At 74.2% G+C, this 115343-nt stretch carries 90 protein-coding genes, 4 tRNA genes and 1 pseudogene (1 of these 95 running past the window's edge); 33 read left to right on the forward strand and 62 right to left on the reverse strand.

Annotation, left to right across the window (positions count from 1 at the left end):
- Window positions 1–1374, reverse strand: partial view of a SpoIIE family protein phosphatase gene (locus tag FIC82_RS19045; protein WP_154799530.1) — the 5' portion only. Its footprint begins 855 nt before the window's first position; the window shows 1374 of its 2229 coding nt (coding positions 1–1374); its start codon is at window positions 1372–1374; its stop codon lies beyond the left edge, outside the window.
- Between the two features lie 139 nt (window positions 1375–1513).
- Here FIC82_RS19045 and FIC82_RS19050 point away from each other — a divergent pair, with 139 nt between their 5' ends.
- A complete protein-coding gene (locus FIC82_RS19050; protein WP_418884336.1) occupies window positions 1514–1945 on the forward strand; it encodes an STAS domain-containing protein in 432 nt (143 codons plus the stop codon).
- A gap of 156 nt (window positions 1946–2101) precedes the next feature.
- Here the strand turns inward: FIC82_RS19050 and fbaA are convergent, their stop codons facing one another.
- The 3 genes from fbaA to FIC82_RS19065 form a co-directional block, all read right to left on the reverse strand.
- Window positions 2102–3124: a class II fructose-bisphosphate aldolase gene (gene fbaA, locus FIC82_RS19055; protein WP_154799531.1), complete on the reverse strand. Its 1023-nt coding sequence runs from the start codon at window positions 3122–3124 to the stop codon at window positions 2102–2104.
- Window positions 3125–3234: 110 nt separating this feature from the next.
- The gene (locus FIC82_RS19060; protein WP_171445719.1) at window positions 3235–3936 is read right to left on the reverse strand and encodes a TrmH family RNA methyltransferase; all 702 of its coding nucleotides are present in this window, start codon (window positions 3934–3936) and stop codon (window positions 3235–3237) included.
- 27 nt (window positions 3937–3963) lie between these two features.
- Complete coding sequence (locus FIC82_RS19065; protein ID WP_253691288.1) at window positions 3964–4971, reverse strand: DUF368 domain-containing protein; 1008 nt, start codon at window positions 4969–4971, stop codon at window positions 3964–3966.
- Between the two features lie 103 nt (window positions 4972–5074).
- On the opposite strand from FIC82_RS19065, the gene FIC82_RS19070 reads away from it, so the two are divergent.
- Window positions 5075–5815 (forward strand): HAD-IIA family hydrolase, encoded by a 741-nt coding sequence (locus FIC82_RS19070; protein ID WP_154800575.1) that lies wholly within the window; start codon window positions 5075–5077, stop codon window positions 5813–5815.
- An 88-nt stretch (window positions 5816–5903) separates the two neighbouring features.
- On the opposite strand, the gene FIC82_RS19075 is transcribed toward FIC82_RS19070, so the two are convergent.
- From FIC82_RS19075 to FIC82_RS19085, 3 genes are all read right to left on the reverse strand, one after another.
- Complete coding sequence (locus tag FIC82_RS19075; RefSeq protein WP_168732118.1) at window positions 5904–10439, reverse strand: HtaA domain-containing protein; 4536 nt, start codon at window positions 10437–10439, stop codon at window positions 5904–5906.
- A gap of 246 nt (window positions 10440–10685) precedes the next feature.
- A complete protein-coding gene (gene pyrE / locus FIC82_RS19080) occupies window positions 10686–11282 on the reverse strand; it encodes an orotate phosphoribosyltransferase (protein ID WP_154800576.1) in 597 nt (198 codons plus the stop codon).
- A gap of 49 nt (window positions 11283–11331) precedes the next feature.
- Window positions 11332–11739 (reverse strand): MerR family transcriptional regulator, encoded by a 408-nt coding sequence (locus tag FIC82_RS19085; RefSeq protein WP_168732120.1) that lies wholly within the window; start codon window positions 11737–11739, stop codon window positions 11332–11334.
- A gap of 47 nt (window positions 11740–11786) precedes the next feature.
- Between FIC82_RS19085 and FIC82_RS19090 the strand changes: the two genes are divergently transcribed.
- Complete coding sequence (locus FIC82_RS19090) at window positions 11787–12710, forward strand: NAD(P)-dependent oxidoreductase (protein WP_154799533.1); 924 nt, start codon at window positions 11787–11789, stop codon at window positions 12708–12710.
- 64 nt (window positions 12711–12774) lie between these two features.
- Here FIC82_RS19090 and FIC82_RS19095 read toward each other — a convergent pair whose 3' ends face one another.
- From FIC82_RS19095 to FIC82_RS19115, 5 genes are read right to left on the reverse strand one after another with little or no spacing between them, the layout of a single operon-like run.
- Window positions 12775–13539: an SDR family NAD(P)-dependent oxidoreductase gene (locus tag FIC82_RS19095; RefSeq protein ID WP_154799534.1), complete on the reverse strand. Its 765-nt coding sequence runs from the start codon at window positions 13537–13539 to the stop codon at window positions 12775–12777.
- 59 nt (window positions 13540–13598) lie between these two features.
- Complete coding sequence (locus FIC82_RS19100) at window positions 13599–13997, reverse strand: universal stress protein (protein ID WP_154799535.1); 399 nt, start codon at window positions 13995–13997, stop codon at window positions 13599–13601.
- The gene (locus FIC82_RS19105) at window positions 13997–15556 is read right to left on the reverse strand and encodes a tripartite tricarboxylate transporter permease (protein ID WP_168732121.1); all 1560 of its coding nucleotides are present in this window, start codon (window positions 15554–15556) and stop codon (window positions 13997–13999) included. Before FIC82_RS19105 ends, FIC82_RS19100 begins: the two co-directional genes overlap by 1 nt.
- Window positions 15549–16175 carry a tripartite tricarboxylate transporter TctB family protein gene (locus FIC82_RS19110; protein WP_168732122.1) on the reverse strand — a complete coding sequence of 209 codons (627 nt, stop codon included), beginning with the start codon at window positions 16173–16175 and terminating at the stop codon, window positions 15549–15551. The genes FIC82_RS19105 and FIC82_RS19110 overlap by 8 nt, the downstream gene beginning before the upstream one ends.
- A complete protein-coding gene (locus tag FIC82_RS19115; RefSeq protein WP_154799536.1) occupies window positions 16172–17242 on the reverse strand; it encodes a Bug family tripartite tricarboxylate transporter substrate binding protein in 1071 nt (356 codons plus the stop codon). Before FIC82_RS19115 ends, FIC82_RS19110 begins: the two co-directional genes overlap by 4 nt.
- A gap of 200 nt (window positions 17243–17442) precedes the next feature.
- Here FIC82_RS19115 and FIC82_RS19120 point away from each other — a divergent pair, with 200 nt between their 5' ends.
- From FIC82_RS19120 to FIC82_RS19140, 5 genes are all read left to right on the forward strand, one after another.
- Window positions 17443–19155, forward strand: coding sequence for an ATP-binding protein (locus FIC82_RS19120; protein WP_216609939.1), 1713 nt, complete (start codon window positions 17443–17445; stop codon window positions 19153–19155).
- Complete coding sequence (locus tag FIC82_RS19125; RefSeq protein ID WP_253691289.1) at window positions 19152–19877, forward strand: response regulator; 726 nt, start codon at window positions 19152–19154, stop codon at window positions 19875–19877. Before FIC82_RS19120 ends, FIC82_RS19125 begins: the two co-directional genes overlap by 4 nt.
- Before the next feature lie 53 nt (window positions 19878–19930).
- Window positions 19931–20716 carry an exodeoxyribonuclease III gene (locus FIC82_RS19130; protein ID WP_168732124.1) on the forward strand — a complete coding sequence of 262 codons (786 nt, stop codon included), beginning with the start codon at window positions 19931–19933 and terminating at the stop codon, window positions 20714–20716.
- Between the two features lie 61 nt (window positions 20717–20777).
- Window positions 20778–21383, forward strand: coding sequence for a DUF4190 domain-containing protein (locus tag FIC82_RS19135; RefSeq protein ID WP_154799538.1), 606 nt, complete (start codon window positions 20778–20780; stop codon window positions 21381–21383).
- 2 nt (window positions 21384–21385) lie between these two features.
- On the forward strand, window positions 21386–22207 hold the full coding sequence (locus FIC82_RS19140; protein ID WP_216609940.1) for a DUF4190 domain-containing protein: 822 nt from the start codon (window positions 21386–21388) through the stop codon (window positions 22205–22207).
- A gap of 21 nt (window positions 22208–22228) precedes the next feature.
- Here FIC82_RS19140 and FIC82_RS19145 read toward each other — a convergent pair whose 3' ends face one another.
- Both FIC82_RS19145 and FIC82_RS19150 read right to left on the reverse strand, forming a co-directional pair.
- Entirely contained in the window at window positions 22229–22888 is a 660-nt protein-coding gene (locus FIC82_RS19145; protein ID WP_154799539.1) for a TetR/AcrR family transcriptional regulator, read from the reverse strand.
- Window positions 22889–22981: 93 nt separating this feature from the next.
- Complete coding sequence (locus FIC82_RS19150; protein WP_154799540.1) at window positions 22982–23797, reverse strand: peptidoglycan-binding domain-containing protein; 816 nt, start codon at window positions 23795–23797, stop codon at window positions 22982–22984.
- Window positions 23798–24089: 292 nt separating this feature from the next.
- On the opposite strand from FIC82_RS19150, the gene FIC82_RS19155 reads away from it, so the two are divergent.
- The 4 genes from FIC82_RS19155 to FIC82_RS19170 all read left to right on the forward strand — a co-directional run bounded on the left by FIC82_RS19155 (window position 24090) and on the right by FIC82_RS19170 (window position 27789).
- Entirely contained in the window at window positions 24090–24803 is a 714-nt protein-coding gene (locus tag FIC82_RS19155; protein ID WP_154799541.1) for an ABC transporter ATP-binding protein, read from the forward strand.
- Entirely contained in the window at window positions 24803–25696 is an 894-nt protein-coding gene (locus FIC82_RS19160) for a hypothetical protein (RefSeq protein ID WP_154799542.1), read from the forward strand. Before FIC82_RS19155 ends, FIC82_RS19160 begins: the two co-directional genes overlap by 1 nt.
- 84 nt (window positions 25697–25780) lie before the next feature.
- A complete protein-coding gene (locus FIC82_RS19165) occupies window positions 25781–27133 on the forward strand; it encodes a sensor histidine kinase (protein ID WP_154799543.1) in 1353 nt (450 codons plus the stop codon).
- Window positions 27130–27789, forward strand: a complete 660-nt coding sequence (locus FIC82_RS19170) for a response regulator transcription factor (protein WP_168732125.1) — start codon at window positions 27130–27132, stop codon at window positions 27787–27789. Before FIC82_RS19165 ends, FIC82_RS19170 begins: the two co-directional genes overlap by 4 nt.
- 91 nt (window positions 27790–27880) lie before the next feature.
- Here FIC82_RS19170 and FIC82_RS19175 read toward each other — a convergent pair whose 3' ends face one another.
- The 3 genes from FIC82_RS19175 to clpB form a co-directional block, all read right to left on the reverse strand.
- Window positions 27881–28291 (reverse strand): hypothetical protein, encoded by a 411-nt coding sequence (locus tag FIC82_RS19175; protein WP_154799544.1) that lies wholly within the window; start codon window positions 28289–28291, stop codon window positions 27881–27883.
- 65 nt (window positions 28292–28356) lie between these two features.
- Window positions 28357–29331 (reverse strand): diacylglycerol/lipid kinase family protein, encoded by a 975-nt coding sequence (locus FIC82_RS19180; protein ID WP_168732126.1) that lies wholly within the window; start codon window positions 29329–29331, stop codon window positions 28357–28359.
- Between the two features lie 213 nt (window positions 29332–29544).
- Window positions 29545–32163 (reverse strand): ATP-dependent chaperone ClpB, encoded by a 2619-nt coding sequence (clpB, locus tag FIC82_RS19185; protein WP_154799545.1) that lies wholly within the window; start codon window positions 32161–32163, stop codon window positions 29545–29547.
- Between the two features lie 292 nt (window positions 32164–32455).
- Between clpB and FIC82_RS20915 the strand changes: the two genes are divergently transcribed.
- Window positions 32456–33805 (forward strand): LppM family (lipo)protein, encoded by a 1350-nt coding sequence (locus FIC82_RS20915; RefSeq protein WP_216609941.1) that lies wholly within the window; start codon window positions 32456–32458, stop codon window positions 33803–33805.
- Window positions 33806–33929: 124 nt separating this feature from the next.
- On the opposite strand, the gene FIC82_RS19195 is transcribed toward FIC82_RS20915, so the two are convergent.
- Window positions 33930–35318, reverse strand: coding sequence for a TrkH family potassium uptake protein (locus FIC82_RS19195; RefSeq protein WP_253691290.1), 1389 nt, complete (start codon window positions 35316–35318; stop codon window positions 33930–33932).
- A 79-nt stretch (window positions 35319–35397) separates the two neighbouring features.
- Complete coding sequence (locus tag FIC82_RS19200) at window positions 35398–36729, reverse strand: enoyl-CoA hydratase/isomerase family protein (RefSeq protein ID WP_336240144.1); 1332 nt, start codon at window positions 36727–36729, stop codon at window positions 35398–35400.
- Window positions 36730–36891: 162 nt separating this feature from the next.
- On the opposite strand from FIC82_RS19200, the gene FIC82_RS19205 reads away from it, so the two are divergent.
- From FIC82_RS19205 to FIC82_RS19215, 3 genes are all read left to right on the forward strand, one after another.
- A complete protein-coding gene (locus FIC82_RS19205; protein ID WP_168732127.1) occupies window positions 36892–37932 on the forward strand; it encodes an alpha/beta hydrolase in 1041 nt (346 codons plus the stop codon).
- 119 nt (window positions 37933–38051) lie between these two features.
- A complete protein-coding gene (locus tag FIC82_RS19210; protein ID WP_154799546.1) occupies window positions 38052–39686 on the forward strand; it encodes an AlkA N-terminal domain-containing protein in 1635 nt (544 codons plus the stop codon).
- 53 nt (window positions 39687–39739) lie between these two features.
- On the forward strand, window positions 39740–40264 hold the full coding sequence (locus FIC82_RS19215) for a methylated-DNA--[protein]-cysteine S-methyltransferase (RefSeq protein ID WP_154800585.1): 525 nt from the start codon (window positions 39740–39742) through the stop codon (window positions 40262–40264).
- Window positions 40265–40297: 33 nt separating this feature from the next.
- On the opposite strand, the gene FIC82_RS19220 is transcribed toward FIC82_RS19215, so the two are convergent.
- The 11 genes from FIC82_RS19220 to FIC82_RS19270 form a co-directional block, all read right to left on the reverse strand.
- Window positions 40298–41335 (reverse strand): CAP domain-containing protein, encoded by a 1038-nt coding sequence (locus FIC82_RS19220; protein WP_154799547.1) that lies wholly within the window; start codon window positions 41333–41335, stop codon window positions 40298–40300.
- Window positions 41336–41443: 108 nt separating this feature from the next.
- Window positions 41444–42436 (reverse strand): cation diffusion facilitator family transporter, encoded by a 993-nt coding sequence (locus FIC82_RS19225; protein WP_154799548.1) that lies wholly within the window; start codon window positions 42434–42436, stop codon window positions 41444–41446.
- Window positions 42437–42536: 100 nt separating this feature from the next.
- Complete coding sequence (gene mnhG, locus FIC82_RS21345) at window positions 42537–43097, reverse strand: monovalent cation/H(+) antiporter subunit G (RefSeq protein ID WP_154799549.1); 561 nt, start codon at window positions 43095–43097, stop codon at window positions 42537–42539.
- A complete protein-coding gene (locus FIC82_RS19235) occupies window positions 43097–43504 on the reverse strand; it encodes an MrpF/PhaF family protein (protein ID WP_154799550.1) in 408 nt (135 codons plus the stop codon). Before FIC82_RS19235 ends, mnhG begins: the two co-directional genes overlap by 1 nt.
- Entirely contained in the window at window positions 43501–44100 is a 600-nt protein-coding gene (locus FIC82_RS19240; RefSeq protein ID WP_154799551.1) for a Na+/H+ antiporter subunit E, read from the reverse strand. The genes FIC82_RS19235 and FIC82_RS19240 overlap by 4 nt, the downstream gene beginning before the upstream one ends.
- Complete coding sequence (locus FIC82_RS19245; protein WP_154799552.1) at window positions 44097–45686, reverse strand: Na+/H+ antiporter subunit D; 1590 nt, start codon at window positions 45684–45686, stop codon at window positions 44097–44099. The genes FIC82_RS19240 and FIC82_RS19245 overlap by 4 nt, the downstream gene beginning before the upstream one ends.
- Window positions 45683–46276: a Na(+)/H(+) antiporter subunit C gene (locus FIC82_RS19250; protein WP_154799553.1), complete on the reverse strand. Its 594-nt coding sequence runs from the start codon at window positions 46274–46276 to the stop codon at window positions 45683–45685. The genes FIC82_RS19245 and FIC82_RS19250 overlap by 4 nt, the downstream gene beginning before the upstream one ends.
- An 11-nt stretch (window positions 46277–46287) precedes the next feature.
- Entirely contained in the window at window positions 46288–49350 is a 3063-nt protein-coding gene (locus FIC82_RS19255) for a Na+/H+ antiporter subunit A (protein ID WP_168732129.1), read from the reverse strand.
- Between the two features lie 205 nt (window positions 49351–49555).
- Window positions 49556–50629, reverse strand: coding sequence for a hypothetical protein (locus FIC82_RS19260; protein ID WP_154799554.1), 1074 nt, complete (start codon window positions 50627–50629; stop codon window positions 49556–49558).
- 59 nt (window positions 50630–50688) lie between these two features.
- Window positions 50689–51264, reverse strand: coding sequence for a dCTP deaminase (gene dcd / locus FIC82_RS19265; RefSeq protein ID WP_168732130.1), 576 nt, complete (start codon window positions 51262–51264; stop codon window positions 50689–50691).
- Between the two features lie 141 nt (window positions 51265–51405).
- The gene (locus tag FIC82_RS19270) at window positions 51406–52008 is read right to left on the reverse strand and encodes a TM2 domain-containing protein (protein WP_253691291.1); all 603 of its coding nucleotides are present in this window, start codon (window positions 52006–52008) and stop codon (window positions 51406–51408) included.
- Between the two features lie 153 nt (window positions 52009–52161).
- Here FIC82_RS19270 and FIC82_RS19275 point away from each other — a divergent pair.
- A tRNA-Gly gene (locus tag FIC82_RS19275) sits at window positions 52162–52232 on the forward strand.
- Between the two features lie 80 nt (window positions 52233–52312).
- On the opposite strand, the gene FIC82_RS19280 is transcribed toward FIC82_RS19275, so the two are convergent.
- From FIC82_RS19280 to FIC82_RS19320, 9 genes are all read right to left on the reverse strand, one after another.
- On the reverse strand, window positions 52313–52639 hold the full coding sequence (locus tag FIC82_RS19280; RefSeq protein WP_154799556.1) for a HepT-like ribonuclease domain-containing protein: 327 nt from the start codon (window positions 52637–52639) through the stop codon (window positions 52313–52315).
- A gap of 29 nt (window positions 52640–52668) precedes the next feature.
- On the reverse strand, window positions 52669–53058 hold the full coding sequence (locus FIC82_RS21210) for a nucleotidyltransferase family protein (RefSeq protein WP_336240151.1): 390 nt from the start codon (window positions 53056–53058) through the stop codon (window positions 52669–52671).
- A 106-nt stretch (window positions 53059–53164) separates the two neighbouring features.
- A complete protein-coding gene (locus FIC82_RS19290) occupies window positions 53165–54460 on the reverse strand; it encodes an AGE family epimerase/isomerase (protein ID WP_154799558.1) in 1296 nt (431 codons plus the stop codon).
- A 166-nt stretch (window positions 54461–54626) separates the two neighbouring features.
- The gene (locus tag FIC82_RS19295; RefSeq protein WP_253691293.1) at window positions 54627–60047 is read right to left on the reverse strand and encodes a GH92 family glycosyl hydrolase; all 5421 of its coding nucleotides are present in this window, start codon (window positions 60045–60047) and stop codon (window positions 54627–54629) included.
- A gap of 150 nt (window positions 60048–60197) precedes the next feature.
- Window positions 60198–61325, reverse strand: a complete 1128-nt coding sequence (locus FIC82_RS19300) for a LacI family DNA-binding transcriptional regulator (protein ID WP_154799559.1) — start codon at window positions 61323–61325, stop codon at window positions 60198–60200.
- A gap of 3 nt (window positions 61326–61328) precedes the next feature.
- Complete coding sequence (locus tag FIC82_RS19305) at window positions 61329–62540, reverse strand: sugar ABC transporter permease (protein WP_154799560.1); 1212 nt, start codon at window positions 62538–62540, stop codon at window positions 61329–61331.
- Window positions 62537–63349 (reverse strand): ATP-binding cassette domain-containing protein, encoded by an 813-nt coding sequence (locus tag FIC82_RS19310; RefSeq protein WP_168732132.1) that lies wholly within the window; start codon window positions 63347–63349, stop codon window positions 62537–62539. Before FIC82_RS19310 ends, FIC82_RS19305 begins: the two co-directional genes overlap by 4 nt.
- Window positions 63346–64479, reverse strand: coding sequence for a substrate-binding domain-containing protein (locus tag FIC82_RS19315; RefSeq protein WP_168732133.1), 1134 nt, complete (start codon window positions 64477–64479; stop codon window positions 63346–63348). Before FIC82_RS19315 ends, FIC82_RS19310 begins: the two co-directional genes overlap by 4 nt.
- A complete protein-coding gene (locus FIC82_RS19320) occupies window positions 64476–65660 on the reverse strand; it encodes an ROK family transcriptional regulator (protein ID WP_253691294.1) in 1185 nt (394 codons plus the stop codon). Before FIC82_RS19320 ends, FIC82_RS19315 begins: the two co-directional genes overlap by 4 nt.
- Window positions 65661–65963: 303 nt before the next feature.
- Here FIC82_RS19320 and FIC82_RS19325 point away from each other — a divergent pair, with 303 nt between their 5' ends.
- The 8 genes from FIC82_RS19325 to FIC82_RS19360 all read left to right on the forward strand — a co-directional run bounded on the left by FIC82_RS19325 (window position 65964) and on the right by FIC82_RS19360 (window position 80803).
- On the forward strand, window positions 65964–67262 hold the full coding sequence (locus tag FIC82_RS19325) for an ABC transporter substrate-binding protein (protein ID WP_154799562.1): 1299 nt from the start codon (window positions 65964–65966) through the stop codon (window positions 67260–67262).
- Window positions 67263–67416: 154 nt separating this feature from the next.
- Window positions 67417–68319, forward strand: coding sequence for a carbohydrate ABC transporter permease (locus tag FIC82_RS19330; protein WP_154799563.1), 903 nt, complete (start codon window positions 67417–67419; stop codon window positions 68317–68319).
- Complete coding sequence (locus FIC82_RS19335; protein WP_154799564.1) at window positions 68316–69218, forward strand: carbohydrate ABC transporter permease; 903 nt, start codon at window positions 68316–68318, stop codon at window positions 69216–69218. Before FIC82_RS19330 ends, FIC82_RS19335 begins: the two co-directional genes overlap by 4 nt.
- A 336-nt stretch (window positions 69219–69554) precedes the next feature.
- Entirely contained in the window at window positions 69555–73145 is a 3591-nt protein-coding gene (locus FIC82_RS19340; protein WP_168732134.1) for a glycoside hydrolase family 97 N-terminal domain-containing protein, read from the forward strand.
- Between the two features lie 339 nt (window positions 73146–73484).
- Window positions 73485–77450, forward strand: coding sequence for a discoidin domain-containing protein (locus tag FIC82_RS19345; RefSeq protein WP_154799566.1), 3966 nt, complete (start codon window positions 73485–73487; stop codon window positions 77448–77450).
- A 157-nt stretch (window positions 77451–77607) separates the two neighbouring features.
- On the forward strand, window positions 77608–78129 hold the full coding sequence (locus FIC82_RS19350) for a PH domain-containing protein (RefSeq protein ID WP_154799567.1): 522 nt from the start codon (window positions 77608–77610) through the stop codon (window positions 78127–78129).
- A complete protein-coding gene (locus FIC82_RS19355; RefSeq protein ID WP_154799568.1) occupies window positions 78126–79925 on the forward strand; it encodes a PH domain-containing protein in 1800 nt (599 codons plus the stop codon). The genes FIC82_RS19350 and FIC82_RS19355 overlap by 4 nt, the downstream gene beginning before the upstream one ends.
- A gap of 164 nt (window positions 79926–80089) precedes the next feature.
- Window positions 80090–80803, forward strand: coding sequence for an anaerobic ribonucleoside-triphosphate reductase activating protein (locus tag FIC82_RS19360; protein WP_154799569.1), 714 nt, complete (start codon window positions 80090–80092; stop codon window positions 80801–80803).
- A gap of 61 nt (window positions 80804–80864) precedes the next feature.
- Here FIC82_RS19360 and FIC82_RS19365 read toward each other — a convergent pair whose 3' ends face one another.
- Window positions 80865–81488, reverse strand: a complete 624-nt coding sequence (locus FIC82_RS19365) for a GyrI-like domain-containing protein (RefSeq protein ID WP_154799570.1) — start codon at window positions 81486–81488, stop codon at window positions 80865–80867.
- Window positions 81489–81628: 140 nt separating this feature from the next.
- Between FIC82_RS19365 and FIC82_RS20920 the strand changes: the two genes are divergently transcribed.
- On the forward strand, window positions 81629–82060 hold the full coding sequence (locus FIC82_RS20920) for a hypothetical protein (RefSeq protein WP_216609945.1): 432 nt from the start codon (window positions 81629–81631) through the stop codon (window positions 82058–82060).
- Between the two features lie 44 nt (window positions 82061–82104).
- Here the strand turns inward: FIC82_RS20920 and FIC82_RS19375 are convergent, their stop codons facing one another.
- The 6 genes from FIC82_RS19375 to FIC82_RS19400 all read right to left on the reverse strand — a co-directional run bounded on the left by FIC82_RS19375 (window position 82105) and on the right by FIC82_RS19400 (window position 86714).
- The gene (locus tag FIC82_RS19375; RefSeq protein ID WP_168732135.1) at window positions 82105–83136 is read right to left on the reverse strand and encodes an alpha/beta fold hydrolase; all 1032 of its coding nucleotides are present in this window, start codon (window positions 83134–83136) and stop codon (window positions 82105–82107) included.
- 38 nt (window positions 83137–83174) lie between these two features.
- A complete protein-coding gene (locus FIC82_RS19380; RefSeq protein WP_168732136.1) occupies window positions 83175–83783 on the reverse strand; it encodes a TetR/AcrR family transcriptional regulator in 609 nt (202 codons plus the stop codon).
- Window positions 83784–83884: 101 nt separating this feature from the next.
- Window positions 83885–84286, reverse strand: a complete 402-nt coding sequence (locus tag FIC82_RS19385; RefSeq protein ID WP_154799571.1) for an ectoine synthase — start codon at window positions 84284–84286, stop codon at window positions 83885–83887.
- Window positions 84287–84339: 53 nt separating this feature from the next.
- Window positions 84340–85650, reverse strand: a complete 1311-nt coding sequence (gene ectB, locus FIC82_RS19390; RefSeq protein WP_418884337.1) for a diaminobutyrate--2-oxoglutarate transaminase — start codon at window positions 85648–85650, stop codon at window positions 84340–84342.
- A gap of 115 nt (window positions 85651–85765) precedes the next feature.
- Window positions 85766–86335 (reverse strand): diaminobutyrate acetyltransferase, encoded by a 570-nt coding sequence (ectA, locus tag FIC82_RS19395; RefSeq protein ID WP_154799572.1) that lies wholly within the window; start codon window positions 86333–86335, stop codon window positions 85766–85768.
- 306 nt (window positions 86336–86641) lie between these two features.
- Window positions 86642–86714, reverse strand: a tRNA-Arg gene (locus FIC82_RS19400).
- A 229-nt stretch (window positions 86715–86943) separates the two neighbouring features.
- On the opposite strand from FIC82_RS19400, the gene FIC82_RS19405 reads away from it, so the two are divergent.
- Together FIC82_RS19405 and FIC82_RS19410 are read left to right on the forward strand one after the other, a co-directional pair.
- On the forward strand, window positions 86944–87738 hold the full coding sequence (locus tag FIC82_RS19405; protein ID WP_154799573.1) for an ABC transporter ATP-binding protein: 795 nt from the start codon (window positions 86944–86946) through the stop codon (window positions 87736–87738).
- The gene (locus FIC82_RS19410) at window positions 87735–89105 is read left to right on the forward strand and encodes an FtsX-like permease family protein (RefSeq protein WP_154799574.1); all 1371 of its coding nucleotides are present in this window, start codon (window positions 87735–87737) and stop codon (window positions 89103–89105) included. The genes FIC82_RS19405 and FIC82_RS19410 overlap by 4 nt, the downstream gene beginning before the upstream one ends.
- Before the next feature lie 139 nt (window positions 89106–89244).
- Here the strand turns inward: FIC82_RS19410 and FIC82_RS19415 are convergent.
- The 7 genes from FIC82_RS19415 to FIC82_RS19445 form a co-directional block, all read right to left on the reverse strand.
- Window positions 89245–89333, reverse strand: a tRNA-Ser gene (locus FIC82_RS19415).
- 102 nt (window positions 89334–89435) lie between these two features.
- Window positions 89436–90713: a threonine/serine exporter family protein gene (locus FIC82_RS19420; RefSeq protein WP_168732137.1), complete on the reverse strand. Its 1278-nt coding sequence runs from the start codon at window positions 90711–90713 to the stop codon at window positions 89436–89438.
- Window positions 90714–90858: 145 nt separating this feature from the next.
- A tRNA-Ser gene (locus FIC82_RS19425) sits at window positions 90859–90943 on the reverse strand.
- Between the two features lie 97 nt (window positions 90944–91040).
- Window positions 91041–91583: a GTP-binding protein gene (locus FIC82_RS19430; RefSeq protein WP_051471385.1), complete on the reverse strand. Its 543-nt coding sequence runs from the start codon at window positions 91581–91583 to the stop codon at window positions 91041–91043.
- 457 nt (window positions 91584–92040) lie between these two features.
- Complete coding sequence (locus FIC82_RS19435; RefSeq protein WP_154799575.1) at window positions 92041–92427, reverse strand: DUF742 domain-containing protein; 387 nt, start codon at window positions 92425–92427, stop codon at window positions 92041–92043.
- Between the two features lie 34 nt (window positions 92428–92461).
- Window positions 92462–92911 carry a roadblock/LC7 domain-containing protein gene (locus FIC82_RS19440; protein ID WP_024839165.1) on the reverse strand — a complete coding sequence of 150 codons (450 nt, stop codon included), beginning with the start codon at window positions 92909–92911 and terminating at the stop codon, window positions 92462–92464.
- 36 nt (window positions 92912–92947) lie between these two features.
- Complete coding sequence (locus FIC82_RS19445) at window positions 92948–96841, reverse strand: sensor histidine kinase (protein WP_168732138.1); 3894 nt, start codon at window positions 96839–96841, stop codon at window positions 92948–92950.
- Between the two features lie 231 nt (window positions 96842–97072).
- On the opposite strand from FIC82_RS19445, the gene FIC82_RS19450 reads away from it, so the two are divergent.
- Together FIC82_RS19450 and FIC82_RS19455 are read left to right on the forward strand one after the other, a co-directional pair.
- Window positions 97073–98050, forward strand: a complete 978-nt coding sequence (locus tag FIC82_RS19450; RefSeq protein ID WP_168732139.1) for an NAD(P)H-quinone oxidoreductase — start codon at window positions 97073–97075, stop codon at window positions 98048–98050.
- A gap of 65 nt (window positions 98051–98115) precedes the next feature.
- Complete coding sequence (locus tag FIC82_RS19455; RefSeq protein WP_168732140.1) at window positions 98116–98757, forward strand: bacterial proteasome activator family protein; 642 nt, start codon at window positions 98116–98118, stop codon at window positions 98755–98757.
- Between the two features lie 56 nt (window positions 98758–98813).
- On the opposite strand, the gene FIC82_RS19460 is transcribed toward FIC82_RS19455, so the two are convergent.
- From FIC82_RS19460 to FIC82_RS19480, 5 genes are all read right to left on the reverse strand, one after another.
- Window positions 98814–99737 carry an EamA family transporter gene (locus FIC82_RS19460; RefSeq protein WP_168732141.1) on the reverse strand — a complete coding sequence of 308 codons (924 nt, stop codon included), beginning with the start codon at window positions 99735–99737 and terminating at the stop codon, window positions 98814–98816.
- Between the two features lie 109 nt (window positions 99738–99846).
- Window positions 99847–100797: a carbohydrate ABC transporter permease gene (locus tag FIC82_RS19465; RefSeq protein WP_154799577.1), complete on the reverse strand. Its 951-nt coding sequence runs from the start codon at window positions 100795–100797 to the stop codon at window positions 99847–99849.
- Window positions 100794–101777: a carbohydrate ABC transporter permease gene (locus FIC82_RS19470; RefSeq protein WP_154799578.1), complete on the reverse strand. Its 984-nt coding sequence runs from the start codon at window positions 101775–101777 to the stop codon at window positions 100794–100796. Before FIC82_RS19470 ends, FIC82_RS19465 begins: the two co-directional genes overlap by 4 nt.
- A gap of 177 nt (window positions 101778–101954) precedes the next feature.
- Complete coding sequence (locus FIC82_RS19475) at window positions 101955–103361, reverse strand: ABC transporter substrate-binding protein (RefSeq protein WP_154799579.1); 1407 nt, start codon at window positions 103359–103361, stop codon at window positions 101955–101957.
- A gap of 273 nt (window positions 103362–103634) precedes the next feature.
- Window positions 103635–104645 carry a LacI family DNA-binding transcriptional regulator gene (locus FIC82_RS19480; RefSeq protein ID WP_168732142.1) on the reverse strand — a complete coding sequence of 337 codons (1011 nt, stop codon included), beginning with the start codon at window positions 104643–104645 and terminating at the stop codon, window positions 103635–103637.
- 197 nt (window positions 104646–104842) lie between these two features.
- Here FIC82_RS19480 and map point away from each other — a divergent pair, with 197 nt between their 5' ends.
- On the forward strand, window positions 104843–105634 hold the full coding sequence (gene map, locus FIC82_RS19485; protein ID WP_154799581.1) for a type I methionyl aminopeptidase: 792 nt from the start codon (window positions 104843–104845) through the stop codon (window positions 105632–105634).
- Between the two features lie 152 nt (window positions 105635–105786).
- Here the strand turns inward: map and FIC82_RS21350 are convergent.
- The 3 genes and pseudogenes from FIC82_RS21350 to serS all read right to left on the reverse strand — a co-directional run.
- Window positions 105787–106059, reverse strand: a pseudogene (locus tag FIC82_RS21350) (GNAT family N-acetyltransferase); the annotation flags it as partial.
- A gap of 56 nt (window positions 106060–106115) precedes the next feature.
- On the reverse strand, window positions 106116–106901 hold the full coding sequence (locus FIC82_RS19495; protein WP_154800597.1) for an HAD family hydrolase: 786 nt from the start codon (window positions 106899–106901) through the stop codon (window positions 106116–106118).
- A 35-nt stretch (window positions 106902–106936) separates the two neighbouring features.
- Window positions 106937–108220 (reverse strand): serine--tRNA ligase, encoded by a 1284-nt coding sequence (gene serS, locus FIC82_RS19500; RefSeq protein WP_168732143.1) that lies wholly within the window; start codon window positions 108218–108220, stop codon window positions 106937–106939.
- A 72-nt stretch (window positions 108221–108292) separates the two neighbouring features.
- On the opposite strand from serS, the gene FIC82_RS19505 reads away from it, so the two are divergent.
- Window positions 108293–109435, forward strand: a complete 1143-nt coding sequence (locus FIC82_RS19505; RefSeq protein ID WP_154799582.1) for a diacylglycerol/lipid kinase family protein — start codon at window positions 108293–108295, stop codon at window positions 109433–109435.
- A gap of 137 nt (window positions 109436–109572) precedes the next feature.
- Window positions 109573–114270, forward strand: a complete 4698-nt coding sequence (locus FIC82_RS19510) for a hypothetical protein (RefSeq protein ID WP_154799583.1) — start codon at window positions 109573–109575, stop codon at window positions 114268–114270.
- Window positions 114271–114340: 70 nt separating this feature from the next.
- Here the strand turns inward: FIC82_RS19510 and FIC82_RS19515 are convergent, their stop codons facing one another.
- Window positions 114341–115228: a glycosyltransferase family 2 protein gene (locus FIC82_RS19515; RefSeq protein ID WP_418884338.1), complete on the reverse strand. Its 888-nt coding sequence runs from the start codon at window positions 115226–115228 to the stop codon at window positions 114341–114343.
- Window positions 115229–115343: the final 115 nt, after the last annotated feature.

Raw genomic sequence — 115343 nt, forward strand, 5'->3', positions numbered from 1 at the left:
GGGCCCGGGCGTGGTGAGCTCGTACGCATACGACCGCACGACCGAGCGGAGCTGTCCCATCGCGGCCGCGGCCTCGACGTCGTGCCCCACGACGTCCCCGATGACGAGGCCGACGACGTCCGGGGCGATCTGCAGGACGTCGTACCAGTCCCCGCCGACCTGGGCGTGCTCCGAGTTCGGGGCGTAGTAGGTCCACACGTCGAGCCCGGTCACGTCGGCCTGCTCGGGGAGCATCGCGCGCTGCAACGTCTCGGCGAGCCGGTGCTCGCGCGCGTAGAGGCGCACGTTGTCGATCGCGGTGCCGGCGCGGCGGGCGATGACCTGCAGGAGCGTGCGCACGCCGTCGCGCCCCTCCGCGTCGGGGCCGTGCCCGAGGCCCTGCCCGGAGGAGCCACCGGAGTCGCCCGTGACGAGCAGGCCGAGGATGCGGCGCCGCCCGGGGACGGCCGAGACGGTCACGCTCCCCGGCCGCTCCTGGAGGCCGGACAGCCGGTGGTGCAGGTCGCGCTGGAGCCAGCCCGACGCCGACCACTGCGGGTACGTCGCCGAGAGGTCGAGCGTCACCGGTCCCTCGATCCGGCCGTCGAGGACGTCCTGGACGCGGTCGGGCACGTCGACGAGCCGGACGCGCGGCACGGACCCCGTGACGGCAGCCGAGTCGCCCAGCGCGTCCGTCGCGTGGGCGCCCGTCGGGAGGGGGAAGAGCCCGGGCGTGTACCGGCCGTGCCGCTGCCCGCGTCCGGTGGGGGGCGCCGCCGTGTCGACGCCCTCCGCGTACCGGAGCCCGTCGTCGTTGAGGTAGAAGCCGGCCCAGTCGACGACGTACCCGGCGAGGAGCTCGGTGATGTCGCGCAGGGCGTACGGCTGGTCGAGGTCGGCGAGCAGGTCGGAGCTGCGCGAGACGACGTCGAGCACGGCGCGCTCACGCCGTTCGAGCGCGAGCGACGCGACCTGGGCTGCATAGCGCTCGAGGTGCTCCGACACGTCGACCTGCACCCCGACCCAGTGCGTCACGGACCCGTCGGGCCCCGCGAGCGGGGAGAGCGAGAGCTGCGTCCACACCGTGTCGCCGTCGCGGCGCAGCGCCCGGACGGTGTGCGTGATCTCGCGCTCCTCGGCGATCGCGGCACGCAGCTCCTGCGCGTCCACCGGCTCGGCGAGGAGGGTCTCGAGCACGTGCGGGCTGCGACCGACCACCTCGGCGGCGGTGAACCCGGTCTGCCGGACGAACGCCGCGTTGACCCACACGATCGGCATCTCGTCCGCGCGGGGACCGGTGACGAACATCGCGACGCCGGCACCCTCCATCGCGCGCGTGCACAGCTCCTGGACGTGCGCGGGCAGGTCGGTGCCGAGCCCCGGCGAGCTGCCCATCGTCACCTCCGACGGTCCGTGCGTCGTTCGTCTGGATACCGACGCCACGGTCGCGTTACTGTCCCGACTGGACATTCAACCGTAGATTGGTGCTTCCCGAGACCGGAACGGGTCGGGACCACGCAGGAGAGGAGCGCCGGTGCGCGAAGGTACACCCTCGGCCGCCGACCGTCCGGTCGGCGTCGCCGGCGACCCCGCAGGGGCAGGCGACCCGGCGAGCGTGCACGTGATCGTGGGGTCGACGCGGGCACGCATCGTCCTCTCGGGCGAGATCGACGCCGACCTCGGCGCCGACCTCCAGGAGGCCACCGCCGCGGCGGAGGACTCAGGGCTGCCCGTCGAGATCGACGCGCACCACGTGACCTTCATGGACTCGTCCGGTGTGGCGTTCCTCGCACGCCTCGCGTCGCGCGGCCCGCACCGGGTCCGCGTCCTGCGCGCCCCTCCGACGGTCCGGTTCCTCCTCGAGGTGACCCGCATCGGCGAGCTGCTCGACATCGTCGACGTCGACCCCGGCTTCGACCTCGACGAGCCCGCGGGCCAGGGCAACGGCGCGGGCGCCACGGACTGACGTCCGCACGGGCCGCCACGACCCGCCCGCGCCGACAGCTGCCACACCTCGGCGCCGCCCACTGCCACGACCGGCGGCGCCACCCACGACGAAGCCCCCGGTCCGTAGGGACCGGGGGCTTCGTGCATCCGGAGCCGGCTGTGCGCCGGCCGGACGTCAGCGGATCTTGTTGCCCGCCGAGCGCAGCTGCTGCGACGCCTCGACGATGCGGGCGGCCATGCCGGCCTCGGCCAGCTTGCCCCAGGCGCGCGGGTCGTAGGCCTTCTTGTTGCCGACCTCGCCGTCGATCTTCAGGACGCCGTCGTAGTTCGAGAACATGTGGCCGACGACCGGGCGCGTGAACGCGTACTGCGTGTCCGTGTCGATGTTCATCTTGATGACGCCGAAGTCGACCGCGGCGGAGATCTCCTCGGCCGTGGAGCCGGAGCCGCCGTGGAAGACGAGGTCGAACGGGTTCGCCTTGCCGACCTTCGCGCCGACGGCCTCCTGGATCTCCTTGAGGATCTCCGGGCGGAGCTTGACCGCGCCCGGCTTGTACACGCCGTGCACGTTGCCGAACGTGAGGGCGGTCAGGTAGCGGCCCTTCTCGCCCGTGCCGAGCGCGGCGACCGTCGCGAGGCCGTCCTCGACCGTGGTGTAGAGCTTCTCGTTGATCTCGGCCTCGTGGCCGTCCTCCTCGCCACCGACGACGCCGACCTCGATCTCGAGGATCGTGCGCGCCGCCTGCGAGAGCTCGAGGAGCTCCGCCGCGATGGTGAGGTTCTCGTCCAGCGGGACGTCCGAGCCGTCGTACATGTGCGACTGGAAGGTCGGCAGGCCGCCGTTCTTCACCTGCTCGGCCTCGATGGCCAGGAGCGGGCGGACCCAGGAGTCGAGGTTCTTCTTGACGCAGTGGTCGGTGTGGATCGCGATCTGCACCGGGTAGTTCTTCGCGACCTCGCGCGCATACGCCGCGAGCGCGAGCGAACCGGCGATGCGGTCCTTGACCGTCGAACCCGAACCGTACTCGGCGCCGCCCACGGAGACCTGGATGATGCCGTCGGACTCGGCCTCGGCAAAGCCCTGGAGCGCGGCGGTGATGGTCTGCGACGAGGTGATGTTGACGGCCGGGTAGGCGAACGAGCCTGCCTTCGCCCGGTCGATCATCTCGGCGTAGACCTCGGGGGTAGCGATGGGCATGCGAAGCTCCTGTGGAGTCGTGCGGGGTGGACTGTCGGGTCAAAGTCTGGCATGGATGACAGCGCGGGCGTCAGGGCCGTTCGACCTGTGGTCGCCCGATGACCACGGTTCTACCTCGCGTCGCCGCCCGGGACGAGGTGCTGCGCCGCCCAGGCGTGCAGGGCGATCGCGCCCGCCGCCCCCGCGTTGATCGAGCGGGTCGAGCCGTGCTGGGTGATGTGCAGGACGTCGCGGCACGCGGCGACCGCCTCGGGCGTCAGCCCGGTCGACTCCTGCCCGAGCAGCAGCACGCACGACGCGGGCAGCGCGTACCCCTCGATCGGCACCGAGCCGGGGAGGTTGTCGACGCCCAGGAGCGGCAGCCCCTCCCCCGCGGCCCAGGCCGCGAGGTCGTCGACGGACGCGTGGTGGTGCACGTGCAGGTAGCGGTCGGTGACCATCGCGCCCCGGCGGTTCCACCGGCGTCGCCCGACGACGTGCACGCCCGCCGCGTTGAACGCGTTCGCCGTGCGCACGACGGACCCGATGTTGAGGTCGTGCGCCCAGTTCTCGATCGCGACGTGGAGCGACCGCCCGGGGTCGCGGCGCGCGTCGAGGTCCGCGACGACCGCCTCGACGGTCCAGTAACGGTACGCGTCGACGACGTTGCGCCGGTCGCCGTGCGCGAGCAGCTCGGGGTCGTAGCGGGGATCGACCCGCGTCGACCCGGGCGTACCCTCCGGGTCGGGGACGCGCGGCCAGGCGTCCGGTCCGCCGGGCCACGGCCCGACCCCCACCTCGCGCTCCTCTCGCTCCTCGCCGGGCGTCGTCACACGCCCACCCGGACGCTCACCGTGCCGTCACGCCCGGACCTCGGCGCGCGCCGCCGAGCGCGACTCCCAGACCATGGCGACGAGGACGACCGCCGCACCCGCGACCGCGAGGAGCACGGGCACGACGACCGACCCCGTGGGCGCGAGGAGGGTGCCGTCGTCCTCCTGCCACGGCCACAACGCACGGAGCGAGCCGATCATGAGCCCGGCCAGGACGGCCATCGTGCCCTGCCGACGGTGGTGCAGGAGCCACTGGAGCAGCTTGACGAAGGACGCGAGCCCGACCGCCGCGCCGAGGACGAACGCCCCGACGAAGGCCAGGTCACGGTCGGACAGCGCCTGCTGCACCGGCACGTAGAGACCCATCGCGAGCAGCACGAACGAGCCGGAGACGCCGGGGAGCACCAGGGCGTTGATCGCGATGGCGGCACCGAGGAAGACGAACCAGAGCGACGGGTCCTCGACCTGGCCCGGCGGAAGGCTCGTCAGCAGGAAGCCCGCGACGGCGGCGGCGACCAGGAGCACACCGTCGAGCACGCGGAACCGACCCGGCATGAGTCGCAGCGGCACGGCGACGGAGACGACGATCATGCCGAAGAAGACGGATCGCACCTGGACCGGGTAGGACTCCAGCAGCGGCGCGATGAGCCGCAGCGACAGGAGCAGGACGACCACCATCCCGGCGAGGACCGGGACGAGCAGCGCCCAGTCCAGCGACCGCAGCGCCTGGAGCGCCGGACGGACGCCGCGGCGCCGCACGAGGCCGGTGACGAGCTCGCGACCCGCGTGCACGACCTGGCTCGCCGCGTCGATCAGGTCGTCGTAGAGCCCGACGACGAGAGCGATCGTGCCGCCCGAGATGCCGGGCACGGACTCCGCCGCCCCGACGAGCCCCCCGCGGATCGCGTACCCGGGCGCCGAGCGCCACGAGGTGCGCGGGCGGGCGAGGTGCGCGGGGTGCTCGTCGTGCGCGGGGTGCACGTCCTGCGCGTCGTGGGCGCGGGCGGGCTGCTCGTCGGGAGGCGTGTTCGTCACCCGCGAAGGGTAGCCGCTCGGCCACTAGGCTGGCCGTGGACCGAACCCCGGACAGAAGGAGCGCAGCGTGACCGAGCGTGCGATCGAGTCGTGGCTCACCGACATGGACGGCGTGCTCGTCCACGAGGGCCACGCGATCCCCGGTGCGCCGGAGTTCGTCCGGGCCCTGCGGGAGAAGGGACGGCCGTTCCTCATCCTCACGAACAACTCGATCTTCACGGCGCGCGACCTGCGGGCCCGCCTCGCGGCCTCCGGGATCGACGTTCCCGAGGAGTCGATCTGGACGTCGGCGCTGGCCACCGCCCAGTTCCTCACGGACCAGATCCCGAACGGCAGCGCCTACGCGGTCGGTGAGGCCGGGCTGACGACCGCGCTGTACGAGGCGGGCTACACGCTCACCGAGTCCGACCCGGACTACGTGGTGCTGGGCGAGACCCGCACGTACTCGTTCGAGGCGATCACCAAGGCGATCCGCCTCGTCCTCGGCGGCTCGCGATTCATCTGCACCAACCCGGACACGACCGGCCCGTCCCAGGAGGGCCCGCTGCCCGCCACGGGCGCGGTCGCCGCGATGATCACGGCTGCGACCGGGCGCGATCCGTACTTCGTCGGCAAGCCGAACCCGATGATGTTCCGCTCGGCGCTCAACCGCATCGACGCGCACTCCGAGAAGACGGCGATGATCGGCGACCGCATGGACACCGACGTCGTCGCGGGCATCGAGGCCGGGCTGTACACCTACCTCGTCATGACGGGGTCGACCACGATGTCCGACGTCGACCGGTTCCCGTTCCGGCCGAGCAAGGTCGTCGACTCCGTCGCGGACCTCGTCGACCTGGTCTGACGCTCTCCGCTCCCGGTACCCCGCACGCACGACGGCGCCCGGTCACCTCGCGAGGTGACCGGGCGCCGTCGTGCGTGGTGCCGGCGGCTCAGGCGGCCGCGACCGCCTGGGTGCGTACCGCCCGACGGCGCCGCGCGACGGGTCGCGCGACCAGGAGGGCCGCCCCCGTCAGCAGCAGGGTCCCGGCGAGGAGCGCGAGACTGCCCGCGTCGGAGCCCGTCGAGGCGAGCGCCCCGGAGTACGCGTCGCACTCGACGTCGCCGCCGATCGGGAAGCTGAACGTCACCGGCGAGAGCGCGGTGCCGGCCTCGTAGAACCCGGCGAACGCCTTCGCCCCGGCGGCCGTGAGGGTCGCGGGCGCGCCGCTCCACGTGATCGTCGAGCCCGACGTCGCCTTCTTGCCCGACAGGTCCAGGCTCGCGAACGCGACGCCGTTCGACGAGGACGTGTTGCCCTCCATGTCGCTGCTCCGGACGTCGACCACGAGCGTGCCGGTCGAGCCGTTCACGACGACGCGCGGGTTGCTGATCCGCAGGTCGAGGATGCCCTCGTGCCCGGAGAACGACACCGAGCCGCCGAAGCTCGCGCGGCCCTTGCCGAGGTCCGTGTTGAACGAGCCCTTGCCGCCGCTCCACGTGAACGCCGAGCCGTTGTCGCCGACGCCGCTCGTCGAGACCGAGCCCTTCGCGATCGGGCCGGTGACGTACGCGCGGAACCGGTCGCTCACGCCCCACGAGAGGGTCGCACCGTTGACGCCCTGGGCGAAGCACTGCTCCGCCGCGCTCCCCGAGCCCGTGCCGGTACCGGTGGTCCCGGTGCCCACGATCGTGATCGGGGCCGACGCCGTGTGGTTCGCGCCGATCAGGAGCAGCGTGTGCTCGCCCGGCGCGACGTCCGTCGGGATCGTCACCGTCGAGGTCGCAGCGCCGCCCGCGTTCGCGGCGACGCCTGTCGCGAGCGTGCGCGGCGTGGAGCGGATCTCCGTGCGGATGCCGGTCTCGCCCGCGCCGAACCCGACGCCGCTGATCGTGACCTCGTCGCCCGGTGCGGCCTGCGACACCGAGAGCGTCGCCTTCGCCGGGTCGGTCGTGCCACCCGTCGAGCCGTCACCCGGGGTGCCGATCGTGCCGCCGTCGCCACCGGGGGTCGACGTCAGGGCACCGACGGTGAACGTCACCGGGGCGAGTGCCTCGCCAGCGCCGTAGAAGCCCGAGAAGGCCGTGGAGCCGGCCGCCGTGAGCGTCGCCGCGGCGTCCGCGTACGTCACCGCGCCGTCCGTCGCCGTCGTCGGGGCCGGGAGCGCGAGCGTCGCGAACTCGACGCCCTTCGCGGCGAACGTCGTCCCGTCGAGGTTCGACGACGTCACATCGAGCAGGAGCGTACCGGCGCGGGGACCGTCGACCCGCACGCGAGGGTCGGACACCGTGAGGCTGAGCAGCCCGTCGTGCCCCGAGAACTGGACCGAACCGCGGTAGCCCGTGGACGTGCCCGTCACCGGAGCCGCCCAGGGCGTGGACTGCGGGAACGTGAACGTCTTCCCGGAGACCGCCGCGCCCGCGCTCGCCGTGGCGCCGCCCTTCGCGATCGGGCCCTGGATGTAGTCCACGAACGAGCCGCGCACACCCCAGCTCAGGCTCCCGACGGTCGTCGGCGTCGTGGGCTCCGGGTCGACCGGTCCGGGCTGCTGGACCGCGACCGGGGTGAACGTGTCGAGGCTGCGGTCGGTCGCGGAGAGGCCGTGCGCGGCCGAGGTCGCGACGACGTACTCCTTCGACGGGTCGAACGAGCCCGCCGGGACCGTCAGCGTCGTGGTGAACGCGCCGTCGACCACCTGCTGCGGCATGACCCAGCCGAGCTGGAGCCACCCCGAGGCGACGAGCGGGCCGGAGCCGTCCCAGATCGACTTCTCCCCGACGAGCACGTACGCCCCGAACCGGGCACCGTCACCCACGAACCCGGTCCCGGAGACCGTGAACGTGTTCTCCACCGCCGGGTCCACCGCGCCCGACGGCGACACCGTCACCGTCGGCGTGGGCCCCGGGGCGGGGAGGGTGACGGTGAGCGTCGTGCTGCCGGTCACCCCGAGGTCGGACGTCACGACGACGGGGACGGACCCCGCCGCGGTGTCGGCCGGGACGGTGAGCACGACCGTCGCGCCGTCGCGCGTGTACGTCGCGGCCTTGCCGCCGAACGTCACACCCTTGACCTGGTCGCCCTCGACGAGCCCGCCCACCGTGAGCCGCACGGTGGCGCCGGCCTCGACCGTCGTCGACGCGGGCGTGACCGTGAGCGACGCGGGAACGTCGTAGGCGACCGGGACGTACAGCTCCTGAGCCGCGTTGACCACGCTGCTCGCGGGGTACGTGTAGACGCCGTAGCGGCCGCCCTCCAGCGCCGCGGGGTTCTTCACGACGAGGCGCGCCTCGAACGTGCCGTCCTCGGCGATCTCCGTCCAGGCGGCGCGGATCGCGCCCTGGTACTGCGCCGGGACCTGGTCGAGGACGGACGCCGCGAGGGCCCACGTCTGCGACCCGACCTTCCGGGTCGACGACGCCGCACCCTCGGACGGGCGCCACTGCTCGGCGAAGCTGCCGAACACGACGTACGTGCCCTGCGGGAGGTTCGCCGGGATCGGCATGCCCCGACCGCCGACGTTGCCCGCGGGGTCGAAGCCGGAGCCCTTGACGACGATCGTGTCGCCGACCTGGACCGCGGTGTCACCGAGCGGCGTGGAGCCGTCCGCGGCGTAGACGTCGATCGCGGGCTCCCACGCGGGGACCTCGTCCTCGCCGAACGCGAGGGTGACCGGAGCCGTCTTCTTGGCCTCGGCGTTCGCGTCGTTCGGGCCGCTCGCCACGAAGTGCGCGCGCTGGCCCGTCGGCTCGAGGTACGCCAGGAACGCGTCGGTGTACTGCTGCGACGACGACGTCACGAGGACCCGGCCGGCGCCCAGCGCCTCCGGGTCGACGGTGAACGTCGCGACGTCGACGCGCGTCGGAGCGGACGAGTCCGCCGCGTCCGTGAGGTTGTCCCACGACACGGCGGCGGACAGCACGCCGTGCCCCGCCTCGTCGACGCGCGCCGTGAGGTCCTCGAGCTGGAGCCAGTAGAACGGCGTGTTGCCCGCGTACGTGTTCTTCCACGTGAGGCGGACCGCACCGGAGAGGGTCAGGTCCGTGCCACCGTCGGCCTGCGCCACGGCGGTGACGGGGAGCCCGAAGGTGCCGTCGGCGGTGACGCCGCCCGTGACCTGCTTGTCGTTGTAGTACGAGAAGACGCGGTCGGAGACCTTCCACGAGACGGTGCCGTGCGTCGTCCCCGGGTCCGCGATCTGCGGGAACGGCGCGCTGACCGGCTCCTGCGGCTCCGGCTGCTGCACCGCGACCGGGGTGAACGTGTCGAGGCTGCGGTCCGTCGCCGAGAGCCCGTGCGCCGCCGACGTCGCGACCACGTACTCCTTCGACGGGTCGAGCTTCCCGGCCGCGACGGTCAGCGCCGTCGTGAACGCCCCGTCACGCACCTGCGCCGCCGGGACGAACCCCTGCGCGAGCCAGCCCGTCGACACGAGCGGACCGCTGCCGTCCCAGATCGACTTCTCGCCGACGAGCACGTACGCCCCGAACCGCGCACCCGCGCCCACGAACCCGGTGCCCGAGACCGTGAACGTGTTCTCCACCGCCGGGTCCACCGGGGTCGACGGCGACACGGTCACCTTCGGGTCGGCGACGGGCTCCGGCTCGGGCTCGACGGCGGTCACGGTGTGCGCGACGGCGGCCGACGCCGAGGCGACGAACGCCGCCGGGTCGGCGGGCGTGAAGGCCGCGCCGAGGTCGTGGCTCCCCGTGGCGAGGGCCGTCGTCTCGAGGCGCGCGACGCCGTCGGACACGGGGGCGGTGCCGAGCGAGGCACCGCCGTCGCGGAACTCGACCGTGCCCGCCGCGGCGGGCGCGACGGTCGCGGTGAGCGTCACCGTGCCGCCCGCCTGCGACGTGCCGGACGGCGCGACGCCCAGCGTCGTCGTCGTCGCCACCGCGGGGGCCACCGGCGCCGGGACGTCCAGGGTCGCGGTGAGCGTCGAGATCGGCTGGCCCACGTAGCCCGCGAACTGCGGGTCGACCGCGCCGACGCCCGGGCCGAACGCACCGTTCGCGGTGAGGACGAGCGTGTCGCCCTGGCGCGTCCTGCCGACTGCGACCTCGGCGACGACGACATCGTCGGAGACGGCGCCCGACGACGTGAAGTCCGCGGTGAGCACGCCCGACGTCTCGCCGGTGACGGCGAGCCGGACGTCGGAGATCGTCAGGTCGAGCGCGCCACCGTGCGCGGAGTAGTTCACGGAGCCGCCGAGGCGGACCGTGCCGACCCCCGTCCCGGCGTCGACGGTCCCGGACGCGGACGGGTAGACGGACTTCCCGCCCACGAGCGCGGGCGTGATGGTGCCCGCGCCACCGACGTAGCCCGTCCACGAGTCCTTGAAGTTCCAGGTGGCCGAGCCGCCCTGGATGTCCGTCGGCGCGGCCTGCGCCGGGGCGGCGACGCCCGCGACGGTCAGGCCCGCGGCGAGCGACGCGGCGAGGAACGAGGCGAGGGCGCGGCGGACGCGTCTCGGCGGTGAAGTGCGCACAAGGTCTCCCGTGCTGGTCCGTGCGTGTCCCGGAGAGCGGGACGGCGGGGTCTGGACGAGGGTGATCTGACACCCCGTCGGCAACGGACTGTATAAGGCTCGCCTCACCAAAGCAAGGTAAGCCTGCCCTATGCGAGTGTGACCCGCGCCTCGGTGCACGACGACGCCCCGCGGCCAGGCCACGGGGCGTCGAGCGGAGGGCGGCGTCGCGCCGGGACCAGGCTGGGGTCAGACCGGTCAGACCGGTCAGGCGAGGCCGAGGTCCTCCAGGCTGAACAGGAAGTGGTACGGCACCCCGAGCGCCTCGATCTTCTCGCCCGCCCCGGTCGCGCGGTCGACGATCGTCGCGACTCCGACGACCTCCCCGCCCGCCGCGCGCACGGCCTCGATCGCGGTGATGGGCGACCCGCCCGTCGTCGTGGTGTCCTCGACGACGACGACCTTGCGGCCCGCGACGTCCGGGCCCTCGATCTGACGCTGCATGCCGTGCGCCTTCGCCGCCTTGCGGACCACGAACGCGTCGAGGTCCTGCCCGCGCGACGCCGCGGCGTGCAGGAGCGCCGTCGCGATGGGGTCGGCCCCGAGCGTCAGGCCGCCCACGGCGTCGACCTCGGCCGTCCCGAGCCCGCGCTCCTCGAGAAGGTCGAGGAGCTGGTGCCCGATGAGCGGTGCCGCGCGGTGGTGCAGCGTCACACGACGCAGGTCGACGTAGTAGTCCGCCTCCTTGCCGGAGGAGAGCGTCACCCGGCCGTGCACGACGGCGAGCTCACGGATGAGGGCGAGCAGCTGCTCGCGGGGCGTCGAGGCGAGCGTCGAGGCGGAGTCAGTAGTCACGGTCGCCAGGGTAGTCGGCGGGGCGCCGACCGTCAGGACCCCGGGCACGCCCGGCTCCTCACGCGCTGGCCGGCTCCGCCGGGCTCGCGCCGAAGGGCCCGTACGTCTCGCCGCCCACCCGCTCGGCGTCGTCGATGTAGCGGACCAGGGCCGCGCGAGAACGGGCCAGCGTGTCGATCTGGTCGTCCACCCGATCCAGCCGCGCCCGCAGGGCGGTCAGCAGCTCCGGGCATCCCACGAGCTCCGGGGCCTCTCCGGTGGCGCACGGCAGCAGGTAGCCGATGTCCTCGGTGGACAGCCCGGCGTCGAGCAGGTGGCGGATCTGCCGCACCGTGACCAGGTCGGCCTCGTCGTAGCGGCGGTACCCGCCCGCGGTGCGACCCGGCTCCAGCAACCCCTGTGCCTCGTAGTACCGGAGCTGGTGGGCCTTGACCCCGCTCCGACGGCTCAGCTCTCCGATGTGCACGACGCCCCCTTGACCTTCAGACCGGTCTGAACCTCGACCATGCTGCCATGACACACCACACGAGCACCCAGACCAGCACCGAGACCAGCTCGGCGACGGGCACCGACGTGACGGTCATCGGCCTGGGACTGATGGGCCGGGCACTGGCAGACGCGGTCCTGACGGCGGGGCACCGGGTGACGGTGTGGAACCGCACGGCCGCGAAGGCGGAGGGACTCGTCTCCCGAGGTGCGCGGCTCGCCGACTCGGTCGAGAGCGCGGTCCTCGCGAGCCCCGTGAGCATCGTCTGCGTCTCGGACTACGCGTCGCTCCAGCAGGCGTTCGCGTCGGTCTCCGGGGACCTCGACGGCCGCGTCCTGGTCAACCTGACCTCGGGCGACCCCGAGCAGGCCCGCGAGCTGGCCCGTTGGGCCGACCAGGCGGGCGCCCACACTCTCGACGGCGCGATCATGGCGGTGCCGTCGACCATCGGCACCGCCGACGCGATCATCCTGCTGAGCGGCTCGGGGACGGCCTTCGAGACCCACCAGCCCCTCCTCGCCGCGCTGGGAGACGCGACCTTCCTCGGTGACGACCACGGCCTGGCGGCGCTGTACGACGTCGCCGGCCTCAGCGTGATGTGGGGCGTCCTGAACGCCTGGCTCCAGGGGGTGGCGCTGCTGAGCACCGCGGGCGTCGACGCGTCCGCCTTCACGCCGTTCGCGGCGCAGGTCGCGCAGGAGACGGTCGGATGGCTGCCCGGGTATGCCGACCAGGTCGACCGCGGCTCCTTCACGCCCGACGACGCGACGATCGCGACCCATGCGGGCGGGATCGCCCACCTGGTCAGGGTGAGCGAGGAGCTGGGCGTCGACGCCGAGCTCCCGCGGCTGTTCGGGTCCGTGGCGGCTCGCGCGATCGCCGCCGGCCACGCGGACAGGAGCTACCCCGCCCTGATCGAGCAGCTCGCCCCGGGCTCGAGGGCGTCCTGACGGACGAGACCGACGGGTAGGGCACCCGGCCCCCGCGTCCGCGCCGGCGACGTCGACCCGGTGGTCAGCGGTACTTGCCGATCGCCCGGACGGCGGAGCGCGGCATCGCCCGCAGGGCGGCCGACGCGACGCGGTAGCGCACCGACGGGGTCGAGATGACGACGCCGCGCCGCACGTCCGCGAGCGCCGCCGCGACGACCCGGTCGGCGTCGAGCCACGCGAGGTCCGGCAAGACGGACTTGTCGATGCCGGCTCGGTCGTGGAACTCGGTGTGCGTGAACCCGGGGCACAGGACGGTCGCCGAGACCCCGGTACCGTGCAGCTCGACGGCGAGGCCCTCCGTGAACGAGCGCACCCACGCCTTCGCGGCCGCGTACGTGCCGCCCGCGGTGAGCGCGGCCACGGACGCGACGTTGAGGATCGCGCCGCGTCCGCGCTCCGTCATCTGCCCGGCCGCGGCGTGCGACAGGACCATGACCGCCCGGACCATGACGTCGAGCGCGCGCAGCTCGACGTCGAGGTCTCCGCCGACGAAGTGCTGGTGGGTCGCGAAGCCCGCGTTGTTGACGAGCAGGCCGACCGGGCGCTCGTCCGGGCCGCCGGTGGTGGCGAGCCGCGCGGCCACGCGCGCGACGTCGTCGGGCACGGAGAGGTCCGCGGGCAGCACCTGGACGCGGACGCCCGCCGCGGCCCGGATCTGGGCCGCGACGTCCTCGAGCCGTGCCTCGTCGCGCGCGACGAGCACGAGGTCGTGCCGCGCCGTGGCGAGCTGCCACGCGAACTCCAGGCCCAGGCCGGCGCTCGCGCCGGTGATGAGTGCTGTCGCCATGGCCACAGCCTACGGGCGCCCGGGGACCCGGACGCCCGCAGGCGCGGCGCGGCGACGTCTCACGGTGCGGGCGGCTTGACCGCGAGCACGGGGCACCTCGCCCCGAGGAGGATCTGCTGCGCGGTGGACCCGAGGACGAGCTTCCCCACGGGCGTGCGGTGGCGGACCCCGACGACCACGAGGTCGGCCGCCACCTCGGCGGCGACCCCGAGCACGACCTCCGCCGGGAGCGCGGACGACTGCAGGTGCCGCACCGTGTACTCGATGCCCGCACCCTCGAGGAGCGTGCCGACCTCGACGAGCTGGTCGTGGTCGGCCCACCGGGGGTCGACGAGGCGGTCGCCGCGCGTCGTGTTGACCACGACGACGTCCGTCCCGAGGAGCAGGGCCGCGCGCCCGGCGGCCCGGGTCGCGGCGGTCCCGAGGTCACCGGGCGCGAACGCGAGGACGACGGTCATCAGCGCACCTCCTGGTCCTGGGCCTCGACGCGGACGTCCTCCGCGAGGTCGGCGAGCTCCGCACCGGCGCGGCGCTCGCGGCGGCGCAGCCACAGCCCGCCGATCACGACGACCGCGATGAGCGCGTACGCCGTGGCGGCGAACGGGCTGGCCACGAGGGTCGTGAGGTCCCCCTGGCTGATCGCGAGCGAGCGGCGCAGGCGGTCCTCGGCCATGGGGCCGAGGATCATGCCCACGACCATCGGTGCGACGGGGTAGCCGTAGCGGCGCATGAAGAAGCCGACCACCCCGATGACGAGCAGGACGAGGACGTCCACCGGGGAGAAGTTCAGCGCGTACGAGCCCAGCGCGCCGAACAGGAGGATCCCCGCGTACAGGTAGTGCCGCGGGATCTGGAGCACCTTCACCCACATGCCGACGAGCGGCAGGTTCAGCACGACGAGCATGAGGTTGCCGACGTACAGGCTCGCGACGAGCGCCCAGACGAGCGCCGACTGGTTCTCGAACAGCAGCGGGCCGGGCTGGATGCCGTACGACTGGAAGGCGACGACGATGATCGCCGCGGTCGCCGTCGTCGGCAGCCCCAGGGTGAGCAGCGGCACGAGGACGCCGGTCGACGCGGCGTTGTTCGCCGCCTCCGGGCCCGCGACGCCCTCGATCGCGCCCTTGCCGAACTCGTCCTTGTGCTTGCCGGCGGCCTTGCGCTCGGCGGCGTAGGACAGGAACGTCGCGACGTCCGCCCCGCCCGCCGGGATCGTCCCGACGGGGAACCCGATCGCGGTCCCGCGCAGCCACGGCTTCCAGGAGCGCCGCCAGTCCTCGCGCTTCATCCACGAGCGCCACCCCTTCTCCACCGGGATGACGTGCACGGGGCCGTGGCGCAGGCGGGAACCGACGTACAGGGCCTCGCCGACGGCGAACAGCCCGACCGCGACGATGACGACGTCGATGCCGTCGGCGAGCGTCGGCACGCCGAACGTGAACCGCTGCTGGCCCGTGAGGGTGTCCGTGCCCATGAGGCCGAGGAACAGCCCCAACGACAGGGACGCCATGCCGCGCGGCACCGACGACCCGAGGAGCGCGCCGACCGTCACGAACGCGACGACCATGAGGGCGAAGTAGTCGGGCTCGCCGAGCTGGACGGCCCACCGCGCCACGTACGGCGCGACGAAGGTCAGCGCCACGGTCGCGACGGTCCCGGCGACGAAGGAGCCGATGGCGGCCGTGGCGAGCGCCGCGGCACCCCGCCCGAGCTTCGCCATCCGGTTGCCCTCGAGGGCCGTGACGATGGACGCCGACTCGCCGGGGGTGTTGAGCAGGATCGACGTCGTCGACCCGCCGTACATGCCGCCGTAGTAGATGCCCGCGAACACGATGATCGCGGCGGTCGCGTCGAGCGAGTACGTGAGCGGCAGGAGCAGCGCGATCGTCATGGCCGGGCCGATGCCCGGCAGCACGCCGACCGCCGTCCCGACGAACACGCCGAACAGCGCGTAGAGCAGGTACACGGGCTGCACGACGGTCGCGAACCCGTCCAGCAGCGCGGAGAGGTTATCCACGGAGCCAGGTCACCCCCTCGAGGAGGGGACCGGGCGGGAGCGACAGGCCGAGCAGGCCGCCGAACACCACCTGGACCAGCAGGGCCAGGAGCGCGCCGAGCACGATCGCGCGCCACCAGGGGCGGGCGCCGAGCACGATCGCGCCCCCGGCGAAGAGGACCGTCGCGGCGACCGGCCAGCCGAGCAGGTTGATCGTGTAGACGTGCGCGAGCAGGAGCGCTGCGAGCAGGCCGACCGTCCTCCAGTCGGTGGGGGCGTCGGGGTCGACGTCCTCGCCCTCCTCGGGACGGCCGAGGCGGCCGCGCCAGACGGCGACGAGCAGGCCCAGGCCGGCGACGAGCAGCATGCCGCCCACGAGGTACGGGAAGGCGCGCGGCCCGAGCGTGCTCGCCGACCCGGGCACGACGATCGACCCGGCGTCGACGAGCACGAAGACCCCGAGGGCCGCGACCGTCCCGGCGACGACGAGCTCGCCGGGACGCCGCCGGGGACCCGCGGTGGGGGTGTCGTCCGCGGGTACCCCGGCGGCCGGTGCGCCGACGGGTGCGTCGGCGGCCGGGGCCTGCGTCGTCCCGGGGCGGGGGACGGCGTCGGCCGGTTCGGGGACGTCGGCACTCACGGGGCGACCAGCCCGATGTCGACGAGGGTCTTCTGGATGTCGGCGATGTTCTCCGTGAGGTACGACTCGAACTCCGAGCCGAGGAGGAACGCGTTGTCCCAGCCCTTGTCCTCGAGCGTGACCTGCCACTCCTCGGACGTCGCCATCTCCTCGACCAGGGTCTCCAGCGCCTCACGGTCGGCGGCGCTGAGGTCGCCCGGCGCCACCACGCCGCGCCAGTTCGTCAGGTGGACGTCGTAGCCCTCCTCGATCGCGGTCGGGGTGTCGGGGAGCGTCGTCGTCCGCCCGCCGCCCGAGACGGCCAGCGCGCGCACCTCGCCGGCGTTGATCTGCTCGGCGTACTCGGCGACGCCCGAGATCCCGGCGCTGACCTTGTTGCCGAGGAGCGCCGCCAGCGACTCGCCACCACCCGAGTACGGGACGTAGTTGAGCTTCGTCGCGACGTCCTCGGGGGCGACGCCCGCGGCCTGCAGCAGCATGCCCGCGAAGATGTGGTCGGCCCCGCCCGCGGAACCGCCCGTGATCGACACGTCCTTGCCGTTCGCGACGACGTCCGCGACGAGGTCCTCGAGCGTCTGGTAGGGGGACTCGGCGGGGACGACGACGACCAGCTGCTCCTCCGTGAGACGCGCGATGGGCGTCGTGTCCTCGAGGCGGGCCTGCGACTCGTTGGTCTCGACCGCGCCGACCATCACGAGCCCCATGACCATGAGGGTGTGGGGCTCGGCCGTGTTGGCGAGCGACGCGAGCCCGACGGTGCCACCCGCACCGCCCACGTTGGTGACGGTCGCCGTGTCGACGAGGCCGGTCTCCTGCAGGTTCTGCTGCATCGCGCGGCCGGTCTGGTCCCAGCCGCCGCCGGGGTCGGCCGGCACGATGATCTCCAGCTCGTCGACGGACACCGCGTCGGCGGACGCGTCGGCCGACCCGCCGCCCTGCGGCGTGCTCGGCTCGAGCCCCGAGCATGCGGCGAGCGTGAGGCTGAGGCCGACCGCGACGGCTGAGACGGTGAGCGCGGAGCGCGGACGGACGGGGTGCCCGGAGAGCGGGCGGACGACGGATCGCATGTCTCCTCCTTGAGCGGGCCCGCACCGGCGCGGACCCGACGACCTGGTCCGGGGAGCGTAGGAGCGGCACGCCCGCCGCCACGGCCTGCGGTCGTAGTGGACGTTGCGGTCGATCCGGTGGTTCCGGCCGTTGCGGACGTTGCGGTCGTTGTGGTCACGGCGGCGACAGCGGTCGCCGCACGCTGGTGCACACTTGTCCGGTGGGTCGGGCAGTGTCGCTCCGGGTGCAGCTCCTCGTGCTGCAGGTCGCCATCGTGCTCCTGGTCGTCTCGGCCGCGGGCGGCGTCGCGTCGGCGCTCCAGCAGCGCCAGCTCCGCGACGCGTACCTCGACCGCATGACGGCGGTCGCGCTGTCCGTGGCCCGCCTGCCGGCGATCATCGACGCGTTCGACGACGACGACCCCGCCGCCACGATCCAGCCCATCGCGGAGGTCATCCGCGAGGCGTCCGACGTCACGTACGTCGTCGTGACGAACGACGAGGGCGTGCGGTACTCCCACCCGGAACCCGACCGGATCGGCGAGCCGGTCTCGACCGACCCGTCGGTGCCGCTGTCCGGCCAGGTGTGGACGGGGACGCAGACGGGCACGCTCGGCGAGTCCTGGCGCGTCAAGGTCCCCGTGTTCGGCCCGGACGGCGAGGTCATCGGCACGGCGAGCGTCGGCATCCTGGAGTCCGAGCTCGCGGACGACCTCGCGGACGACCTCGGCTGGCTCCTGGCCGCGCTCAGCGTCGCCGCCGCGCTGGGGGTCGTGTGCGCGGCGTTCGTCACGCGCATGGTCCGGCGGCGCATCTTCCGGCTCGAGCCCGGACAGATCGCGGCCCTGCTCGAGACGCGCGACGCGATGCTCCACGGCATCTCGGAGGGGGTCGTCGCGCTCGACCGCGAGGGGAACGTCGTGCTCGTGAACGACGAGGCGCAACGCCTGCTCGGCCTCGGGGCGACCGCGGACGTCGTGGGGCGCCCGGCCCGTGACGTCCTCGACCCGCAGGTCCTCGCGCTCGTCCCGGACGGCACGCCCGCGCCGGGCCCCGGCACGCCGGGGCCGGGGATCGACGACGGCGGCACGCTCGTGCTCGCGGGCGAGCGGGTCCTCCTCGCCCGCGCGGACCGGGCCCGGGTCGAGGGCCGCGCCGTCGGCACCGTCCTCGTGCTGCGCGACCACACGGAGCTGCACGCGCTCCTGCGCGACCTCGACGGCGCTCGCGGCCTCACCGACGCGCTGCGCGCCCAGTCGCACGAGTTCGCGAACAAGCTCCATGTCGTGTCCGGGCTGCTCGAGCTGGGACGCTCGGACGAGGCGGTGGCGTTCATCGAGCGGGCGGGTCACGGTGGCCTGCTGACGGCGTCCGGCACCGCGCCGGGGGTCCACTCCCCCGAGATCGCCGCTCTCCTGCTCGTGAAGGCCACCACGACGCGGGAGCGCGGGGCGCTCCTGGAGGTCGACCCGGGCGCGCACCTCGCCGCACCCTGCACGCCGGACGAGGACGCGCTGCACGGCGACGTGCTGACGGTGCTCGGCAACCTCGTGGACAACGCCGTGGAGGCGGCGGGTCAGGGCGGGCGCGTGCGCGTCCACGTCACGGACGGCGGGACGGACGACAGGTCCGGCGAGGGCGCGTCGCGGTCCGTGCGGGTCGTCGTCGAGGACGACGGTCCCGGCATCCCCGCCCGGGCGCGCGCCCTGGTGTTCTCCGCCGGGTACACGACGAAGGCGGGGCCGCAGGGCCGGGGCATCGGGCTCGCGCTCGTGCACCGGGTCGTCGCCCGCCGCGGCGGGTCGGTGCGCGTCACGGCGTCCGACCTCGGCGGTGCGCGCGTGACCGCGCTCCTGCCCCGTCCCGGCACGTCCCGGGCCGTGACCGCCGCGCGCCCGGCCGCCGCCGCTCCTGCCCCCGGGGCCGCACGGTGATCGCGGCCCGGCGTCCCGGGGCGGGGCGCGACGTCGTCGACGACCGCCTGCGGACCCTCGTCGTCGAGGACGACCCGACGATCGCGCGCCTGCACCGGGGCTTCGTGGAGTCGCACCCGCGGTTCGTCGTCGTGGGCGAGGCCAGGACGGCGGCGGAGGCGCTGCGCGCCTTCGCCCTGCTCGACCCCGACGTCGTCCTGCTCGACATCTACCTGCCCGACGCCACCGGGCTGCACGTGCTGCGCCAGATCCGGCGCCGCCCGTCACCTCCCGTCGACGTCATCGCGACGACCGCGGCGCGCGAGCTGGAGAGCGTCCGTCAGGCGATGGCGGGAGGCGTGCAGCACTACCTCGTGAAGCCCTTCACCGCGGCCGTGCTGCGGGGGCGCCTGGACGAGGTGGTGCGGCTGCGCGACGAGCTGCGGGCCGCGGGCGACGAGCTGGACCAGGACGCGGTCGACCGGCTCGTGCGGCGCGGCGCGGGGACGCCGACGCTCCCGAAGGGGCTGTCGGCGCGCAGCCTGCGGCTCGTCGCCGACGCGCTCGCCGCCGCGTGCGCGGAGTCCGCCGACGCGTCCGCCGGCGAGGTCGCCGAGCTCACGGGCATGTCCCGGGTCAGCGCGCGGCGTTACCTCGAGCACCTCGTGGAGACCGGCGTCGCGGACGTCGCGCCGCGCTACGGCGCCGCGGGCCGCCCGGAGAACGGCTACCGACCGGCCTGAGCGCCCGGCGGCGCGGCCCGGGCTCGCGCCCACGAGGACGTACGGTGGGGCCCGTGCGCCTCGCGACCTGGAACATCAATTCCGTCCGTGCCCGCGTCGACCGGGCGGTCGCGTTCCTCGAGCGGACGGGGACCGACGTCCTCGCGCTCCAGGAGACCAAGTGCACGGACGCGCAGTTCCCCGTCGCACCGTTCGAGGCGGCCGGGTACGAGGTCGCGCACGTGGGCGTGAACCAGTGGAACGGCGTCGCGGTCGTCTCGCGCGTCGGCCTGGACGACGTCGAGACCTCCTTCCCCGGCCAGCCCGCCTTCGGCGAGAAGGTCGAGGCGCGCGCGCTCGGCGCGACGTGCGGCGGCGTGCGCGTGTGGAGCCTGTACGTGCCGCACGGCCGCGAGGTCGGGGACCCGCACTACGCGTACAAGCTCCGGTGGCTCGACGAGCTCCGTACGCAGGCCGCGGGCTGGCTCGCGGACGACCCGGCGGCGCAGGTCGCGCTCGTCGGCGACTGGAACGTGGCCCCGCTGGACACCGACGTGTGGGACGTCGCGGCCTTCGCGGGCAAGACGCACGTGACACCCGCCGAGCGCGACGCCTTCGCCGCGTTCGGCGCGGCCGGGTACACCGAGGTCACGCGCGAGGCGATCCCCGCCGAGCACACCTACACCTACTGGGACTACCAGCGGCTGCGCTTCCCTCGGAACGAGGGCATGCGGATCGACTTCGCCTACCTCTCCCCCGCCGCGCGCGCCCGCGTGACCCGCGTGGCGATCGACCGCGACGAGCGCAAGGGCAAGGGTGCGTCGGACCACGTGCCGGTCGTCGTCGACCTCGCCGGGTGACCGTCCCGCGCACCCTGTGGGCGGTGGCCCGCCCCCGGCCCTGCCTCGCTACGGTGTGTCCATGACCACCCCACCCGTCCCGCCGTACGGGTCCCCCGACGAGCCCGTCGACCCGTACGCCGCACCGCGCCCGCACCAGCCGCCGCTCACCCCGTACAACCCGCCGTCGGACGACCCGGTGCCGGAGCAGGGCGGCTTCGTCACCCCGTCCGGCGCGGGCGGCGGGTACGGCGGGCAGCCGGGGACGGGATCTCCCTACGGCGCTCCCGCCGCGCCGCCCGGGCCGGCGTCCCCGTACGGTCCCGGCGCGGGCACGGCTCCCGGGTACCTCTACGGCGGCGACCCGGGCTACGGATACCCCCCGTCCGGCCCCCCGGGGTACCCGGGCCACGCGGCCTACCCGCCCGCCTACGGCGCGCCCTACGTGGCGCCCCCGCGCACGAACGGCCTGGCCCTCGCCTCGATGATCGTCTCGATCGTCAGCCTGGTGCTGTGCGCGGGCTTCCCCGCGATCGTCGGCCTCGTGCTCGGGATCGTCGCGCTCAACCAGGTGATGCGGGACGGGACGCGCGGCCGCGGGTTCGCCGTGACGGGCATCGTGGTGGGCGCCGTGGGCACGGCGTTCGCGATGCTCGTCGTCCTCGCCGCGACGTTCAGCGAGCCGTGATCATGAGCGACGACGACCTCTTCGCCCCGCCGGGTGGGCCCGCCGCCCGGCCTCCCGCGCAGCCGCCCGCACAGCCGTCGGCGGCCCGCGGTACGACCCCCGGCGCGCCGCCGCCGACGCCCGCGGCTCCCCCTGCGCCCGGCCAGGGCCAGGGATCGGCCCCGGTGCCGCCCACCTCCTCGACCGACCCCGGTTTCGCGTCGGAGACCTACTACGCCCCCGGCTGGCAGCCCGCCACACCTCGCGTCGAGCCGCTCGCCGTCGCGAGCGTCCCTGCGGGCGTGGTGCTCGGGCCGGTCGGGATCGGGCTCGGGGCCGCGGGGCTCTCGCGCGTGCGGGCACGGGGGACGCGCGGGCGCGGCCTCGCGGTCGCCGGCATCGTGGTCGGCGCCCTCGTCACGGCCGCGTGGGCCGGGGGCATGCTCGCCTGGTGGCAGGGCGAGCAGGCGCGCGCACCGCTCGCGGGCGACGTGGACGCGCCCCGGACGGTGCACGCGGTGCAGCTCGTGCTCGGGAGCTGCCTCGGCACGCTCCCGCCCGACGGCGCGGTGTCCGAGGTCCTCGTCGTGCCGTGCGCGGACGAGCACCGGGCGCAGGTCGTCGCCCGGACGGACCTCGGCGCGGACGAGGTGTGGCCCGGGCAGCAGGCCGTCGACCGCCGGGTGGCGCGGGTCTGCACGCCCGAGGCCCTCGGCGCCGACGCCCCCGACGACGTCGGGCTCGTCGTGTGGTCGCCGACCGAGGCGTCGTGGCGTGACGGCGACCGCACCGGCCTGTGCGTGGCCGCGTCCGCGGACCCGCTGCCGGCGGACCTGCTGGGCTGAGCCGGCGGCTCCCGGGCCGGGTCAGTCGACGAGGACGAGGCGCAGGTAGGCCCGCAGGTCGGCCGCCATGTCGACGCGCTCCGGCTCGGGTCGGTCGAGCGCGAGGAGCCACTGGACCTGGAGGCCGTCCATGAGCGCGATGACGTGGCGCGCCGTCGCCGCCGGGTCGACGCCCTCGCGCAGCCCGCCCTCGCGTGCGCGTCGGGCGAGCTGTTCGCCCGTCCGGCCGACCGCCCACTCGTAGCGGCGGACGAAGTGCGCGTGCGCAGGGTGGTCGGGCGACGTCGCCTCCGCGACGAGCGCCGTGAACAGCTCGACGACGTGCCTCCGCTGCCCGTTGCGCTCGACCAGGCTCACGAGCGCGTCGAAGTAGTCCGTGCCCCGGGCGAGGTCCGCCGCCAGGTCGGCCTGGTCGACGGTGTCGCGGTGGTCGAGGACCGCCTCGAGGAGCGCGACCTTGGTCGGGAAGTGGTGGAGCAGCCCCGGGTGCGACATACCGACGCGCGACGCGATCTCGCGCAGGGACGCGGCGTGGTACCCGACCTCGCCGAAGAGCACGATCGACGCCTGGAGGATCTCCTCGCGCTTCGCCCGGCCCTTCGCGTACCCGCGGCCGGGCTCCCCGGCGGCGCGACGACGGTCCGCGCTCTCCTGACCGGCCCCGATCGCCACGCTCGTCATGTGCTGCTCCGTCCGTCGTCCCGACGAGGGAACCCTACCGACCGCCGACCCGGTGGGCCGACCGGCACCGAGGCCGCCGCGCCGGACCGCCGCTCAGGACGCGGGACCGAGGTCCGTGCCGGCCGTCTCGCCGCTCGTCGTCGACGACTGCCCGGGCGCGACGGTCGAGGGCCGGTCGGTGGACGGCGTCGGCGTCGGTTCCGCGGGGCTCGTCCCGCCCGGGTCGGTCGACTCCTCGGAGCCCGTGCCCGGGGCCGCCGCGAGCGCCTCGGCGGTCGCGGCGGTCACCGCCCCGTCCCCGGCGAGCCCGTGCGCCTGCTGGAACGCGCGCAGCGCCGCGACGGTCGCGTCGTCCAGCGTGCCGGTGACCTCGACGTCCGCACCGTGCACGCGGAGCCGTTCCTGGACCCAGGTGACCGACGCAGGGTCCGGGTCGGACGTCGGGGCGGGTTCCGCCGGGGTGACCGCCGGGGCCGGCGTGGTCGGCGCGGTCGCGGGCTCCGTCGTCGTCGGCGCCGGGTCGGGGCCGCTCGCCGACGCGGGCGGCTCGCCCCCGGTACCCGTCGGGGGCTCCGGCTCCGGGTCGGTGCCCGCCGGGTCGTCCGTCGCGCCGGCACGGTCGGGCGGGGGGATGCGCGTGACCTCGGGCCGCGGTGCCTCGGGTCGCGGCGTGACCGCCGGTACCCCGTCCTCGACGAGGGCCCCTCCGTCCGCGGAGACGCCCACCACGACGCTCTCGCCGACGCCCGTCGCCGCCCCCACCATGCCGGCCACGGCGACGACGAGGGTCACGGCCCCGGCACCGGCGGCGACCGTCACCCACGGCGTCGCGGCACGGCTCCCTGCCCGCGGGAGGGGGGCGGGAACGTCGCTCGCCGGGGCGTCGGTCCGGTCGTGGCGTCGGCGCACGTCGCCTCCTTCCGGGACGGTCGGGGACCGGCGGACGACGCGACGCGCTGCCCGCCGGACGGTCGGGTGGACGTCCACCCTGCCCCATGCCCGGGCCCCGTGTCACCCCCGGTCCCCCCACCTGGGACGACGCGGCCGCCGCGCGGCACGTCCGGCCCTGTCCGGCCAGGGTTGCGACGCAGGTCGCAACCCAGGTTCCCCCGTGCGGCCCAAGACCCGGGCAGGGTCCCCGCGACAGCCTGGTGGCGCACCGCGCGGGAGGTCCGTGCGGGACGCACGGGAAGGGACCGGCATGACCACCATCCACGTCTCCGGGTTGCGCAAGGCCTACGGCGGGTTCGACGCCGTGCACGACGTGACGTTCACCGCCGCGCCGGGCCGCGTCGTCGGGCTGCTCGGGCCGAACGGCGCCGGGAAGTCGACGACGCTGCACGTCCTGCTGGGGCTGGCCGCGGCGACCGCGGGGAGCGCGACGTTCGACGGGCGCGCGTTCGCAGACCTGGCGCACCCCGCCCGCACCGTGGGCGCGCTGCTCGACGCGGGCGGCCTGCACCCCGGGCGCACGGGCCGCGACCACCTGCGCGTGCTCGCCGCCGCGGGGCGGGTCCCCGCGCGACGCGTCGACGAGGTGCTCGCGCTCGTCGGCATGACGCCCGCGGCCGACCGGCGCGTGCGCACCTACTCGCTGGGGATGCGGCAGCGCATCGGGATCGCCGCCGCGCTGCTCGGCGACCCCGAGGTGCTCGTCCTCGACGAGCCCGCGAACGGCCTCGACCCGGCCGGGATGCGCTGGCTGCGCGACCTCGTCCGCGCGTTCGCCGACGACGGCGGCACCGTCCTCCTCGCGAGCCACGTGCTGTCCGAGGTGCGGCAGGTCGCGGACGACCTGGTCGTCGTCGGGCAGGGCCGCGTCGTCGCCGACGGGCCGCTCGACGACCTGCTGCGCGGGGAGTCGCTGGAGGACTTCTACCTCGACCTGACCGCCACGACCGAAGGGGTGCGCTGATGTACCGCGCCGAGATGCTCAAGCTCCGCACGACCCGCGCGACGTGGGTCGTCGCGGCCGTCGCCGTCGCCGGGATGCTCGTCGTCCAGGCGTTCACGATCCTGCTCCCGACGATCCTGCGCGGCGCCGAGGCTCTCGGCGGCGGGACCGGCGTCGGCCTCCAGGCGTCGCCCGAGTCGTTCGAGGAGCTCGCGCCCGACCTCGGCGCGCTCACCGACGCCGCCCAGCCGGCGTTCCAGCGCGGCATGCTCGACCTGCTCGGCAACGGGCTCAACGGCTCCGGGTCGGTCGGCGTCGCGACCGTGTGCATGCTCCTCCTCGGGGTCCTTGCCGTGACCACCGACTTCCGCACCGGCGGCATCGTGCCGACGGCGCTCGTCCAGCCGGCACGGCTGCGGATCCTCGCGGCGAAGGCCGGGGCGACCGCGACCGTCGCGCTCGGCGTCGGCGTCGTGCTCGCCCTCGTCGGCGCCCTGGGCCTGACCGTCGCGATCGTCACGACGCCCGGCGCGACCCTCGCGCTCGGGCCGGGCGAGGTCCTCGGGGTGTGGGCCCGCGGGCTCGCGGTCCTCGTCCTCCTCACGTGGTTCGGGCTCGGGATCGGGACCCTCGTGCGCGGCCAGGTCGCCGGCGTCGTGACGGTCGCGGCGCTCGCGCTCGCGGAGCCGATCGTCCGGGGCGCCGTGACGCTCCTGTCGGGCGGCGAGTCCGCCGCGGCGGAATGGCTCCCGCTCGGCCTGGGCGCGCTCGCCTCGACGGGACAGTCCGGGGCGGCCCTGCTCGGTGGCGCCGCGCCGCTGGGGACGCTCGCCGCGCTCGCCGGGCTCGTCGCCTGGGTCCTGCTGCTCCTCGGGAGCGGAGCCGCGACCCTGCAGCGCCGCGACCTGGTCTGAGGACCGGACCGGACGAGGCCCCGCCCCGTAGGGTGGGCGGGGCTCGCCGCCCCCGCACCCGTCCGCACCGCACGAGGAGGAGCCGTGACCGAGACCGTGCGTCGCGCGCTCGACCGGGTCGGGGTGCGCACCGACACCGGCCGTGACGCCGTGCTCGCCGGAGTCGTCGCCGCCGCGACCGTCGTGCTGTTCCTGGGGATCGAGCGGGTGCTCACGACCGACGTCGGATCGACGTTCGGCGCCGGGCCCGGCGCGGTCGTCATCACCCCCGGGGTGCGCGCCGCCGTCCTCGTGCTCGTCGTCGGCCAGGCCGCGACGCTCACGGTCCGCCGTCGGGCACCGCTGACCTGCCTCGCGCTCGCCGTCGCGGCCCAGGTCGCGATCACCGTGCTCCTGCCGCCGTACGTCGGCTTCCAGGCCCCGGCGACGCTCGTGGCCGCGTACTCCGCCGGGGCGTACGCCGCGCGCCCCGCACGCCTCGGCGGCCCCGCGCTCGCGGCCGCCGCGCAGGTCGTGCTCGTCTTCGCCCTCGGCGGCTTCGGCGTCCCCGCCGGGACCGGACCCGCCCAGCAGACGCTCCAGGTCGGCGGGGCGCTGGTCTCGGCGCTCCTCACGTTCGTCGGGGCGGCGCTCGTCGGCTCGTACGTCGCGACGCGACGAGAGCTCGTCGCCGGGCTGCGCGACCGGGTGCGGCACGCCGAGCGCGAGCGGGAGGCGCTCGCCGCCCAGGCCGTCCTGGAGGAGCGGGCGCGCATGGCGCGCGAGCTGCACGACGTCGCGGCGCACCACCTGTCGGGCATCGTCGTCCAGGCCGCCGCGGCGGAGCGGCTGGTCGACGCCGACCCCGACCGGGCCAAGGAGTCGGTGCGCTGGATCCGTGCGCAGGGCCGCGAGACGCTCGACGACCTGCGCCTCGTGGTCGGGATCCTGCGCGGGCGCGACGAGGGCGACGGCGCCGAGCGCGAGGCACCGCAGCCCACCCTCGCGGAGGTGCCCGCGCTCCTCGACACCGCGCGCGAGGCGGGCACCACGGCGACGGTCGAGACCGAGGGCAGCCCTTGGGACCTCACGCCGAGCGCGCAGATCGCCGTCTACCGCGTGCTCCAGGAGGCGCTCGCCAACGCACGCCGCCACGCACCCGGGCGTCCGGTCGCGGTGCGGTTCGTGTGGTCGGACGCGGACGTCGTCCTCTCGGTGCGCAACCCGGCGGCACGCACGGTGCCGCCGCCGGGCACGCGGCCCGGCCACGGCCTCGTCGGGATGCGCGAGCGGGCCGCGGTGCTCGGCGGGACGCTCGACGCGCGGCGCACGCCCGACGGCGCGTGGGTGGTCCGCCTGACCGTCCCCCGCGCGCCCGCGCGCGAGCAGCTCCCGTCCGGGCCGCTCTCGACGGGCGCACCCGCCGCCCCCGCCCCTACCGACCAGGAGGTCCCGTGACCCGCGTCGTGCTCGTGGACGACCAGGCCGTCGTCCGTGCCGGCTTCACCGTCATCCTCGAGAGCGAGGGCGTCGAGGTGGTCGGCGAGGCGTCGAACGGCACGGACGCCGTGCGCGTCGCACGCCGCGAGCGGCCCGACGTCGTGTGCATGGACGTCCGCATGCCCGGCGGGGACGGGATCACGGCGACGCGCGCGCTCGCCGGGCCCGACGTCGCCGACCCCGTCCCGGTGCTCGTCGTGAGCACGTTCGACCTCGACGACTACGTGTTCGGCGCCCTGGAGGCGGGCGCGAGCGGGTTCCTGCTCAAGGACGCCGAGCCCGAGGTCCTCGTCGACGCCGTCCGGCGCGTCGCGGCGGGCGACGGCCTCGTCGACCAGTCCCTCACGCGACGCGTCATCGGCGAGTTCGCGCGCCGCCGCGCGCCCGTCTCCCGGGACGACGGCGCGGCGGCGCTCCTCACCCCGCGCGAGCTCGACATCGTCGGGCTGCTGTGCCGCGGGTCGTCCAACGCCGAGATCGCGACGACCCTCTTCCTCGAGCCGAGCACTGTGAAGTCGCACCTCGGCCGGGCGATGACGAAGACCGGCACGCGCGACCGCGTGCAGCTCGTGGTCTGGGCGTTCCGCCACGGGATCGTCGACCCGGGGGCCTGAGCTCCCCGCGATCGCGGTCATCGCGGCCGGGTGCACGACAGCCGACGGCTCCCGGCGCCGGACGCTGACCGCGGGGCGGCGAGCGGCGTGGTCAGAGCACCGTGTAGAGCAGTCCCTGCCCGAGGCCGAGGAGGACGCCGAGGAGCGCCGACGCCCCGAGCGCGGTCCCCGCGGCCGCGAGCGCCGTCCCCGGCTGCCTCTGCACGAGCACGACCGCACCCGTGATCACGGCGGCCAGACCGAGCAGGCCGACGACGACCCCGTTGACGAGCTGCAGGACGCTGACGGACGTCGGCGAGTACCCCGACGACGAGAGGACGAACGGGACGGCCAGCGTGACGACCGCGCCGACGAGGACCGTCGCGACACCGGTGACGAACGACGCGACGGCGAGCGGGGAGCGTCGAGCGCCCGGGGCCGGGGCGGGCTCCGGCGAAGGTGCCCCGTAGGCGGGCTGGGCGGGCGACCGCCAGGTCTCGGGGCCGGTCTGGGGAGAGCTCATGCACCCATCCTGCCGAAGGGTGCGGCGTCGACACCGCGCCGTCCACGGGCGGTGGGTCGACCGACTCAGCGTGCGGTGGGCGCGCCCTCGGCCAGGTCCTCGGACTCGTCGGGCTGGTACACGCACACCCACAGCGCCTCGGGCCGCACGGCCACGTCGAGGCGCTCGGACGGCTCGATCACGTCGCCGTCGAGCTGACGCGGCTGCGGGCGGTCCGAGACGACCGAGATCTCGCGGCCCCGCACGACCTCCCGGCTCGGGACCCGGCTCTTGCCCCGCACGACGCCCCACAGGAGCTGCACCCAGTGCTTGAGGTTGCGGGGCGCGACGATCGCGACCTCGAGCTGCCCGTTGTCCGGCTCGGCGTCGGGCAGGAGGTTCGTCCCCGCCTGGAGGCGCCCGACGTTCCCGACGAGGACGGTCCGGGCCCGACGCCGCCGCGTCCGGCCGTCGACCGTCACCTCGAGGTTCATCTCGTCGTCGGTCAGGTGCTTGAGCGCGGAGACCACGTACGCGAGGGCCCCGGCCTTCGCCTTGAGCGCGGTCGGGGCGTCGTCCATCATCGCGGCGTCGAGACCCATGCCCGCCATCACGGCGAAGACCTGCCCGTCGACCTCCCCGACGTCGATCTGTCGGCGCCCGCGCTCGAGCGCGAGCCGGATCCCGTCCTCGGGCCGCGGCGGGATGCCGAGGTTCGTCGCGAGCAGGTTCCCCGTGCCGCCCGGCAGGATCGCGAGCGCCGCGTCGGTGCCCACGAGCCCCTCGATGCACGCCCGGACCGTCCCGTCGCCGCCGCTGACGAACACGACCTCCGCGCCGTCGTCGACGGCCTGGCGCGCCTGGCCCGTCCCCGGGTCCTCCGCGGTGGTCTCGAGCCACGCGGGCTCGGGCCATCCCGCCTCGGCGAGGCGCGCGGTGATCGTGGCGCGCAAGGCGTCGAGACCGTCGACCCGGTTCGGGTTGACGATGACGGCGGAGCGCAGGGGCTTCTCGTCGAGGCGTTGCTGGGCGGCGGGCTCGGTGGTCTCGTCGGTCGGCACGACCCGAGTATGTCCCGGCCCCGGACCACCCGCCCGACGTCGGCCGCCCTCGCCCCACCCACGAGAACCCTGGTCCCGCGAGGTAGAACCGTGGTTGCGCGAGGTAGAACCGTGGTTGCGCGAGGTAGAACCCTGGTCCACGACCAGGGTTCTCTCTCGGCCTACCAGAGTTCTACCTCGGCGGACCAGGGTTCTACCTCGGCGGGGCGGGGGTCAGGCCGCGAGGGCCTCCGTGCCGAGGGTCAGGCCCTCGGACCCCGGGTCGCGGTCCACGACCACGACGTCGCCGTCGGTCACGTCGCCCGAGAGCAGCATCCGCGCGAGGCGGTCGCCGATCTCGCGCTGCACGAGGCGGCGCAGCGGGCGCGCGCCGTACGCGGGGTCGAAGCCCTCGAGCGCGAGCCACTCCCGCGCCGCCGTCGTGACGTCGAGCGTGATGCGCCGGTCGGCGAGCCGCCGGCCGAGCCCCGCGACCTGGATGTCCACGATCCGCCCGAGCTCCTCGATCGTGAGCGGCTCGAAGACGATCACGTCGTCGAGGCGGTTGAGGAACTCCGGCTTGAAGGACGCCCGCACGGTGCTCATGACGGCCTCGCGCTTCGCGGCGTCGTCGAGCATCGGGTCCACGAGGAACTGCGAGCCGAGGTTCGACGTGAGCACGAGGATGACGTTGCGGAAGTCGACCGTGCGGCCCTGGCCGTCGGTGAGGCGGCCGTCGTCGAGCACCTGCAGCAGGATGTCGAAGACCTCCGGGTGCGCCTTCTCGACCTCGTCGAGCAGCACGACCGAGTACGGCCGGCGCCGCACGGCCTCGGTGAGCTGGCCGCCCTCCTCGTAGCCGACGTACCCCGGGGGCGCGCCGACGAGCCGGGCCACCGAGTGCTTCTCGGAGTACTCCGACATGTCGATGCGCACCATGGCGCGCTCGTCGTCGAACAGGAAGTCGGCGAGCGACTTCGCGAGCTCGGTCTTGCCGACACCCGTCGGCCCCAGGAAGAGGAACGAGCCCGTGGGGCGGTCCGGGTCGGCGACACCCGCGCGCGACCGTCGGACGGCGTCCGACACGGAGCGCACCGCGGCCTGCTGGCCGATGAGGCGCTCCCCGATGACGTCCTCCATGTGCAGGAGCTTCTCGCTCTCGCCCTGGAGCATGCGGCCCGCGGGGATGCCGGTCCACGCGGACACGACCTCGGCGATCTCGTCCGCGCCGACCTTGTCGGCGATCATCGGCGCCTGCTCCGCGACGGCGTCGGCGGCGTCGGTGGCCGCCTCCTCGGCCTCGGCCGCGTCGAGCTCGCGCTGGAGCTGCGGGATCTCGCCGTACTGCAGCCGCCCCGCCGTCTCCAGGTCGCCCTCGCGCACGGCCCGCTCGACGGCGGTCCGCAGCTCGTCGAGCCGCGCGCGCAGGTCGCCGACGCGGTTGTGGCCCGCCTTCTCGGCCTCCCAGCGCGCGGTGAGCGCGGCGAGCTCCTCGCGCCGGTCGGCGAGGTCGGCGCGCAGCCTCTCCAGGCGTTCGAGCGACGCGGGGTCGGTCGACTCCGAGAGCACGACCTCCTCCATCTCCAGGCGCGTCACCGCGCGCTGGAGCTCGTCGATCTCGATCGGCGAGGAGTCGAGCTCCATGCGCAGGCGCGACGCGGCCTCGTCGACGAGGTCGATCGCCTTGTCCGGGAGCTGGCGGCCGGTGATGTACCGGTCGGAGAGCGACGCCGCGGCGACGAGCGCCGAGTCCGCGATCGTCACCTTGTGGTGCGCCTCGTACCGCTCCTTGAGGCCGCGCAGGATCGCGACCGTGTCCTCGACGGAGGGCTCCCCGACGAACACCTGCTGGAAGCGGCGCTCCAGCGCCGGGTCCTTCTCGACGTACTCCCGGTACTCGTCGAGCGTGGTCGCGCCGACGAGACGCAGCTCGCCGCGCGCGAGCATGGGCTTGAGCATGTTGCCCGCGTCCATGGCTCCTTCGCCGCCGGCCCCCGCGCCGACGACGGTGTGCAGCTCGTCGATGAACGTGACGACCTCGCCGTCGGAGGACCGGATCTCCTCCAGCACGGCCTTGAGCCGCTCCTCGAACTCGCCGCGGTACTTCGCGCCCGCGACCATGCTCGCGAGGTCGAGCGAGACGAGGCGCTTGCCCTGGAGCGACGTCGGGACGTCGCCCGCGACGATGCGCTGGGCGAGCCCCTCGACGACGGCCGTCTTGCCGACGCCGGGCTCGCCGATGAGGACGGGGTTGTTCTTGGTGCGGCGGCTCAAGACCTGCACGACGCGCCGGATCTCGGAGTCGCGCCCGATGACGGGGTCGAGCCTGCCCTCTGCGGCCGCGGCCGTGAGGTCGGTGCCGTACTGCTCGAGGGCCTTGTACGTGCCCTCGGGGTTGGGGCTCGTCACGCGCGCGCTGCCGCGCACCGCGGGCAGCGCCGAGCGCAGCGCGTCGGCGGTCGCGCCGGACTGCTGGAGGGCCGTCGCGGCGGGCGAGGATCCCGCGGCGATGCCGAGCAGGAGGTGCTCGGTCGAGACGTACTCGTCGCCGAGGGCCTGCGCCTCCTGCGCGGCGGCGTCGAGCGCCGTCGACGTGGCGCGCGACGGCGTCGGCTGTGCGACGGCCGACCCGCTCGCCGTGGGCAGCGCGACGAGCGCGGCGCGGACCTTCTGCCCGATCGCCTGCTTGTCCGCGCCGACGGCGTCGAGGAGCCCGACGGCGACCCCGCCCTCCTGCGTGAGCAGGGCGGCGAGGAGGTGCGTGGGCTCGAGCTGGGGGTTGCCGGCGGCCGACGCGGTCTGGATCGCCTCGCCGATCGCCTGCTGCGACTTCGTGGTGAACTTCGTTTCCATAGGTGCTCCGGTGTGGTGCTCGAAAGATGGTCTGACCAGTGGAACGACTCCGAAGTTGAGTGTATTCCGCTCAACTTCATTCGTCAGCCTCGCGCGCCGCTCCCGGTGGACCGTGGGCCCGAGCGGATGAACTCCGGCCGCATTCCGTCTCAAATCGGCATCGACCCTCGCCTCGGGCGACGATCCGCGACATGCTGGGCGGGTGAACTCCTCACCCTTGCGCAGACGACTCGGCCTCGGCGCCCTCTTCGCCACCCTCGCACTGTTCCTCGCGGGGTGCATGAGGATGGACATGGCCATCACCCTCAACGAGGACGACACGTTCGACGGCAGCGTCGTCATGGCGTTCAGCGACGAGCTCGCGACGTCCCTGGACATGGACCCGCAGGAGATGTGGGACCAGATGGGCTCCGAGATGGAGTCCGACCTGCCCGAGGGCGCGACGCAGGAGCCCTACGCGCAGGACGGCTACACCGGCACGAAGATCACCTACGCCGACCAGCCGATCGCGCAGCTCGACACCGGCGCGGCGGACTCGATCTCCGTCACGCGCGAGGGTGACGAGTACGTCGTGAGCGGGTCGATGGACATGACCGGCGAGGAGTTCAACCCGGACACGGGTGACGCGACGAGCGACGAGATGACGCGGCAGATGATGGAGGGCCTCGACATCAAGGTCGCCATCACCTTCCCGGGCGAGGTCGTCGAGTCGAACGGCACGGTCGACGGCAACACCGTGACGTGGACGCCGGTCGTCGGCGAGACCAACGAGATGACGGCGCGCGGCTCGGCCGTCGCGGGCGGCGCCGCGAGCGGCGGCGAGGACAGCTCCGACGAGTCGACCGAGGGCACCGACGGCACCACCGCGCCCGACGGCGGCGACAGCGCGGGCAACGCCTCGGACTCCGGCTCGATGGCCTGGCTCTGGTTCGTCATCGGCGGCGTCGTGCTGCTCGGCATCATCGGTCTCGTGCTGTGGCTCGTGCTCCGCTCCAAGCCGGACGCCCAGGACGGTCAGGCGGCGGGCTTCCAGCAGGGCGGCTACCCGGGTCAGCCCGGTCAGCCCGGTGCCTACGCCGCACCCGGCCAGCCTGGTCAGCCTGGTCAGTACCCCGGCCAGCCGCAGGGGCAGTACCCGGGCCAGCAGGGCCAGTACCCCGGGCAGCAGGGCGCCTACCCGGGCCAGCCCGGCGCCTACCCCGGGCAGCAGCCGGGCCAGCAGCAGCCGGGCGCGTACCCCGGCCAGCCGGGTGCCTACCCGGGCCAGCCGGGTCAGCAGCCGGGCGCCTACCCGGGCCAGCCGGGCGCGCCGCAGGGCTACGGGGCGCAGCCCCCGGCCCCGGGCCCGGGCCCGTACGGCACCCAGCCGCCCGCCCCGCCGCAGCCGCAGGGGGGCCACCCCGGAGCGGCGCCGTACGCGCCCCCCGGAGCGCCGCACCCGCAGTCGTCCCCGACGACACCGCTCCCCGCGCAGCCGCCCGTCCCCCCGGGGGCGACCCAGCCGCTGCCGCCGTACCAGCAGCCGGCCCCGACCCAGCCGCTCCCGCCGCAGCCGGGTGCGGGACCGGACGGTCCGGAGGCGCCGGGCGGCCCGGACGACGAGATCGACGACGCGACGCGTCTGCGCCCTCCGCCCGAGTGACCGGCGCGCCTCCTCGCGCGGTGGACTCCGCACGAGGCACGTGAGCCGTAGCAGCTGACGCACACGGCCCGCCCCGGGACGCCCGGGGCGGGCCGTCGCGGGTCTGACCGCGGCAGGAGCGCGCTCAGCCGATGATGGCGGCGCTCTCGGGCCGGCGGAACATGCGTGGGCGCTCGCGCAGCGCCAGAGCGGTGCCGAGGGTGATCGGCCCGAGCCGGCCCAGGAACATCAGCGCGACCAGGATGAGCTGGTGCGGTCCGGCAAGGTCGGCAGTGATCCCGGTGGACAGACCGGTGGTAGAGAACGCGGACGTGACCTCGAACAGGACCCGGTCCAGACCGTGGTGCGAGGTCGCGGTGATCACCAGGGTGGGCACCAGCACGGCCGCGACCCCGAGGAGCGCGACGGTGACCGCCTGGCGCTGTGTCGCCGGTGCGATGCGTCGGTCGAACGCGTCCACGTCGGGGTCACCCCGCAGCTCGGACCAGATCACGAACGCGAGAACCACGAAGGTCACGACCTTGATACCGCCCGCCGTGCCGGCGCTGCCGCCGCCGACGAACATCAGGACGTCGGTACCGAGCCAGGTGCCCTCGTTCATCGCGGAGGTGTCCACGGAGTTGAACCCGGCCGTGCGTGCCATGACGGACTGCGTGACCGCGCCGAGCAGCTTGCCCCCGATGCTCAACGGGCCGAGCGTGCGAGGGTTCGCCCACTCGAGCGCGAGGAAGAGCGCCGTGCCGCCGACCAGGAGCAGACCGGTCGTCGCGAGCGTGAGCTTCGTGTGCAGGGACCATCGCGAGGGCTTGGCCCGGCGCCGGCGGTAGAGCTCGAAGATCACCGGGAATCCGATCCCGCCCAGGACCACCGCGAGGCAGAGCGGCAGACAGATCCACGGGTCGGCGACGAACGTGACGAGCGAGTCGGAGTACAGGGCGAACCCGGCATTGTTGAAGGCGGAGACCGCGTGGAACACCCCACCCCATGCCGCCTCGCCCGGGCTCGCGCCGTACCCGACCATCAGCCGCCCCGCCACGAGAAGGGCGACGGCGCCCTCGACCGCCACCGTCACCCGGAGCACACCCACGAGAACCGAGCGCACGTCACCGAGCTGGACCGAGCGCGTGGACGCCTGGGCGACCATCCGCGTGTTCAGGTCCAGTCGTCGCGAGATCAACAGCCCCAGCAACGACGCCACCGTCATCACCCCGAACCCGCCGAGCTGGATCAGCGCCAGGATCACGACCTGCCCGAACGGCGTCCAGAACGTCGGTGTGTCCACCACGACGAGGCCTGTCACGCACGCGGCCGACGTCGCGGTGAACAACGCCTCCAGCGGCGTCGCGGCACGGTCCGCCGTCGCGACCGGGAGCATCAGCAGGACGGCACCGACGACGATCGCGGCCGCGAACCCCAGCACCACCAGGCGTCCGGGCCGGCGTCGCACCGGTCGGTCCGGGCGCACGCCGGACCCGAGCGGACGACGGTGAGGCAGCGAGGCGAGAGTCGGCACGCCACCGGTCTATCGCACGCGAGCGGCCCGTCGACCTGGTTCTTACGGAACTCTTACGCCCGGGCGCGCCCCGAGCGCGTCAGGACTCGACGGTGACCTCGACGACGTCGCCCACGGCGTCGAACCGCACCGCGGGCCAATAGCCGTCGAGGAAGTGCTCGCCGCACGAGTCCGCGAGGTGCACGACCGTGCCGCCGTCGTCGCGCCGCTCGACGAGCTCGACCACGAGGTCCCCGGTCGCCTCCGCCAGCTCGTCCGTCGTCGGCTCGTCCTCGCCGAACCGACGCACCACGGCCTCGACCGCGCGGCGCGCCAGCCGCGGGCTCAGGGCGTCGTCCCACAGCGCCTCCGCAGGCACGTACGCGAGCGCCTGCGCCCCGACGCCGGGGTCGACCTCGGCGAGCGTCGCGGGGTGCCACGAGGGGTCGCGGTCCTTGTCGACCACCTGCGCGCGGACGCCCTCGACGAGGTCGGGCTGCGTGTCGACGAACCAGCAGACGAGCCCGTACTCCTGCTCCAGCGCGGCGCGCAGGTCCGGGAGGCCGCGCGCGCTGCGCACCGCGGCGAGCGCCACGGTGAGAGCGGTCGGCGAGAGACGTTCGAGCTCGTCGGCCTCGGCGCCCGCCTGCTCGTCCCCGTCCCGGGCCGCGGCGCGCAGGCGCGCCCCGATCTCGGGCACGGTGCCCGCCGCGTACGCGGCGTCGACCGCCGTCTGCCGGGCGACGAGGCGCGAGACGGGTGCGGGCAGGGCGTGGCGGCGCACGACGTCACGCACGTCCTCGACGTCGAGCGGGTCGACGCCCGCGGTCGCGAGCGCGGCGAGGTCGGCGGCGAGGACCGGCAGCCGCTCGCTCGGCACGTGGTGGTCGGCGAGCCCGACGAAGATCGCGTCGGCGGCGTCCATCGTCACCGCGCCGAGCGCGAGCATCTCCCCGAGCCGCCCGGGGGCGCGCGCCAGGAGCCAGGACCCGCCGACGTCGGGCGTGAAGCCGATCCGCGTCTCCGGCATGGCGATGCGCGAGCGCTCGGTGACCACGCGCACCGGGGCGTGCGCGCCCACGCCGACGCCGCCGCCCATCGTGATGCCGTCCATGATCGTCACGACGGGCACTGGCAGCTCGGCGAGCGCCGCGTCGACGGCGTACTCACGCCGGAAGTAGCGGCGCGCGTCGGCCGGCCTCCCGGCCACGATCGACGCGCGCAGCTCCCGGACGTCGCCGCCCGCGCACAGGCCGCGGTCGCCCGCGCCGTCGAGCAGCACGAGTCGCACGGTCGGGTCGACCCGCCACTCCTCGAGCACGTCGGCGATCTCGCCGAGCATCGAGTAGCCGAGCGCGTTGAGCGCGCGGGGGCGGTCCAGGGTGAGGTGCCCGACGCCGTCGTCGACGCGGGCGATGATCTCGCTCGTCACGCGCGCCACGCTACCCCCGCGCCGGTCCGCCAGCGCCCCACGGTGTGCCGGGCCCCGGGCCGTCGGCACGGCTCGACGAGACCCCGACCTGTCAGCGCTCGACGTACCCCGGGACCGGTGGGAGGCTGACGGGTCGGACGAGCCGGTGGCGAGGAGGAGACGGTGGACGAGACGGCCGCAGCGGAGACGGGGTGGCGCAGGGACGTGCTGGGCGAGGACTGGGTCGCGCGCGACCTCGACCTGCCGGACGGCGCGGTGGCGACGCTCGTGCGCAGGTCCGACGGCGCGCGCCCGCACGGCTCGAACGGCTCGCCGGGTGGCGCGACGGCCGCGGGCGAGGAGCCGACGTCGGGCGAGGGCACCCGTCCCGCGGTGCTGTACGTGCACGGGTTCATCGACTACTTCTTCCAGACCCACGTCGCCGAGGCGGTCGAGGCGCGCGGGTACCGGTTCTACGCGCTCGACCTGCGCGGCTACGGTCGCTCGATCGGACGCGGCTCGGGCGCGCCGTCGCGGCCCGACGACGACCCGAACTTCGTCACCGACCTCGCCGTGTACGCCCAGGACCTCGACGCGGCGGCACGCGCGATCCGCGCGGAGGGGCACGAGCGGCTCGTCGTGCTCGGGCACTCGACGGGAGGCCTCGTCGCGAGCCTGTGGGCCGACGCGCGACCCGGCCGGCTCGCGGCGCTCGTGCTGAACAGCCCGTGGTTCGACCTCAACAAGCCGTGGGTGTTCCGCGGGCCGGTGACGCGCGTGGTGGACGTCGTCGGGCGCGTCGCGCCCCGGCTCGTCGTGGGCGGGCTGGACCCGCACTGGGCCGAGGCCCTGCACGCGAGCACGGGCGGGGAGTGGGACTTCGACCTCGCGTGGAAGCCGATCGAGGGCTTCCCCGTCCGCGCCGGGTTCCTGCGGACGGTGCGGCGCAGCCACGCGCGCGTCGCGCGCGGCCTGCACGTCGACTGCCCCGTCCTCGTGCTCGCGTCGGCGCGGAGCGGCCCGGCGTCGGGGTGGCACGAGGAGCTGCTCACGACCGACTCCGTGCTCGACGTCGAGCACATCACGTCCCGCGCCGCGGGCCTCGGCGACGACGTCACCGTCGTCACCGTCGAGGGCGGCGCGCACGACCTCGCGCTCTCCCCCGAGCCCGCACGCTCGACGTACCTGCGCGAGGTGCTCGACTGGCTCGACGCCCGGGTCTGACACCCCCGGTCGCCCGACCGACCGCTCCCCGGCGCCGCCGTGGGACGGCGCGCCGCGGTCCCACCGTCGTGTCCGAATCCCGCTAGCCAAGGTGCCGCCCCGCGGGTGAGGATCGAGTCATGACGACGACCCTCGCGACCCCCCGCCCCGCGGCGGACCCCGTGTTCGCGGAGCGCTACCGCGCCATCGCGTCGCGCGACCGCCGGTTCGACGGCCAGTTCATCACCGCCGTCAGCAGCACCGGCATCTACTGCCGCCCCTCGTGCCCGGCGCGCACGCCCAAGCCGGAGAACGTCACGTTCTACCTCACGTCGGCGGCCGCCCACGAGGCCGGCTACCGCGCGTGCAAGCGCTGCCTCCCCGAGGCCGTGCCCGGGACGCCGAGCTGGGACCTCGGGCACGACCTCTCGGCCCGTGCGATGCGCCTCGTCGCCGACGGCGTCGTGGACCGCGAGGGGGTCGACGGCCTCGCCGCGCGCCTCGGCTACTCGCCCCGGCACGTGCACCGCGTGCTCGTCGCGGAGCTCGGGGCGGGACCCGTCGCGCTCGCCCGCGCGCTGCGCGCCCAGACCGCGCGCGCCCTGCTCACGGGTACGGACCTCCGTCTCGCCGACGTCGCGTTCGCCGCGGGCTTCGGCAGCGTCCGGCAGTTCAACGACACGATCACCGAGGTCTTCGACACGACCCCGGGCGAGCTGCGCCGTCGGGCGCGGCCCGGCCGACCCGCCCGCCCCCGTGGCGCGCGGGCGGGCGAGGCGGTCGGCGTCCCGGGCGACCCGGGGACCGTCGGCGACGACGGCGGCACCACCGCCGTGCTCGACCTCACGCTCCCCCTGCGCGAGCCGTTCGACGCGCGGGGCGTCTTCTCGTTCCTCGCGGCGCGCGCCGTCGACGGCGTCGAGGTGGCCGACCTCGCCGGTCCCCGCCTGTCGTACGCGCGCACGCTCGCCCTCCCGCACGGGCCGGGAGCCTTCCGCGCGACGTACGGCCCGCCGCCGGGGAGCACCCGCGGTGCGGCACGGTTCCACGTCGAGCTCGAGCTCACGTCCGTGGCCGACCTGCCCGCGGCGATCGCCCGGGTCCGCCGCCTGTTCGATCTCGACGCCGACCCGGCCGCCGTAGACACCGCGCTCGCGGCGGACCCGGCGCTCGCCGCGTCGGTGCGCGCCGTCCCGGGCGTCCGCGTGCCGGGCGCGGTGGAACCGACGGAGATCCTCGTGCGCGCCCTCGTCGGGCAGCAGATCTCGGTCGCCGCCGCGCGCACGCACCTGTCGCGGCTCACCGTCGCGCTCGGCACCCCGTTCGCGTCCCGGTTCGGCCCGACCCGTCTCTTCCCGACGGCCGCGCAGATCGCCGACGGTGGCGCGGACCACGTGCGCGGTCCCGCGCGGCGCACGGCCGCGATCCTCGGCGTCGCGCGCGCCCTCGCCGACGGCGCGCTCGCGCTGTCCCCCGCCGACGACCCGGCCGCGCAGCGCGCCGCGCTCGAGGCCATGCCCGGCGTCGGGCCCTGGACGTCCGGGTACGTCGCGATGCGCGTCCTGCACGACCCCGACGTCCTGCTCGACGGCGACCTCGCCCTCCGCGCGGGCGCGGCGGCGCTCGGCCTGCCCGACGAGCGCCGGGCGCTCGCCGCGTACGCCGCACGCTGGGCGCCGTGGCGCTCGTACGCCGCGATGCACCTGTGGCGCGCCGCCGTGCCGCCGCGGACGACCCTCGACGCCCCCGACAACCCGACGAAGGAGACCCCGTGACCACCGCACCGACCCGCACCGGGACGACCACCGGCACGACCGGCAGTGCCGCGCTGGCGACCACCCTCACCACCCCCGACGGCCCGTTCACGGTCGTCGTGGACCCCGACGGCACGGTCCTGGCCTCCGGCTGGACCGCCGACCCGGCGGCGCTCGTCGCGCTCGTCCACCCCGACCTGCGGCCCGCGGAGGCGACGCCCGTGCCCGACGACGACCCCGCCGTCACGAGTGCGGTCGCCGCGGTCCGGGCGTACTACGCGGGAGACGTGCACGCGATCGACGGCGTGCCCGTGCGCCAGGTGTCGGGTCCGTACCGGGCGCACGCGTGGGACGTGCTGCGCACGGTCGAGCCGGGCGACCCGGTCACCTACACGCGGTACGCCGAGCTGTCGGGGCGGCCCGCCGCGGTGCGCGCCGCCGCGGGCGCGTGCGCGATGAACGCCGCCGCGCTGTTCGTCCCGTGCCACCGCGTGCTGCGCACGGACGGCAGCCTCGGCGGGTTCCGCTACGGCCTCGAGGTCAAGCGCAGCCTGCTCGACCGCGAGGCCCGCGCGACCGGGGCGCCGTCGCTCCTCTGAGCGCTCGGCGCGTGGCGCGGTCCGTGCTCGGCCTCAGCCCCAGCCGAAGACCTGGGTCCACACCCGGTCGGCGTACCCGATGCCGATCTCGCGCAGGTCGCAGTTGAGGATGTTCGCGCGGTGCCCCGGCGAGTCCATCCACGCGCGCACGACGTCCTCGGCGGTCGCCTGGCCCTTCGCGATGTTCTCGGCCCCGGGGTTGGTGTAGCCCTGCGCCTTCGCCCGGTCCCACGGCGAGCGGCCGTCGAGGCTCGTGTGGTCGAAGTAGCCCTGGGCGAGCATGTCCTCGCTGTGGAGCTGCGCGGCGGCCGTGAGCCGCTCGTCGACGACGAGCGGTCCGCAGCCTGCCGCGGCGCGCTCGGCGTTCGTGCGCTCGACGGCGGCCGCGCCCTCCGCGGTGATCGTGCCCGGGCCGCTGCGGGCCGCCGCGGTCGCGGGCGCCGGCTGCGGCGCGGGTGCGACCGCCGGCGGCGCGGTGGGCGTCTCGGCCGGGGCGGGGCCCGCGTCGGTCGCGGGCTCGTCCGCCGCTCCCCCGGTCCCGGGCTCTGCGGGTTCGCCTGCACCGGGGCCGGCCGCGGCGGCGTCCGGAGAGGTGGCGTCGGGTGCGGGGCCCGGTCCCTGCGGCGCCGTGCCCGGCGTCGCGCCCGGGACCTCGGCGGCGTCCGCCAGGTCTTCGGCCGTCCGGCCGTCGGCGAGCGTGCGGGACGACCGGTCGTCCCTGGGGTCACGCCCCTCGAGCCACGACGCGGGCGCGCTCCCCTGCCAGGGCAGCGCCGCGACCACGGGACCGAGCGGGCCGACGTGCTCGGGGCCGAGCTCGCCGGTCGCCGTCGCGATCATGACGCCCAGCGGCGGACCGAGCAGCAGCGCCGCGGCCGCCCCCGAGGCCACCGCGACGCGGGGCGCCGACCGCAGGTGCCGCGCGAACGGTCCGCTCCGCCGTCGGGCCGACCCGGTCGACGGGACGGTGGACGACGGGCCCGCGCGCCGTGACGCCTCGGGCCCCGGTCGCGACCGGGGCACCTCCGTGGCCGCTCCGGCCCGGTGCCGGGGCGTGCGCTGCGGTGCCATCGCTCGACCCTACCCACCCCGGCCGAGGATGTGTACCGCTTCGTCCGTTCTGCCCGCGGTCCCCTCCCGTCGAACCGAGGAACAACCCCGGGTTCGGCACCGTCCGGGTCAGGCGATGGACGGCTCCTCCGGGGCCGAGACCGTGAACACGGCGCCGGCGACGAACGGCACGGACGTCACCCGGCGCTCGAGGTCGTCGAGGCGGCGCGCGACCGACGTCTCCGGCTCGTCGCCGCGCAGGTCGACGCTCGCGACGAGGTAGAGCGCACGCGGGCCCACGTACTCCAGGCGCAGGTACGTGACGCGCTCGACCTCCGGGAGGTCCCGGATGCCCTGCAGGACGGCGGCCCGCGTCGCGGGCGTCGCTGCCTCGCCCACGAGGAAGCGGCGGTTGCGGTCGATGAGCACGACGGACACGACCGCCAGGACGACCCCGACGACGATCGAGCCGATCGCGTCCGGGACGGGCGAGCCCGTGATCTGGTGGGCGAGCACGCCGGCGAACGCGACGACGAGCCCGACGAGGGCGGCGGCGTCCTCGGCGAACACCGCCCGGAGCGTCGGGTCGGACGTCACGAGGACGTGGTGCAACGTGTCCCGGTCCGCGGCCCGGGCCTCGTCGCGCGCCTGCCGCCGGGCCCGCAGGAACGACACGCCCTCCAGGACGAACGCCAACGCCAGCACGGCATAGGCGACGAGGTAGTTGTCCGCCGGCTCGGGGTGCACGAGCTCCTGGATGCCGTGCGTGATCGACACCCCCGCGCCCACGGCGAAGAGCCCGATCGCCGCGAACATCGACCACACGTACGCCTCGCGGCCGAACCCGAGCGGGTGCTCCGCGTCGGCGGGGCGTCGCGAGCGCTTGTCGGCGACGAGCAGGAAGACCTCGTTGCCCGTGTCCGCCCACGAGTGCACCGCCTCGGCGAGCATCGAGGCCGACCCGGTGACGGCCGCGGCGACCGTCTTGGCTCCGGCGATCAGCGCGTTGGCGACGAACGCGACGACGACCGTGACGGTGCTCTCTCCGCCGTCGTCGGGCTTCGCGACGCGTGGGTTGCGCGACTCCGGGAGCGGCGGGGCGGGCGGGCGGGCGTCGGCCATGCTGCCGGTCTACCAGCCGGGCTCACGGCCCGCGCGCGGAGCCGGTGGCCTCGGCCCTCGGGAGCGCTCGCCGCTCGCGCGGCACGTCCCGTCGGGCGCGTCAGCGCTCCGAGGTCTCAGGCTCCGAGGGCCCGACGTCGCCGGCGGCCGTGTCGGCGGTGTCGGCCAGGTCGGCGTCGCCCGGGCCCGCTGGCTCGGCACCCTCGCGACGCACCGGCCGTTCGGCACTCCGGGCGCCCTCGCGCTCGCCCGCGCCCTCGCGCTCGCCGGAGTCCTCGCGCTCGCCGGAGTCCTCGCGCTCCGCCGCGTCCTGGTCGCGCGTGAGCTCGTCGACGACGAGCAGGTCGGTGCGCACCTTCCCCGTCCGGTACCCGGCGCGACCCACCATGTGCGCCGCGACGGGTGACGTGAGGAGCTGGAAGATCACGACGAGGAACAGGGTCGCGACGGCGCCCCACGACCGCAGGCGCAGGCTCAGCCCCGCGAGCACGAGGATGAGGCCGAGCACCTGGGGCTTCGTCGCCGCGTGCATGCGGGCCAGCAGGTCGGGGAAGCGGACGACGCCGACCCCCGCCGCGAACGCGAGGAACGCCCCGCTCAGGAGGAAGACCGCCGAGACGACGTCGGCCGCGGTGTCCCAGACGCTGGTCGCCGGTTCCATCAGCGCACCTCCCCCTCGGGCGTCGTGCCGTGGTGGTCGGCGTCCGACGCACCCTCGCGGTCCGCGTCCTCGGCCTCCTGGCGTGCGGCGTCCTCCGCCGCGATCTCGTCGGCCGTGCGGATGCGTCCCTCGTCCTCGGGCTCGACCGACGCGAAGCGCGCGATGGTCACGGAGCCCACGAACCCGACGAGCGACAGCACCACGAGGATCGGGATGGTGTCCGTGCGCCGCGAGAACGCGGCCTCGAGCGCGATCGCGCCGACGAGCGTGGTCGTGAAGACGTCGAGCGCGATCGTGCGGTCGAGCATCGTCGGACCACGCTCGGCCCGCACGGTCGCGAGGGTGGCCCCGGCCGCGAGCAGCGCGGCGGCCGCGATCACCACGACGAGGTAGACGGTGTCGCTCATGCCTCGGCCACCTCTCGCGCGGACGGGTCCTGGTAGAGGCCCGCCGCGCGCAGCTCGTCGTTGGAGGCGAACGCGTGCAGCACGCGCGCCTCCAGGTCGAGCGTGTCCTGACGGACCTTCTCCACGCCCCCGGCGGACTCCACGTCGAGCACGTGCAGGTAGAGCATCCCGGTGAGGCGGTGCGCCTCGACGACGAGCGACCCCGGCACGAGCGAGGAGAGCTCGGCCGTGATCGTCAGGTAGATGTCCGAGGGGTTGCGCAGCCGCACGCCGACGACCGCGCCGCGCGGCGTGTGGCGCGGCGTGAGCGCGAGCAGGCTCACCTGGAACGACGCGACGACGAGGTCGGCCACGAAGCGCGCGACGAGCACGGCGAACGGCCACGGCCGGAACTTCCCCCGTGCCGCGATCGACGGCAGCGGGAAGAACAGGATGACCGCGACGCCGAGCAGGACGCCCGCGAGGACGTTCCCCCAGGACAGGTCGCCCCAGAGCATGACCCAGACGATCGTCAGCCACAGGATCGTGCGCCACTGCGTGGTGACGCGCGAGAACCACCCGGACGCGAGGGCGCGACGGCGCCGGTGCAGGCTCATCCGTCCGTCCCCCCGCCCGTCTCGACGGCGTCGGCGTCACCGGTCGCGACCTCGACCGACTCGCCCTGCCCACGGTCGGAGTCGCCCGGGAACACGGCGTCGACGTACGTGTGCCCGTCGAGCAGGGTCGCGGCAGCGCGCTCGGTGTACGAGTAGAGCGGGCCCGCGACCACGGTGAGCGCGAGGCCGAACGCGACGAGCGCCGTCGCCGGCCCGACCATGCCGCGCGGGAGGCGCGTGTCCGCGGGGATCTCGACGGGCGCCGTCTGCCAGAACGCCTTGTTCCACGCCTTGACGATCGCGTAGAGCGTGAGCAGCGACGTGACGACCGACCCGACGACGAGCGCCCACGCGAGCGGGGTGCCCTGCGCGACGCCCTCCTCCAGGAGCCCGACCTTGCCGAGGAAGCCCGACAGCGGCGGGATGCCGGCGAGGTTCATCGCGGGGATGAAGAACAGGATCGCCAGGCCGGGCGCGAGCTTGGCGAGCCCGCCGAGCCGGTCGAGCGACGTCGACCCGCCGCGGCGCTCCACGAGCCCGACGACGAGGAACAGCGTCGTCTGGACGGTGATGTGGTGCACGACGTAGAAGATCGCGGCGGCCATGCCCGGCTCGGACGCGAGCGCGATGCCGAAGATCATGTAGCCGATGTGGCTCACGAGCGTGAACGACAGGAGTCGCTTGATGTCGTTCTGCGCGACGGCACCGAGGATCCCGACGACCATCGTGAGCAGCGCGAGCCACATGAGCACGTCGTCGACCACGCTGTCCTCGGGGAACAGCAGCGTCTGCGTGCGGATGATCGCGTAGACGCCCACCTTGGTGAGCAGGCCGGCGAACACCGCCGTGACGGGCGCGGGCGCGGTCGGGTAGGAGTCGGGCAGCCACGCGGACAGCGGGAAGATGGCCGCCTTGATGCCGAACGCGAGGAGCAGCAGGAGCTGGATGGCGAGCGCCGTGCCCGGGTCGATCTCGGCGTAGCGCTCGGAGAGCTGGGCCAGGTTGACCGTGCCCGTCGCCGCGTACGTCAGCGCGATGGCGACGAGGAAGACGATGGACGACAGCAGCGCCACGACGACGTAGATCGACCCCGCCCGGATGCGCTCGCCCGTCCCGCCGAGCGTGAGGAGCACGTAGCTTGCGGCGAGGAAGATCTCGAACCCGACGTAGAGGTTGAACAGGTCACCCGAGAGGAACGCGTTGAACACGCCCGCCGCGAGCACCATGAACGTCGGGTGGTAGATCGCGACCGGCGCCTCCTCGTCGCCGTCCGCGACGCCCTGTGCGAGCGAGTACAGCAGGACGCACAGCATGACGAAGCTCGACACGACGAGCATGAGGGACGAGAGCCGGTCCGCGACGAGGTCGATCCCGACCGGGGCCGCCCAGCCGCCGACGTCGACGACGATCGGGCCCGAGTCCGCCGCGACGAGGAGACCGACCGACGCCGCGAGGACGAGCGCGAGCGCGGCCACGGTGATGATCCGCTGCGCGCGCGGGTGGCGCCAGAGCGCGAGCGCGAGACCGGCCGCGACGAGCGGCAGGACCACGGGGAGCGGGACGAGCACCGCGGCGGTGAGGCTCATCGCGGCTCCTTCCCGTCGTCGCTGCGGTCGTCCGGTCGTGGGTGGTCCGGGCGGTCGCGCCGGGCGTCGCCGTCGTGCCCCGCGGTCCGGGGCGCCGGGGACGACGGCGGTTCCTGCCCGTCGGTGATCCCGTCGCCGTCGCCGTCGGTCTCGTCGCGGACCTCGGCGGCCTCGTCGTCCAGGCTGGCGCCGCTCTCCTCCGTGTCCGCGTCCTCGAACGCGGGGGCGTTGCGCGCGGCGTGCCGCGCGACGCGGCGGTCCTCGAGGTCGTCCTGCACCTCGTCGTGGCCGTGCAGCTGCCACGACCGGTAGGCCATCGCGAGCACGAACGCCGTGATGCCGAGCGTGATGACGATCGCGGTGAGCACCATCGCCTGCACGAGCGGGTCGCTCATCTCGTCCTCGGGAGTCGTACCGATGAGGGGCGCTCCCCCGGCGCGCCCGCCCGCGACGAGGAACAGCAGGTTCGCGCCGTTGCCCATGAGGATGAACCCGAGCAGGACGCGCGTGAGGCTGCGCTCGAGCAGCAGGTAGACGCCCGCCGCGAAGAGCACGCCGATCGCGAGCACGAGGACGACGCTCGGGGTCATGTCGATGACGTTCACCGGCGGCCACCCCCGATCGAGTCGGGCTCCATGGCCTCGAACGGCCCGGTGTCCTCGCCCGGCTCGCGCCCGGCGGCGGCGCGCTCGGTGTGCCGGTCGATCTCCGCCCCGAGGGTGCGCAGGATGTCGAGGACGAGCCCCACGACGACGAGGAAGACGCCGACGTCGAAGAACAGCGACGTGACGAGATGGATCTCGCCCACGAGAGGCAGCGTGATGTCGTAGGCGTCGCTGCCGAGTACGTTGCCGGTGAGCAGGAACGCGACGAGCCCCACGCCCGCGGACAGGAAGAGGCCCGTGCCCAGCAGCAGACCGGGGTGCACCGGCGCGGCCTCCCCGAGCTCGTACCGGCCGCCCGCGAGGTACCGCACGATGAGCGCGATCCCGACGACGAGCCCGGCCGCGAACCCGCCGCCCGGCGCGTTGTGGCCCGAGAACAGCAGGAAGAGCGCGAACACGATCATCGCGTGGAACAGCACGCGCGTGACGACCTCGAAGATCACGGAGCGTCTCTGGGGCGCGAGCGTACGGCCCGCGCTGAGCCAGACGAGCATGCGCGGCTGGTCCTTCTCGGTGACCCCGCGGCGACGGAGCGCGGCACCGGGGTCGTCACTCTCGCTCCACACGCCCGAGCCCGAGCCCGAGGAGGTCGTGGCGGGCCTGGCCCCCGACGCCCGCAGGATCTCGCCGCTGCGCGTGCGCAGGAACACGAGGGACGCCACGCCTGTGGCCGCCGCCAGGAGGACGGAGATCTCGCCCATCGTGTCCCACGCGCGGATGTCGACGAGGGTCACGTTGACGATGTTCTTGCCGTGGCCGTACTCGTACGCCTCGGCCGGGAAGTCGACCGAGATCGGCGTCGCGACCCGGGCGAGCGGTGCCACGACCGCGAAGCCCATCATGACCACGGCCACGGCCAGGCCGATGCCCAGGCGCACCCACCGGCTCGCGGCGAGCGGCCGGTTGGAGAAGTAGGCGGGCAGGCGGCGCAGCACGAGCACCATGACGACGAGCGTGATCGTCTCGACGAGGACCTGCGTGAGCGCGAGGTCGGGCGCACCGTGCAGGAGGAAGAGGACGGCGTTGCCGTACCCCGCGATGCCGACGAGGATCACGGCCTTGAGGCGGCGGCGCGAGCGCGCGGCGAGGATCGACGCGACGCTGATCGCCGCCACGGCGACGAGCTGCGCGGGCCGGTCCCAGGCCTTGAGCTGCTCGGGCCACGCCGTCTGCACGACCATGACGAGGCCCGGGCCCAGCACGAGGACGACGAGGATCGCGCCCAGGTAGAAGGGCAGCGAACCACGCTGCGTCACGGCCGTGACGTCGGCGGCGAGGTCGTCGAGCTTGCGCATGACCCTGCGGTAGGTGACGTCCGCCTCGGGCCCCGTCCACAGCGAGGCCTGGAAGCGCTCGACGCGCGCGCGCTGCCAGAACAGGACGACGCCGACCGCGAGCACGAGGACGGTGAGCGCGAGCGCGGGCGTGAACCCGGCCCAGAGCACGAGGTGGCCGGGCTCGCCCGCGGGGTACGTGTCCGCGTAGGGGGCGAGCAGGTCCTCGCCGAAGTGCGGCACGAGCGCCGTCGCGAGACCGAGGACGGCGAGCACGACGGCCGGCCCGACGAGCAGCACCGGCTGGCGGTGGATGCGGGCCGGGTCGATCTGCGGCTCCTCGGCCTCGACCGCGGGGCGTCGCGCGGCAGGGCCCCGCAGGTCCACGTGCTCGTTGGCGCGGGCCGGGTGCGTGCCCAGGTGCGGCTTGGACGCGAACGCGCCCCACCAGAAGCGCAGGCCGTAGGCGACCGTGAACATGGACCCGACGACGACCGACCACAGGACCACCGTGTCGACCCAGACCGGGCCCTCGCCGTGCAGCAGCGACTCGAGCGCGGCCTCCTTCGCGACGTAGCCCGCGAAGGGCGGCAGCCCGATCATCGACGCCGTCGCGAGCCCGCCCGCGACCGCCGTCCACGGCAGCGCCTTGCCGACGCCCGTCAGACGGCGCAGGTCGCGCGTGCCGGTCGCGGCGTCGACGACGCCGACCACGAGGAACAGCGACGCCTTGAACATCGCGTGCGCGCCGATCATCGCGAGCCCGGCGAGCGCGGCCCCGCGCGTGCCGAGCCCGACGAGCAGGATGATGAGACCGAGCTGGCTCACGGTGCCGAACGCGAGCACGAGCTTGAGGTCGTACTGGCGCAGCGCGCGGTAGCCGCCGACGAGCAGCGTGCCCGCACCGAGCGCGATGACCATGGTCCGCCACACGGTCGTGTCGGAGTAGGCGGGTGCGAACCGCGCGACGAGGTAGACACCGGCCTTCACCATCGCGGCCGCGTGCAGGTAGGCGCTCACCGGGGTGGGCGCCGCCATCGCGGCGGGGAGCCAGAAGTGCAGCGGGACGAGCGCGGACTTGCTCGCCGCCCCGACGAGGAGGCACACGATCGCGGCGGTCACGGCGCCGCCCGTCGGCGGGTCCGCGATGACCTCGGACATGCGGAACGTCCCGCCCTGCACCCCGAGGATCACGACCCCCACGAGCATGGCCAGGCCGCCCGCGGTGGTGAGGATGATTGCCTGCATCGCGGCGCGACGGCTCGCCTTGCGGTCGGCGTAGTGGCCGATGAGCAGGTAGGAGAAGACGGTCGTGAGCTCCCAGAACACGAACAGGAGCAGCATGTCGTCCGCCGTGACGAGCCCGACCATGGCCCCGGCGAACGCCGTGAGCACGCCGCCGAACCGGCGCAGACCCTGCGCGGTGGGCGAGAAGTAGGCCGAGCAGTAGACCAGGACGAGCGCACCGACACCGCCGACGAGCAGCAGCATGAGCCACGTCAGCGTGTCCATGCGGAAGGCGAGCTCGAGCCCGAGGCCGGGAACCCACTCGAGGACCTGCGTCGGGTGCTCCCCCGACATCACCCGGTCCGTCCAGGCGAGCGCGTACACGGCCGCCGACGCGGGCGCGAGCGCCAGCACGAGGAACGCCCGGCGGCCGAGGAACGAGACGAGTGCGGGCGCGCCCAGTGCCATCACGAGATGAGCAAGGAGCACGTAGAGCACGGGCCGCTCCGTCCGGGTCGGGGGCGGGGTGGGCGGGGTCGAGCGTCGAACCTGGTGAACTTGTCAGCACCGGCCGCCGACGGAGGGGAGCCGCGGGCACGACGGTGCACGGCGCCGGCGAGGCCGGGCCGAGAACCATTTTACCGACCGCTCAGCCGTGCAGCGGTCCCGTGGGTCCGTTCGTGACCGATTCCTCAGTCTCCCGTCACAGATCCTCGGGGTCCACGAGGAACTCGGCCTCGTCCGCGATCTCGCCCCCGACAGCGTCGTGCAGCGTGCGCACGACGTGCGCGACGACCTCCGCCGCACGCTTGCGCGCGACCTGGTGGTCGAGCGACGGCTGCTCCTGCTGCGACTCGACGAGGTCGCGCGGCTCCCACCGCACGCGGTAGCTCACGGCGCCGTCCACGGTCCACGGCAGGCCGCGCAGCAGGAGCGGCAGCGCCTCCTCGCCCCCCACCTCGACCGCGACGAGGCCGTCCATGCCGAGGTCGACGATCAGGCCGTAGCCGTCGAGGACGGCCCCCGTCGTGAGCGCCTTGATGTCGACGTCGTCCGCGGCGGCGTGGAGCGCGCGCCGCAGGGCGGGGTCCATCTTCTCCCCCGGGTACAGCGGGAGGTCGGCGATGCCCTTCGGGGGGCCCTCGTACGACTTCCCCTCCGTCGCGAGCCGCGTGCGGGGGTTCTGCCGGGCGACCAGTGACAGCGCGGCGTTCGGGTCCAGCCAGACGTCCGAGTACAGCGTCATGTCGACCGCGACGCCCGGGTCGGGCGTGAGGACGACGCCGGGGCCGGCGGGGTTCCCGACGTCGGTCCGCACGGACCCGCCGAGGCGGCGTGCCGCGGCGACGAGGAACGCGACCACCCGCTCCTCCTCGCGCACCGGGAGCCCGCCGGGGAACGCACGGCCGATCCCGTCGCGGTCGCCGCCGCCCGGGTAGGGGACGTCCCCGCGCTCACGCGGGCACACGACGTCGAACACGAAGGACGTGCCGGGCGGGAGCCCCGCCCCGGGGCCGGCGTACGGCCCGGCGAGCGTGGTGTGCCGCGACGTGCGCAGCACACCCGGCTCGCTCCCCGCGGCGGTGCGCGCGGGCGGCACGAGCGGTTCCGTGCCCTCCGGCGCGACGTCCCAGCGGGCACCCGCGAACCGGGAGAGCGCGAGCGTCTCGACCTCGTCGACGACGACGTCGGCCGGGAGCCCGAGCAGGTGCCGCGCCTGGTAGGACTGCGCGGCGCCGGGCCCGTCGGGGTGCGGCAGGGGCGGGAGCGGGCTCATGCTGTTCCTCGGGGTCGACGGGTACGTCCGGCTGCGGCGTCCGGCGCGGCGGGCCGCGCTCAGACGTCGGTGCGGTGGAAGCTCTGCCACGATCGGGAGGCCGTCGGGCCGCGCTGACCCTGGTAGCGGGAGCCGTAGACGCTCGAGCCGTACGGGTTCTCGGCCGGCGACGAGAGCCGGAAGAAGCACAGCTGCCCGATCTTCATGCCCGGCCACAGCGTGATCGGCAGCGTCGCGACGTTGCTCAGCTCGAGCGTCACGTGACCGGAGAAGCCGGGGTCGATGAACCCGGCGGTGGAGTGCGTGAGCAGGCCCAGGCGGCCGAGGCTCGACTTGCCCTCGAGGCGCGCGGCGACGTCGTCGGGCAGGGTCACCGTCTCGAACGTCGACCCGAGCACGAACTCGCCCGGGTGCAGCACGAACGGCTCCGCCGGGTCGACCTCGACGAGGCGCGTGAGGTCCGGCTGGTCCTGCGACGGGTCGATGAACGGGTACTTGTGGTTGTCGAACAGCCGGAAGAACCGGTCCAGGCGCACGTCGATGCTCGACGGCTGGAGCATCGCCGGGTCGTACGGCTCGAGCCGGACGCGCCCGGCGTCGAGCTCGCCTCTGATGTCACGGTCGGAGAGCAGCACGGGCCCACGCTAGCCGACGCCGGACCCGGCCCGGACCGGGTGCCGAACCCTGGATCCGTGCTCACCCCGCGCCGTCGAACCCCGGGGACACGGTCGGGCTCGCCGGGCGAACCGACCCGTGTCCCCGGGTTCGGCGAGGTGTCAGGCGCGCAGCGGGCGGCCCGTCGAGTCGACGGAGTAGTAGCCCGACTTCGAGGTCAGGTAGAGGATGCCCTCCACGAGGCCCCAGATCGCGATGACGGGCGCGGCGAAGCCGAACGACAGCACCGACACGAGCAGCATCGTCAGGCCGATGCCCGTGTAGCCCAGGTAGAACCGGTGGATGCCGAGGCTGCCGACGAGGATGCCGAGCAGGCCCGCGGCGAGACGCGACTTGGCCTGGGGGTCGTACGCGGGGTCGAAACCGGGCTGGCCGTACGCGCCGGGCTGCGGGTACCCCGGCTGGGCGTAGCCCTGCTGGCCGTAACCCTGCTGGCCGTAGCCCTGCTGCGGGTCGGCGCCGTACGCCTGCCCCTGCGGCTGGCCGTAACCCGCCTGCGCGCCCGGCGTCCCGTACGGCTGCTGCCCGTACGCGTCCCCGTAGCCCTGCTGCGGCTGCCCGTAGGCGTCCCCGTAGCCGGCCTGCTGCTGGTCGTAGCCCGGAGCCGCGCCCGACGGCGTCGCCCCGCCCCCGGAGACCGGGTCGCCCGGGGCCGGGCTCCCGTGCGCGGGGTCGGGCTGCTGCTGGTACGGGTTCTCGGACAAGGCTGCTCCTCGGCGTGCGCCGCACACGGGCGCGGATCGGGTCGTCGTGCGGTCGGGTTCTGGCATCACCGGCGACGTCCGCTATGATCGGGGCGCGCGCTGGTTCGCCGAGGATCCTCCCAGAGGGCACGGGGCGGACGCCACCAGCGCCGCGCGGGTGTAGTTCAATGGTAGAACTTCAGCTTCCCAAGCTGATAGCGCGGGTTCGATTCCCGTCACCCGCTCAGCGCTCGAGAGCCCCGCACCGTTCCGGTGCGGGGCTCTCGTCGTCGGTACCAGGATTCTTCCGACACGTGACGACGGCTCACGCGCGCGATCCTCCGCCGTTCTCCTCGCGAAGCTGGACGCACGCCGCCTCGAGCTGGGCGAGTGGTGCCCCGATCGTGGCCCGGACGATCTGCGCGTCCAGCTTGTAGTCGTGGTGGCCGATCAGGTCACGCATTCGCGCGATGTCTGACCACGGCACCTGGGGCTGCCGAGCCGTCGTCTCCGTGGAGACCGCCTTGACGGACTCGCCGATGACGAAGACCCAGTACTGGATAGCGGCGACCACCACCTCGTCGCACGCGTCGGAACCGACGTCCTTCGCGAGCCGTTCTGCCCGCCGGATCGCTGATACGGCGGCGAGCACGTCGTCGAGCCGTTCCGCGTCCCCCCGACTCACAACGACACCGCCTGAGCGAGCGCGGACTCCGCCACGTGGGGCGCCAGCGCGTCGACAGGGACGACGTCGACCTGCTCGTCGAGGAGGTCGGACAGCTCGTCGGCGAGATGAGCGACAGGCAGGAGCCCCAGGCGACGGACGTCGAGGTCCACGAGGACATCGACGTCGGAATCCGGACCGTCCTCACCCCGCGCCACCGAACCGAAGATCCGGACGTCGGTCGCCCCGTACCGTCGTGCCGCCGCGAGGATCTCCTGCCTGTGACCCGCGGGTCGACAAGGTCTGAGCGGCCGAGCGGGTGAGAGGTAGCAGAGGTGGCGACAGCCCACCCGATGAAGCCGGCGGTCCCCCGACGAACGGGGTCCCGGCCCCCTCTCGAAACCCACAAAGAACGGTAAACCTCGTGGGGGTATCAGCGCCGAGCCCGGGGTTGCTCCTCACGGCGACGGTGACGTGGGGAACGACCCCGGGCTCGGCGGTCTGGGGTGGGCGTCAGCCCAGGATGCTGCCCGCGGCCTTGGCCGAGGCGGCGATCGAGCCCGTCAGGGGCAGGTCCGGGAGGATCACGGCCTGGGCGGCGTGGTAGACGTCGGGCTTGCCGACCCACGTGACGCCGTCGGGCCGGTTGGCCGTGTCGAGCTCGTGGTGCCACGAGCCGCGCTCGGGGTCGACGAGGAACCGGTCGATCCACGCCCACCAGCCCGCGGCGGCCTCGGTGAAGTGCGACTCGCCCGTGACCCGAGCGAGCACGTCGGCGGCGGCCACGGCCTCGGCCGCGACCCAGTGGTAGCGGCGCGGCTCGACGGGCACCCCGGACCAGTCGACCGTGTACACGAACCCGCCGCCGTGCTCGCCGTCCCAGCCGTCGGCGACGGCGCGGTCGAACAGCGCGACCGCGGCCTCGGTCCGCGCACCGGGCGTGCCGGACGCGACGTCGACCTGGAGGAGGAGACGGGCCCACTCGAGCCCGTGCCCCGGCGTCGACCCGTACGGCTTGAACGGGTCGCGCGGGCGGTCGGCGTTGTAGTCCGGCAGCGGGTTCCAGTCCGCGTCGAAGTGCTCGGGGATGCGCCACTGGTTCTCGCTCGCCCAGCCGATCACGCGGTCCGCGATCGACGCGGCGCGGCCCAGCCACTCGGCGTCGCCGGTCGCGTCGTGAGCCGCGAGCAGCGCCTCGACCGCGTGCATGTTCGCGTTGACCCCGCGGTACTCGTCGAGCACGGACCAGTCGCGCGACCACTCGTCGGCGTGCATCCGGGGCCCGGGCTCCCAGAACCGCTGGTCGAGCACGGCGAGCGCCGCGTCGAGCAGCTCGCGCGCACCCTCACGTCCCGCGATCGTCCCCGACGCCGCGGCGAGCACCACGAACGCGTGCGCGTACGCGCTCTTCGTCCCGTCGACCGGCCCCTCCTCCGTCGCCGCGAGGTCGCCGGGGCGGGGGCCCGGACCGCGCGAGGAGACCCAGCCGCCGTTCTCCGCGTCGACGAGCACGCTCCGCAGGCCCTGCAGGGCCCTGTCCGCGAGGTCGCCCGCGCCGGGGACGCCCAGCAGGGACGAGAAGGCGTAGACGTGCGCCATGCGCGCCGTGATCCACGTGTGCACCGGCCGCGCGAGGTCGGGGACGTCGTCGTCGTCGAGCCACTGCGCGGCGCCGTCCGCCCGCAGCGAGGCCGCGCCGAAGTACAGGAGGTCGGCGAGCTGGTCGCGCCGCCATGCCGTGAGGTCGGCCCTGGGGTCGACCCGGGGGGCCGCTGCGGTCGAGGGCTGCTCGGACGGGTGCTCGGTCATGTCTCGGTCCTTCTCGTGCTGGGAAACGTGGCGCCGCGCCGGGTGCGGTGCCGTACGGCGCGGTGCTGGTACGGCGCGGTGCCCCGGGACGATCATCCCGGGGCACCGCCGGTGGTGCACGCCTACCTCACCCCGGTCGGACGCGGGGCGGGGCGGGCGCAAGGGTTCAGCCGCAGGTCACGGCGGCGTAGTCCGCCGTGATCGACGCGGTCACCCCCTCGTCTCCGCGGGTCGCCTCGACGGTGACCGTGCCGGCCTCGACCGACGTCGCCCGCGTCGCGAACGACTGGTAGGCGTTGGCCCCCGGCGCGACGGCCGCGAACTCCTTGGTGCCGAACCGCGTGACGAGCCGGACGGCGACGGGCGCGTCCTCGCCGTTCTCGGCGCGGACCGCGACGTACGCCTTGCCGGCGAGGCAGCGCGTGCTCACCGTGACGTCGATCGCGAGCGTGGGCTGGCCCTCGGTCACGGTCACGGGGACCTCGACCACCTGGCTGGTCCAGCCGTCGTCGACCACGACGTACGCGGTGTACGTCCCGGCCGCCGCGTAGGCGTGCGAGCCGGAGACGGACCCGTCCGTCACCGTGCCCGCCGCGACGTCGGAGCCGTCGCCCCACGTGACCGCCGCGCGGAGCTCGGCACCCTCGCGGCCGCCGGTCACCTGGGCGAGCACCGCGTCCGTGGACTGCCCGACGGCGAGGGTCACGCCGTCCGCGGCCGTCACCTCGAGCGCGGGGTGCTCGGCGAACGTGCCGTCGTGCGCGACCGCGACCACGTGGATGCGGCCGTCGCGCGAGAGCTCGCCCGGCTGGTCCGGGAGCGTGAGGCTCACGGCCCGCTTGCCCTCGGGGAGCGTGATCGGCGCCGTCGCGAAGAACGCGGCGGGGGTACCGGTCTGCGGGCTGCCACCACGCAGGCGGTTGTCCGTCACGGCGACGGGGATGTTGCCGAACACGGGGTTGCGCGCCGCGCCCGACCAGTCGCCGAAGCTCAGGTCGATGGGCTGCGACGAGCCGTCGTCGAAGGTCAGCACGCCCTGGGCCTGCTGGTTCTTCTCCGTGCCGGTACCGATCACCGAGAGCTGCTCGGCGTCCGCGGGGACCTCGAGCTCGATGGTCTGGCCGTCACCCGTCGCGTTGTCCGGCTGGCCGGCGGGGATGGCCGGGACGTCGAACGCGAGGTCGGTGCCGGGCACCGTCGCGCGCTCGCCCTGGACGAAGCCCTTCGCCGCGAGCTGGGCCCGGTCGAAGAACACGCCCTGGCCGTCGCACGAGCCGACGGTCGTGCCGAGGTCGCCGATGCAGACGTTGTCGTACGCACCGAGCAGCGAGCCCTCGCGCAGGAGCGAGACCGTGACGTACGAGGAGGCCGAGACGGTCTCGATCCCCTCGCCCGAGACCGTGACGGTCACCGGGTAGACGCCCGGGGCGGCCCACGAGTGCGCGGCGTTCACCGCGTACCCGCCGAACGCGCCCGCCTGGAGCGAGCCCGCGGCCGGCTCGGAGCCGTCGCCGAACGCGACCTGCACGTCGAGCGCCGACGCGTCGCCCTCGACCCCGGTGAGGGTCGCGAACGAGCCCGAGACCTCGCGCGCGGTCACCGTCTCGCGGTCCGGGGCCGCCGAGAGCGTGAGCTCCTCGGCGCCCGAGGCCTTCGGGTCGGCCAGGAGCTCGACCTCGGCGAGCGACAGCGCGCCGTCACCGGCCGTGGCCGTCACGGAGACGCGGTACTGCGCGAACGCCGTCGGCTCCGCGACCGTGAACGGCCGCGTCTGCAGCGCCCAGCGGAACTGCTCGCCGGACCGCTCGTCGAGCGTCGTCCACGTCTCGCCGTCGTCGGAGCCCTCGAGGGTCCACGCGGAGGGCGACGCCGTCCCGCTCGCCCCGGAGGTGAGGGTGTACGACCCGACCGTCGGCCGGATGCCGTTGCCCGCCCACGTGATCGACGGGGTCGCCGTGGCGAACGTCGTGCGCGTGCCGGACGTGTTGTCCGTCAGCGCCGCGGCGCTCGTGGTCGCGTCACCGTCGACGACGGTCGTCGTGCCGAGACCCGTCGTCGTCGCGTCCTGGACCGGCGCCGGGGGCTCGTCGCCCTCCGTGAGCGACGGCGGGGCGTCGTCCTCGCCGGTGCCCCAGGCAGACGGATCCGGACCCATGACGAAGTCCAGCGTCGCGCCGCCCGAGAGGTCGGCCTGCGAGAGCGACGTCGAGGTGCGGGCCTCGCCGTCCACCGCGAGGGACTGCACGTAGACGTTGTCCACCGAGTTGTTCTCGGCGTTGACCACGAGGTCGCCGTCCGGCAGGTGCACGGTCGCCTTGTCGAAGAGCGGCGAGCCGACCGCGTACTGGTCGGAGCCGACCTGGAGCGGGTAGAAGCCGAGCGAGGCGAAGATCCACCACGACGACATCTCGCCGTTGTCCTCGTCGCCCGGGTAGCCCTGGCCGATCTCGCTGCCGACGAACAGGCGGCGGGTGACCTCACGGACCTTCTCCTGGGCCTTCGAGGGCGCGCCCGCGGCGTCGTACAGCCACGGGATGTGGTGCGACACCTGGTTGCTCATGCCCCACATGCCCATGCGGACGTCGCGCGCCTCGCGCTGCTCGTGGATGCCGCCGTTGCCGGCGCCCTTCTCCGGGGTGGAGAAGAACAGGTCGAGCTTGTCCTCGAGGCCCTGCTTGCCGCCGTAGAGGTTCGCCAGGCCCTGGCCGTCCTGCGGCGCGTGGAACGCGAAGTTCCAGCCGCTCGTCTCGGTGTACCCGCCGCCCCACGCCTCGGGGTTGTAGGTCTCCGGGTCGACGGCCCACGTGCCGTCCTCGTGCCGCGGCACGAAGAAGTCCACCTCGGGGTCGAACAGCTCGACGTAGTGCGTGGCACGCTCGAGGAAGTACGAGGACTCCTCGCGCAGCGTCTCGCGGCGCTCGTCCGGCGTGGCCGGGTCCTCCGCGAGGGCGGCCGCCATGTTGCCGATGCCGAAGTCGTTGATCAGCCCCTCCAGGCCCCACGACACGGACTCGTGCGTGGACTCCGGGGTGAACCCGAGGAAGGGCGACGTCTGCAGGCCCTTGCGGCCCACGGCGTTGTTCGGCGGCGCGACGGACGCGTTGCGCAGCGCGGCGTCGTACGCCTCGAGCGCGGAGTCCGTCGGGAGCGAGCCCTTGAGGTACGCGTCCGCGAACGCGACGTCGGAGCTCGTGCCCGTCATGAGGTCGGCGTAGCCCGGGGAGGACCAGCGCGCGATCCAGCCGCCGTCGCGGTACTGCTGGACGAACCCGTCGATGAGCTCGCCCGCGAGCTCGGGGTACAGGAGCGAGTACGCCGGCCACGCCGTGCGGTACGTGTCCCAGAACCCGTTGTTCACGTAGATCTTGCCGTCGACGATCTTGGCGTTGGTCTGCGTGTCCGTCGCCGAGCCGGTGGTCGCGGAGACCGGGCTCGCGTACCGGTACACCGGCGCCTCGGCCGTGCCCGTGTTCTCGAACTGCGAGTTCGGGTACAGGTTGAGGCGGTAGAGGTTGGAGTACAGCGTGACGAGCTGGTCCTCGCTCGCGCCCTCGACCTCGATGACGCCCAGACGGTCGTTCCACGCCTGCGCGGCGGCGGCCTTGACCTCGGTGAAGGTCTTGCCCGTCACCTCCAGGTCGAGGTTCTTGCGCGCCTGGTCGAGGCTGATGAACGACGTCGCGACGCGCAGCTCGACCGTCTTGTCGGACGAGGTGTCGAACGTGGCGAAGCGCGCGTCCGCGCGGTTGCCCGCCGCCGTCCCGACCGCCGTCGGACTACGGTCGAAGGTGCCGGCGACGAACATGCGCGTGCGGCCCACGGACAGGCCCGAGCCGTTCTCGACCCAGCCGGAGATCGTCCCCGTGGCCTGGTCGAACGTCAGCTTGGACGAGCCGTCCACCTTGTCCACGAGCACGTGCCCGGTGTTCCCGGGATAGGAGAAGCGCAGCACCGCGCCGTGGTCGGTCGGCGTCGCCTCGATCGCGGACTGGTTGGTGAACGTGACCCCGTAGTAGTCCGGGCGCGCCAGCTCGTCGGCGTGGTCGAACTCGAGTCCGCGCGTCGAGAGCGTGGCGTTCGGCGTGCCGGACACCGTCGACGGGAGGAACGTGAGCTGGTTGCGGTCACCCATCCAGGGGCTGGGCTCGTGCGAGATGCCGAAGCCCTGGAGCACGGGCTTGTTGTTGGCGTTGTTGGCCTTGTGGTACTCGTACAGCCAGCTCTGCGAGGAGGCGTTCGTGTACGGCGTCCAGAAGTTGAAGCCGTTCGGCGTCGCCGTCGCCGGGATGTTGTTCCCGCGCGAGAAGCTGCCCGACGCGAGCGTGCCGCGGCGCGTGTCCACGTAGTTGGCGAGGCTCGAGCCGTCGATCGTCGCCGGGCTCGCGGTGATCGCGACGTCGTCGAGCCAGCCCGCGAACTTGGTGCCGGCGTGGCCGCCCGGGTTGTCGTAGCCGAGCAGCACCTGGTCGACGGTCTTGCCCGCGGCGACGTCGCCGAGGTCGATCCGCACGGAGTTCCACTGGTCGGCGTAGAGGATCTTGCCCTCGCCCTGCGCCTGCGCCGTCGCGACGGTCTCGTGCGCGTCGCGCGCGCCGAGGTCGGACAGGTAGGTGCCGTCGGTGAACTGCACGTCCACGGACGCGTACGTCGACGGGTACTGCAGGTCGTCGAGCAGCTCGGGGAAGATCGTGTAGCTCAGGCGTGTGTCCTCGCCGACGACGACGTCCACGTCGTCGTAGAGCACGTTGGTCGCGTAGGTCTCGCCGTCCGCGAGGTGCGAGCCGTCGTACCGCAGGGAGGCAAGCCCGGAGAACCCGACGCCCGCCTTGTTGGTGAAGTTGACGCGCGGCCCGGTGCCGACCTTGGTCGTCATGGGCGCGGCGGACGGGCCTGCGCTCAGGTCGGACGAGAGGTCCCACCCGGCGAGCTGAACGATGCCGTCGCCGGAGTTGGCGGTGACGTTGAGGCGCAGGTAGGTGTAGGCCTCGGTCGGCTCGTCGAGCTCGAAGGTGCGGGTCTGCTGCCGGTTCGGGAAGTCCTCGTCGGTGCGCTGGTCGAGCGGCGTCCACGTGGTGCCGTCGTTCGAGCCCTCGACGATCCAGTTCTTCGGGTCGCGGCCCGCCGAGTCGTCGGCCGAGGTCATCGAGTAGGCGACGAACGACACGGGCTCGGCGAACTCGTACCGGACCCAACCGGTCGAGGCGAACGCGAGCCACTTGGTGCCCGACGAGCCGTCCGCGAGGTTCGCGGCACCTTCGTTGGGCAGGTTCTGGGCGCTCGCCGTGACGGCCTTGAGCGTGCCGAGCACGCTGCCCGGGAGGCCGCTCGTGAACGACCCGACGTTCGCCTGCCAGGGTGCGCCGTCGCGCTCGGCCACCGTGGTGGCGAGCGCGGCCGGGTCTCCCGACTCGAAGGACGACGAGAAGTCCCCGGGCTCGGCCGCGGCCGCGGGCGCGGCGGTGAGCACACCCACGGGTACGGCGAGGGGGACGGTGAGAGCAGCGGCGAGCGCGAGCCCGAGGGGGCGTGCGCGGCCGCTCCCGGAGCGCGGCGTCGCCGCGGCTCCGGGTGGACGGTTTCTGGTCATGCTCGCGATCTCCTTCGATCGTCTGACAGCGCTGTCATGCTGCAGGGGTGCCCCTGACAACGCGCAGGGGGGAAGCGTTGTCAGGGGCAACCTGAACCTATGCGGGAGCCCCGGCGTTTGTCAACGCGCCCGGGCTCCCGACCGGTACGCCTACGCCGCACCGGGGCCGGGGACCTCCCCCGTGCCCCGGACGACGAGCCGCGTCGGCACCACGACGAGGCGCGGCGCGAGCTCCGGGTTCTCTGCGCGCGAGACCGCCAGTGCGGCCGCCTGCCGCCCCATCTCCACCACGTCGTACCCGACGACGGTCACGTGCAGGAGGTCCGCGAGCTCGAAGTCGTCGAAGCCCACGAGCGCGACGTCGGCCGGCTCGCCCGCGGACGCCCGGTCCCGCAGCGCGTGGAGCGCGCCGACCGTGATCTTGTTGTTCGCCGTGACGAGCGCCGTCGGGGGCTCGGGCAGCGCCAGGAGCTCTGCCACGAACGCGCGCGCGAGATCCGCGTCATGGGCGCCGTCGCGCACGTACCGCGACGGGTCGTCGACCCCCGCGCCGCGCAACGTCGCGACGAACTCGTCGCGACGCTCCTGGAACGTCCACAGGCGCGAGACGTCACCGACGAGCGCGATCCGCCGGTGCCCGTGCGCGAGCAGGTGCGTCACGGCGTCGCGCACCCCGCCGCGGTTGTCGATGACCACCGTGTCGGCGTCGACCCCGCGGGCGGGCCGGTCGATGAACACGACCGGCAGCCCGTCGTCGAGCTCGCGGCGCAGCGACGAGTGGTCGGTCGACGTGGGCGTCACGACGAGCGCGCCGACGCGCCGCTCGACGAGCGCCTCCGTCAGCGACCGCTCGCGCTCGGGCTCCTCGTCGGAGCTCGTCGTGATGAGCTGGAGCCCGTGGTGGCGCAGCTCGCGCTCGATCCCGCTCGCGAGCGCCGAGTAGAACGGGTTGGCGAGGTCGCCGGTGACGAACCCGACGAGCCGTGACGACCCGCCGCGCGCGAGGTCGGCCGCCACCGCGTTGCGGCGGAAGCCGAGCCGCTGGGCGGCCTCCTGGACCTTGGCGCGCGTCTGCGGCGCCACGTTCGGCTCGTCGTTGAGCACGCGCGACGCCGTCTTGAGACTGACGCCCGCGACCTCCGCGACGGCCGCCAGCGTCGGCCGGCGTCCTCCTCGACCGGCGTGCACGCGCGTCGTCGTGTCGCTCGTCGCACCCTCTGTCGTCACCGGGGCACCGCCCGGCGGGAGGGTCCCCGCGCTCTCCCCCTGCACCACCATCGTTCAGACCTCCCGTCGGCCACGGATCAGCATGTCGACGACGATAGCGAGCAGGAGCACCGCTCCGGTCACGATGTAGCGCGTCGCCGTGTCGAGATTCAGCAGCGTGAGCCCGTTCGCGATCGACTGGATGACCAGCACGCCGAGCAGCGCGGACCACGCGCTGCCGCGCCCGCCGAAGAGGCTGGTCCCGCCGATGACCGCCGCGGCGATCGCGGTGAGGTAGGTGTCGGCCGCGCCCGTGCCCTGGTTCGCGGCGGCGAGGCGCCCGGCCGCGAGGATGCCGCCGAGCGCGGCGAACGTGGAGCAGGCGACGAAGCACGAGACGACGGTCCGCCGCACCGCGACGCCCGCGAGGAGCGCGGAGCGGCGGTTCCCGCCGACGGCGCGGACCGACCTGCCCCACCGCGTGCGCCGCAGCAGGACGTCGACGACGACCACCAGCGCGACGAAGAGCACGACCGTGTAGCCGATCCCGCGCGCGGTCCCCAGGTACGCGACCGTGCCGACGAGGACCGCGGCGAGGATCGCGGTGCGGACCGCGATCCGGCCCAGGCCGGGGCTCGGCAGCTCCGCGCGCACGCGGCGCAGGTGGTCGGCGACGCGCAGCCCGGCGTACCCGACGACGACCACGACGACGACGCCCCAGGCGACCGGGGCCGGCAGGAACCCCTGCTGCACGGTCCGCACGAGCCAGGACTCGAACGGGATGTTGATCGAGCCCTTGGGCCCGAGCACCCGGAGCTGCACGCCCGCGAGGACGAGCAGGCCGGCCAGCGTGAAGACGAACGACGCGAGCCCGAGGCGCGTCGACAGCAGCCCGTAGCCGAGCCCGACCACGACCCCTACCGCGAGCGCCGCGAGGATCGCGAGCCCGACCGGCCAGTCGAGGTTGACGGTACCGACCGCGAGCACCGCTGCGGCGAGCCCGCTCACGGAGCCGACCGACAGGTCGATCTGCCCGACGAGCAGCACGAGCACGACCCCGAGCGCGATGATCCCCGTGGGGGCGCTCTGGAGCGTGAGGTTGACGAGGTTCTCCGCCGAGAGGAAGGCCGGGTTGATCGCGCCGAGCACGACCCAGATGAGCAGGAGCGCGCCGACGATCGGGAGCATGCCGAGGTGCGCGCCGCGGAGCTGCTGGACGACGCTCCCGGACAGCGCGCCGTGCGCCGGGCGGTCGAGGGCACCCGGGGTGCGGCCGGGGACGCTCATCGGTGCACCGCCCCGGTGCCGCCGGAGCGCCGCTCGTGCCCCGGGTCGGTGGACGTCCGCGCCGTGCCGCCCGGCCGGACGGGCCGGACGGCTCCGGTCATCGCGGCGAGCAGGTCCTCGTAGGACGTGTCGCCCGCGAACTCGCCGTGCACGCGACCGAGGCGCAGCACGAGGATCCGGTCGGCGACGGCCTGGAGGTCGCCCGCCTGGTGGCTGATGAGCACGACGGCGTGGCCGCGCTCGCGCAGCTTCTCGATGAGGTTGAGCACCTCGGCGGTCTGCCGGACGCCGAGTGCCGCCGTCGGCTCGTCGAGGACGAGCACGCGCGGTGCGCCGAGCAGGGCCCGCGCGACGGCGACGACCTGGCGCTGCCCCCCGGACAGCGTGCGCACCGGCTCGCGCACCGACGGGACGGTCGCCGCGAGCTGGTCGAGCAGCCCCCAGGCCTCGCGCTCCATCGCGATCTCGTCGAGGAACGGGCCGCGCAGGGTCTCCTGACCGAGGAACACGTTCTCGACGACGTCGAGGTCGTCGACCAGCGCGAGCTGCTGGAACACCGCCGCGATCCCGTGCGCGCGCGCCGTCGCGGGCGAGTCGAGGACGACGGGCGCCCCGTCGAGCAGGACCTCGCCCGCGTCCGGCCGGTACGCCCCGGCGACGACGCCCGCGAGCGTGGACTTGCCGGCTCCGTTGTCGCCCACCACGGCGAGCACCTCGTGCTCGCGCACCTCGACGTCGACGTCGACGAGCGCACGGACTCCGCCGAAGCTCTTGGAGATCCCACGCAGGGACAGGACGGGGGCGCTCACGGGGTCGCCTCCAGGAGCCCGGCCTCGACGCACGCGTCGACGTAGTACCGCGTGCAGATCTCGTCGACGGTGTAGACGCCGCCATCGACGATGACGCGCTGCACGTCGTCCACCCCGACGGCTCGCGGTGCGAGGAGCAGGCTCGGGACGCCGTCGATGCTCGCGGTCGCGCGCGGGTCCTCGCCGCGCAGGACGCGCACGGCGAGCTCGGCGGCGGTGCGCGCCTGCTGGGCGGTCGCCTTGTAGACGGTCATGTACTGGTCGCCGGAGACGACTCGCTGGACCGCCGCCAGCTCGCCGTCCTGCCCGGTGGTGGGCGGGACGGGGTCGAGGCCCGCGGCCTTCATCGCGGCGATCGCCCCACCGGCGATGCCGTCGCTCGCGGCGAACACGCCGTCGACGCGACCGGGGTACTGCGTGAGCTGGCCCTCGACCCACTCGGTCGCCTTGTCGGGGCTCCAGTCGGGTGTGTCGTACTCGGCGAGCACGTCGATGTCCTCTCCGTCGAGCGCGCGGTGGACGCCGGCAGCGAGCTCCGCGGCGTTCGGGTCCGTGGGCGAGCCCTGCACGAGCAGGACGCCCGGCCGCCGGCCCTGCCCCGGCGGGTCCTGCTCCGCGCGGTCGAGGACCGCGGCGACGAGCGCCTCCCCCATGAGGTACCCGATGAGCTCGTTGTCGAACGAGACGTAGTAGTTCGCGCCGTCGACGAAGCGATCGTAGGCGATCACGGGGACCCCGAGGCGCTGCGCCTCGGCGACGATGCTCACGGCGGCCACCGCGTCGACGGCGTCGAGGACGAGGACGTCGGCCCCGCGCGCGAGCATCGACTCGGCCTGCTGCTGCTGGTTGGCGGCGTCCTGCGCGGCGTTGGCGTACAGGACCTCGCACGTGGGGCAGCGCCGCTCGACGACGCCGACGAACGTCGGCCGGTCGGTGGTCTCGTAGCGCGCGGTCTTCGCCTCGGGCAGGAGGAGCCCGATGGTCCCCTCCGAGGGGCCGGCCGGCTCCTCGGGCGCCGCGCACCCGGCGAGCGCGAGGAGGACGACGACGGCGGCGGCCAGCGCGGTCGTGACGGCGCCGCGGGCCCGACGGCGGGTCTCGCCCGCCCGCGCCGTGGTCGCCCCGGTCACGCGCTCACCCCCAGCGACCCGCTGACGCGTGCGAGGTCGAGCGCGACGGCGAGGGCCCCGCGCACCTCGGCGGCGGAGCCGAGCTCGGACGCGACGACCTGCACGGGCCCGGCGGTGCTGGGCACGGTGCGCTGCTCGAGCGCCGTGCGCAGCGGGCCGAGCAGGGCCTCGCCCGCCTCGGCGAGCTGCCCGCCGACGACGACGATCTCGGGGTCGACGAGGTTGCACAGGTTGGCGGCGGCGACGCCGAGGTGCTGGCCGGCGTCGAACAGGACGCGGCGGCACCCGGGGTCGCCCTCCTGCGCCCGCGCGATGACGTCGCGCAGGGTGAGGGGCCCCCGGCTCTCGGAGAGCATGGACAGCAGGACGCCGGCGCCGACGTACATCTCCAGGCAGCCACGGTTGCCGCACCGGCACACCGGGCCGTTCTCGTCGATGGTGACGTGCCCGATCTCGCCCGCGACGCCCGCGCGCCCGTGCACGACCCGGCCGCCGAGGACGAGCCCGCCGCCCACGCCGTGGGACACCCGCAGGTAGGCGACGGCGTCGTGCCCGACGGCGGCCCCGAACCGGGTCTCGGCGAGCGCGCCGAGGTTGGCGTCGTTGTCCACGGTCACGGGGGCGCCGAGCTCGGCCTCCAGCACCTCGGGCACGACGACGCCGTCCCAGCCGCGCATCATCCCGACGGTCGCGATACGGCCCGCGCGCACGTCCACGGGGGCGGGGACGCCGACGCCGACGGCGAGCAGCTCGTCGGGGGCGGCGTCCACGGACGCGACCATCTCCCCCACGAGGAGGGCAGCCCGCTGCAGCCCCGTGTCGGCCCGGTGGTCGGGCGCGAGGGGCATGCGCTGGTCGGCGAGCACACGCATGGACGCGTCGGCGAGGGCGACGCGCATCGAGCGGGTCCCGAAGTGGACGCCCGCGACGAGACCGAGGTTGCGCGCGAGCGTGACCTGGAGCGCGCGGCGGCCGCTACGCGTGGACGGCGAGGTGTGCAGGACGCCCGCGCCGGTGAGCTCCTTGACGATGTTGGAGACGGTGGCCGGGGACAGCCCGGTGACGCCGGCCAGCTCGATCTGCGTGAGGGAGCCACGCTGCTGGACGGCGCTCACGATCCGGGCTCGGTTGGCCTCACGCAGTGAAGTCTGCGAGCCCGGGGTCACCCGGTCAGCGCGCACGCAGGTCAGGATACCGCCGGGGCGCCCCCGTCCAGGTGGGACGCCCCGGGTCGTGGACCGCGAGCCGATCTCCGGACGAACTGGACAGCGCTGTCACGCTGGGCGACACTCGACGGAACCCCAGGTTGCATCCAGGACATGATGCGAAGATCACGATTCAGCGTCGCTTGCGTTCATTTCTTGACATCAAGCGCGCCGAGACGTTGTATGGGCAGCGGGTTCGAGGGCGCGCCGGTGCGCCCGGCCGGTGCGACGTGGTCGTCCCCGGTCCCCCACGACCGAAGAAGGCGTAGGGAAATCACGATGCGAATCGATCGCAGGACGAGCGCGACGGTGGCGACTGCCGCCCTCGTGGGTCTCGCACTCGCCGCGTGCAGCGGCGGTGGTTCCGGTGACGGGGGCACCGGTGACGGCGGTGCATCCGGGGGCGGCGACGAGGTCGAGGTCTTCACCTGGTGGGCTGCCGGCTCCGAGAAGGCGGGTCTCGACGCGCTGGTCGGCGTGTTCGACGAGCAGCACCCCGACGTGGAGTTCATCAACGGCGCGGTGGCCGGCGGCGCCGGCTCCGCCGCGAAGGACCTCCTCCAGTCGCGCCTCCAGGCGCAGGACCCGCCGGACACGTTCCAGGCGCACGCCGGAGCGGAGCTCCAGGACTACATCGACGCCGCCCAGATCGAGGACGTGTCGTCGCTGTACGACGAGTTCGGTCTCAACGACGTCTTCCCGGCCGACCTCGTCGACCGGGTCACGGCCGAGGACGGGGCGATCTACTCCATCCCGTCCAACATCCACCGCGCGAACGTCGTGTGGGCCAACCCGACGGTCCTCGAGGCCAACGGCATCGACCCGGCGGCCGAGTACGCCGACCTCGACGCCTGGATGGCGGACCTCGACAAGCTCCAGGCCGCCGGCGTCACGCCGCTGTCCGTCGCGACCACGTGGACCCAGGTCCACCTGCTCGAGACCGTGCTCCTCGCCGACCTCGGCCCGGAGGCGTACAACGGCCTGTGGGACGGCTCGACCGACTGGTCGGGCGCCGAGGTGACCGCGGCCCTCGAGGACTTCGAGAAGCTCATGGGCTACACCAACACGGACCGTGACGGGCTCGACTGGCCCGAGGCGACCCAGATGGTGATCGACGGCACCGCCGCGTTCAACGTCATGGGCGACTGGGCCGTCGCGGCGTTCGAGGAGCAGGGCAAGACGCTCGGCACCGACTTCACCGCCACCCCCGTGCCGGGCACCGACGGCGTGTTCGACTTCCTCGCCGACTCGTTCACCCTGCCGGTGGGCGCGCCGCACCCCGACGGCGCGAAGGCGTGGCTCGAGACCGTCGGCTCGCTCGAGGGCCAGGTCGCGTTCAACAAGGCCAAGGGTTCGATCCCGGCCCGCACCGACGCCGACCCCTCGGAGTTCTCCGAGTACCAGCAGACCGCGATCGAGTCGTTCGGCCAGGACACCATCGTGTCCTCGCTCGCGCACGGTGCCGCCGCGCCCGTCGCGACGCTCAACGCGATCTCCGACGCGACGAGCAAGTTCACGTCCGGCGGCTCCGACCTCGCGACCTTCCAGTCCGAGCTCGTGACCGCCACCGAGGGCTGAGACCGGTCCACCGGAACCGCCGCGCGTCGTCACTCCCGACGGCGCGCGGCGGCCCCGCGCGACCGGACCCCTCCCCGGGACCCTGCACCCGTCGCCTGCCGTCGCCCGCGTTCGGCCGCCGCGTCCCACGCCCCCACGACCGGGAAGACCCACCATGCTCAAGTCACTGCGGCGAGCCGGCCCCGCGCTCCTGATGCTCGCTCCCTCGCTGATCCTCGTCGGCGTGTTCGTGTACGGCCTCATCGGCGCGAACTTCCAGACGTCGATCACGGACAACCACACCGCCGCGCAGGCCACGGGCCAGAAGCCGTCGGTCGTGGTCTGGTTCGAGAACTACACCTCCCTGCTCGGCAGCGAGGCCTTCCAGCACTCGCTCAAGAACCTCGTCCTCTACACCGTCGTGTTCCTCGCCGGCACGCTCGTCATGGGCTTCCTGTGGGCGTGGATGATGGACAAGCCCGTCAAGGGCGAGGGGTTCTTCCGCTCCGTCTACCTGTTCCCGTTCGCCGTGTCGTTCGTCGCCTCCGGCGTCGTGTGGCGCTGGCTCCTCAACTCGAACCAGGACGAGCAGGCGAGCGGCCTCAACCGGCTGTTCCAGATCATCGGGCTCGACTTCCTGCAGAACAACTGGTGGAACAACGTCACGTGGGGCATCACGGCCATCGCGATCCCCGCGATCTGGCAGCTCTCCGGCTACGTCATGGCGCTCTTCCTCGCCGGGTTCCGCGGCATCCCGGACGAGCTGCGCGAGGCCGCCCGCATGGACGGCGCGAGCGAGTGGAAGCTCTACCGGCACGTGCTCTTCCCGCAGCTGTCGCCGGTCGCGCTCTCGGCGCTCATCATCATCGGCCACATGTCGCTCAAGTCGTTCGACCTCATCATGTCGATCTCGAAGCCGGCGAACTACCAGACCAAGGTGCCCGCCGTCGACATGTACGTCTTCAAGTCGAGCTTCGACTACGCCAACGCGGCGGCGGTCGGCTCGATCCTGCTGATCATCGTGGCCGTCGTCATCGTGCCCTACCTGATCCGCACCAACCGTCAGGAGAAGCGATGACCGACGTCGTAGCCACCTCGGTGCCGGCACCGGACACCGCGGGACGCCCGATCGATCTGCACCGCTCGGTGCCCAAGAACCGCTTCTCCCTCGGCCGGACCCTCAAGTACGCGGCGCTGATCTTCTTCGTCGTCATCGTGCTCATCCCCGTCTACGTGCTCCTGGTGACGAGCTTCAAGGGCACGGGCGACGCGTCCCCGGCACGTGCGTGGGCGCTCCCCGAGATCTGGACGCTGGACAACTGGCAGACGGCGTGGACCGCGCTGTCCCCCGCGATCCTGCGCACGCTGCAGATGGTCGTGCCGTCCGCGATCATCGCGGCGTTCCTCGGGTCGCTCAACGGCTTCGTGCTCTCGCGCTGGTCGTTCAAGGGCTCGAACCTCGTCTTCACGCTGATCCTCTTCGGGATGTTCATCCCGTACCAGGCCGTGATGATCCCGCTCAACCAGCTCGTCCTCGACCTGGGCATCCCGAGCGGCGTGCCGTCGCTGATCCTGCTGCACGTCGTGTACGGCATCCCGATCACCACGCTCATCTTCCGCAACTACTACATGACGGTGCCGCACGAGCTCATCGAGGCTGCGCGCGTCGACGGCGCGGGGATGTTCCGCACGTACTGGTCGATCATCCTGCCGATCTCGATCCCCAGCTTCGTGGTCGTGCTCATCTGGCAGTTCACCTCGTCGTGGAACGACTTCCTCTTCGCGGTGTTCTTCTCCTCCAGCCAGAACGGCCCGGTCACCCTCGCCCTGAACAACCTCGCGAACGGGGCGCTGCTGCAGAACTACGGCGTCTCCATGGCGGGTGCGCTCTTCGCGTCCCTGCCGACGCTGCTCGTGTACATCATCCTCGGCAAGTACTTCATCGGCGGCCTCATGTCCGGCTCCGTCAAGGGCTGACCCTCGGTCGGACCGAGCTCGCGGGGGGCGGGACAGGCACTGGTCGCACCGGTGCCCGTCCCGCCCCTCCGTCGTACCCCCACCCCCTCGCACGACGGCGGCCGCGCACCCTGGCGACCGCCGCGCCGCACGGCGCCCGCGGACCACGGCGGACGGCCGACGGCAACCCTGGACGACGACGTCTCAAGGAGAACCGTGTACCGCTCCTCGCACGACCCCGCCCCCTGCCCGCCGCCCCCCGGGGCCCGACGCCGGACCAGGCTGGTCTCCGGCGCCGCGCTGGCCCTGGCCCTCCTCGCGCCCCTCGGTGCCGGGGCCCCCGCGACCGCCGCCCCCGTGGCCACCGCTGCGCCGTCGGCCTCCGTGTCGACCGCGGTGCCCGACGGGCACGAGGTCTCGTCCCCCGACGGGAGCCTGGACCTCACGCTCGGGGCAGTCGACGGGCGTCTCACGTACGACGTCGTCCGCGACGGCACGACGACCGTCGTCGGCGCGTCCGGTCTCGGCCTCGTGCTGCGCGACCCCGCCGTGGACCTCACCACCGGGATGACGATCGAGTCCGTGGAGCGTGCCGAGGTCGACGAGACGTGGACCCCCGCGTGGGGCACGGCCTCGTCCGTGCGCAACCACGCGAACGAGCTCACGGTGCACGCGCGCCACTCGTCCGGCCTCGCGCTCGACGTCGTGGTGCGGGTGTTCGACGACGGCGTCGGGCTCCGCTACGTCCTGCCGCAGCAGGACGCGCTGGCCGCGGGGCCGTTCGTCGTGACGGCGGAGCGGACCGAGTTCGCGCTGCCGTCCGACCTGACCGCGTACTTCATCCGCGCGGGCAAGGACTGGAACGCGGACGAGAAGCACTACCGGACCGTGCCCGTCACGGAGGTGCCGGACGCCCAGACCCCCGTCACGTTCTCGCGCGGCGACGACCTCTTCCTCGCGGTCCACGAGGCGGACCTCACGGACTACGCGAGCATGACGCTCGTCCGCGGGGCGACGCCCGGGACCCTGGTGAGCGAGCTGATCGCGCTCCCGGACGGCACGAAGGCGGTCCTCGACGCTCGCGAGAAGGACGTCGTGACCCCGTGGCGCACGGTGCAGGTGGGGCGCGCGGCGGGCGACCTCGCCGAGTCGCACCTGGTCCAGAACCTCAACCCGCCGTGCGCGGTGTGCGACGTCGACTCCGACGGCGACGGCACCGCCGACACGGCGGACTGGATCGAGGCGGGCACCTACACGGGCGTGTGGTGGGAGCTCCAGCGCCGCGACACGACGTGGACCGCGGGCCCGGACCACGGCGCGACGACGCAGCGGATCAAGGACTACATCGACCTCGCGTCGGACGCGGGGGCGCGGTACGTGCTCGCCGAGGGGTGGAACACCAACGCGGGCGGCTCCTGGACCAACCAGGACTTCACGACCCCGATGCCCGACGTCGACCTCGACGAGGTGCTCCGCTACGGCGAGGAGAAGGGCGTCGGCTTCGTCGCCCACAACGAGACGCGCGGCTACGTGGACTACTACGACCAGAACCTCGAGCGCATCTTCTCCCAGTACGAGGAGTGGGGGGTCCACGCGATCAAGACCGGCTACGCGACGCGCTTCCAGCTCGGCGGCGTCAACCGCAGCCACTACGACCAGGAGGCCGTGAAGCACTACCAGCGCGTCGTCGAGGCGGCCGCGAGGCACGGCATCTCCGTGAACGCGCACGAGGCGATCAAGCCCACCGGCAAGGACCGCACCTGGCCCAACATGATGACGGGCGAGGGCGTGGCCGGCATGGAGCAGCAGAACTACATGGGCTCGAACGGCAACCCGCCGGAGCAGGCGACGATCCTGCCGTTCACGCGCTGGATCGGCGGTCCGGCCGACTACACGCCGGGCGTGCTCGACGTGCTGTGGGACCCGGCCGGGCTGAACACGCGCGTCCAGACGACGACCGCGACGCAGCTCGCGCTCTACACGACGTTCTACAGCCCGCTGCAGATGCTCGCCGACACGCCGGAGAACTACGCGAAGCACCCCGAGGCGTTCGAGTACCTGCGCGGGATGCCGGCCACCTGGGACGAGTCGCACGTGGACGCGCAGATCGGCGACCACGTGACGACCGCGCGCCGCAGCGGCGACACCTGGTACGTCGGCGTCGTGGCCGACGAGGTCGACCGCACGCTCGACGTGCCGCTCGACGTGCTGGACGACGGCGTCACGTACGTGGCCGAGGTCTGGGCGGACGCCCAGGACGCGAGCTGGAAGGGCAACCCCACGGCGATCGAGGTGACGCGGTCCCTCGTGACCGCGGACGACGTCGTCAGCGCGTCGCTGGTCGGCGCGGGCGGGCAGGCCCTCCGGCTCCGGCCCGCCACCGCGCAGGACCTCGCCGAGCTCGCGCCGTACGAGCGTCCGCGTCTGGACCTCGCCGGGGCGCCGGAGGCCGTGTACGACCCGGTCACCGGGACCGTGGGGGTGACGGCCACGGTCGCCAACGCCGGCACCTCGGTGGCCGAGGCGCACCTCGTGCTCGACGGCGAGTCCGTCACGGGCACGACGGCTCGCGTCGGCGGCGGGCAGACCCGCGAGCTCTCGTTCACGCTCGACGCGACCGAGGTCGCGTACGCGGAGCACAACGAGCTCGCCGTCGCGGGCACGGACGGCACGACGGGCGAGCCCGCGCGTGCTGCGCTGCTGCCCTTCCCGGACGGCGCCGCGCTGGACGCCCTGGTGGACTCCGCCCGCGCGGGCGGCGATCTCGACGACGCGACGGCCGCGCTGCTCTCGACGCGGGTCGACGCCCTCGTCGCGGCGGCGGCAGGCTCCGACCTGGGCGCCGCCCGGGTCGCTGCGCAGTCCGTGCGGACGGTCCTGCTCACGCGCGGTCCCGCGCAGGTCGCGGACGCCGCCCTCACGGCGGTCGACGCCGCGGTCGAGCCCTGGCTCGGCGAGCGGGTCGGGCTGCCGCACGTGCTCGCCGAGCTCCGCACGGCCGAGGTGTCGGGCGGCCTCGCGGCGACCGACGCCGCGGCGGTCCGCGAGCCGCTCGCCGCGGCGGTCCGTGCCGCGACGCGCGACGACGGCGAGGCCGTGGGCCGCGCCCTGGGTCGGGCCGCGACCGCGCTCGACGCCGCGCCCGACGGGCCGGCGGCCGCGACGCTCGGGGCGCTCGTCGCGGCCCAGCGCGAGGAGCTGGTGCTGGAGGCGGAGGCCGGGACGCTGAGCGGCGGGGCGATCACGTCGAAGGAGCACCCGGGGTACACGGGGACCGGCTTCGCCCGCACGCTCAGCCGCGAGGGTGCGGCGTTCACGGTCGACGTGAGCGGCGCGACCCCGGGGACGGCGTACGAGGTGAGCTTCCGGTACGCCAACGGGATGGTCGTCGCGCCGCTGGACCGGCAGCTCTCGCTCACGGTCGACGACACGTCCGTGGGCACGGTCGCGTTCCCGAACCTGGGTCAGGACGCCGACCGCTGGCGCCGCTGGGGCTTCTCCGAGCCGGTGCGCGTGACCGTCGACGAAGGGACGGCGTCCGTCGGGCTGCGGTACGACCGCGGCGACACGGGCAACGTGAACGTCGACCACGTGCTGCTCGTGCCCGACCGCGGCGTCGTGGTCGGGTCCGCGGGCGGCGCCCAGGGGTCGGCCGCCGACCTCCGGGTCGAGGTGCAGCCGCGGTGCCTGGCCGGCAAGGCCTACGTCGCCGTGCGCGCGCTCAACGCCGAGGACGTCCCGGTCGGGCTCACGCTCACCCTGACGACGGCGTTCGGCGAGCGGACGGTCGCGGACGTCGCGCCCGGCGCGTCCGGCTACCAGTCGTTCGCGACGCGGGCGCGGGCGGTCGAGGCGTCGACCGCGACCGTCACCGCCCACGGCGTGCTCGGTGGCGAACCGGTGGACGCCCAGGTCCCGGTCGACGTGCCCGCCGTCGACTGCGGCTGAGCGGAACGCCCGGTCGGCCGTCGCGACGGCCGACCGGGCGAAGTCCGCGGCTCTCCCTTCACTCCCGGGAGAACGCCGCCTATACTCGCAGTCGACAGCGCTGTCAGGTGGCCTAGCGCCACAGCGTGCGACGTCGCACCACCCGAGAGGAACGCACCACGTGAGCACCCCCCGCCACGCCTGAGCGGCGACCCGACCCGCGCGGGGGCGCCGGTCGTCCGACCCTGGACCGGCGCTCCCCGCGCGAACCCGCCCCACCCCGCCCGCACCCGACCCCCCACTCGCACCACCCGCCCGAGCACCAGCACCGTTGCCGCTCGACGACGCCCGGAGGCCCCTATGATCCGCCCGCCCGCCCCACCGCCCGGACGGCGCGCACGCCGCGGCGCCACCGCCGCCGTCGCGCTCGCGACCGCGGGGGCCCTGCTGCTCACCCCCGCGGTCGCGCAGGGAGCGCCGTCCACCTCACCCGCCGCCACGACGACGCTCGACGCCGCCCCCGCGTTCGGCGCCCCCGACGCGACCGCCGCGGACTACTACGGTGCGCTGCTGCGGCACACGCGCTGGGTCGAGACCGTGTGGGACGAGTCCGCCGGGGTCTACCAGCTCAAGGACTTCAACTTCGCCGTCGTGCTGGGCAACGCCGTGCTCCTGACCCACGGCGAGTACGACGCCGAGCTCGCGGGAGTCCCGGAGGAGACGCTCCGGGCGCACACGCTCGCCACGATCCGCCACTACGCGGCGACGAACCGGTTCGTCGACCCAGCGGGCACGTGGGGCAAGAAGCTGTTCTGGGACTCGACGTTCCAGTCGTACTTCCTCGCGGCCGGGACCCTGCTGTGGGACGAGCTGGACGCGACGACGCAGGCGAACCTCACGACGATCGCGACGAGCCAGTCGGAGTACACGGCCGACCTCGACTTCGGCAAGGACCCGCTCTCGGGCTCGTGGACCGCCGACTGGCCGACGGGCAAGCACGAGGGCGACACCGCGCAGGAGGAGGTCGGCGTCTACACGCAGGCGCTGGCCCCCGGCCTCGCGTGGGCGCCCGACGACCCCGGCGCGGCGCGCTGGGCCGAGCAGCTCGGCGACTGGGGCCGCAACGCGGCCGGCCAGCCGACGGCCGACCGGAACAACCCGGCCGTCGTCGCGGGCAAGGCCGTGTCGACGAACACCATGCAGACCATCCACGACACGTACCTCGTGGAGAACCACGGGTCGTTCGGCCCGCACTACCAGTCCGACATCTGGCGGTCCGGCGGTCGCAACGCGATCCACTTCCTGCTCCGGGACGAGCCGCTGCCGGAGATCCTCACGCACCAGCCGAACTCGGCGGAGCTGTGGGAGTCGATCAAGCTCGTCATGTCCGACGCGGGCGAGCCGTTCATGCCGATGGTCGCGGACCGCGAGTACCTCTACGGTCGCGACGCGATCCCGATGGCGTTCCTCGGCCAGGTGCTGCGCGACCCCGACGCGGCCCGCGCCGAGGCGAACCTCGCGGCCGCGCTCGAGGACTACCAGTCCTACGCCCCGGTCTACCGGCTCGCGAAGTTCTCGGGCGAGCCGAAGTACGAGCCCGAGGCGCGCGCCGAGATCGCCATCTCCTACCTGCTGCACGTCGAGGCGGCGGAGTCGGCGGAGGGTCCCGTCGAGCCGACGCCGCAGGACGAGTTCTTCGAGCGCCTCGCCGGGGTACGCGACTTCGGCGCCGGCCCGGGCCTGACGGTCCAGCAGTCGGCGGACGCCTGGGCCGCGGCGTCGAGCCGCAAGGGCTTCGTCAAGTTCCCGTGGGTCCCGTCGCACGACTCGTGGCTGTTCCACGTCTCGGGCTCGACCCCGTACCTCTACCCCTCCACCGGCGCGACCGTCGACGAGCGCCACGTGGCGACCTACACGGAGCCGCGCGACGGCTTCGAGGGCACGTCGTCGGTGTTCCGGGTCGGCGACGGGTACGCGGGACAGGTCACCCTCCCCACGGGTGCGGCCGTCTACGCCTCGACCGGCGCGGGCACGGAGGACGCGAGCCTGTCCGTGCGCAACCTCGACATGAACGGGTACTCGGGCCTCGACGGCTCGCGCACCTACACGACCGCGGAGGGCGAGACCACCGCGACGCTCCCCGTCACCCGGCCCGCCGACCCGGCGGACGCCAAGGCCGCGCGCGTCGACGACCTCACCTTCGAGCCCGTGACCGCGCGCTACGTGCGGCTGCTGGGCCAGCAGGGCCACGCCCAGTACGGCTACTCGATGTTCGCGTTCCACGCGTACGGCGCGGACGCGGGGTCGGCGACCGACCTCGCGGCCGGCAAGGTCGCGACGGCGTCGAGCGAGGACGCCGCAGGCGGTCGCCAGGCCGCACGTGTGACGGACGGCAACCCGTCCACGCGGTGGGCCGTCGCCGTCTCGCAGCGCACACGACCGGACTCGTGGATCCAGGTCGACCTCGGCGAGGAGACGACCGTGGGCGGCGTGCGGTTCGCGTGGGAGGCGAGCGCCGGCGCGCGCTACCTCGTCCAGACGTCGACCGACGGCCAGACCTGGACCACGGCGACCGCGTACGGCAAGGCTCCGGCGGACGTGAACGTCGCGCGCCTCGACACCGTGGACCTCACGCCCGAGGGCGCGGACGAGCCCGCACCGGTCACCACGCGCTACGTCCGCATGCAGGGCGTGCGCGGCGACGCCGCGTACGGCTACTCGCTCTACCACCTGCGCGCGTTCTCGCCGACGGGGGCGGACGTCGCGGCGGGCAAGGCGGCCACGGCGTCGAGCGCGAACGGTTCCAACCCCGCGAGCGCCGTCACCGACGGCTCCGCCACGACCCGCTGGGCCGTCGCGGTCGCGGACCGCACGCGGCCCGACTCGTGGGTCCAGGTCGACCTCGGCGCCCCGACCGAGGTGAGCCAGGTCCAGCTCGGCTGGGAGGTCGCCGCGGGCCAGGAGTACCGCGTGCAGACGTCGCTCGACGGGCAGACGTGGCACGACGCCGCGTCGTTCCGGTACACGGGCGACCAGGTGCTGAGCAGCGACGGCGATTGGCTCAACGTCGAGGGCGAGGCCGGGTTCGTCGTGCGCGGGTCGGAGGCGCCCATCACCGTGTCGCGCGCGACGGACACGCGGCACGTGGTGCGCCTGACGGACCGCGCGGAGGGCCGCCGGCTCGTCGAGATGGTCCCGGGCGACGCGGCGGCGACCGCCGCGCAGGCCGCGGCCCGCGTGCCCACGGCCGAGGACCCGGCGGTGCTCGTGAGCGTGGTCGACGGCTACGTGGTCGCGTTCAACCTCACCGGGGCGGAGGTCTCGACGACGCTCACCGTCCCGCACGACGGCGGCGCCGTCCGCGTGTACCAGGGCACGCAGACGGTCGGCGCGGACGCCTCGACGCTCGACGTCACCGTCCCCGCGGGCGACGCGGTCGTCCTCGCGCCGCGCGCGACGGTCGCGCACGACGGCGGCACCCCCGCCGGTGTCACGGTCGCCGCCACCGACTCCCGCTCGTTCCGCGTGAGCGGCGACGGCACGCCGGTCGAGCTGCGCCACGCCGAGACCGGCGCGACGCGCACGGTCGGGGCGACGCCGTCGGGCACGCGCGTCACGTTCCGCGACGCCACGCCGTTCCCGGTCGCGGACCGCGCACTGAGCACGCTCACGTTCCCCGCGTCGGTGCTGCCCGAGGGCATGACGTCGCCGTCGCTCGCGGTGGACGGCGACGCCGCCACGACGTGGGTCCCCGGACCGGACGGCCGCATGGTCACCGACCTCGGCGCACCGCGCGAGATCGGCACCGTCGTCACCGCCTGGGAGCGCGGCGGGGCTCCGGAGTCGGTCGTCTCCGTGAGCGACGACGGTCTGACGTTCACCGACGTCGGCACCATCGGCGCGGGCGACGTGCACGGCACGCTCGTCGTCGACCGCACGGCGAGGTACGTCGCGCTGAGCACGTCGTGGGCCGCGGGCGACCCGGGTCTGACGGCGTTCCGGGTGCTCGCTCCCGGCGCGGCGGACCCGTCGTCGCCCGCGCGCGTGGCCGTCACCGCGACGGCCGAGGTCCGGTGCCTCGGCGGCAAGCCGTACGTCGCGGTGCGGGTCGTGAACGACGACGACGCGCGCCTCGACGTCGAGGTCGCCACCCCGTGGGGCTCGAAGAGCTTCCCGTCGGTGGCCCCCGGCAAGAACGCGTACCAGTCGTTCGCCGTCCGCGGTGACGCCGACGGCGCGGTGACCGTCACGGCCGCACCGTCCGCCGACGCCGACGAGCGCGAGACCGTCGCGACGCCGGAGCACGGCCGGCCCACCTGCGGCTGACCCGCACCGGGCGGTCAACAGCCCACCTCGCCGAACCCGGGGGCTCCCCCGGATCCGACACCGGATCCGGGGAAGACCCCGGGTTCGGCGCGTCCGGGAGGCAGGTCATGACGTCTGACACTCCCCCGGGGGCGACCCGCCGCGGCAGGGTGAGGGCATGGACACCACCTCCGTCGACGCACCCGGCGCGGCACCCCTGCGTCTGCGCCCGCCCCGGAACCCGGTCGACGCCCGGGCCGTGCGCTGGTGGGCGCTGCGCGGGCTCTGCTCGGCGGGGCTCGTCACCGTGGTGCTCGGCGTCGTCGCCTGGCTCTGGGAGCCCGGCCGGCCCTGGCTCGCCGCGCCGCTCGTCCTCGCCGCGCTGTGGACGGTCGTCCGCGTCGTCGTGGAGCCGCGGTGGCGCTTCGCCGTCCACCGCTGGGAGACGACAGACCAGGCCGTGTACGCGCTGACCGGCTGGCTCGTGCGCGAGTGGCGCGTCGCCCCGCTGTCGCGCGTGCAGACCGTCGACGCGGTGCGCGGCCCGCTCGAGCAGCTCCTGGGGCTCGCGACCCTGCGGGTGACGACGGCGTCGTCGAGCGGCGCGATCAACGTCGTCGGGCTCGACAAGGACGTCGCCGCAGAGGTCGCCGAGCGGCTGACGCTGGTCACGGAGCGCACTCCCGGGGACGCGACATGACCGTGGACGAGGTCGCCGACGTCCGCGACCACGACGACCACGACGATCGCGACGATCGCGACGAGGGCACGGCGGCGGGCGACGACGCCGTCCGGGAGTCCGACGCGCCGGTCGCCGACGACGCCCCATGGCTCCGGCTCAGCCCTCGGGTGATCTGGGTCGACCTCGCCCGGACGGTCCTCTCGCTCTCGCCGACCGCGCTCGCCGTGTGGGTGTTCGGCGTCGACGCGAGCTGGGGGACCCTGTGGCCGCTCCTCGCCGTCGGGGCGTGGGGCGTCCTGGGCGCCGTGCAGGACCTCCTGCGCTGGGTCTTCACGCGGTACCGGGTCACCGACGGCTACGTCGAGCGCCGCACCGGCGTCCTCGTGCGTCGGTACCGCTCGGTGCGCCGGGACCGGATCCGCAGCGTCGACACGACCGCGCGGCTGCGGCACCGCGTCGCGGGGCTGCGCGTCGTGCTCGTGGGCGCCGGGCAGCAGCTCGCCGCCGGGGAGTCCGCGCTCTCCCTCGACGCCGTCACACGGGCCGACGCGGAGGCGTTGCGCCGCGAGCTCCTCCGGTCGCCGGTCGCCGCGCCGCGCACGAGAGCCGTCGCCGCCGGCGACGACCCGAGCCGGGTCACGGGCGTGGCCGACGACCGCGATCACGACCGGGACGGCGAGGGCGACGACACCGAGGTGCTCGCACGCTTCCGGCCCTGGTGGGTCGTCTACAACGTCTTCAGCGTCTGGGCGTTCGTCACGGCGGCCGGCCTGCTCTGGGGCGCCTACTGGCTCGGCGCGACGTTCGGCCTCGACCTCCTCGGCTGGGTCGAGGGGGTCGCCGACTGGGACGCCCTGGGCCTGCCCGCGACGATCGCGGTGTGGCTCCTGCTCACCGGCGCGATCGGCGCCGTCGGCATGGGCGTGAGCTTCTTCACGACGAGCTGGGGCTTCGAGCTCGCGCGCGTCCGCGGCGGGGAGAGCACCCAGCTCCGCACGCGCCACGGGCTGTTCACCACGCGCGAGGTCAACCGCGACGAGCGGCGGCTGCGGGGCGTGCAGATCGGCGAGCCCGTGCTGTGGCGCTGGATGGGCATGGCCGACACGCAGGTCATCACGACCGGCCTGTCGGTGTGGTCCGCGTCCCAGCCCGCGACGATCCTGCCGCGCGGGCCGGTCTCGGTGGCGCGGCCCGTCGCGAGCGCCGTGCTCGGAGCGGACCCCGACCCGCTCACCGTCCCGCTCGCACGCCACCCCGCCGGTGCGCTGCGCCGTCGGCTCTGGTGGGCGACCGCCTCCTCCGGTGTGGTCGCCGCGGTGCTGTGGTGGCTCGCCGCCAACGGTGCGCTGCCGGTCGCCGCGGCCGGATGGGCGGCCGGACTCTGGGTCCTGGCGCTCGGCGGCGCGGTGGTCGCCTACCGCGCGCTTGGGCACGCGATCGTCGGCGACCACCTCGTCGTCCGCTCCGGGCTCATGAGCCGCGCCACCACCGTCCTGCGCCGCGACGCCGTGAGCACGATCGCGCTGCGCGAGTCGGTCCTGCAGCGGCGGCTCGGTCTCAAGACCGTCTCGGCGATGACCGCCGCGGGGTGGGGCATCTACCAGGCCCCGGACGTGGCCGCCGACGAGGCGCTCGCGTTCGCCGTGGAGGCAGCGCCCGGGCTGCTCGACCCGTTCCTGGTACCCGACGCGCCGGAGGTCCCCGTCGGCCGGGCTCGGCCGGGACTGATGGACGAGCGCAGGGGCGCCGCGAGCGAGGAGACACCGGGCGGGTTCCCGGGCGGCGGTGGGTTCGCAGGTCCGCCGTCGGCCTGAGCGCCCGGGGCCGTGGCCGCTGTCGTTGCGCCAGGCGGATCGGGACCTTCGACCGGTCCGCCGCACCGGGCGGCGGCGATACGTTCGAGGTCCTGGCGGTCCGCGCGTCGGGCGCCCCGCAGGCACCTCGCCGCCAGGGCGTCGCACGTCGGAAGGAGCCGCCGATGCCCCGCCCCGGCCTCGTGGTCGCCGGTCTGGACCGGCTGTCCGTGACGGACTGGCCCGGACGACGGGTCGCGACGGTGCTGACCCAGGGCTGTCCCTGGCACTGCGGGTACTGCCGGCACCCCGGCCTGTGCACCGTCGCGTCGACCGGCGGGGCGACCGCCCGCGACGAGGTGCCGTGGTCGGAGGTCGTCGCGTTCCTCTCCCCGCGTCGCCGGCTCCTCGACGGCGTCGTCTTCTCGGGGGGCGAGCCGACGCTCCACCCCGGGCTGCTCGGCGCGATCGACGACGTGCGCGGCCTGGGCCTCGACGTCGGGCTGCACACGGCCGGGCCCTGGCCGGTGCGGTTCGCCCGGCTCCTGCCGTTCGTCGACTGGGTGGGGTTCGACGTCAAGCACCTGCCCACGCGCTACCCGGTCGTCACCGGGACGATCCCGTCGGGGCGCCGCGCGTTCGAGGCGCTCACCGTGCTGCTGCGCTCCGGCGTCGACCACGAGGTCCGCACCACCGTCGACCCGACCGTGCACACCCGTGCCGAGCTCCTCGCGCTCGGCACGCACCTGCGTCGCCTCGGGGTGCGCGAGTGGGTGCTCCAGGAGGCAGTGCCCGACGGCGCGTCCCCCGCCTGGGCGCGTTCGCTCGCCGGCCGCCGCCTCGCCGACGTGCTCGACGACTCAGACCTCGCCTGGGCGCAGCGGCGGACCGCCGCCTGACGGCGGGTCGGGACGGCGGGTCTCGGCCGGAGATCTCGGCCGCAGGGAGCCGTACCGGGCGTCAGGCCGGGCGGACGGGCTGTCGCAGCACCGTGCGCAGCCTCGCCGGGTCCGCGCGCCGCACGTCGCTCAGGTAGATCTCGTGGTGCGGCCCGGCGAACGTCAGCCCGTGCTCGGGCAGGTAGGCGTCGTGCAGCTCGGCGAGCACCGGACCCTCGTCGTCGTACGGCCCGACGTGCAGGGTCTGCACCGACCGGCCCTCGGTGAGGCTCGTGCGCCGCACGAGGTCGAGCGCGACCGGGGCGTCCTTCTTCGCGCGGACCGTCTCCGTGGCCGCGACGACGAGGTCCTCGTCCACCCAGTCCGGCTGGAGCACCAGCAGGGTCCAGCGCCACGCGCCCTTCTCCCGCCGCACGAACGTGCCGGGGTCGTCGGCCGTCCACAGGCCCTCCAGCGGCCCGACGACGTAGTCGCGCCCCTCCCTCTTGCTCGCGAACTTCACCGCGTACGAGAGGGAGAAGAGCGCCTCGACGGCGTCGCCGTAGGCGGGCGAGGTGTTCGGGTCTCCCTCGCCGTCGACCGCGAGGTAGGCGAGGGTCGGCACGTCCACCTCGACGAACCGCCCCCGCGGCGGGGAGTACAGCTCCCGGTGCAGCACCTTGAGGTCGACCTTGTCCGCGGGCATGGCTCGACGCTACCCGCCGCCCCCGACACCGGCGCGACCCGACGTCCGGGTAGCGGCGTCCCGCACGCCCAGGCCCTGTACTCCCACGGAAGCCGTGGACGGTGCTGGCGTGCCCGGCTCACGACTGGTATCCACACGGAGTGCACCCTTCACCGCCGCCGTCCCCGCAGCACGACCCTCGCGCCGGGTATCCGCCCGCGCACCCCGGGCCGGGCCGCCTGCCCGGGCCGGGCTATCCGCCGCCCGGCGCGGGACCCGGCTATCCCCCGCTCCCGACGATCCCGCCGGCGGCGTTCACGCGCCGGTACCGGACCACGGCGTGGGTGCTGATCTGGGTGCCCGTCGTGCTCATGGTCGCCGCCGGCGCGCTGAGCGTCGCCCTGCTCGCGTACGCGGACAGCGACCCGTCGAACAACTCGGCCGCCGGCTACCTGGCGCTCCTCCTCTGGGGCGTCATGCTCGTCGGGGGGCCGGTGCTGCTGGGCGCGTTCATCCCCGGGTGCGTGATGCTCTCCCGCTCGAGCCGTGCCCGCGCCGTCACGAGGGCCACGGGATACCAGCCGCCCGTCTGACGCGGGTCCGCGGTCGCAGGCCCGGGGCCGGGACGCGCACCCGTTCAGGCACCTCGACGCGCGAGGTCGTGGTCGACGGGCACCTCGGGTCGCACCGGTGTCACGTAGTCCACGACGGCACGCACGACCTCCGGGTCGCGCAGCAGCCGGTGGTGGCCGAGCCCCTCGGTCGTGAGGAGCTCGCCCTCGGGCCAGGCCGCGGCGAGCGCGGCGCCGACCGGGTACGGGACCTCCTTGTCCGCCCTGTCGTGCACGACGAGCGCGGGCGGTACCGGGTGCGTGCGCAGGGTCTCGCGCACGTCGAGCTCGGCGAGCGGGCGACCGGCGACGTCGGAGAGCAGGCCCTGGAGCAGCTCACGGGTCGGGCGTGAGAGCCGGAGGAGGTCGGCGAAGCCGTCGAGCTCGCCCAGCACGTCGGCGATCGCCGCGACGAGCACGAGCCTCTCCGCGGGGAGCCCGTCGCGGACCGCGAGGACGGTCGTCGCCGTGCCGAGCGAGTGGGACACGACCGCCGCGGGCTCGCCGTGCGCCCGCACGACCGTCGCGAGCGCGTCCGCGAGCTCCGGCATGGTGCTGCGCCGCGGCCCGAGGAGGCCGGGGCCGGAGTCGCCGTGGCTCGGCGCGTCGAAGGCGACGACGCGGAAGCCCGCCCCCCGCAGGGGCTCGACGAACGCGCCGAGCTGGCCGCGCCACCCGCCCCAGCCGTGGGCCAGGTAGACGACGGCGGCCTCGCCGGGCGAGCCGCTCGCCGTCGGGCCGCCGTCACGGCTCGTCCGCTCTTCGCCTCCGGTCCCGGCCGCGGCCCACGTCTCGACGACGACCCGCGACCCGGCGTCCGTCGTCACCGTGGTGAGCGTCCCCGGGGTCGTGCGGTCGTCGCGGCGCCGTCCGGCGCCGTCCGGCGGCGTGCACCACAGGTCGAGCGCGAGGCGCGCGGCGCGGCGCGGGGAGACGGCCTGCAGGACGGCGAGACGCGCGCGGACGACCGTGAGCTGCAGTGCGGCCCTGCGTCGCCGTGCGGCGCGGCGACGGTCGGCACGAACGGTCGTGCTTTTCTTCGAGCCTGAGACGCCCACGGCATGTTCCTCTCGGTCGGTGGTGCTGGGTCGGTGTGTCAGACGGCCGGGGCCAGGGTTGGGGTGCGGGCCGCGTCGAGGAGTGCCTCGAACGCTCGCCGGGCGCGCTCCTCGGCCCGCGGGTCGGCCATGAAGGCATGGGCGTGGTTCGCCCCGAGCATGACGCCGTAGAGGTCGGACGCGAACTGCTCCGGCTCGACGTCCTCGCGGAAGCCGCCCTCGGCGACGCAGGTGCGGAAGACCTGCGCGACGGCGTCGTAGAGGTCGCGGTGGTCGCGCACGAGCTGGTCGCGCACCGGGCCCTCCTGGGCGGCGAGTTCCGTCGCGGCGTTGACGAACAGGCAGCCACCTGGGTCCTGGCGCAGGTCGCACGCGAGCCACCCCTCGAACAGCACCCGCATCCGGGGCTCGCCGCGCGGGGTGCGCAGCGCGGGCGCGACCACCGTGTCCACGAACTCCGCGCGCGCCTGGCCGAGGACGGCCAGCTGGAGCGACTCCTTGGAGCGGAAGTGCGCGTACAGGCCGGACTTCGACATCCCCGTGGCCGCCGCGAGCTCGCCGATGGTGAGCCCGGCCAGCCCGACGCGGTACGCGGCCTCCACGCCACGGTGCAGGATCGCCTGCCGCGTCTCGTCGCCCTTGGTCACGCCGTCGACGATAGCACGGTCGTTCTTTTATCGGACGATCGTTCGACGGCGGATGGTGCCGGCCGTCGCTGCCCGCACGGGCGGGGACGGCCGGCGGTCCGTCAGACGGCTGCCGACGGCTCCGTGAGGAGCGGGTACACGCCGTCCTCGTCGTGCACCTCCCGACCCGTCACGGGCGGGTTGAACACGCAGACGGTCCGCATCTGGGTGCGCGGGCGCACGACGTGCTTGTCGTGGTCGTCGAGAAGGTAGAGGGAACCCGGTGCGAGCGCGTGCGTCTCACCCGTCGCGAGGTCCGTGATCTCACCCTCGCCCTCGACGACGAACACCGCCTCCACGTGGTTCGCGTACCAGAACTCGTTCACGGTCCCGGCGTAGAGCGTCGTCTCGTGGACGGAGAACCCGACGCCCTCCTTCGCCAGGACGATCCGCTTGCTGCGCCAGTTCGCGGACCGGACGTCCGCGTCGGTGTCGGTGATCTCGGCGACGGTGCGCACGATCATGGTGGTCTCCTCGGTGGGGTCGGTCGGGACGGGACGGCTGCTGCCGAGCGGGCTCAGGACGCGGGTCCGGCCAGGACCTCGGCGAGGGAGTCGTCGAGGATCCCGAGCCCGCGGCGGAGCTCCGCGTCCGTGACCGTCAGCGGCGGCAGGAGCTTGACCACCTCGCCCGACGGGCCCGACGTCTCGACGAGCAGACCGCGTGCGAAGGCCCGCGCGCACACCGCCGCGGCGAGGTCGCCGTCGGGCAGCTGGACCCCGCGCGCGAGTCCCCTGCCCTTCGAGACGAGCCCGTGCTCCGGGTAGCGGGCGACGACCGAGTTGAGGTGGGCCTCGACCAGCGCGCCCTTCGCGAGCGTCGACCGCTCGAGCGTGTCGTCCGACCAGTAGGTGCGGATCGCCTCCGCGGCCGTGACGAACGCCGGCGCGAAGCCGCGGAAGGTGCCGTTGTGCTCGCCCGGCTCCCACACGTCGAGCTCCGGCCGGATGAGAGTGAGCGCCATCGGCAGCCCGTACCCCGAGATGGACTTCGACAGGCACACGATGTCCGGGACGATCCCCGCGTCCTCGAACGAGAAGAACCCGCCCGTGCGACCGCACCCCATCTGGATGTCGTCCACGATGAGGAGGATCCCGTGCCGCGAGCAGAGGTCCGCGAGACCGCGCAGCCACTCCGCGCGCGCCGCGTTGATCCCGCCCTCGCCCTGCACGGTCTCGACGATCACCGCGGCGGGCTCGTTGAGCCCGCTGCCCCCGTCCGCCAGCAGCCGCTCCAGGTACACGAAGTCGGGGACGTCGCCGTCGAAGTAGTCGTCGTAGGGCATCGGCGTCGCGTGGACGAGAGGCACGCCCGCCCCGCCGCGCTTCATCGAGCTGCCCGTCACCGACAGCGCCCCGAGCGTCATCCCGTGGAACGCGTTGGTGAAGGTGATCACGGACTCGCGTCCCGTGACCTTGCGCGCGAGCTTGAGCGCCGCCTCGACGGCGTTCGCACCGCCCGGGCCCGGGAACACCACCTTGTGGTCCAGCCCGCGCGGGCGCAGTATCCGGTCGTGGAACGTCTCGAGGAAGTCGCGACGGGCCGCCGTGAGCATGTCGAGCGAGTGCACCATGCGGTCATCCGCGAGGTACTCGAGGAGCACCTTCTTGAGTCGTGGCTCGTTGTGCCCGTAGTTCAGAGACCCCGCGCCGGCGAAGAAGTCGAGGTACTCGGTGCCGTCCTCGGACCGGACGGTCGCGCCGACCGCGCGGTCGAAGACGGCCGGCCAGGCACGTGAGTAGCTGCGCACACCGGACTCCAGGGCTGTGAAGCCCGTCGGGTCGTCGGCGGCGTACGCCTCGGGGACGGGTGCGGTCGAGATCGTCACGGAGGACTCTCCTTGGGATGGTGCGCTCGGGTGCGTGAGTGTGCGAGGGCTACGGCGTCACCCGTGCGCCGGACCGGCGTAGCCCGAGTCAGGGCCGGTTCGCACCGGCCTCGGCTCACCGGGAGCGCACGCCCTCGATGACGAGCATCGGCTCGTCGACGTGCGCGTCCGGGAACTGGTCCGCCGTGAACAGGGGCCGGGTCGTGATCGTCGCCCCGCGCCGGGCTGCCCAGCGGACGAACAGCGCGCGCGAGGCGGTGTTGTCCTCGGCGACCGTGGTGGTCACCGAGGACACGTCGGGGGCCGCGTCGACGACAGCGTCGAGCAGCCGACCGGCGACGCCCCGGCCGCGGTGACCCTCGTCGACCGCGACCTGCCACACGAAGAGCCGGGAGACGTCGTCGGGGAGCCGGTACCCCGAGACGAACCCCACCACCCGGTCGCCGTGGACCGCGACCCGGCACGTGTCCGCGAAGTGCTGGGCGAGCAGGAGGTACGCGTACGACGAGTTCAGGTCGAGCTCACCGGAGTCCCGCGCCACGCGCCACATCCCGGCCCCGTCGTCCGCGGCGGGGCGGCGCAGGACGATCCGTGGTGACCGTTCGTCGTCGTGCGTCTGCGGCGCGACGTCATCGCGCGGCGGGGTCGAAGGAGCGGTGGGCGCGGCGTTCGTCGTCGTGTCCATACCGTCGAAGACCCTAGACACATCGAGGCGATATCCACACCTTCGCATGGTCAGAGGAACGCCTCCGGGCGCGTGAGGGCGGAGGCGGGAGCCGCAGGAAGCTGCGGAAGACGGGCGTCGGTCATGAAACAGTTTGGATGTGGCAGGCGTCTCTCTTCGTGAGACGAACCGGCGCACGGGCCGCAGCGGCGGGCCGACGTGCGCTCACCCGCGGCGAGGCCGCAGCACCGCCGGTGCGGGTCGCGCGGCCGCGGGTGCAGGACGACGAGAAGAGCCCCGAGACCATGGGTCTCGGGGCTCTCGATGTGCGCCCGAAGGGATTCGAACCCCCAACCTTCTGATCCGTAGTCAGATGCTCTATCCGTTGAGCTACGGGCGCTGGTCCTGCTGACCGCTGATCGCTCACCGGCCGTCGAGAACACTACCGCGTCCCCGCCCCGAACCCAAACCGATCGGGCCCCGTGAGGCCCGAGGTGACGGACGCCACGCCGTCCGACCCTCGCCGCACACGGCACGCCGGACGGTCCCCCCACGGTCGGACGCGGGCGCCGCGACGTCCCGCCCCCGGCCCGACGCGACCGCACCCGTCCCCGACGCACGATCGACGCATGACGTTCACCGGCCCCTCCTCCGCCCCCGGCGGCTCGCCCCTCGTCGCGAGCGCGCTCACCAAGGTCTACGGCTCCGCCCAGACCGCGACGCACGCCCTCGCGGGCGTGAACCTCACGGTCCACCCGGGCGAGTCGGTCGCGATCATGGGTCCCTCGGGGTCCGGCAAGACCACGCTCCTGCACGTGCTCGCGGGCATCGTCACCCCGACGTCCGGCTCGGTGTCGTGGCGCGGCGAGGACGTCACGACGCTCTCCGAGACCCGCCGCACCGTGCTGCGGCGCCAGGACTTCGGCTTCGTCTTCCAGTCCGGCCAGCTCCTGCCGGAGCTGCCCGCGGTCGAGAATGCCGCCCTGCCGCTCATGCTCGCGGGCACGGCGCGCGCCGAGGCGACGGCCGTCGCCGCCCGCTGGCTCGCGCACCTCGGCCTCGCCGGGATGGAGCAGCGCCGCCCCGGCGAGCTCTCCGGCGGCCAGGCCCAGCGCGTCGCGATCGCCCGCGCTCTCGTCGGGTCGCCCGGCGTCGTCTTCGCGGACGAGCCGACCGGCGCCCTCGATCAGTCGACGGGCGCCGAGGTGCTCGACGTCCTCACGCGCGCGACCCGCGACTCCGGCGCCGCCCTCGTCGTCGTCACGCACGACGCGGGCGTCGCCCGGCACTGCTCCCGCACCGTGACGATGCGCGACGGGCGCATCTCCGGCGAGTTCTTCGCACCCGGGACGCAGCCCGCGGCCCCGCCCGCGCCGGTCGCGCCGATCGCGCCGGTCGCGCCGAGCCAGGAGAGCGCACGATGAGGACCGTCGACCTCTGGTGGCTCCTGCGCCGCCGCAGCGCCGACGAGCGCGACCCGCAGGGCCTGACCAACGTGCTCGCCATCATCGCCTTCGCCGTGACGACGGCGATCCTGCTCGTCGTCATGGGCGGATCCCATGCGTTCCTCCTGCGCGCCGGCGGGCTCGAGGGGATCCGCGAGGGCATGGAGGGCGTGACCCCCTACGACGCGCAGTACCCCTTCCTCGCGGGCATCGCGTCGCTCCTGCTGCTCATCCCGCTCGTCACGCTCGGTGCCGCGGCCGCGCGCCTCGCCGTCGCCCGTCGGGACGCCCGGCTCGCGGCGCTGCGCCTCGCGGGCGCGACGACGGGCCAGGTCACCACCCTGACGGCCCTCGACGCTGCCGCGCAGGCCGTGGTCGGGGCGCTCGTGGGACTGCTCGGCTACGGTGCGCTCCTGCCTCTCGTCGCGCAGCTGCGCTTCCAGGGCCGGACGTTCGGCCTCGGCGAGCTGTGGGTCGGGGTCCCGGCGCTGCTCGGCGCGGTCGTCCTCGTGGTCGCCGTGGCGCTGCTGTCCGCCCTCGTGAGCCTGCGCCGCGTGGCGATCACCCCGCTGGGCGTCGCCGCGCGGGTCACGCCGCCCGGGCTCAAGGCCGTCCGGCTGCTGTCCATGGGCGTGGCGTTCGTCGCGATGATCGTCGCGACCAACCTGTCGTTCGGGTCCGTGGCGGTCGTGCTCACCGTCCTCACCGCTATTTTGCTGGTCGGCTTCGCGACAGTGAACGTCGTCGGACCGTTCGTCATCTGGCTCGTGGGCAAGATGACCGCGGGATCGGCGCGACACGTGCCGACGCTGCTCGCCGGACGGCGGATCGTGGACGACCCGAAGACCGCGTGGCGCTCCGTCGGCGGGGTCGCGCTCGCGACCTTCATCGCCGGGCTGACGAGCATCTTCGCGCTCCTCGACCCTGGCCTGGGCGCCGACCCGGACGAGGTGCAGTACCTCACCGACATGAAGACCGGCGGGTTCCTCACGCTCGCCATCGCGGGCGTGCTCGCGGCCGTCTCGACGGGCGTGATGCAGGCCGGTCGCGTCATCGACCAGCGCGCCGAGTACCGCACGCTCGTCCTGTCCGGGACGGACCTGCGCACCCTCGACCAGGCGCGGTTCCGCGAGACTCTCGTCCCGCTCGTCGTGAGCGTCGGCGTCGCGACGTTCGCGGCGCTGCTGTTCATGGTCCCCGTGATCGGGCTCAACGCGTTCGCGAACGCGGGAGTCGTCGTGCAGTTCCTGTTGTGCGTCGCTGCCGCGTCGGCCCTCGTGCTCGCCGGAGCCGGAGCCTCGCGGTTCGTCGTGCGGTCCGCGCTCGCGACCAGCGGGAGCGCGTAACCCGTCGCGGCGCGCCGCCGACGCCTCGCGGGCGCCCCACCGGTCGCGAGCCGGTGGGGCGCCGGCGGGACCGGGACGCACTGCAGCGTTCCGGGCAACAGAAAAGGCCCCGGGCGCCGAGCACCGGGACCTTCCTGAGCGGAGACGGAGGGATTTGAACCCTCGAACGGATTGCTCCGTTACCACCTTAGCAGGGTGGCGCACTAGACCTGACTATGCGACGTCTCCTCGTGGGCCCGTCGGAGGACCCGCGTCGCCCAGGGTACAAGGGCGCCGCCGCGAGACCAAACCCGCCCGGCCGACGGCGTCGCGCGCCCGCCGTCCGGACGCTCAGCGCTCGAACGTCCACTCACGGTCGGTGAGCATGCGCGCCACGGCGAGCCCGATCGCGAGCGCGACGATGACCAGCCCGGCCTCGACGGCGTAGGCGAGCGCCTGCGCCGTCGCACCCGTGTTGAACTCGTAGACCGCCCGGTACGCCGTGACCCCCGGGACCATGATGACGACCGCCGGCACGGAGACCGTGATGCGCGGGACGCGCAGGGCCGGGGCCACGGTCGCCGCGAGCAGGCCCACGAGCAGCGCGGCTGCCGCCGCCGCGGCCTGGGGGACGACGTCGGCGTCCACGAGGAGCAGGCGACCCACGTTCGCGACCATCCCGATCGACGCGGCCCCGAGCGCCATGGCCCAGGGACTGTTGAACATGAGCGCGAACCCGAGCACCCCGAGGAAGCTCGCGACGCTCCGCAGGCCGAGGAGCAGCGGCTCGGCCAGGCCGGGCGGCGGCACCGGGTCCGGGGCGAGCCCCGCGGCCGCCGACACGCCCCACACGGCCAGCGCCGCCGAGGCGAGGATCATGAGCGCGTACGTCACGCGCGCGACCCCCGCCGAGAAGTCGAGCTTCGCGAGGTCCAGCGCCCCCGTGACGAGCGCGAACCCGGGCACGAGGAACAGCACCGCGGAGACGTACCCCGCCTCGTGCCCCCCGTCGACCCCGGCGAGCGCCGAGAGCGCGAGGACGAGGACCAGGTAGGCGACGCTCGCGACCGCCGCCGCGAGCATCGTCACGCCGAACTGGTTGATCCCCCGGTGGAGCATCGCGCGTCGCACGCCCTGACCCAGCGCCGCGGCGACCAGCACCGCCCCGCACTCGACGGGGCCGCCGTTGTTGAGGAACGCGAACGCCGCGCACGCGATCCCCGCCCACAGCGCGTTGAGCAGCGCCCCGTAGAGCGGGGGGCGGCGGGCGATCCGGTCGAGCTCCGCGTCGACGGCGTCGAGGTCGGCACCCGCGGGCAGCCGGGCGGAGAACCGCTCGAGCTGGGCGAGCCGGTCGGCGTTGATCCCGATCGACCGGACCTCGGTGAGCTCCGTGCGGAAGATGGGCCCCCGGTACGACGTCGCCGTGATCTCCGTGAGCGTCACGTGCGCCGCGATGTGGTCGAGCCCCAGCGCGCGCGCCGCGCGGGTCATGTGCGACTTCACGCGGTAGCTGCCCGTGCCCGCGGAGAGCGCGAGGCGACCGATCCGCAGCACGGTGCCCGACCGACGGATGAGGTCGACGGGCTCGAGACCGGCTTCGTCGGCCGGGGAGGGCTCAGGCGTCACGAGGCCATGATCCCGTACGACCTCCCGCCCGGCACTCGCCGAAGGTCCCTCCGCGTCGGGGCTGCGGGCCGCGACCGCCACACCCGGCGTGGACGAGGTCGGACGGCACGACGCGGGGCACCGGTCTGGTACCCCGCGTCGGAAGCGGAGGGCGAGGGATTCGAACCCCCGGTGCGTTGCCGCACAACGGTTTTCAAGACCGTCACATTAGGCCGCTCTGTCAGCCCTCCCGGCGAGCCATTGTGGCACGCCCTGCCCCTGCACGACGACGGCGGGCCACCCCGTGGAGGGTGATCCGCCGTCGTGCGGTGCTGCTGGTGTGCGCCGTCAGGCTGCCCCGCGGAGCTGGCGCATCGCGAGCTGGACGAGCGCGATGAGCGTCTGCTTCGTCGCGGCGCGCGACCGGGCGTCCGTGTAGAGCATCGGCACGTGCGCGGGGATCTGCAGCGCCTCGCGCACGTCCTCCAGCTTGTGCTTGGCCACACCGTCGAAGCAGTTGACGCCCACGACGAACGGGATGTTGCGCGACTCGAAGTAGTCGATCGCCGGGAAGCACTGCTCGAGGCGATCGGTGTCGACGAGCACGACGGCGCCGATCGCACCGCGGACCAGGTCGTCCCACATGAAGAGGAAGCGGTCCTGGCCCGGCGTGCCGAACAGGTACAGCCACAGGTTGCCCGGGAGCGAGACACGACCGAAGTCCATGGCGACCGTGGTCGTCGTCTTGCGGTCGGACACGCCGCCCGCGTCGTCGACGCCCACCGAGTGCTCCGTCATCGCAGCCTCGGTGTTCAGCGGCTCGACGTCGGAGATCGAGCCGATGAACGTCGTCTTGCCGACGGCGAACCCTCCCGCGACGACGATCTTCACCGTCGTGGGAGCCGTCCGGGGCTGCTCGGGCCCGGCTGCGGGTCGCGGGGCCGCAGCGGGCTGCTGGACCGCGGCGGCCTGTGCACCGACCGGCTGCGCCGCAGGGACCGGCTGCGCCGCGACAGGCTGCGCGGCGACAGGCTGGGGTGCGGTCCGCGGCTGTGCGGCGGCCTGAGCGACAGGAGCCGCCACCACCGGAGCGGGGGTGACGGGAGGCGCCACGGTCGCGGGTCGCGCCGGGGTCGGCTGCGCCGGCGCGGCCTGGACCGGAGAGGCCATGGGCTGCTGCGCCGCAGGCCCGCCCGGGGCGGGCGCGGACGACACGGGCGCCTGGGTGGGCACGCCCGCGGGAGCGCTCACGGGTGCCCACGACGTCTGGCGCACCGGCGGCTGCCCGCCTGGTGCACCCCCGATCACCCCGGACGGCTGCCCGGCCTGCGGCGCGCTGCCCGAGCCGTCAGAGGGTGGAAATGCCATTGAGAACACTCTCCAAGACGCTCAGGGACAGACCCGAGTGGTTGCTGCCGTGGCCCGTGTGGACGTTGAGCGGGGTCGACGTGTGGACGGTGATGTAGTTCTCCTCCTGCAGGTCCGCGACGAGCACCTTCGTCACGCCGAGCGGGAGGCGCAGGAGCGCGGAGAGCTCGGCGATCGAGACGTACGTGTGCGCGGCGTGCTGGAGGATCGAGCGCTTCTCGGGCGGCAACCCGAAGCTGTTCACGGCGCCCGGCATGACCTCGACGAGCGCCTCGAGCGGCAGGTCGGAGGTGGCAGACCGCACGCGTCCGCCCGTGACCGCGTACGGGCGGACCGTCGCCGCCTCGTACCCGTCGTGGGCTCCCATGCTTCCGAAAGGTACGTTCGTCATCGATCAGTCCTCATCCCACCGGGGCTCGCGTCGCGCCGTCGACGGGAAGGCTACCCCGCATCTCCGAGATGAGCTGCGGCGTCAGCGTGGCCTCGGTGCGCGAGACGAGGAGCGCCATCTCGTAGCCGATGAGGCCGATGTCGCAGTTCGCCTCGGCGACCACGCCCAGGACCGACCCGTTCGAGACGTTCATGAGGAACAGGAATCCGTTGTCCATCTCGATGATGGCCTGGCGGACGTTCCCCCCGTTGAGCTGACGGGCAGCCCCCCGGGTCAGGCTCGACATGCCCGAGACGATCGCCGCCAGCTGGTCACCGCTGGTGCGGTCGAGCTGGTCGGACATCGCCATGAGCAGGCCGTCGGCCGACACCACGAGCGTGTGCCGGCTGCCCGGGACTGTCCGCACGAAGTTGTCGAGCAGCCACCCGAAGTTCGTTGCCTCGGTGCTGAGCGCGTTCACTCTTCCTCCTCGTCAGTTGCCGCAGACGGCATGTCATCACCGCGCCTGCGGCGCTGAATCAGGGACATAATCCATGGCCTGGGGGTTCCACGTCGAACTCGTCTCGTCCTGGCCCTCGACACGACCGCGGGCGGTCGCCGACTGGAAGGCCGACAGGCGTGCCCGCAGCTGCTCCGGGTCACGGTCGATGCTCGCCGTGAAGCGGTCGACGTAACCCTCGCGCTCCTCGCCGCGCGCGCGCCGGGCGAGGCCCGACGTCGTCGTCGCGTCGACCGTGAGGGGCTGGTAGATGCCGTCGTTCGGGTCCGCCAAGGTCGCTTCCTGGAAGTCGGTGCTGCCCTGCAGCAGGGTGGACATCTCCTCGTACAGCACAGCGGACGCCATCCAGTCCGACCGGGCCTCGACCGAGTCGGCGATGTACCCGGCCTCGAGCGGCTCGATCGCGTCGGACACCTGCCGACGCACCAGCGGGCTCGGCGGTCCGTACCCCTCCGGCCCGGACCCCGCGGCGGCGTGCCCGACGGGCTGGGCCACCTGCTCGGGTCGCGTCTCGACGGGAGGGTACGTGGGCTCCGGCGCCGCGAAGCCCGCGCCCGGGACCGCGTGGACGTCCCCGACCGGCCGGTGCTCGGCCGCCCACGCCGGGGCGTGCGCCTCCGGCTGGGGGGCGACCGGGGCCTCGGGGGCGAACGGAGAGGCCGCGCTCGACGGCTGCTCCGCCGCACGGGGGGCGAACGCGGACGCCCGCGCGGGAGCCTCCGGCTCCCGCCGCAGCGCCGACGGGGTCGGTGCGAGCGGCGCGGCGCCCGGTGCCGGCACGGACGGCGACGGGGCAGACGGCGCACCGGCCGGGCGTGAGGCGAGGGCCTCCGGCGACGGGCCGGTCGGACGCGCCGCCTGGGGCGTCGCCGTCGTGCGCGGGCGCCGACCGAAGATACCCCGCTTGCGCGCCTGGCTCTCACGCAACGACCGTCGCGTCGGGAGGTCGGCCATGAGCTCCTCGAACCGCGGCAGCGCCTCGAACGTGAGCTCCTCCGGGATCTCCTCGGCCGTCGTGCCGGCCTCGGGGCCGCTCGCCACGACCGGGACGTCCGTCGGCGCGGCGGGGGCGACCGGGGCTGACGGCGCCGCCGGCTCCGGGGCCACCGGGGTCCGTCGCGCGAGCGGGACGCGCGCCACCGTCGACTCGTCGACGGGCTCCGCCGGGACGGCCGGGACGACGCGCGTGGCGTCCAGCGGGGCGTCCGACACGGACGACGGCTCCCACGACGAGGCCGCAGGCTCCGGGTTCCAGGTCTGCTCCGCAGGCTGTTCCGGGGCCCACGCCGGCTCGGGGCTCCATGCCTCGGGCTCCGAGGCCGGGTCCGCCCACGTGCTCGCGGCCGGCTCGACGGTCTCCTGCGGGGTCCAGACGCCCTGCGCGGCCACGTGGTCGGTCGGCGTCTCCGCGACGAGGGGGATGTCGGTCGCGGTGACGTCCGGCGCCGTGGGGAGCTCCACCGGGTTCTCGCCCGCGGGGCGGTCGCCGACCGGGCGGAAGCTCGAGAAGAGGGCGCTTCGGGTGCTCACGTCGAGGACGGGGATCTCCGCCGAGACGGGCTCGACCGGTCCCGCCGCCGGACGCGACCGGCTCGGGAGGGCCGACCCGGCGGCCGCGACCTCGGCCGGCGGCGTCCACGCCTCGTCCGCCGCCGGGAGCTGGTCCGGGAGCGACGGGGTCGCGAGCGGGGGCAGGACGATCGCACCCGTCTGCGGCCCGGACGCGAACGACGCGCTCGGCGCTGCCGCGGCCGGGTCGACCGTCCGCGAGCGACGGCGCGGCATGCCCGTCTGCGTGGTGCCGTCGGTCAGGGCGTCGAGGTCGACGGGCACCGCGACGGGCGCCTCCGGCTCGACGGTCGGGAACGACGCCGTCGCCGCGGGCGCGGGGAGCGACGGCGCGGCCGGGCCGGCTGCCCCGGCCGCGGGGAGCGCAGGGAGCACGCCCGTGCCGGCGAGCTGCTGGGCCGCGGCCTGCGTGCTCGTGTCCAGCGGGTCCGTGGGCTGCGGGAGGGGGACGTTCGAGTCCGGGACGAAGAGCACGCCCGGGAAGGACACCACGACCTCGGTCCCCTGGTCGTCACCGTTGGTGCTGAACCGGACCTTGGCACCGAGGCGGTCCGCGAGGCGACCGACGACGAAGAGGCCGAGGCGCTGGGCACCCACGACGTCCGAGGCCGCGTGCGTCGCGACCTTCCGGTTCGCCTCCGCGATCTCCTCGGGCGTCATCCCGAGCCCGTGGTCACGGACCGTCACGTAGACGAAGTGCTCGTCGCGGCCCGTCGTGACCTCGACCGGCGTGTGCGGCTCGGAGAACATCGTCGCGTTCTCGAGGAGCTCGGCGAGCAGGTGCGCGGCGTTGAGCGCGTTGTGCCCGAGCATGAGCGGGTCGACGACCAGGTTCAGGCGGACGCGGTCGTACAGCTCGATCTCGGAGGACGCCGTACGGATGACGTCCGAGGCCGGCATGGGCTGACGCACCCGGCGACCGGAGTCGATGCCTGCGAGGACGAGGAGGGACTCCGCGTTGCGGCGCATTCGCGTCGCGAGGTGGTCGAGGCGGAAGAGGTTGGACAGCGTGCCCGCGTCCTCCTCGGAGCGCTCGAGGTCGTCGAGGAACGCGAGCTGCCGGTTGAGGAGCACCTGGTCGCGGCGGGCCACGTTGACGAACATCTCGGCGATGGAGCCACGGAGAGCGGCCTGCTCGCGCGCGACCTTGATGGTCGTCTGGTTCACGTCGTTGAACGCGGTCGCGAGCTGGCCGACCTCGTCCGTGGACTCCACGGTGATCGGGGTGAGGTCGATGCCCGGGCCCTGGCCCGGGACCGCGACCTGCTCGACGAGCCTCGGGAGCTGGTCACGGACGTCCTCGGCCGCGTCGGTGAGCCGTCGCAGGGGGTTGACGATCGCGCGGGCGATGAAGCCCGCGACGAGGATCGAGGCGAAGACGGCGGCGAGGGTCGCGAGGATCGTGACGACGGCGCGGGTCGTGGCCGCCGAGGCGAGGTCGGACGCCTTCTCGGCCGTGTCGTTCCGGATCCCGTCACGCACGGGGGTCGTCTGGTCGCGGTCCGCCTGCGAGAGGTCCGGCCACTGTGCCGCCAGGTTCGCCGGCGTCGCCCCCGGTCGCGAACCGATGAGGTTCTGGCGGACCTGCTGGTACGCCGCCGTCGGCGTCGCGAGGACGTAGTCACCTGGGAGCTGCCGGACGGCCGTACGGGTACGTTCCGCGAGCGTGTCACCGGTGGTCACGAGGACGGCGGCCTGCTGGCTCGTCGTGGTGCTCTCCTGGCCGACCTGCGCGGCGGAGAGGACGGCGCCCGCGAACGGCTGCTCGAGCGCCAGCTGCGAGAGGAGCTCGTCGAGGAGGACGTAGGTGCTGAGGTACTGCGCCAGGCTGCGGTCGGGGGTCGTGTCGGCGAGCACGCGAGGGACGTTGAGCGCGTCGTCGATCAGCGTGTTGTACCGCGAGTTGCGCTGGAGCTGACCGATCGAGGACCGGTCGATGGCCTCCCGGACGGACTGCAGGTCCGAGCGGTCGGCGATCGTGTCGGCGACCGCGTCGCGCACGCGCGGGTCGAGCGCCGACGTGTTGAGCTTCTCGTACGCGCGGTCGCGCGCGTCGAGCGCCTTGTCGGTCTTCTCGCGCTGCGCCATCATCTGCGCCTCGCTGTCCTCCGACCCCGCGAACGCGTCCAGGAACGAGTACGTGCGCTCGGCCGCGATCTCGGTCCCCGCCGCGTCCTGCGCCGCGAGCGCCCCGACGAGCGCGCTCGTCTGGCTGGCGTCGCGCGCCGACCCGATGGCCTGCGCCGAGATGATCGCGGCGGCGACGAAGAGGACGAGGACGGGCACCGCGAGAGCCGCAAGGATCTTCCCGCGGACGCTCAACCTGCGGAGCATACGAACCTGCCTCCATCACCATGGTCCACCCGTTCGGCGGTCCGGTCGGCGCGCGTGGCAGCGTCACCTCCCGGGCTCGCTCCCCGGTCGTGCGTACTAACTATCGGTGCACATCCCCCGGAGACCTAATCCGTGAGGAGCCCGGACTTTCGTCCCGTCCCCGCCGTGCTCCGGCGGTGGACCGGTGCGACCCCGGCCGGTCCGCGTAGTCTCGGCGATGTGCGAGGCGTCACGATATCGGGCCCGGGTGGCCCTGAGAAACTAACGGTTTCCGCGCTCCCTGACCAGACCCCTGGCCCGGACGAGCTCGTGGTCCAGGTCGCTTCCGCTGGCGTGAACCGCGCTGACCTGCTACAACGCGCCGGTTCGTACCCCCCGCCGGCGGGGGCACCCGACTGGCCCGGGCTCGAGGTCTCCGGCACGGTCGCGGTGGTCGGGAGCGCGGTCTCGGGGTGGTCGGTCGGCGACCGCGTCGTGGCGCTCCTCGACGGCGGCGGGTACGCCGAGCAGGTGCGCGTCCGCGCGACGCAGGTCCTGCCCGTCCCCGACGGCGTCGACCTCGTGGACGCCGCCGCCCTCCCCGAGGCGGCGTGCACGGTGTGGAGCAACGTGGTCGACGTCGGTCGCCTCGTCGCGGACGAGTGGCTGCTCGTGCACGGGGGCTCCGGTGGGGTGGGGACGGTCGCGGTCCAGGTCGGCGCGGCGCTCGGCGCCCGCGTCGCCGTCACCGCGGGCGGGCGCGACCGTGCGGACCGGTGCCTCACGCTCGGGGCGCACCTCGCCGTCGACCACCGCGCGCAGGACTTCGTCGCGGCCGTGCGGGACGCCTCGGGCGGGCACGGCGCCGACGTCGTCCTCGACGTCGTGGGCGCGGCGTACCTGCCCCGCAACCTCGACGTCCTCGCCACGGGCGGGCGGCTGGTGGTGATCGGCATGCAGAAGGGCCGGCACGCGGAGCTCGACCTCGGCCGCCTCCTCTCCCGGCGCGCGACCGTGGCCGGCACCACCCTGCGGGCGCGCCCGCCGGCCGAGAAGGCGCGCATCGTGCACGAGGTGCTCACGCACGTGTGGCCGATGGTCGAGGACGGGCGGGTCCGCCCGGTCGTGCACGCCCGGCTCCCCCTCGACGAGGCCGCGCGGGCGCACGAGCTGCTCGACTCGGGCGAGGTCTTCGGCAAGGTGCTGCTCGTCCCGTGACGCGCGGTCGGCCGTCCGCGACGGGCGTCGGTGCGTGCGTGGGCGCCACGCGCCAGACTGGACCCATGGCTGACGAGACCCCCGCACCCCGCCCCGACGAGCCGACGCCGGACGAGCCCGGCTCGCGCCCGGACGACGACGCCACCGACGCGCCCGCACGGGCCACGGTGGTCATGCCGGACGGCACGGGGGTGAGCGTCGTCGAGAGCGACGACTCGACCGACCCGGAGCGCAACCCGGCGACGGTCATCGAGGAGCCGGCCAAGGTCATGCGGATCGGCGGCATGATCAAGAAGCTCCTCGACGAGGTCCGCGACGCGCCGCTCGACGAGGCCGCCCGCTCACGCCTCGCGGAGATCCACGAGCGCTCGCTGACCGAGCTCGAGGAGGGGCTGTCACCGGACCTGGTCGAGGAGCTGCACCGCATCACGCTGCCGTTCTCCGACGACACCGTCCCGACGGACGCGGAGCTGCGGGTCGCCCAGGCCCAGCTGGTCGGCTGGCTCGAGGGCCTGTTCCACGGCATCCAGACCGCCCTCGTGGCCCAGCAGATGGCCGCCCAGGCGCAGCTCTCCCAGATCCGCCGCGCGCTGCCGCCCGGCTCGCTCCCGCCGATGGGGCCCGGCGGCCCGGGTGGCGTGCCCGGCCGGCCCGGCGCGCACCCCGACGAGCACGACGGGCGGCCGTCTCCGGGCCAGTACCTCTGACGTGCAGGTGACGTCGCGCCGACGACGGTGACGGCCCGGCGCGGGCTGCCGACCGGTCAGGCGGGCGGCGGGTCGAGCGGGACCTCGCCGTCGTCCGCCGACCCGCCGTCGCGCCCGCCGCGGCGTGACGCGGTCATGGCGATCGCGCCGGAGACGAGGGCGAGCCCGACCAGCTCGGGCACCGTGGGGACCTGCCGCAGCACGACGGCGCCCACGGCGGCGGCCGTCGCCGGGAGCAGGGCGAGCAGCACCGAGAACGTCGCGGCGCTGACGCGACGCAGGATGACCTGCTCGAGCGCGTAGGGGACGACGGACGAGAAGAGCGCGATCCCCGCGACCGCCACGACGTACCGCCAGTCGCCGAGCACGGGGACGGCGGCGGGTGCGAGGAACGGCGCGAACACGAGCGCGCCCACGGTCATCGCGACCGCGAGGGACGTGACGCCGGAGCCGGCGACCGCGACACGGCGTCCGAGGAGGATGTACGCCGCCCAGCAGGCCGCCGCGACGCCGATCGCGGCGAGGCCCAGCACCGCGTCCTCGCGCGGTAGACCGGACTCGATCGTCACGCCGGCGAGGAGCACGACGCCCACTGCGGCGACGGCGATCGCGCCCCGCTCGCGCCATCCGCTGCCCGTGACCGCGGCGACCGCGACCGGCCCGAGGAACTCGATCGCGACGGCCGTCCCGAGCGGCAGGTGGTCGATCGCGACGTAGAAAGCGAGGTTCATGGCGGCGAGCGCGACCCCGAACACGCAGACCCACGCGAGGTCGTGACGGGTCCAGCGGCGTCGCCACGGGCGCCGCCACGCGAGCAGGAGCAGCGCGGAGGCGGCCACGCGCAGCCACCCGATCTCGACCGCACCGGCCACGGCGAACAGCCCGACGGCGATCGCCGCGCCCAGGTACTGCGTCAGCCCCGAGACGACGAACAGCGCCGGGACCGGGACGCGGTCGAGGGCGGCGGATCGGGTGGGCACCGCCCGACTCTACGACCGCTCCCGCACGGGTCGTCGACCGCCGAGCATGCCGCTGTGGCCCGTCCGACGCGCGGGACGGGCCACAGCACCAGGTTCGGCGGGGTGGGCGTCAGCCCTTGACCGACCCCGCGAGCAGGCCGCGCACGAAGTACCGCTGGAGCGCGAGGAACACGGCCACGGGGACGATCATCGAGATGAACGCACCGGCCGGCAGCAGGTGCCAGCTCGCGCCACGCGAGCCCGACAGCTCGGCGAGACGCACCGTGATGGGCGCGGTGTCCTGGCCCGACGCGAACGTCAGCGCGACGAGCAGGTCGTTCCAGACCCAGAGGAACTGGAAGATCCCGAACGCCGCGATGGCCGGGACGAGCAGCGGCATGAGCACCTGGAAGAAGATCTTCACGTGCCCGGCGCCGTCGACGCGGGCCGCCTCGACGAGCTCGCGCGGGATGTCCTTCATGAAGTTGTGCAGCAGGAAGATCGCGAGCGGCAGCGCGAAGATCGAGTGCGACAGCCACACCGGCCAGAACGACCCGTCGATCCCCCAGTTGACGTACTGCGTGAGCAGCGGGACGAGCGTGACCTGGATGGGCACGATCTGCAGCGCGAACACGGCGACGAACAGCAGGTTGCGGCCCTTGAAGTCCACCCAGGCGAACGCGTACGCGGCGAGCGAGGCGAGCGTGATGGGGATGATCACGGCGGGCAGCGTGATGACGAGGGAGTTGATGAAGTACGTCGCGAAGCTCGTCGACCCGCCGAACAGCGCGTCCGTGTAGTTGTCGAAGGTGAACTCGGGGTTGGCGAACGCCTCCCACCAGCCCGTCCGCCGGATCTCCCGCGGCGGGCGGAACGACGTGACGAGGAGCCCGAACGTCGGGATCGTCCACAGGACCGCCAGGACGATCGCGATGATCGACGCCGGACGCGACGAGACCTTGCGCCGCACCTTTCCGGCCCGTGCGTCGAGGCCCGCGACGATGCCCTTGCCGCTGCCCTCCTCGACGGTCTCGTCGACGAGCGGGGCGTCGGGCACGGAGGCAGACAGTGGGGTGCTCATCGGATCTCCTCCGCCTGCTTCAGCTGCCGCACGTTGTAGACGATGATGGGGATGACCAGGACGAAGAGGATGACCGCGAGCGCGGCCCCGAGCCCCTGCTCCCCCTGCCGCAGCGCCTGCGTGTAGAACTCGTTGGCGACGACCGACGTCTCGAAGCGGCCGCCCGTCATCGTGCGGACGATGTCGAAGACCTTGAGCGTGCCGATCGCGATCGTCGTGAGGACGACCACGAGGGCCGGGCGGATGCTCGGCACCGTGATGTAGCGGAACATCCGCATGCCGCCGACGCCGTCGAGCCGGGCGGCCTCGACGATGTCGTCCGGGATGGCCCGGATCGCCGCGGCAAGGATCGTCATGGCGAACCCTGCCTGGATCCAGATCATCACGAGGATGAGGAAGAACGTGTTCGCCGGTGCGCTGAGCAGGAACTGCTGCGGCTCCAGCCCGAGCCAGACCAGGACCTGGTTGAACAGGCCGATCTGGGGCTGGCTCGCCGGCTTGTACTCGTACATGAACTTCCAGATGATGCCCGCGCCGACCATCGAGATCGCCATCGGCATGAAGATCAGCGTCTTCGCGAACTTCTCGAAGCGAGAGCGGTCGACGACGACCGCGTAGATCAGGCCGAGCAGGGTCGACACGAGCGGCACGACGATGACCCAGATCGCGGTGTTGCGCAGGACGATCTGGAACTCGTCCCGCGTGAACGCCGTGACGTAGTTGTCGAGCCCGACGAACGCGGAGCCCGTGCGGTTGTAGAACGAGTCGCGGATCGTGCGAAGGCCCGGATAGAGCAGCCCGAACGCGAGCATGACGACGGCTGGACCGGCGAACGCGAGCGCGACGACCCACCCGGGCACGCGTCTCGGCCGGTCGACGAGGAAGAGGATCAGGCCCATGACGACGACGAAGAGCAGGATCGCGACGAGCATGACCGCGAGCTTGCCCCCCGTTCCGTCGGGGTCGAGCAACCAGTCCATGTGAGGGCTCCTGAGATGACCGGCCGCGGCCGGGACGAACGGTTCGGCGGGAAGGACGCCGGGGACGGGTCGCCCGAGGGTCGGCCCCCTCGGACGACCCGCCCCCGGGTCGACGTGCGAGCCCGGGGCCCGCGGCGCGGCTCGTGCCGCGCCGTCAGGCCCCGGGCTGCCCGCGGGTCAGGACGTCGGCCAGGACGCCTCGATGGCGTCGAGCACGGCCTCGTCGGACTTGTCGCTCGCGATCCACTCCGTCATCTCGGTCCAGAAGGAGCCCGCGCCCACCGCGGCGGGCATCATGTCGGAACCGTCGAAGCGGAACGTGTAGCTCTCGTCCGTGAGCAGCTCGTACGCCTGCTGGTCCATGGGCGACTGCAGCAGCTCGGGGTCGAGTCCGTTGTTCGCGCTGATCCAGCCCTGCGGGGTCACGCTCGCCTTCGCGTTCGACCACTCGGGGCTCGACAGGTACGCGTGGAACGCCTGGACCTCGGGACGGTCGGTGAAGGCGGCCACGAACTCGCCGCCACCGAGCAGCGGCTTGTCGTCCGCGGTCTCGCCCGGGAGGTAGAACGCCCACACGTCGCCGTCCTCCGCGACCGTGAGGTCGGGGTCGAGGGTCGTCCAGTTGGCCTGGTAGAACGTCGCCTGCCGGTGCATGTAGCACAGGCCGTCGATGATCGGGTAGCCACCCTCGGTGAACTCGGTCGTCGCGATGGTGCTCACGTCGCCGAGGCCGCCGTTGACGAGCTCCTCGTTCTTCAGCACGTCACCGACCGTGGCGAGCGCCGTGGCGATCTGCGGGTCGTTGAACGGGATCTCGTGGTTGACCCACTGGTCGTAGACCTCGGGACCGGCCGTACGCAGGACGACGTCCTCCATCCAGTCGGTGGCCGGCCAGCCGGTGGCCTCGCCCGATGCGATGCCCGCGCACCACGGCTTGACGTCGCCGCCGGGGTTGTCGGCGACGATCTGGTCGGACAGCTCCATGAGCTCGTCCCACGTCGTGGGGATCTCGTAGCCCGCGTCGGCGAACATCGACGGCGAGTACCAGACGAACGACTTCACGTTCGCGCCGAGCGGGGTCGCGTAGAGGGTCCCGTCGACGGTCCCGTACTCCTTCCACGACTCGGTGTAGTACTGGTCGACGTTCGCGGCGGCGTCCTCGCCGACCGGCTGGATCGCGTCGGGGAAGTCGGCCACGATGCGGCGCAGCAGACCGGGCTGCGGCAGGTACGCGATGTCGGGCGCGCTGCCGGACTGGATGCGCACCGGGAGCTGTGCCTCGAACTCCTTGGATCCCTCGTACTCGATCGTGGCGCCCGTGCACTCCTCGAACGGCTCGTACGACGCCTGCTGCTGCTCCGCCTCGGTGTCGACGATCGTCGAGTACACCGTCACCGTCTTGCCGGACAGGTCCCCGTACTGCTCGTAGTCGGCGCAGTCCACCTCGGCGCTGGGCGACTCGTCGTCGCCACCGCCGCCGCCCCCGCCGCTGCACGCCGCGAGCACGAGCGCGAGACTCGCGCCGCCGGCGGCGACCGCCAGCGTGCGGCGACGTGCCGCGCTGGTCCTCGTGGTCCTGGTCATCTCAGCCTCCACCTCGTCGTGGGTACGGACGCCGTCACCCCGGTCCGGTGAGGACCGGGCGCGTCGCGACGTCGCGAGCGCGGGTGCGCTCTCGCCCTAGTCACCATGCAAGCGGTTGCATCGCGCCGCCGCAAGCACAGGGAAGGCGAGTTTGCGTAACGATTCCGTCACGCGCGCCGGGTGCGCGCTCTCTCGGCTCGGCCTTCCCTGGCCACGCTCCCACGCGCGGGGACGGAGCGCGCGACGAGTCGCGCCACCGGTCGGGCGAGGCCTTCAGCGGCGGGCGCGAGGCGGGGCGGTCGAACCGCGCCGGACGAGCTCCGTCGGGTACGTGAGGCTCTCCGGCACCGGGGCGCCGTTGATCATGTCCAGGAGGAGGAGCGCGGCGTCGAACCCCTGCTGGTACGCGTCCTGGGCGATGGTGGTGAGCCCGACGAGCTCGCCGAGGTCGTGCCCGTCCACGCCCACGACGGACAGGTCCTCCGGGACGCGCAGCCCCAGGTCCCGCGCCGCGAGGATCGCCCCCATCGCCATCTCGTCCGACGCCGCGAACACGGCCGTCACGTCCGGGCGGCGGCACAGCAGCTCCGCGGTGGACTCGCGCCCGCCCGCGACGTCGAAGTCACCGTTCACCTCGAGCTCCTCCTCGACGAGGACGCCCGCCTCCTCCAGGGCCCGCACGTAGCCCCGCGCTCGCTCCACCGGCGGGGACCACGACGACACGAGGTCCGGCACCCCCGTCACGTGGCCGATCACCCGGTGCCCCAGGTCGAGGAGATGGCGCGTGGCGGCCCGCCCGGTCGCGACGTCGTCGAGGCGGACCGTCACCTGGTCGGCGGGACCCGAGCCGACGAACGCGAGCGGCCGCGCGAGCCCGAGGAGCGAGCGCACCTCGTCGTCGTCCAGCGGCAGCCCGACCACGAGGGTCCCGTCGACCCGGTGGCGCAGGACGCTCGGGTCGACCCGGCGGCGGGACGCGGTCCGGCGGACGTCGAACGTGTACAGCAGGACGTCGTAGCCCAGGTCGCGCAGGGCACGCTCTGCCCCCTCGATGACGTTCGCGAAGAACCAGCGGTTGACCCACGGCGTGAGGACGCCGATCGTGCGCGTGCGCCCGGTGGCCAGCGACGACGCGGACGGCGTGGGCACGTACCCGAGCCTGGCCGCCTCCGCGAGCACGCGCAGGCGCGTCGCCTCCGAGACGTTGGGCAGGCCGCGCAGGGCGCGCGAGACGGTCGCCGTGGACACCCCGGCGGCCTGGGCGACGTCGTCGATACCTGCCACGACGGGTGATGCTGCCACGGCACGGGGTGCGTGGCGAGGCGCCGTGCCACATCGTGAGCAGATCGATGCAAGCGCTTGCTGCGCGGCGGACCGATATCGTGGGGAGGCCCGCCCGCGTCGCACCACGCGACGCCGTGGCACCACCCGATGCCGCCGCGCGTCCTCGGGCACACGACCTGCGAACCGGAAGGACCACGATGATCGAGCTGAGGACCCCGCGGGAGATCGACCAGATGCGACCCGCAGGACGGTTCGTCGCCGACGTCCTCACCACGGTGCGCGCGGCCACGAAGGTCGGGACGAACCTGCTCGAGCTCGACGAGGTCGCCCACAAGATGATCCGCGACCGCGGGGCCGAGTCCTGCTACATCGACTACCACCCGTCGTTCGGCGCGAGCCCGTTCGGCAAGGTCATCTGCACGTCGGTCAACGACGCCGTGCTGCACGGCCTCCCCCACGACTACGCGCTGCGCGACGGCGACCTGCTGAGCATCGACTTCGCCGCGTCCGTCGACGGCTGGGTCTCGGACTCCGCGCTGTCGTTCGTCGTCGGGACTCCGCGCGCGGGTGCGCTGGGCGAGGCTGACGCGAAGCTCATCCAGACGACGGAGCGCGCGCTCGAGGCGGGCATCGCCGCCGCGCAGCCCGGCAAGAAGACGGGCGACATCTCCGCGGCCATCGCCGACGTCGCGCACGCGGCGGGCTACACGGTGAACACCGACTTCGGGGGGCACGGCGTGGGCCGCACGATGCACGGCGAGCCGCACGTCCCCAACGACGGCCGCCGCAAGCGCGGGTTCCCGCTCAAGCCGGGCCTGGTCATCGCGATCGAGCCCTGGTTCCTCGAGACCACGGACGAGATCTACACCGACCCCGACGGCTGGACCCTGCGCTCGGCCGACGGGTCGCGGGGCGCCCACAGCGAGCACACCGTCGCGATCACCCCGGACGGCCCGGTCGTCCTCACCGCGCGCGAGCCCCGCGACTGACCGACCGCGAGGCAGCGGCCCGGTAGCGCGAGGGTACGGCCGGGTACCGCGAGCTGGAGGCCTGGTGACGACCGTGTCTCTACCTCGGCGGAAGGAGCTTCCGGAAGAACGTCGCCGACGCGTCGTAGCCCAGCGCTTCGTAGAAGGGCGCGGCTCGCCGCGTCGCGAGAGCGACGTACGCCGACCCGGACGCGGCCCGCCCACTCCTCGGCCGCGCCCACGAGGAGGCGCCCGGTCCCGCGGCGGCGCGCACCGACGTCGACCATGACCTCCTCGACCCACGCCACGGGCGCGTTGGCGAAGAGCGTCGCGTGGCGGTGTGCCACGAGGTAGCCGACGACGTCGTCCCCCGCCTGCGCGACGACCACGAGCGCGTGCGGGTCGGCGAGGAGCAGCGCGAACGACGCGTCGAGGTAGGGCCGCAGGTCACGAGGTAGTGCTCCGCCAGGTCCATCTCGCGACCTGCGGTTCTACCTCGCGGTCAGGGCAGGAGGCTGCGCAGGAGGTGGGCGGCGCCGTCGTCCTCGATCGAGCCGGTGACCTCGTCGGCGGCGGCCTGCACGACGGCGTCCGCGTGGCCCATCGCGACGCCGTGCGTCGCCCAGCGGAGCATCTCGACGTCGTTGCGCCCGTCGCCGACCGCGACCGTGCGGTGGGGCTGGACGTGCAGCGCGCGGCGCACGAGCTCGAGCCCGGTCGCCTTCGTGACGCCGAGCGGCGCGATGTCCATCCACGCCGTCCAGCCGACGGCGTAGGTCACGTCGTCCAGGCCGAGGCGCTCGACGAGGTCGTGGAACTGCTCGCTCGTGGACCCCGGCGAGCGGACGATCACGCGCGTGACCTCGCCCGACCACAGCTCGTCGAACTCGACGACGCGGTGCACGCCGTCGAGCTCGCCGTCCGGGAAGAGCTCGTTCATGCGGAACCCGACGCCCACGTCCTCGACGGCGTACCGCGCGTCGGGCAGGTGCTCGCGCAGGAGCCGCAGGGCCGGTCCCGGGTCGAACGTGACGACGTCCTCCAGGACGTAGCCGTCGGGCTCGTCCGGGTCGAGCCGCGCCGTCACGGCGCCGTTCGACGCGACCACCCAGCCGCGGTCGATCCCCAGGATCTCCGCGACGGGCGTCATCGCGAGGAGCGAGCGACCGGACGCGAGCACCACGTGGTGGCCGGCCGCGCGGAGGTCGGCGACGGCGTCCCGCACGTCGTCCGACAGCTCCTGGTCGTAGGACATGAGCGTGCCGTCGATGTCGAGCGCGACGAGCATCGGCCCGGACGCGTCCTCCGGGACCAGGGGGTCGGTCACGCAACCACCGGCTCGAGCACCTCGAGTCCGCCGAGGTACGGGCGCAGGCCCTCGGGCACGCGGACCGAGCCGTCGGCCTGCTGGTGGTTCTCGAGGATCGCGACGATCCAGCGCGTCGTGCCGAGCGTGCCGTTGAGCGTCGCGACGGTCCGCGTCTCGTTCTTGCCGTCGACCTCGACGCGCTCGCGCACGTTGAGGCGGCGCGCCTGGAACGTCGTGCAGTTCGACGTCGACGTGAGCTCGAGGTAGCGCTGCTGCGTGGGCAGCCACGCCTCGCAGTCGAACTTGCGCGCGGCGCTCGACCCGAGGTCGCCCGCGGCGGTGTCGATGACGCGGTACGGCAGGTCGACGAGGCGCAGCATCTGCTCCTCCCAGCCGAGCAGGCGCTGGTGCTCCGCCTCGGCGTCGGCCGGGTCGCAGTACGAGAACATCTCGACCTTGTGGAACTGGTGCACGCGGATGATGCCGCGCACGTCCTTGCCGTGCGATCCGGCCTCGCGGCGGTAGCACGCGCTCCACCCGGCGTAGCGCAGCGGCCCGCCCGAGAGGTCGACGATCTCGTTCGCGTGGTAGCCCGCGAGCGCGACCTCGCTCGTCCCGACGAGGTAGAGGTCGTCCTTCTCGAGGCGGTAGATCTCGTCCGCGTGGGCGCCGAGGAACCCGGTGCCCTGCATGACCTCGGGGCGCACGAGCGTCGGCGTGATGACGGGCGTGAACCCGGCCGCGATCGCGGTGTCCATCGCGGCGTTGAGCAGCGCGAGCTCGAGGCGCGCGCCCACGCCCGTGAGGTAGTAGAACCGGGCGCCCGAGACCTTGGCGCCGCGCTCGGTGTCGATCGCGCGCAGGCCCTCGCCCAGGTCGAGGTGGTCGCGCGGCGTGAAGCCCTCCGCCGCGAAGTCGCGGATCGTCCCCTCCTCGCGCAGCACGACGTAGTCGTCCTCGCCGCCGGCGGGCGCGCCCGCGACGACGTTCGAGATGCGGTACAGCAGCCCGCGCAGCTCCTCCGCCGCGGCGTCCGCGTCGGCCTGGCGCGCCTTGACGTCGGCCGCGAGCTGCTTGGTGCGCGCGAGCAGCTCCTGCTTCTCCTCCCCCTGCGCCTGGGCGACCTGCTTGCCGAGGGACTTCTGCTCGGCGCGCAGGCTCTCGAACTCGCTCAGCGCGGCGCGGTGACGGGCGTCGGCGTCGAGGGCGGCGTCCACCAGCGCGGGGTCGTCACCACGGGTGACCTGGCTGGCACGGACGATGTCGGGGTTGTCGCGCAGGAGGCGGAGGTCGATCACGCCAGCAGCCTAACGAACTGCGCGGTCCGCGGTCGCGGCCCCTTTCCGCGCCGGCCCCGCTACGGTGTCGCCATGTCCTGGACGCTCTGGCTCGCGATCGCGGCGCTCGCCGTCGCCGTCGTCGCGCTCGTCGTCGCGCTGGGTCTGCGTGCGCAGCAGACCCGGCAGCGCCGCGCGCACGGCGACGTGCCCCCCGCCGAGGAGCCGGTGGTCGAGGACGACCCGCGCGAGCTCGTCGCGTTCGTCGCCAACCCGTCGAAGCCCGACGTCGCGGGGCTGGAGGCGGTCGTGCGGGGCGCGTTCGCCGACGCCGCGCTGCCCGACCCGCTGTGGTTCGAGACGACGGTCGAGGACCCGGGCGTCGGGCAGACGCGCGCGGCGCTCGCCCAGGGCGCGGACGTCGTCGTCGCCGTGGGCGGCGACGGCACGGTCCGCGCGGTCGCCGAGGCCATGGTGGGCAGCGGCCGCACCATGGGCCTGGTCCCGGTGGGCACCGGCAACCTCCTCGCGCGCAACCTCGACCTCCCGGTGGGAGACGCACGCGCCGCGCTGGCCGTCGTGATCGCGGGGACCGACCGGCCCATCGACGTCGGCTGGGTGCGCGTGCTGCGCTGGGCGGACGCCGAGGACACGGCCGGCGCGGAGGGCACGGGGGCCGTGCCGCTCGACCCGGCACGCGACGCCGGGACGGAGCACATCTTCCTCGTCATCGCGGGCCTCGGGTTCGACGCCGCGATGGTCGCCGACACCGACGACGACCTCAAGGCCAAGGTCGGCTGGGTCGCCTACTTCGTCGCGGGGATCCGGCACCTGCACGGGCGCCGGATGCGTGCCAGCCTCCAGCTCGACGACACGCCGCCCGTCGACGCCCGCCTGCGCTCGCTCCTCATCGGCAACTGCGGGCGGCTCCCCGGTGGTCTCACCCTCCTGCCCGACGCGGTGATCGACGACGGGATCCTGGACATCGCCGCGATCGACACGCGCGGTGGGGTCGTGGGCTGGGCGCAGCTCTTCGGGGAGGTCGTCATGCAGGGTCTCGGCGTGCGCAACGACCTGCCCGCCAAGATCGGGCGCATCGACCACGCGCGCGCCCGACGCGTGCGGGTGCGCGTCGAGGACGGCGAGCAGGCGCAGGTCGACGGCGACGTCCTCGGCCTCGCCGTCGAGATCGAGTCGCGCGTCGACCCCGGCGCGCTCGTGGTCCGCACCGCCTGAGCCGTCGTCCAGGAGCGGCCGCCCGACGGGCTCCCGCCGCCCTCCGCGGTGGAGGCCTGGTGAGCGTCCCGCGCGGACCTGCGACGACGCCTCGCCCGGGTCGGGAACGGCCCACGGCGCCCCCGTAGGCTGGTCGGGTGACGATCCCGGCCGCCGCGCTCCCCCCTGCCCGCCCGCTCCCCGCTCGTCGGTGGCGGCAGGGCGGAGCCCGGGCGACGGCGCTCGTGACGGCCGGCGTGCTCGCCCTGCTCACCCTCCTGGGAGTGGTCGTCGCCCCCTCGGCGTCCGCGACCCCGACCGGCACGGTGGCCGGCACCGCCGCCGCCGGCACGACGGCGGCCGGCGACGCCACCGTGCCGACGCACGACCCTCGGCCGATCGTGCTGGTCGCCGTCGCGGGGCTGTACTGGAGCGACGTCTCGCCCAGCGCGACACCCACGCTGTGGTCGATGATCCGCACCGGGTCCGTCGCGTCGCTGAACCTCGGGCGCACCACCTGCACGACCGACGCCTGGCTGACGCTCTCCGCCGGGCAGATGGTCTCGACCTCCACCCCCGCGACGGAGGGGGCGGAGGAGACGGAGGAGGAAGAGCCGACCGGCACCGAGGCGCCCACGACGGGCTGCCCTCCCCTGCCCGTCCCGGCCACGACGACGTCCGGTGCGACCGCGCCCGAGGCGCGGCCCGCCGACGTGCCCGGCTGGGCGACGCTGACGGCCCCGTCCGAGGAGGCGGCGACCGCACCCACGATGCACCACGCCCCCGGGACGCTCGCCACGCGGCTCGGCGAGACCGGCGTGTGCACGACGGCGGTCGGCCCCGGCGCGGCCGTGATGCTCGCCGACCCCGCGGGGCACGTCGACCGGTACGCCCCCGCCCTCGCCGCGCTGCCCGCGGGGGACCTGGACGCGTGCGACGTCACCGTCGTCGACCAGGGCGAGATCGTCGACTCCTCGGCGGGGCGGGGCGAGAGCCTCGACGAGCTCGACGACGCCCTCTCGCGCGTCATGGACGAGGTCGACCGCGGCACCCGCGTGCTCGTCGCGGGCGTGTCCGCGGGGCCGGTCGGCGAGCCCGGGCTCCAGGTCGTCGTCGACTGGCGCAAGGGCGAGCCCACGAGCCGCTGGCTGCACTCCCCCAGCACGCAGAAGGACGGCCTCGTCCAGCTCGTCGACCTCACGGCGACGGTCGTCGAGTCGGCCGGCGGCAGCGTCGAGGGGCTCGACGGCGCACCGATGACCCTGGGCGAGGTCCGGCGCATGGACGTCGCGCGCACGGTCGAGAACCGGCAGTACCTCAACGTCCTCACGAGCACGATCCCTACGCTCTACCCGGTGCTCGTCGGGCTGCTCGTGGCGACCCTCGTCGTCGCGCTCGGCAGTGCCCTGTGGTCACGTCGCTCGGCCGCGCGCCGCGGGCTCCCCCCGCGCCCCGGCCCGACCGGCCGACGTGTGCTGTCCGCCGTGCTCATGATCGCCGCCGCGGCGCCCGTCGCCGCGTCGCTCGCGAGCCTGTCGCGCTGGTGGGTGTGGAGCGCCCCGGCGCCCGCGCTCACGCTCGCGCTCGCCGTGAGCGCCGTCCTCGTCGCGCTCGTCGCGTGGGCCGTGTCCCGGCTGCTCCCGCGCCGCCCGTGGGCGCTGCCGACCGCGCTCGCGGGCGTCACGTGGCTCGTCCTCACCGTCGACGGCGCGACGGGCACGACGCTCCAGCAGGCGTCGTTGCTCGGGACGTCCGCCGTCGTCGGGTTCACGCGGTTCTACGGCTTCAACAACGTGACGTTCGCCGTCTACGCCGTCGCGGGCCTCGTGCTCGCGGGCGGGCTCGCGACGGCCGCCCTGGCCCGCGGACGACGGCGGCTCGCCGCCTGGCTCGTCGTGGCGGTCGGCGCCGTGACCGTCGTCATCGACGGCTGGCCCGCGTTCGGCGCCGACTTCGGCGGGATCCTCGCGCTCGTCCCCGCGTTCGCCGTGCTCGCGCTGCTCGTCGGGCGGGTCCGGATCACGTGGCTGCGCGCCCTGGTCGTCGCCGGGCTCACGGTGGCGGTCGTCGCCGTGGTCGCGGTCGTCGACTGGCTGCTGCCCGGCGGCAGCTCCCACCTCGGCGGGTTCGTCCAGAGCGTCATGGACGGGGCCGCGCTCGAGGTGATCGGCCGCAAGGCGCTCGGCGCCTGGGACACGGTCGCGCAGCCCGCGGGCGCGCTCGCCGCGGTGCTCGTCGTCCTCGTCGCCGTGGCCGCGCTGCGTCCGGACCGCTTCCGCCTGCCCGAGGTCGCCCAGGCCTACGAACGATGGCCGCTGCTGCGCGAGCTCGTGGTCGCGCTCGTCGTCGTCGCTGGCGTCGGCTCGGTGCTCAACGACTCGGGCGTCATCATCGCCGTCATGGTCGTCGTCGTCGCGACGACGATGATCGTGCCGGGGTTCCTCGCGGACGCCTCGCCCGCGCGCGCGACCTCCGGCGTACCGGAGCCGGGGATCCGGCGCACGCCCACGATGCTCCTCACCGTGGGCGGGGGGCTCCTGCTCGTCGTGCTGCTCGCGTCGGCCGTGCTCGGCTCGGTCGACCAGCGCCCCGGGTCGGCCGCGTCGCGCGCCGGGAGCGAGGCGACCGTGACCCGCGCCGACGCGATCGCGACCGACCGACCGCTCGTCGTCGTCGGCACGACGGGCGTGACGTGGAGCGACGTCACCGCCGCCACCACGCCGACGCTGCACGCCCTGCTCACCGACGGGGCCGGCGCGGGTGGGGTCGCCCAGCCCACGGGCGCGGCGAGCCGGTGCACGGTCGGCGGCTGGCTCGCGCTCTCGGCAGGGCAGCTCGCCGAGGTCGCGACCGAGCGCGCACCCGACGGCACCTGGGCGTGCCCGACCGTGCAGCCCGTCCCGGACGACGGCGCGGCCGGCGGCGCCCGGGTCGACGGGTGGGACGACCTCGTCGCGCTCCAGCAGGGCTCGGGCTACCAGGCGCACCTCGGTGTGCTCGGCGACGCGCTCGCCGGAGACGGGACGACCGGCTCGGCATCCGCCGTGTGCGCGACCGCCGTCGGCCCCGGTGCCGCGCTCGCGCTCGCGGACTCCTCCGGGGACGTGGCCCGCTACCGCGACGTCTCGTCCGTGACGACGCCCGGGGGCGACGCGTTCGCGTGCCCCGTGACCGTCGTCGATGCGGGCGACGCGACCGCACCGCCGGTCGACCCCGACCTGCCCGCCGAGGAGCGCGCCGCGCTGCGCGCCTCGTTGCGCACGGACCGGCTCGCGTCCGTCGACGCCACCGTCGGCGCCGTGCTGGACGAGGTGCCCAGCGGGACGACCGTGCTCGTCGTCGACGTCGCGGGGACGCCGGGCACCCGGCCGGCGCTCGGCGCGACGCTCGTGCGACCGTCGTTCGACGGCCCCGAGCAGGCCCGGTACCTGACGAGCGCCGCCACGCGGACGGACGGCGTCGCTCGCGTCCTCGACGTCCCGGCGACGGTGCTCGACGCCGCGGGGACCACCGCGGGCACGATGCCCGCGCGCATCCAGGACACCCCGCTGGCCTGGGGCTCGCCCCGCCCGCTCGACGCCGCGTCCACCGCCGACGCCCTCGCCGACCTCACGTCGCGCGACCACGTGCGCCGCGCCGTCTACACCGCGTTCGTGGACGTGCCGTTCTACGCGGGCCTCGTCGTCGCCGGGCTGTGCCTCCTGCTGGCGCCGCGCGCGGCGCGCGCGACGGGCGACCGTGCGCGCGCCCGGTGGTCCCGGGCCGCGCACTGGGCCCGCGGTGCCGCGCTCGTCGTGGCCGCCGTCCCGACCGCGGCGTTCCTCGTGTCGCTCACGGGGTGGTGGCGGTTCGGGAACCAGACCCTCGCGATCGTCGTGTCCACGGTGCTCGCGACAGCGGCCGTCGCCGGCCTGGGCGCGCTCGCCCCGCGCCGGCCGGTGTGGCTCGGGCCCGGGATCGTCGCGGGCATCACGTTCGCCGTCCTCACGCTCGACGCGCTCGTCGGGACGCCGCTCAACCGGGCGAGCCCCCTGGGCTCCGCGCCGACGTTCGGCGCGCGGTTCTACGGGTTCGGCAACCCGACGTTCTCCGTGTACGCGGTCGCGGCGCTCGTCGTGGCCGCGGCCCTGGCCCAGTGGCTCGTGGCCCGGGGCCGCCGCTACGTCGCCGCGACGGTCGTGGGCACCATCGGCCTCGTCACGATGGTCGTGGACGTCTGGCCCACGCTCGGCGCCGACCTCGGCGGCGGTCTCGTCGTCGTGCCCGCGTTCGCCGTGCTGGGGCTCGCCGCGTCGGGTGCGCGCGTCACGTGGCGGCGCTTCCTGCTGGTCGCCGCCGCGGGGGTCGGGCTCGTCGCGGCCGTCGGCGTGCTGGACTGGCTGCGCCCCGCCGACGAGCGCTCGCACCTGGGCCGGTTCGTCGGGCAGGTCGTCGACGGCTCGGCGTGGGACACGCTGCTGCGCAAGGCGGGCTACGCGGCCCGCTCCGTGCTGGGCGGCGTCCCGGTGTGGCTCACGATCGCGGTCCTCGTCGCGGCGGCGCTCCTGCTGTTCTGGCCGCGGCGCTTCACCCCCGCGTGGTTCGCGCGGACGGAGGAGGCGTGGCCGCTCGTGCGCCCGACCGTGCTCGCCCTGTGGATCGTGTGCGTCGCCGGCTCGCTCGTCAACGACTTCGGGGTGCGGATCGCGCTCATCGCACTCATCCCGGCCGTCCCGCTGCTCACCGTCGCGGCCCTGCACGCCGCCGGCGGTGCCACCACGGCGGACGACCCTCCGACGACCGGGGCGAGCCCAACCGTCCGGAACCCGGACGTGGAGACCGCCCAGGCGGGGCGCGAGCCCTCCCTCGAGGCCTGACCTCGGAGCGGCACGGCCGCAAGGGTCGGCCCGGGACTCCGGGGCGGCCCGGGACTCGGGTTCCGGGGCCTCAGTGGTGGTCGGCCGTGCGCACGCGGTCGACGGCGGAGCGGACCTTGCGAGCGTTCACGGCCAGGAGCACGTCACGGTACTGCGCGGCCCGGTGCAGCTGCCCCTTGAGGTCGTTCGACGACGCGCGGTGGCGCAGGTCGCACGGCACCTCGACCGCGACGTACCCCTTGCGGAGCAGGTCGATCGTCATGCCGGTCTCCACGCCCCAGCCACGCGCGAGCGGGGTCGCGGCCTCGAACGCCTCGCGCGTGAGGCAGCGCATCCCGGAGAGCGGCTGGGTCGGGGTCCACCCCGTGAGGGACTGGATCGCGCGACGGGCGGCGCCGACGACGATCCCGCGTCCACCCGCGCCGGGCTGGGGCGGGAGCAGCGCGATCGAGACGTCGGAGTAGCCGTCGAGCACGGGCGGGACGAGCGGGGCGGTGTTCACGGCGGTCTCGCCGAGGTCGCCGTCGATGAAGAGCAGGAGTCGCGGGGGCCGGTCGGCCGCGTCGCGCATCGCGACGACGGCGGCGCCCGTCTCCATGGCCGCGGCCTTGCCCCGGTTGTGCGAGTGGCGCACGACGACCGCGCCCGCCTCGCGCGCGACGTGCTGGGTGTCGTCCTCGCTCCCGTCGTCCACGACGAGCACGAGGTCGACGTGCGGGATCGCCTTGGCCGCGCGGACCGTCGCCGCGATGCGCCGCGACTCGTCCTTCGCCGGGATGATGACCGCGACACGCTGCCGCACCGCACGGCCGGTCCGGCCGTCGCCGACGACGGGGCGCGGCGTCCGTGCCCGCGTGCCCGACGCCGAGAGGTACGTCGGCGGCGGCGTGCTCGCCGCGCCCGCAGGAGCAGTGCCCGTGTTGTTCCCCGACTCAGTCGACCGATGGTCCGCGTTCACGCCGTCCAGCCTAGTAGTGCAAAGAGTTGGCCGCAGAAGTGTCGTCGTTCCACCAGCGGATCCGCTCGGGATCTTCGCAGGACGACCGGGCTGCGTTCCCAGGTCCCCCGGATCC

Origin of the sequence: Cellulosimicrobium protaetiae, from assembly GCF_009708005.2 — a bacterium.
In the GTDB taxonomy this organism is placed as follows: domain Bacteria; phylum Actinomycetota; class Actinomycetes; order Actinomycetales; family Cellulomonadaceae; genus Cellulosimicrobium; species Cellulosimicrobium protaetiae.

Excerpts from the sequence above, each read along its gene's own strand:
- map (WP_154799581.1), top strand. The coding sequence starts at position 104,843 with ATGATCGAGCTGAGGACCCCGCGGGAGATCGACCAGATGCGACCCGCA.
- FIC82_RS19505 (WP_154799582.1), top strand. The coding sequence starts at position 108,293 with ATGTCCTGGACGCTCTGGCTCGCGATCGCGGCGCTCGCCGTCGCCGTC.
- FIC82_RS19305 (WP_154799560.1), bottom strand. The coding sequence starts at position 62,540 with ATGAGCGTCCCCGGCCGCACCCCGGGTGCCCTCGACCGCCCGGCGCAC.
- FIC82_RS19455 (WP_168732140.1), top strand. The coding sequence starts at position 98,116 with ATGGCTGACGAGACCCCCGCACCCCGCCCCGACGAGCCGACGCCGGAC.
- FIC82_RS19470 (WP_154799578.1), bottom strand. The coding sequence starts at position 101,777 with ATGGACTGGTTGCTCGACCCCGACGGAACGGGGGGCAAGCTCGCGGTC.
- mnhG (WP_154799549.1), bottom strand. The coding sequence starts at position 43,097 with ATGGAACCGGCGACCAGCGTCTGGGACACCGCGGCCGACGTCGTCTCG.
- FIC82_RS19260 (WP_154799554.1), bottom strand. The coding sequence starts at position 50,629 with ATGAGCCCGCTCCCGCCCCTGCCGCACCCCGACGGGCCCGGCGCCGCG.
- FIC82_RS19250 (WP_154799553.1), bottom strand. The coding sequence starts at position 46,276 with ATGACCCCGAGCGTCGTCCTCGTGCTCGCGATCGGCGTGCTCTTCGCG.
- FIC82_RS19145 (WP_154799539.1), bottom strand. The coding sequence starts at position 22,888 with ATGACGAGCGTGGCGATCGGGGCCGGTCAGGAGAGCGCGGACCGTCGT.
- FIC82_RS19090 (WP_154799533.1), top strand. The coding sequence starts at position 11,787 with ATGACACACCACACGAGCACCCAGACCAGCACCGAGACCAGCTCGGCG.
- FIC82_RS19160 (WP_154799542.1), top strand. The coding sequence starts at position 24,803 with ATGTACCGCGCCGAGATGCTCAAGCTCCGCACGACCCGCGCGACGTGG.
- FIC82_RS19345 (WP_154799566.1), top strand. The coding sequence starts at position 73,485 with ATGATCCGCCCGCCCGCCCCACCGCCCGGACGGCGCGCACGCCGCGGC.
- FIC82_RS19475 (WP_154799579.1), bottom strand. The coding sequence starts at position 103,361 with ATGACCAGGACCACGAGGACCAGCGCGGCACGTCGCCGCACGCTGGCG.
- FIC82_RS19235 (WP_154799550.1), bottom strand. The coding sequence starts at position 43,504 with ATGAGCGACACCGTCTACCTCGTCGTGGTGATCGCGGCCGCCGCGCTG.
- ectA (WP_154799572.1), bottom strand. The coding sequence starts at position 86,335 with ATGGACACGACGACGAACGCCGCGCCCACCGCTCCTTCGACCCCGCCG.
- FIC82_RS19355 (WP_154799568.1), top strand. The coding sequence starts at position 78,126 with ATGACCGTGGACGAGGTCGCCGACGTCCGCGACCACGACGACCACGAC.
- FIC82_RS19325 (WP_154799562.1), top strand. The coding sequence starts at position 65,964 with ATGCGAATCGATCGCAGGACGAGCGCGACGGTGGCGACTGCCGCCCTC.
- FIC82_RS20915 (WP_216609941.1), top strand. The coding sequence starts at position 32,456 with ATGGCCATCACCCTCAACGAGGACGACACGTTCGACGGCAGCGTCGTC.
- FIC82_RS19100 (WP_154799535.1), bottom strand. The coding sequence starts at position 13,997 with ATGACCGTCGTCCTCGCGTTCGCGCCCGGTGACCTCGGGACCGCCGCG.
- FIC82_RS19225 (WP_154799548.1), bottom strand. The coding sequence starts at position 42,436 with ATGGCCGACGCCCGCCCGCCCGCCCCGCCGCTCCCGGAGTCGCGCAAC.
- FIC82_RS19435 (WP_154799575.1), bottom strand. The coding sequence starts at position 92,427 with ATGGGAGCCCACGACGGGTACGAGGCGGCGACGGTCCGCCCGTACGCG.
- FIC82_RS19070 (WP_154800575.1), top strand. The coding sequence starts at position 5,075 with ATGGACGGCGTGCTCGTCCACGAGGGCCACGCGATCCCCGGTGCGCCG.
- FIC82_RS19495 (WP_154800597.1), bottom strand. The coding sequence starts at position 106,901 with ATGCTCGTCGCGCTCGACATCGACGGCACGCTCATGTCCTACGACCAG.
- FIC82_RS19410 (WP_154799574.1), top strand. The coding sequence starts at position 87,735 with ATGAGGACCGTCGACCTCTGGTGGCTCCTGCGCCGCCGCAGCGCCGAC.
- FIC82_RS19365 (WP_154799570.1), bottom strand. The coding sequence starts at position 81,488 with ATGCCCGCGGACAAGGTCGACCTCAAGGTGCTGCACCGGGAGCTGTAC.
- fbaA (WP_154799531.1), bottom strand. The coding sequence starts at position 3,124 with ATGCCCATCGCTACCCCCGAGGTCTACGCCGAGATGATCGACCGGGCG.
- FIC82_RS19210 (WP_154799546.1), top strand. The coding sequence starts at position 38,052 with ATGACGACGACCCTCGCGACCCCCCGCCCCGCGGCGGACCCCGTGTTC.
- FIC82_RS19290 (WP_154799558.1), bottom strand. The coding sequence starts at position 54,460 with ATGACCGAGCACCCGTCCGAGCAGCCCTCGACCGCAGCGGCCCCCCGG.
- FIC82_RS19385 (WP_154799571.1), bottom strand. The coding sequence starts at position 84,286 with ATGATCGTGCGCACCGTCGCCGAGATCACCGACACCGACGCGGACGTC.
- FIC82_RS19140 (WP_216609940.1), top strand. The coding sequence starts at position 21,386 with ATGAGCGACGACGACCTCTTCGCCCCGCCGGGTGGGCCCGCCGCCCGG.
- FIC82_RS19295 (WP_253691293.1), bottom strand. The coding sequence starts at position 60,047 with ATGACCAGAAACCGTCCACCCGGAGCCGCGGCGACGCCGCGCTCCGGG.
- FIC82_RS19135 (WP_154799538.1), top strand. The coding sequence starts at position 20,778 with ATGACCACCCCACCCGTCCCGCCGTACGGGTCCCCCGACGAGCCCGTC.
- FIC82_RS19330 (WP_154799563.1), top strand. The coding sequence starts at position 67,417 with ATGCTCAAGTCACTGCGGCGAGCCGGCCCCGCGCTCCTGATGCTCGCT.
- FIC82_RS19350 (WP_154799567.1), top strand. The coding sequence starts at position 77,608 with ATGGACACCACCTCCGTCGACGCACCCGGCGCGGCACCCCTGCGTCTG.
- FIC82_RS19465 (WP_154799577.1), bottom strand. The coding sequence starts at position 100,797 with ATGAGCACCCCACTGTCTGCCTCCGTGCCCGACGCCCCGCTCGTCGAC.
- clpB (WP_154799545.1), bottom strand. The coding sequence starts at position 32,163 with ATGGAAACGAAGTTCACCACGAAGTCGCAGCAGGCGATCGGCGAGGCG.
- FIC82_RS19115 (WP_154799536.1), bottom strand. The coding sequence starts at position 17,242 with ATGCGATCCGTCGTCCGCCCGCTCTCCGGGCACCCCGTCCGTCCGCGC.
- FIC82_RS19155 (WP_154799541.1), top strand. The coding sequence starts at position 24,090 with ATGACCACCATCCACGTCTCCGGGTTGCGCAAGGCCTACGGCGGGTTC.
- FIC82_RS19240 (WP_154799551.1), bottom strand. The coding sequence starts at position 44,100 with ATGAGCCTGCACCGGCGCCGTCGCGCCCTCGCGTCCGGGTGGTTCTCG.
- FIC82_RS19220 (WP_154799547.1), bottom strand. The coding sequence starts at position 41,335 with ATGGCACCGCAGCGCACGCCCCGGCACCGGGCCGGAGCGGCCACGGAG.
- FIC82_RS19300 (WP_154799559.1), bottom strand. The coding sequence starts at position 61,325 with ATGGTGGTGCAGGGGGAGAGCGCGGGGACCCTCCCGCCGGGCGGTGCC.
- FIC82_RS19245 (WP_154799552.1), bottom strand. The coding sequence starts at position 45,686 with ATGAGCCTCACCGCCGCGGTGCTCGTCCCGCTCCCCGTGGTCCTGCCG.
- FIC82_RS19335 (WP_154799564.1), top strand. The coding sequence starts at position 68,316 with ATGACCGACGTCGTAGCCACCTCGGTGCCGGCACCGGACACCGCGGGA.
- FIC82_RS19095 (WP_154799534.1), bottom strand. The coding sequence starts at position 13,539 with ATGGCGACAGCACTCATCACCGGCGCGAGCGCCGGCCTGGGCCTGGAG.
- FIC82_RS19175 (WP_154799544.1), bottom strand. The coding sequence starts at position 28,291 with ATGAGCTCTCCCCAGACCGGCCCCGAGACCTGGCGGTCGCCCGCCCAG.
- FIC82_RS19405 (WP_154799573.1), top strand. The coding sequence starts at position 86,944 with ATGACGTTCACCGGCCCCTCCTCCGCCCCCGGCGGCTCGCCCCTCGTC.
- FIC82_RS19360 (WP_154799569.1), top strand. The coding sequence starts at position 80,090 with ATGCCCCGCCCCGGCCTCGTGGTCGCCGGTCTGGACCGGCTGTCCGTG.